This is a genomic window from Paenibacillus sp. J22R98 (genome assembly GCF_059383835.1).
In genome coordinates, this window is the sequence record NZ_JBXENW010000008.1 from 230,687 (window position 1) to 346,029 (window position 115,343).

Genomic DNA, 115,343 nt, shown 5'->3' on the forward strand with positions numbered 1-115,343 from the left:
GCCCGCGATTTCGGACAAGGCGCGTACTTTTGCAAGCTTCTCGTCCGTGATGCCTTTGCGCATCCAATCGAGTTTCGCTGCACGGCTGCCCTCCGGCAGGTCTGCTGCGGACGTGTATTTGCCCGTTAGCAAACCTTGTGCAAGCGGCGAGAAGACCACCTGACCGATGCCGTTCTTCTCCCCGTAAGGGATGACTTCTTTCTCGATATAACGCTCGAACATGTTGTAGATCGGCTGGCTTACTACGATACGGTCGAGCAAATAACGGTCAGCCGTTCCTAGTGCATCTGCCATTTGCGATGCTGTCCACTCGCTTACACCTGCATACAGCACTTTGCCGGAGCGGATCAGATCGTCGATCGCGCGCAGCGTCTCTTGCAGCGGCGTTTCCGGATCATAGCGGTGGCAATAGAAAATATCTACATAATCTGTATTCAGACGCTTCAAGCTGGCATTCGCCTGCTCGATCACATGCTTGCGGGACAAGCCGCGGTCATTCGGGCCGTCACCCATTGGCCAGAACGCTTTAGTCGCGAGCACATAAGATTCACGCGGGAACTGCTTGATCGTTTCGCCGAGCAATACTTCCGCAGCACCGCGCTCGTACACATTCGCAGTATCGAAGAAATTAACGCCAAGCTCGTACGCCTTCTCGATCGCTTTTACCGCATTCTCACGTTCAACATAACCGCCATATGTAAGCCAGCTCCCCAAGCTGACTTCGCTCACCTTTAGTCCACTGCCGCCTAGTCTTCTAAAATTCATTTCTCCAACCTCCTAAAGATAATTGCAGTTCCCTGCATGCGCTGTCAAACCGACGCACCCCCTATTCTACTCATATCATTATAGATTTTAAAGTAGTGAAATATTTGTCATTATATTATACTTAATATATATACTATACTTTATGTAACTAATTAAAACGGAGGATTCCCTGATGTCTGTAAACAATTATGTCCCGAAGGTACCGGCCGAAATCGCCTGCAATATTGAGAGAACACTGGATGTGATCGGCGGAAAATGGGCCTTTCTTGTCTTGCGCGAGCTATTCTGCGAGAAGCGCCGTTTTGGCGAGCTGCAGCGGTTGATCCCTTCGGTTAGTCCGCGAGCGCTGACGAGTACGCTTCGACACTTGGAGGGACAAGGCGTGCTTGAGCGCCATGTATTCCCTACTGTGCCGGTAACTGTTGAATATTCGCTGACTCCTAAGGGCGTCGATCTGCATCAAATTCTGCATGAAATGAAGCTATGGGCTGCCAAGTGGACCTAATCTCCGGCACAAAGAAAAAGAGCAGGGACATCACATCATGACGTGAACCCTGCTCTTGCTATGTCTCGAACCCTAACTGCTATAGTCCGATAATCTGTTTGATTTGCAGCTGACGCTCCGCGGACAAATCCACGAACTCTTCTCCGATCCGCACGAGCGGAGCTTCCTCGTCATGCGGATTAATAAATACGATCTCGCCGACGCGGTCATCTGTAAGTACGACTTTCTGGCCGATCATTTTGGTCGTAATATTCTCCAGGAAAACCGATACGATATGCGGGTCCAACTGCCCGAAATAGCCTTCGCGAAGCTGACGAACCACCTCGTAAAATGGCAATGCTTTATGATAGGGGCGATCGGAGGACATCGCATGGAAGATATCCGCCACCGCAACGATTTTGCTGAAACTATCGATTTTATCCGAGGTTAGTCCGAGCGGATATCCTTTGCCGTCTTCGCGCTCATGATGCTGAAGCGCGACTAACGCAGCACGGTAGCTGATGCCTTCGGTTTTCTTCAATATTTCATAGCCGTAAATGGTATGTTTCTTCACGACCTCGAATTCTGCCTCGGTCAGCTTGCCTGGCTTGTTTATAATTTCCGGCGGAATTTTCACTTTACCTACATCGTGCAGTGTTGCCGCAAGCGTAAGCGCTGTCAATTCATCCTCTTTAAGATTCAGCCACTTGCCGATCATCGTCGCCAGCACGCCAACACCGATGTTGTGCTGATACGTATAATCCCCCTGCGCCTTGACCGCCTCGAACAATTCAAAAATATTCGGATGGCTGGCCACGCTCTTTACAGCGGGAATAATATTATTCTGCAGCTCGTCCATCGGAACCTTGCCTGTTTCCCGAATCGAGTTATACATTTCCTTGGCCCGGTTCGATACCTGGCTCACAGCGGAATGGGGGGCACTCGGCTCTGCCGTCTTCGTCGGTTCCACTACATCAAAGATAACGGAAATATGATCGATTTTGTGCTTCTCCAGTAGGACCAAGTGCTCTTCTTGCAGCACGATGTTAGCAGGCAGCACGGTGACACCAAATGCATTTACGACTTCATTTTTTAAGGTTTTCCCCAAATAGTTTCGCATAGCGCCTCCAACAAAAGTCGTACTTGTTCCTTTTTTCCAAGGTAAATGTTTACTGTTTACTCTACTGTACCATGATGATGCAGCCATTGTCCTATGGTATTGTTTTACAGACTGCAATAATGATTCAAAAGAACTACTCGAAACGCCAAAAAGAGCCTCCTTCTCTACCAAGAGGCCCATTTTTTATCTGGTCATAATCATTTACAATTCGCCGGTCATCAATGCCGTTGTCCACCGGTCTACCATATATGGAAGTGCGGGCGGGCTTTTACGCTTACCTGCCCGACTGCGAGGAGAAGTAGTCGTCGGCTCTTGCTGCGTTCCGCGCTTACGGAGCGTGGATTTGGAGCGGTGCAGCACCATTTTCACAGCCGGAACCGTGCATTGCAGCTCATCGGCAATGTCTTGGTAGGAATAATCGAACACCTCAGCGAGCAGCAGCATCTCCATCTCGCGGGCGGACAGATGCTCTGTTACCCACTCCAGCGTCCCGCGAATGTTGGCGTAGTTGTTATCGTAATACGGCAGCTGAAGCGCCTCATCGATCGGAACGGTTATGCCGCGTCGTCTGCGATGTGCGTCAATATGCACGTTGCGGGCGATTTTGTACAGCAGCGACCTAGGGTGACGAAGAATGCCGGTATCCCGATAATGCTTGAATGCCCGAAGCAGCGCCTCCTGCAGCAGATCCTCCGATTCCCATTTGGATGCGGTCAAATAATAACAATATGTCCGCACATGCCGGAGATGCGGCTTGATTGCTTCTTCGAACTCGGTCCACGGCTTCATGCTATCTGGTCTCCCCCCTGCTTTTGTCCTGTTTCACTGATCCTGACTCTCAGTCTAACAGGCCATTGTGAACATGATGTGAAAAAGAGGAGAAATCAAAATGAATTTTTTAGAAGTCCGAACAGCTGGGCGGCACAGGCCTCTGCCCACTCGGCCGTATGAGCCATCGCCTCTTCTAGGCTGCATGGGCCGGGAACGATGGAGAATGCACTCACCTTCCCCAGCTTACTCAGCTCGTCCATCGCCAACAACCTCAGCCCGCACAAAATAATAACCGGAACGCCAAGCGATCCCGCAGCTTTGCACACCCCTGCCGCAACCTTACCGGATAACGTCTGCTCGTCCAGCTTGCCTTCACCGGTAATGATGTAATCGGCGTCCTTCGCTGCTGTCGCAAACCCGCTTGCTTCCATAACCACTTCAATGCCGGGGCGGACCACTGCATTCATGAATCCGGCAATGCCAGCTCCCATACCTCCGGCAGCACCGCCGCCCGGGAGGGTTAGCACGTCGATTCCGCGCGTGGCGCGGATCTGCTCGGCGAATAGGCGCAGTCCCTCATCGAGGACCGCAACCATCTCCGGCGTTGCCCCCTTCTGCGGGCCGAAGATAGCCGATGCGCCTTGCGGGCCGCACAGCGGATTGGTGACGTCGCTCGCGATCGTAACCTGCGATTCCGCTAGACGCGGATCCAGCCCGGCGGCATCCAGCTCCGCGAGCTTGCTCAGCGCACCGCCGCCTTCGGCGAGGGGCTGTCCTTGCGCGTCTTGCAGCTGCAGACCCAGCGCTCGCAGCATGCCGGCCCCGCCATCATTGGTCGCGCTGCCGCCAAGGCCGATAATGAATTTGCGATAGCCCTGATCGAGTGCATGCTTGATCAGTTCGCCTGTGCCGCGGCTTGATGTCAGCAGCGGCTGTCTCTCTTCTGCGGTTAGCAGTGGTAGACCTGAGGCTTGGGCCATTTCAATAATTACGGTCTCGCCATCGCCTAGTACGCCATAAGCGGCTGTCATGGCGCGACCAAGCGGGTCGGTCGCTGCTGCCTCAATCCGCTTGCCGCCGGTAGCGTGCACGAGGTTGTCCATAATGCCTTCTCCGCCATCGGCCAGCGGCAGCTCCAGCAGCTCTGCCTCCGGCATGACGGACCGAATGCCCTGGGCAATGGCTTGGCACAGCTCCCTTGCCGATGCTGAGCCTTTGAATGAATCAGGTGCAATGACAACTTTCATATGTCGATCTACTCCCGTCGAATATAGCTATTTTATTTATTATAGCTCCAATTATCCTATATAATTTGTTCTACATCACTACAATTCATAACGGGGAATGATCACGATGGAAGAAATGAAGGACTGGAAGAATGGCACATTAGTCGGGCATCGATTTATTGCCTCTTTCAGCGGCGGCAAGGACAGCGCGCTAGCTTTATATAAAGCGATGCAGGTTGGTGAAGCGATCGGCCTTATCGTGATGCTGGAGGAAGAAGGAAAACGCTCCAGATCCCACGGCATGCCACCCGAGCTTATACGCGCTCAAGCGGATTCGATCGGACTGCCCCTCTATACTGCGGCTGCGAGCTGGACCGATTATGAGCAAGCTTTTATCGGCCTACTGGTAGAAGCCAAGGAACGCGGAGCCGAGGTGCTCGTGACAGGCGACTTGGAAATGACGGATTATGGCTGCTGGCAGGACGAAGTTTCGGCGAAGGCGGGATTACAGCTTGGCATGCCGCTATGGCAAATGGATCATCTGGAAACCGTAGAAACGTTCATCAATCTCGGTTTCCTATCGATCGTGGTGACCGTCAACTTATCGCTCGGTATGCGAGAATCTGATCTCGGGCGCATGCTGGACCATGAGTTTGTAAAAGAGCTCCTCGAACGCAGCGTCGACCCTTGCGGAGAAGGCGGCGAGTTTCACACAACCGTGCTGGACGGGCCAATCTTCAAATCGCCAATTCCGGTTCGCAAATGTGAAATTGTGCGGCATGGCGATTACGCCTTCCTGCCTTTGGAGCTGGATCGGAGCTGAACGATGGAAGGTGGCTCTGGGAGCTACACATTCGCTGGATTTGCCAACAAACTGCTGATGTGTTGCTCTAGGAGCTACACATTCGCTGGATTCACCAACTAACTGCTGATGTGTGACTCTGGGAGCAACACATTCGCTGAATTTGCCAACTTGCTGCCTATGTGTGGCTCTGGGAGCTACACATTCGCTGGATTCGCCAACTAACTGCTGATGTGTGGCTCTGGGAGCTACACATTCGCTGGATTCGCCAACTAACTGCTGATGTGTGGCTCTGGGAGCTACTTTTCCGGGGTATCCCGTCGTTGAGCGGTACTGCTACCTCTCTTGAGTCCACTTCCCCGCTCCACCGCCAATGTGCGGTAACCACAACCTTTCTTGCACCCACTCCCCGCTCCACCGCCAATATGCGGTAACTGCTACCTCTCCCCTTATACATACAAAAAAAGACCGCCTCAAAGTGGCTAAGCACACTTTTGAGACGGTCCTCTTGGCATCTAATCTAAACGCTATTCTTCCGTTTCGTTCATATCGTTGTACAGCTCGTTGCTGCCCGGCATGAGCAACCACTTATTGTCCACCTTTTTCAGGTTGTACAGGTTGATCGATTTGATCGGCATCATCTCGCCATCGATGGTTACTTCAAACGTGTGCAGCGTCAGAAGGAGTCCCTTGTCACCGTTTAATTCAACGATGGCATTCTTCTCCAGGTTCATCTTCAAGCTGGTTTCGGTGTCCTTGAACAATTCATCCATGGAAGCAACATCTTCCTCGAAGCCGTCCGCTCCGGGCACCAATGTCGCTTTGTATGCATTCAGGTCTTTCGCATTTACAGCCGCAGCGTTTGCGGCAATCAGTGCCGAAATAGCGGTCTTGTCTGCTTCAGGCGCTGCAATTTCTTGCTTCCACAGGCCATCGAGATCGAGCACTTGATGGGAGATCTGCTCTGCATCGTAGATCGCCCATTTGCCGTTCTCTTTGTGAAGCGTGTACAGCATCTCATTCTCCACATCCGCAAAGAAGCCGTCTCCGCCTACTTTAACCGATTGCTCTACCGTGTACACAACGGCTTCAACCGATGAATAGGAGTCGATTGTTTTCTCGCTGAATGTCGTCTTCGTGTGAACTTTCGCGAACGTTTCCTGCACGGAATCGCGGATTAAATCACGAACCGGAGACTCGGAGTGGAAGACCGCCATATAAGCTGCCGCATCTTGCGCATCCTCTGCCGCAGTCAGCTTGTCGAGCACGCCAAACACTTCTGCCTGCTGCTGCGCGGTTGGCCCTTTATCCACGATCGTAACAATTTTCTTCACGCCGTCCCAGTTGACCGTTTTGTCCGATAGTGTCGCGATGAAGCGTACACCAACCATCGTACGGCCGTTCAGCAGCTTCATTTCGCCATTGACCTGGACCTTCTTACCGTCAACCAATGCCGTCGTACCGCTCGGTTTCATCTCAATGCTGCGAACAGCCGACTTTGCTTTGATCAGCTTCGTCGAAGCGTTGTAATCAATGGAATAGCCCAGCTTCGTAAATAGCGTACGGAATTCCACGTAGGTTTTACCACTCTGTAGTACAGGCGGTGTAGGGAAGATGACCCACTCGCCATTTAGTTTCACTTTGATGTCCGATGCTCCGCTTGCCGCGGAAGCGGTTCCCGCTAAAGACGCGAATACGACGATAATTGCCAAAACTACACTTAACACACGTTTCATAAGAAACCTCACTTTCATTCTCTCCTATTGGATGACATGCCTAATAATAGTATACGAGAGAGATATCGACTTACAACGCTCCAAATGTTAACTATAGCGTGCGTTAACTACTTGCTTGTGCGTGCCCAGCTTCGGAACAACCGGATGCATAATGCCACCCAGCATGCGCTTATCCAATACCCTGCCAAAATATCAGAAGGATAATGAACGCCGAGATAGATACGGCATAAGCCAATGCTGATCATCATCGCTGCACTGAAGATTAAGAGCGTAATGCGCCATCTTCTCCGGTGAATGTGACGCCACAGTAAATAAGTAAGGAGAGAATAGAACGTGAACGCCGCCATCGAGTGGCCGCTCGGATAACTGAATCCTTGCTGCTCAACGAGCCGGTGAATATCCGGACGTGCACGCTTATAAACAGCCTTCAGCAGCTCGTTCAACAGCGTTGAGCCGAGCATGCCGCCTAGGAGCAAGACCAGCTCCTTCCGATGCTTCAATAGAAAGAATAAGAGAACGGCAACGAGCAGAACCAACGGTATCATCGTGGAGGACGAGCCGATTTTGGATAACACTTTTGCGATGGAGGTCAGCGTATCATTCTCCTGCCCTTGCACCGCGGAAATAATGGCTTCATCGAACTGCTTCAGCTTGTCCCGGGATACAAGCATCGACAGCCCCTGAAACCCTACGATTGCGAGAATAAACAAAATCAACCACATAACGAAATTAACCTCCGAATTTACAAAATGAAACTGACCGTCTTTGTCAGTCAAGACAGGGTAGAATAAATAGAAACACCCAACAAACTCGACCCATTAAAGGAGAAGATACCCGAATGAGACCACTGGATGGAAAAATAGCCGTCGTCGCAGGAGCGACAAGAGGCGCCGGGCGCGGCATTGCGATCGCACTTGGCCGCGCAGGTGCTACCGTCTATGTGACAGGCCGCAGCGTGCGAGGCAGCTTGTCAGACATGGGCCGCAGCGAAACCATAGAAGAAACGGCAGAGCTTGTGACTGCAGCCGGCGGCAAAGGCATCCCCGTCCGCTGCGACTATACAGTGGAGGACGATGTCCGCGCACTATACGCCCGTGTTGCTGAGGAGCAGCAAGGCCGACTGGATATTCAAGTGAACGATATCTGGGGCGGCGACCCTCTCACGGTATGGCATGAGCCGTTCTGGGAGCATTCGCTGCAGAACGGTCTGCTAATTCAGCAGCGCGGTGTCCATACGCATATGATGGCCAGCTACTACGCCGCACCGCTGATGATCGCCCATGGCTCCGGCGGGCTAATTATCGAAATAACCGACGGCTACGATTACCGGTACCGCGGCAATCTCTACTACAGTCTAGCGAAGATTTCCGTCATCCATCTGGCGCAAGCGATGGCAGCAGACCTCCGCCCGCATAATATTGCGGCGGTTGCCTTAACGCCCGGCTTCCTACGTTCAGAGGCGATGCTGGATCACTTCGGCGTGCAGGAAAGCAATTGGCGGGACGCTGCTGCAAAGGATCCCCATTTTCTCCAATCGGAAACGCCTGCTCTTATCGGTCAAGCTGCCGCTGCACTCGCATCCGATCCGAATGTGCTTGAGCGAAGCGGCCAAGCTTTGACCTCGTGGGACTTGTCCGAGGAATACGGCTTCGCGGATGCAGACGGCAGCCGGCCGCACTGGGGCCGTTATGCCGCGAAGCACGGCTTCTAATCGAAGTCGAAGCAGCTACAGTTCGAGCCAGATTGCGCTTTTATCATCGGATTTCTTCACGCGCGGGAAACACGTGCAATCCGGATCGGTCTCTTCAAGCTCCGTAAGCCACTCGATATAGCGGGGGAGCCCCATTTCTCGGACAAGCGATGCAATCTCAACGGCGCTATCCTTGTCCGGCTCTCCCGGAGGCTTAGGAATGTAGAGGCCATCGGTAAAGAGCAGCAGCGATTTCACATTCGTCCGGCTGATTCGGCCGAATTCCGCGTAATCACTAAACGTCGGGTCACCGTTAATAACGCCGTATCCGCCAAGCGTGTTTGCCACTTCGCGCCCCTCTATAATAACCGGCTTACTGTGCTCCCAGAGTGCTTCACGAGTCGTTAGACCTGCCGCGACGCCTTCTGCCCAGACCGCTTTGGTCCGGTCATCCACATGTGCCAATTGATCGTTCGTAATGATACGTATCGAACCGTCCGTGTAATAAACGGCCAGCATACAATCGCCTAGTTGGGCAAAATCAATCCATTTGGGCTGAATCCGTACCAAGGCCGCACAAGCATTCCACACGGATTCCTTCTGCTCCGGCGATATCCCCGCTTCTACCATTGCTGCTCGCAGCGAGGTATTGGCATGGGTGAGCAGATTCATCAGCATATCCGAAGCTGCCTCTTCAGCCGTAGCTTCATTGCATGTCCGAGCCACCAGCTGCGCAGCTAGGTAGCCGCCGCTTTCCCCACCTGGCCCTTTGTACGGGACAAGTGAAGTCGCTCCATCTATAACGCCGAACAGCTGGAGCTCATCATTGCGAATAATAGCATCCTCATTCCAAGGGCTTACCCCTTTTACCGATACTGAAGTGAGTTCCATAATCGTTCGACCTCTCCTTTTGAGATAGATTCGCTCGTAATTGCCGGCAGTAGATTTTAGCATAAGATAGACGCCGGATAAAGGCAATCCGATTTCATGCCTAGGGGAAAAATAAAGAGAAGACCCGAACCGGCTCCCACTGCAGCCGACTCGGGTCTTCTTATTTCATTGCCATCTCGAACCGCCCGGATGCGGACATCCCTTCGCCGCGAGCTTCGCTCGCACCTTCACGAAGCAGCCGCAATGCGCGCAGGTTGTGCCGTATTGAAGGGACGCGCACCCTTCACAATTCGAGAGTCTGCGCTCATACTGCGTGTCCGGGACACAATCGCCGGGATGCAGCGCAAGCTTGCTTAGAATCCGCTGCAGCTGCGCTTCCTCCACATGCACGGATGCACTGCAGCCTTTGCAGCCTTCCTGTCTCTGCGTGTCAGCTCCCATGCGCATTAGCCCTAGCCCACACGAAGCACTGCTACTGAAGCAGGCGGCAACGTCACATGAATCGTACCTTCTTCATGCTGCTCAATCGCCTTCAGTACCGAAGGAGTTACATCTTCCGGCTGCTCTACGGTATTATGAGCGTTTAACGCACTGCCCTGCAGCACGGTTCCGCTGAGCGACAGACCGCCGATCGTTTGCTGCGTCAGACCTCTCAGCTCAAGTGTAATTTCCGCCGGCTCATTATGGCTCAGATTACAAAGGCTGACGTGGATCACCCCATCCTTGCCGCGGGAAGCGGACACGCTCGTCTGCGGAATCGAGGCACCATTCAGGCTGTAGGACGCCGCTTGATGGTTGATATCGAGCGCCTCTGCATCATGGTGGACTTTGAACATGTCGAAGACATGGTAAGTCGGCGTAACCGTCATCCGTGCGCCTTCCGTCAGAATGACGGATTGCAAGACATTGACGGTCTGCGCGATGTTCGCCATCCGCACCCGGTCACAGTGATTATGGAAAATATGCAGCGTAGCTGCCGCGACAAGCGCATCGCGCATCGTATTTTGCTGATAGAGGAAGCCCGGGTTCGTGCCCGGCTCTACATCGTACCAAGTGCCCCATTCGTCCACGATAAGGCTGATCCGTTTCTGCGGGTCGTATTTATCCATAATGGTGCTGTGTTTCTGAACGAGCTCGTCCATCACAAGCGCTTTGCGCAGCGTTTCGAACCATTCCGATGTTTCGAAGTCCGTAGCTGATCCCTTCTGCTGCCAGTTATGCGGAATCGTATAATAATGGAGCGTCAAGCCATCCATGAAACGCGCCGCATCCCGCATCAGCACTTCCGTCCAATTGTAATCGAAATCGCTGGCGCCGCACGCGATACGGAAGATTTTGTTATCGCCGTAGTTACGTACGTAGGTTTGATAGCGCCTGTAGAGATCCGCATAATATTCCGGCCGCATGTTGCCGCCGCAGCCCCAGTTCTCGTTGCCCACGCCAAAATAGCTGATCTTCCAAGGCTCGTCGCGTCCATTGGCCTGCCGCTCATTTGCCATAGGCGACTCCCCGTCGAAAGTCATATATTCGACCCACTCCTGCATTTCCTGGACTGTTCCGCTGCCTACATTGCCATTGATATAAGGCTCGCAGCCGAGCAGCTCGCAGAGCAGCAGAAACTCATGCGTGCCAAAATGGTTGTTCTCCACGACACCGCCCCAGTGGGTGTTGATCATCCGTTTCCGCATTTCCCGTGGTCCGATTCCATCTCGCCAGTGATATTCATCGGCAAAGCAACCGCCCGGCCAACGCAGCACAGGCAGATTTAATTGGCGAAGCGCTTTCAACACATCATTGCGAATCCCCTGCGTATTGGGAATATCCGAATCCTCGCCTACCCAAATGCCTTCATAAATACAGCGGCCCAAATGCTCGGAGAAATGGCCGTAAATATTGCGGTTAATGCTGCCTTTGCTGCGGTCTGCGTTGATGACTGTGCGGTTCGTCATGCGGATAGACATCTCCTTATGAATTAATAAAATTATTAATTAAGTAATATAATAACAACTCATCTTACTTCCATTAAACAATAAGATGCTCCGCATTTCAATGTATTTATTTATCGACTAGGGAAAAGACCGCAACAGCTCCTCTACCCAGTTGTAGCATGCGGACAGCTCCTCGGCGCTCACTTGTTCCGATCGATGCTCGAACATGATTTTCACATTCGGATTGTGTTTGCCGATTATTCGCATATAATCCTCGATCGGTGCCCAGTCCTCGCTTGGATCTAAATGCGGCAAGACCGGATGCCGCGTTTGCTTGCGTTCACCGCTCTCCGTTATGCGCAATGTCGACAAATGAATCGTCTCCGCATAGCCGGCATACCGTTCAATAACGGCTCTGGCATTGAAGGAAAGGTCCATCCTCTCCTGTATGTACAGCCTCGCTGTGTCGAGACAAAGCTTGACGGTGTTGTACTTCACGAGCAATCGCTCCAAACAATTTGTTTCCATCACGTACCTATTCAGCGCATCCAGCTCCAACACCGGTGTAAACTCGTACTCCTGTCCTTTACGCGCCAGCCACTCGAACAGCACTTCGCTTCTCTCCTGAAACGGCTCGAATGGGTAGGCGGACTCGAATTCATATTCGCTGCGATCCGCAAAATGCCAACGTCCCCAATCCACCCGATCATCTAAGATAACGGGCTTGGGATAATGGAATAACACATAGCTGGGCTGAATCATCGTTGTCATCCAATCGAGCTCATGCTGAACCCGCGCGAAAGCTTGCCGCCTTACGGCTTCGTCCTTTGCAAGGAACAAGGCATCCCGTACATGCGAACTGCCTGCTCGCAGCGGGAAATGAACGCCGATCCGGAAATCGTCTTGTTTCGATTGGCGTTGTAGCCTTTCGATATCGGAATCCTTTTGAAATAGACAAGCCTCGATTCCGTAGAAGCCCTCTCTATAATCTCTCCGATATTTCGCTTCATCAAAGCCCCCATATTGCCCGATCAAGAAGTTGTGCCGCATCTTCTTCCCCTCTCCCACTTCTCCTTCGAACCCATGTCCGAACGTTCCGCTTTCTATTCTCATATACTATTCTATTAAACAAGCAAGTAGGTGATAAACATGGCTATCATTCCGTTTATTGTTGAAAATGAGGATAGAGTCTTTCAGACCTTTGACGTGCGTGTGTTTAACTACGGCACTGATCCTGTTAATTTGCAGCTTGAGGTGTCGTTTGCACTGAATTCGTCGGATGGCCCTTCCGCGCAGCAGCTTTACGTGCTTCGCACAGTTGAACTCGCAGGCGGTCAGCTGTTCACGTTTGCTAATATTTTTGCAGACTTCGACGTCATGACAGGCAAGCTGATAACTTGGGATTTAAGCGAAAATAATATTACGTTTAACGTTACTCCTGATTATCCTGTGTTTCCTCCTCCTTTCGGATAACCTTTGCGACACCGCTGTATAACTGTAGATGCCTAACACCTCCGGCCGCCTAAATTAATAGCATGTGGAGAAGTCACCTTACCAAGGGAGGCGGAACACATGCAGAGGAAACGAACCTTTAAGAGAGCAACTACCTGCAGGCGCGCACAAAAGCATGACCATGAATTCGAGGGCAGCACCAAATTGGCTGAAGAAGGCGACGATCGCCACAACCATCGATTCGCTGGCGTAACCGGCGAAGCGATTAAATCCGGAGACAGCCACGTGCATGAGATCGATTTGACGAGAACCGATTTCTTCGGCCATTTCCACAAGTTAAAGAAGATCACGACCGGCCCGGCAATTCCCGTCGGAAACGGCAAACATGTTCATTTTGTAATGGGAAAAACGACCTTGGCTGATGGTCACGTCCATCGATTCAACTTTGCCACCTTAATTAATGCGCCGCTCAAATAATGAAGATGTAGGCTGTCCAAGACGTCTGCCAAAGACGCCTGGGACAGCTTTTGTTATGCTCGCGGAGTTGCAGAACTGTGACAGAATGCTCGCGCCAGTCTATAATGGACACAATTGGGAATACATATGGCATACCTAAATAACGCTGATGAAGAGAGGCTTTTTCCGTGACGCAAACTCGTATTGGAACCATTACCGCAATCCATCGCTTTCCCGTTAAATCCTTGGGAGGAGAAGCGCTCCAAAGCAGCCGCATTGAGAGCTACGGCTTGTACGGGGATCGCTCGCACGCCTTCATCGATGAGACGAAGGAAGGCTGGGATCAATATTTCACGGCCAGAACCGCACCTGCCATGCTGCACTATAGAGCTGCATTGGCGGTTGGCGCGGAAGCAGCGGACCATTTTGCCGGGTTGCGAATTACGGCGCCGGATGGTCGGTCCCTGCAATGGGATGATGACTTGCTGCAAGAAATTCAACCGTTCTCTAAGCAAAAGCTGAGCCTGCTCGCACATACGCCGCAGTCGCTCGATCTGCTTGCGGTCGATGCCGCCAGCATCCTCATTATTACGGATTCCTCGCTTCGCAAGCTCGAAGCGATGTGGGGGAAACCGCTCGACCCGCTCCGTTTCCGGGCGAATCTGCTTGTGACCTTGGATGATAATGCGCCGGATGAATACGAATGGCTGAGCAGGAAGCTGTCGGTCGGAAGCGCGCAGCTGCAGGTGGATCTGTTCTGCGATCGCTGCTCGTTGATTACGATCGATCCCGAGACGCTTGAGCGCGATGCTTCCTTGCTGCGGACCGTGAATGAGCAGTTGAAGCTCCATTTCGGCGTCTATGCGTCGGTGAAGCAAACCGGGCAGGTGCAGGTCGGGGATGCGGTATATTTGGCGGCGGAGTAGGCGTCTACCTTCCGATGAACGTTAAAGGCAGCCCGTAGGAGAACTTTGTGGCTTGCGTATGACGCAGCGTCGTAGTCTATGATCGTTCTCAGTACGAGAGGAGGACATCCGTGGTGAGCAGCCATTTGTATCGCACAAGCGAATTCGCTAAGAAAGCATCTGTTTCTGTGAGAACGCTGCAGTTCTACGATAAGAAAGGCATCCTATCTCCTTCCGCTCATACGGAAGCGGGACATCGGCTGTATACGGACGAGGATCTGACGCAGCTGCAACAGGTTCTCGCGTTGAAGTTTCTTGGCTTCTCCTTGGACGAGATTAAAACCCTCAGGCAGCGGCAAGGACGGGCTGACGACGCCTCGTCTGCTTCGCTGACTCGCGCGCTTGCCGCGCAGAAGCAGATGATGTTGGAGCGCCGAGCTCAGCTTGACTCCGTTATCGCCGCGATTGAAGAGACAGAGAAGCTGGTTGCTGCCGGTGAGCCAAATGTGGAGGCGATCACTCATGTGATTAGGCTCATGCAGACGGAGCTGAAGCCGACATGGGTTCACGCCTATTTGACTCCGGAGGAGCTGCATACTGTGCAGGATATCGCTGCGAAGTCGTACTCGAAGGAGACGCTGCAGCGGCTGGTTAAGCAGCCTTTCGCGGAGGAGTCGTTCCACAGCTACAGGCAATTTAGGGCCGAGCTGGAACGGCTCGTCTCCGCCGGCGCGGATCCGACCGGCCCGGAGGCTGTCGCGTTGGCTCAGCAGTTGACGGCGCTGAACAATCGCCGTTCGCAGGGCGATCCCGCCATTGCGGCCGGGATGAAGCGGGCTTGGGCGGCGTTGAATGCCCTGCCCGCGGAACAGCAGCCGCAGCTGTACGCGCTCTCCGCCGAGGAGCAGGCTTTCATCAAGGAAGCCTGCATCGCGATGTACCGGAAGCCGTAGCATGCGGCCGTGCCTGCCACCGGCTCTGCCAAGCCGGCAAGAGCGGTAACCAGTACCTCTCTTGCACCTGCTTTCACTGAATTGGGCTCATGTGCGGTAACCAGCACCGCTCTTGCGACCTTTCGCTTCAAATTAAGCCCATGTGCGGTACCCTGTACCGTTCATGGGCTTATTTCCTCGTTCTTCGGCGCGCCGCCGGGCACCTTTTAGGCTACCTCTTCTTGCGCACTTACGACCCCGTCGACCGATAATGCCGTACGCCGACGCGCCATACGAGCAGGCAGGGCACGAGGAACAAGAACCCCGCCAGCGGTACCATCGCGTATAGCGGGTGATTGCCGCCTTCTCTGCCTAGAATGTACAGCAGCGGCAGGTAGTTTACGCAGCCGAATGGGATGACGAAGGTGAACAACCTCTTCACCCATTTGTGATAGATATTCAGCGGGTACTGCGTCATTTCGCGTCCGCCGTCCGTGAAGATATTGGCAATCTCCAGCCCCTGCACCGTCCAGAAGCTGATGGAAGCAGCGAGGATAAAGATGCCCGTGAAGATGACGATCCCGCTGACCACCATCAATACCAACGTGGTTACCTTCAGCGGCGTCCAGTCCACTTGGATATTGCCTGCAGCCCAGATTAACACGACACCGCTCAGCAGCAGCCGGCCAATTCGGGCGAACTCGAACCGAGAGCCGAATACTTGGATGACCGTGCCCCGGGGACGAACCAGCAAGCGGTCGAAATCTCCGCTCACGACCAGGCTGGAGAATGTATCAAATCCTCGGCCAAAACATTCCGTAAACGAGAAAGCCATCTGCGTCACAGCAAAACAAAGCACGACCTCATACAAATTCCACCCTTTGAGCTGGCCGAACTGCTCGAACATAAAGTACACCCCGGCGAACGTTGTAAACGGGGTTAGACATTGACCCAGCGTCAGCAGCAGGAAGGATACCCGGTACTGCATCTCCGATTTAAGGATGATTTTCATATATTTCAAATATAAGCTCATGACGCCTCCTCACCCTCCCTGCACAACGACGCGCCGAAGCGAGCGGTTCATCGTGAATTTGCCCAATGCGACTAACGCGATCAGCCAAGCCGCTTGCATGGCCAGCCCCTTCAGCGCATCCAGCTTCGCGATGTCACCCGTAAATACGCGGAATGGGAAATCTACCGTCCAATGGAAAGGCAGCAAATAGACAATCTCTTGCATCCACCCCGGCATAAGCGGAATCGGCACGATCATCCCCGCCAGAAAATCCCCGAAAACGCTAAAAATTAACAAGGAACCGCCCGGTGACATCGTAACAAACACCGATATGTAGATGAGCATCGAGATGGCAACAACCATTAACATACTTATAACCAAAACCGCAAGGAAGATCAGAAAGGTAAGCCAATCCGGAGGAAGCTCAAGCCGGTAAGGCCGAGGCAGGAAAACCGTGACTAGCAGAATAGGAGAACATCTTAACAGCGCGCTCGACAATCGTTGTGCAAGCAGCTTGGCGTACCAGAAGTTATAAATACTGCTGGGCCTGCACAATTCATAAGCAATGTTGCCGCTCTTGATGAGCGAGAACAGCTCGTTATCTCGCAGCCATAACATCACCAAAGCGAGAAAAGCTTGCCTCAGCCAGGTGTAGGTGATCACTTGGGACAGTGTCATAGGAGGTTCTTGCCCGGTGGAATGCGCGTAGAACGCTTCAAAAATCATAATAAACATAAACCCGAAGAAAAATTGCGTGCCGATTCCGGCCAATGCCGCCGCTCGATATTGCAGCCCGGTGCTGATTCGCAGCTTGAATACGGACATATACGCCCTCATCATAGCTGATACTCCTTGTACATCTGCACAATGATGTCTTCAATCGGCTGCGTTTCGATCGCCACATCCAGCAGCTCAACCTGTGCAGACAGCTGCGCGATCGCTTCCGAGATCATCACCTGCTCCGTATCTACGCTGAGGATCGCCCGCTCCGGCGTCCAAGACAGGAGCGATACGCCGGGTATGGCAATAGGGCGGCTGTTCTCATGATAATCGGCGGTTATCGTTCGTTTCGTGCCGAATCGGCTGCGAAGCCCCTGCACATTGCCATCATAGAGCAGTGTTCCTTTTCCGATCAGCAGAATCCGACTCGCCAGCGCTTCGATATCGTTCATATCATGCGTGGTCAGAATGACGGTAACGCCTTTCTCTTTGTTGATCGTCTTAATGAATTGGCGCACCGCAATCTTGGAGACAGCATCGAGCCCAATCGTCGGTTCATCCAAGAACAAGATGCTTGGGCTGTGCAGCAGCGAGGCGGCTATTTCACAGCGCATTCGCTGCCCCAAGCTGAGCTGTCGCACCGGTGTGTACAGAATGCTTCCCAGGTCCAGCGTTTCGGTGAGCAGCGTAAGTGTCTCGCGGTACTGTGCTTGCGGAACGTTGTAGATATCGCGCAGCAGATCAAATGACTCGATGACGGGGACATCCCACCACAACTGGGAGCGCTGTCCGAACACGACGCCGATGTTCTTCACGTACTTGACCCGATCCTCCCACGGGGTAAATCCCTTAATCACACAGGAACCTCGGTCAGGTACGAGAATGCCGCTCATGATCTTGATCGTAGTCGATTTTCCGGCACCGTTTGGCCCGATGTACCCGACGATTTCACCCGGAGGGATGTGGAACGAAATATTTTGCAGCGCTTCAACGGCCGTGTATTCCCGGTGGAATAACGATTTGAGCGCATGGCCAACACCTGATTGCCGCTTGGCGACCAGGAATGTCTTACTGATTCCTTCTACGGTTATCACGTACCGATACCTCCAGAAATTGAAGATTTTAGAAAAGCGACAGGGAGAAGATAGTATCACTACGTGGTTAAAATTGTCAACAGAATTATGTAAAAGCGTTGTCCATCAGCGCGAATTGGAGATGTGATAGAGGACATGCTCGCGTAACGGACTGCCGGCTTCCACTCTGGGATGATTGAATCGTTTAAGGAAATACATGCCGATTTTGACCATGACCTGACTGGAAGGTTTGTTGATATCCGCTGTAAAGCTGTAAACGTCACTGAATCCCAGCTGCCTAAATCCGAAATCCAGACAGGCTTTCGCCCCCTCGGTCGCATAGCCTTTGCCCCAAGCCTCCTTCTTCAGCCGCCATCCAATTTCAATACAGGGTGTAAAATCCGACTCAAATGTCGCAAGGTGGAAGCCAATAAATCCGATAAAGTCATTCGTTTCTTTCACTTCCGCGGCATATAACCCAAATCCGCACTCCGCAAACTCAGACAATATGGCGTTGTAGAACACCTTCGTTTCATCCGCCGATAAGGTTTTCGGAAAATACCTCATCACCTCTTCGTCCGCATTGAGCTCGGCAAATGGTTCTAAATCGGCCTCTTCCCAGTCGCGCAATCGCAGTCTCTCCGTCTCCAAATAAATCATCTCGCACCTCCGCAAGAAAGCCCGCTCGCAGCTGCGAACGGACTTCCAGTTCTCATTTGATCTTAAAGCACCGGCCGGTATGCCACGCCTGTCAGCGAGATCGGTCCGATCACGGACGCGCCGGCTTTCAATACGATCCGATTATTAGGCGGCAGCGGGTCCGCGTACTTCTGCTGATTTTATGGTTACTTCCGGTGCATCTTAAACTCCAGGAACAGCTCGTTGTAATGGGAGAGCATTTTTTTGCCCAAATTCTTGTAGACCTCTAGTTTGGCCGTAAGCTCCGGTTTCGGATAGAACCGCTCATCCGAGGAGATCTCCTCTGGCAGGAACTCCATGGCCTTCTCGTTTGGCGTCGAATAGCCGACATACTCCGCATTCTGCGCGGCATGCTCAGGGTCCAGCATGAAGTTAATAAACTGATGGGCGCCCTCGATATTCCTCGCCGTCTTCGGAATGACCATGTTATCGAACCACAGGTTCGAGCCTTCCTCCGGCACTACATAAGTGAGCTTCTCATTCTCGCCGATAATTTCCGACGCATCCCCGGACCACACGACACCAACCGCGGCTTCTTCATTGGCCAGCAGCAGTTTGATTTCGTCGCCCACGATAGCTTTCACATTCGGCGTCAGTTTCTCCAGCTTCGCTTTCGCTTCCTGCAGATGGTCCTCATTCGTATCGTTCAGTGAATAATGCAAACTGTTGAGCCCGAAGCCAATGACTTCACGCGCCCCGTCCACGAGCAGAATTTGATTGCGCAAGCTAGGGTCCCACAGATCATCCCAGCTCTTGAAATCCAGCCCCTTCATCAGCTCCGTGTTATACACAATCCCGACCGTTCCCCAGAAATACGGGATCGAATAGGCATTGTCCGGATCAAAGGAGAGATTCATGAAACGCGGGTTAATATACTTCAGATTCGGTAGCTTCGACTTGTCGATCGGCAGCAGCAGATCTTCTTCTTTCATTTTGCTGATGGCATATTCGGAGGGCACGCTGATATCGAAAGTTGTGCCGCCTTGTTCGATTTTGGTCATCATCGCTTCGTTGGAATCGAAGGTTTGATAGATGACTTTAATGCCGGTCTCCTCTTCAAAAGCAGCCACCAGATCCGGGTCGATATAATCGCCCCAGTTGTAGATCGTAAGCGTATTGTCGCCGGAGTAGCCCTGCGACGAATTGAGCGCCGAAGCGCCGTACATTAAGGCAAAAGCAAGCACAAGCACGATGAGCAGCATCCGAACGAGCGATTTCATTTGTTAGGAAGCCCCCAATCCGTGCGGCGGTCGCCGCGTCCCGAAACTTGCCCGCGGCGGTTGATGAAATAATAACCGACGACAAGCAGCATTGTGAAGACGAAGATAAGTGTCGACAGCGCATTGATAGACAGAGAAACGCCTTGTCGTGCTCTGGAATAGATCTCGACCGATAATGTCGTGAATCCGTTACCCGTGACGAAGAACGTGACGGCGAAATCGTCGAGCGAATACGTCAGGGCCATGAAGAACCCCGCGAAAATGCCGGACTTGATAAACGGCAGAACCACCTTTGACAGCACATCCCATTCGGTAGCGCCAAGGTCGCGAGCGGCATCAAGCAGCGAAGAGCTCATTTCATCCAGCTTCGGCAGCACCATGATAACGACGATCGGTACGCTGAATGCAATGTGGGAAATCAGCACCGAAGCAAAACCGAGCTTAATGCCGAGGATCGTAAACAGGATCAAGAAGGACGCCCCGATAATAACGTCAGGACTGACGATAAGCACATTGTTGAGCGACAGCAGCGCGTTCTGATTTTGCCGCTTCCGCAGCCGGTGAATGGCAATAGCACCAATTACTCCAAGAATCGTTGATATCACGGCGCTTAGCAGTGCAATGACCAGCGTATTAAGTAGGATGATTAGCAACCGCGTATCGGCGAACACTTCCTTGTACCAATCCAGCGTAAACCCATCAAACCCGTGCATCGTCCCCCCGCTGTTAAACGAGTAATAGGACAAGTAGAAGATCGGCGCATACAAGATGATGAAGATGAGCCAGAGATAGACATTCGAGAGCTTCAGTTTACGATTCATCGTTTGTCCTACCTCCTGCTTCTGTTGCGATTGCCGGTTAAGATCATAATGACCGCCATCGCAATAATGAGAAATACAGCAATTGTGGCACCCATGCCCCAATCCTGCGTTACGAGAAAATGCTGTTCAATGGCCGTACCGAGCGTTATGACCCGGTTGCCTGCGATAAGCCGCGTAATCATGAAGAGCGACAGTGCAGGTATAAACACAGCCTGGCAGCCGGATTTCACGCCGTTTAGCGTAAGCGGGAAGATAACCCGGCGGAAAGTCGTCCATGGCGATGCGCCAAGATCGCGTGCCGCATCCACGAGCGAGGGGTTCAGCTCCTCAAGCGCATTGAATACGGGCAGAATCATGAACGGAATGAAGATATAGACGGATACGAAAATAAAGCTGAAATCCGTAAACAAGATTTGCTGATTTCCGATGCCGATCAGCTCGAGGATCGCGTTGACGGCTCCATAGGTTCCGAACAAGCCGATAAATGCATAGGTCTTGAGCAGCAAATTGATCCAGCTGGGCAGAATGATCAGCAGCAGCCAAAGCTGTTTATGTTTGGTGCGGGTTAACAGATAGGCCGCCGGATAACCAATCAGCAAGGAGAAGAACGTAATTAAGAAAGCGTACCAGAACGAGCTGAACGTCATCTTCATATAGACCGGCGTGAAGAAATGCGCATAGTTGGTGAAAGTGAAGTTGCCTTCCACATCAAAGAGAGAGTCGTAGACGATGAGCACGATCGGCGCAACTACGAACAGCAGCATCCATAGCAAATACGGAATGAGGTACATATTGCGAGCACGTGACTGCGCTTGGATCGGTGCGTTTACTTGGGCATGCGCTGCGTTCCTCATGAGTAGGCTTCCAGTCTTCTATCGAATTCTTCCTCGGTCTCGTTGAAGCGCATGACGTGAATGGCTTCCGGGTCGAAGGTCAGCCCGATGGGCTCGCCAACCTCCGCTCTACGTGTCGAGTGAACAAGCCACTTGTTGCCTGCATCATCGATGCACTGAATTTCAAAGTGTACGCCGCGGAACAGCTGCGCCTCTACTTTCACGTTCAGCTTGCCATCCTCAGGACGTGTAATTTCCAAGTCCTCCGGACGGATGACGATGTCTACCGGTTCATTCCGCTGCAGCCCTTGATCGACGCAGACGAACGATTTTCCCGCAAACTCGACTAGGAAATCCTGTGTCATCTTGCCTGCTACAATGTTGGATTCCCCGATAAAATCAGCCACGAACCGGTTGATCGGCTCATCGTAGATGTCCATCGGCGTACCGCTTTGCTGGATTACCCCTTCGCTAAGCACGAAGATCTCGTCCGACATCGCGAGCGCTTCCTCTTGATCATGCGTAACGAAGATGAACGTAATGCCAAGGCGTCGCTGCAGATCGCGCAGCTCCACCTGCATTTCGGTACGAAGCTTAAGATCAAGCGCAGAGAGAGGCTCGTCCAACAAGATGATTTCGGGACGATTCACAATCGCTCGCGCGATGGCTACCCGCTGCCGCTGACCGCCTGACATCTCCGTAATTTCACGGTTCTCGTAGCCGACCAGATTGACGAAACGGAGCGCCTCAAGCACCTTCTCCTTGATTTCGGACTGTTTCATTTTCTTAATGCGCAGGCCAAATGCGATGTTCTCGAACACATTCAGATGCGGGAAAAGCGCGTAATCCTGGAAGACGGTGTTCACTTGGCGTTTGTTTGCAGGAATATGGTTGATGACTTTCCCGTTAAAATAAATCTTGCCTTTCGTAGGCTCCGTAAATCCGGCAATCAAACGCAGAATCGTCGTTTTACCGCAGCCCGAAGGACCGAGCAGCGTATAGAACTTGCCGCGCTCGATCTCAAAGCTGACGTCCTTCAGCACGGCGGGATCACCCTCGTACTGCTTGGTGACGCCTTGGAATGAAATGATGGCTTCGCTGGCAGGTTGTACATTCATCGTGGCGCTACCTCCTTCATGGATCATATCTTCTACTGGATAGTATAACCAATCGATACGATCACATGAAGTGGTTTTTATTCATTCAAATAAGTCGTAACCCGATTCTGTATCAGCTTGGCGACATCATCGGCGGATTTCTGCCCAGCGAAGAAAGCTTTGACTTCCTCGGCAATGATCTTCTGGACCGTCGTTTCATAGCCTATATTTCTTAGGCTGGCTTCGGACAGCATATCTCGGAGAGCCTGTAGATTCTCCTCTGTTGCTTCGACTTTAACATCGCCGCCTTTACCACCTAGGGCCTTATCAATACCATTTGCTTTGACATCTTCCAGCGCCTTTGCATTCACCGCTTTATTCATCGAGAATCCCGAAGCTCCCGGCAGTTTCGGATAAGATTGCATCTCTTCGGACAGCAGAAACTTCATAAACTCCCAAGCATCCCTCTTCACCTCTGAATTGGCGTTCATGGCGATTTGATTCGTCACGAGAAAAGATATGCCCGATTTTTGATCCGCGGCATGCGGCTTTTGATAAACCTTTCCGTCCTTAAAATAAAGACCAAGCCGTAAGAGATAATCGCTTGGGGAAGTCATTAAGGAATAGTATAAGTAGCTTTTTGTATATTCCACCGCATCGCCGCTTAGCTCCTTCTCATTGTACATCTCCTTCACATCTGTCAGTAATTCGGTGAAGAAGGGGGAATCGAACGATGCCTTGCCATTTGCTCCATCGATCAATCGGTTATAGTTATCGGACACGAGATTATTGAGCATCGCCTGAGGCGGCAAAAAATTCATGGAATAGGTATGTCTGTTCTTGTCTGCCACCTGCTTACTGATCTCTGCGAACCGGCTCCACGTCCAGTTCTTATCATCAATCGTAATGCCGGCTTTCTCCATCCCGACCGCATCTCCGTACAAAGCTTCCAAGTAAAATTCAACCGGCATAATATAGAGGCCGCCATTCATTTTGGAACCATCTATGATGTTCATCTGGTATTGCTGCTGATCGAAGCCGGCATCCCGCTTCATCCAATCGTCCATGTTTTCGAACGCGCCTTTATTCACGTACTTATCGATGGGCAATTCGACCGTCGTAAACGCGAATAAATCCGCTCCCTTGCCGGACAATACCTCGGTCGTCGTTGATTTGATATATTTCTCCACGTCCGGACCACTTATCATTGCGCTTTTAGGAGCAAATTCTTTAAGTTCAATCGTCGTATTCGGATGCAGTGCTTCATATTTCTCTTTCGCCTGCTTGTAGATGTCGGTAGCGGCAAGCATCGATACGACAATGGTTTTCGGTTTATCGTCTAGCGGCTCCAGACCCTGTGGGGCAGCGTCAGCTTCAGCCCCCGCTGGAGTGCTTGATTCATTGCTTTTATTTTTTTGCTGTTCTTGTGGATCCGATTGCGATGAATTCCCCGTAGCCCTGTCATTGCTATTGTTATTGCTATTTCCATTACATGCCGATAAGTAAATCAACATGAAACAGCTCACCATTAACATCAGTGCTTTTTTCATTTTTCATTTCCTTCTTTCTGATAGGATGATCATGATTTCGTCATTACCCGGACCCGTACTCCATCAGCAACGGGCTCGCTGCTTTCCAGGATAATCGGCGCGTCCGGGAAAATCCCTTGTAGCACGACCGTTTCGAATTCGTTCGAATCGCCGATTTCGATCATGGCCTTGCGGACATGGCTTGTATTGCCGAGAGGGCCTTTTTGCTCCTCGATGACGTAAACGTAAGCTTCGGAGCCTTCCTTATGAATGGCGCTGCTCGGAATCAGGATTCCGCCCGTATCGGCTGAAGCAAATTCAAGGTCAAGACGCGCTTGTTCGCCTCCACGCAGCGATTCATGTTTCACGGAAACGACGAGAATCAGCTGGGACTCCTTGGTTTCAATGCCCGCTACAATGCCAACCATCGCTTCCGCGTTATCCGTTGGACCGACCTGGATGTCCAGCTTCTGACCAATCTTCAATCTGTCGCTTATATCGGCGGGTATCTGTACCTGCATTTGATAACCCAGACTGGAGGAAGCCATTTGAATATCGGGACCGGCGCTGGCGGAAATCATTCCATCCACGGCACCTACTTTCGTCACGATACCGTCGAAGGGAGCTTTCAGCTCGCGATTGCCGGACAATTCCGCCTTCATGCTGTCCAGCGTTCGCTGCTGAACATCCATCGTAAGACGTGCACTCTGGAGATCCCGCTTTGCGCTGCGGATCTGGATCGCATCGCCGCTAGATACGGCCGTAACGTAATGTTCCTGTAAACCTTGAATGGACAATTGCTGCTGCTCCATCTGCGATTTAGCGTCTAAATAACGGTTCTCGGCTTCGCGGCTTTCGTAAACGATCAGCGTCTGTCCCTTCTTAACGGCTTGTCCTGCTTTGACCTTGACGTTCCTTATGGTCCAACCCGCCTTGTTCGATAACGAAGCTTCCATGACCGGCTCCAAATTACCGCTTCCGGTATAGCTCCGAACGAACTCCCCTTGTCGTCCGACCGTTGTCCACACCTTCGTTAACGTCATCATTTGCAGCGTATTGCTGAAGAGGGTAAGCACGATTAATGCGCCGACAAACAAGGCGGCAAGCAATCGAACCTTTTTCTTCCTGCCCGTATTCACTTGCTCGGTATCTTGCCTTTCCACTTGGTGTATCCTCCTACCCTTTAATGCCGGACATCTGAACGCCCTCGATAAAATAAGATTCCGCATTCATAAATAACAGCACCATCGGCAACATATAGAAGACCGACGCCGCGAAGCCTACGCCTCTCGCCTCTTGCTGAACAACGGAGAGATACACCGACAGCGGCTGCTTGAAATCGTCTTCCAGAAAAATAAGCGGTTGCTCAACCATGTTCCAATAATCAACAAACAAAAGAACGATGAGCGCCGCGAAGCCCGGTTTGATAAGCGGAACGATGATTTGACAAAAGATGCGCAAATGGCCGGCTCCATCCATATTGGCAGCTTCCACATAAGCACTCGGGATCGACAGCATGAACTGCCTTAGCATGAACACGCCGAATGCTCCGAAGATGCCGGGCAGAATAATGGCACTTGCGCTGTTCAGAAGACCTAGCTTATCGGCAATGATATAGTTCGGTACAAGCGTCACTTGAAACGGCATCAACATGGCCATGAGGTAAACGAAGAACAGCCTGTCCCTCCCCCGAAAGCGGAGTTTCGCAAAGGCATAGGCCGCAAGTGCGCCCACGATAACCTGTCCTGCAATAATGAGCGAGACCATATAAACCGAGTTCCAGAATAGGTTTAAATAAATCGGCGTCGCGATCAGCACTTTCCCGTACTGTTCGAACGAAACCCAATCGGGTATGAGCTTCAAATTAACGAATGCGTCCTTACCGCCTGTTGCCGCATCCGTCATTGTCCCGATCAAATCATAGTTGGAGCCGATTTCATCCTCCGTCATGAGCGAATTGGTGAACGATACGATAATCGGCAGCAGCATCAGGATCGCGACCAACGCTAGCGGAAGCGTGATTACGCCCCTGGAAATAGAAGCTTTGAGTTTCATTGTTTCTCCCCATCAGTCCAAGAAATGAGTAAAGCGGCGCTCCAAGGCGAACATTCCCGATACCAGTACAAGCAGGCAAACCACCATCAATGCAGCGGCGGACGTCAGCTTCTGAATATCGAGAGACAAAAACATGTTGTTCATGTAATGCTGCAGCATATAAATGCTGTCGTGCGGATAATCGCCCGCGATCAGATAGGTTTCCCTGAAGATCCGAAACGAGCTGATAAGCCCCATCAAGATGACGAAAAACATAGTTGGCGTTAAATAGATAAGCGTAATGCGGCTAAACTTATGGATAGCGCCTGCTCCTTCAAGCTCAGCGGTCTCATAATAATCCCGAGGGATACTCTGCAGGCCGGCCAAAAACAAGATGATATTGTACCCGATGTTTTTCCAAGCATAGACGACGGAGATCACGCCTCTGGCCCACTCCGACTTCATCCAATCGATTCGGGACATGCCCCATCCATGCAGCCAGCTATTCACCGCTCCGTTCCAGTCGAACAGAACTTGCCAAATCAGGACTACGGATGCGACAGGCACGACAAGCGGCAGGACGTATGCCGTTCTGAGCCAATTGCGGAAGTAGATGCTTTGATTCAACAGCAACGCCAGCAACAACGATATAGCGATCGTGATGGGAACGCTAACCGCAGTAAACAGAAACGTGTTTTTGGCTGCTTTCAAGAAAGAATCGCTTGCCAGCAGCTCCTTATAATTAGCGAGACCGACGAATGAACCGCCAGTCGTTCGATCCCTAAAAGAGTAATAAAAGCCCATCATAAAAGGAATCAAGTAAAAGACCATAAATCCCAGTGCACTGGGGGCAAGAAACCAGATGGCAACAAAGCTGTGCCGCCTCATGACTTTACGAAACATGGCCGTAATCTCTCCTCCGCCCATTAACGCAGACTTTCGATTACGCCATTAGCAATGGCAGTCGATACTTGCTCTTGAAATGACTCGGTCTTCATTCTCGTTTCTTCGTTCTTATTCGAAATGTAGCCGAGCTCTAGCAGAACAGCCGGCTTCGCGTTCTCGCGAATCACGTGGTAATCGCCGAACTGTATGCCTCTATCCTTCGTATGCATGTCCTTTTTGAATAACTGGTCATGAATGGTCTGGGCGATTTTCCGATCTTGCGGCTTGTTGTAGTAAGTTGTCATCCCGTGCACATCGCTGGTCTGAAAAGCGTCGAAGTGAATGCTAATGAACAAGTCCGCATTCTGCGCATCCGCGACCTCGGTTCTCCCTTTCAGCGAGATCGTCGAATCGGCATCGCGCGTCATGACAACAGTCGCGCCTTGCTGGATTAATTTCTGTCTCACATTTAACGCCGTAAGGAGCGTAACATCTTTCTCGTACGTTCCCGTGCCGCCAATGGAACCGACATCCTTGCCGCCATGGCCGGGATCGAGAACGATCGTTTTTCCTTTCAAAGGCAAATTTGAAACGTTACTTGTCTGAGTGGTCTTTGGTTTACCAGCACCAGCACCACTCGATTTCGATTTCGTTGCTCCTTCTGATTTAATTTGGAAGAAACTTGTAGACAAGATGACTCCGACAACGGCTATGACTGCATATTTAGTGGTTGTTTTCATGATTAGATCGTACTTGAAGGCGATAAAGACAGAATGGAGCAGAAATAAAGATGAAATAAAGATTGATGGCGAACAAAAAACCGCTTGTCAGAGAGGCGGCGAGCACCTTCTTGATAAGCGGTTAAGATAGAACGACTACCGATTCTTATTCAAGCTGAAGTAAAACATAACGCCGTCCTTCGTATTGCGCGCGCCATATTCGACCCCGTGCAGCTCCAAAATATTTTTGGAGATGGCGAGTCCAAGCCCGGTGCCGCCATCGGCTCGCTGCCTTGACGTATCTCCCCGGTAGAAGCGATCCCAGACTTTATCCAGCTGATCCTCCGGAATATGAGCGCCTTTATTTTCGACGCAGACGACGATTCGATTCGTCTCCTCGATTGTAGAGACAATGATTTCATGCTTCTCCGGCGTGTAGCGGATCGCGTTCGTCATGAAATTCGTGATCACTTGCTCGATCCGATGCTGATTGGCTACAACTAGCGAGGGAACCAGCCGAATGCTTAGCCGCAATTGTTTTGCCGCCATCCCCGGCGCTAATTGGTCGCAGATCGATTCGATCGACCTATCGATAGAGAATACATCTTGCAGCATCTTATAGGTGCCGGACTCGTACTTCGCCAGCTCAAGCATATCTACGATGAGATGGTCCATCTTGTCGACTTCGTTCTCCATCGCTTCGAAGTAATGATCCTTTTTGTGCGAGGCCACGCCGTCCTTAAGAATCGATATACAGCTCTTCATGACGCTGAGCGGCGTCTTTAGCTCGTGGGAAACGCCTGAGATAAACTCTTTCCTCGTGTTCTCCAGCTGTTTCTCTCTCTCGATGTCTTCTTGCAGCTTCCCGATGTAAGAATGAAGCGTAGCGGATAATTGATTGATGTTACGCGACAGGTCGCCTATTTCATCCTTTGATCGAACAGGAATCGTTTCCGAGAAATCCAGATTTGCGATTTTCTTGGTCGTCTGATTGATGCGCAGCAATGGCCTGGCGATTTTCATGGAAAAGTACAGCGACGCAATCAAAATAAGCACAATCACGAACGCGATGATGTAGACATAGTAGTCCTTCATCATTTGAACGGCCTCGTCTACCGGCTGCAGCGATGCCATGGCGAAGATATAGTTTGTCGTACCGTTGTCGTAATGAACCGGCTGGATGAACAGCTTGTACTTCACGTTATTTTGCTCGTAATCCTGGATGAGAAGCAAATCCTCGAGCTGCAAGTCATCGAATAGCAGCTTCGCTTGGAAGGCATTGATTTGTTCCAGGAAGAGCTTATTGGAATAGATAAAGTCCGACGAGCCTCCGCCTTTCGGAAACCGTACGTCCGTGACGACGCCGAATAGATTCACGAAAGACGATTGATCCGAGGCCATCGGCTTCCTTTTTTCTTCAAACTTATATCTCTCGCCGCTCCCGAATACTTTGCGCTTGAATGGCTCGTTGGCATACAACACTTCCCCGGACGGATGCTGCAGCACAATCGGCGTGAGCACGGAATGACTCTTTATTCCCGTAATCATCAGTTGGACTCCGGTTGTAATCAACGCTTGTCCCGAAGCGGCTTCCTCCATGCTGATGAGCTGATAGAGAGGGACTTTAATGCGCTCCTTCTCCTCCTCTTTCGTCAAAGCCTTGAGCATTCTGACTTCCAGATAGAAGTCGTTTACATGCTTTAAGTTACCGTCGTGATCCAGGCTTGTAATCGTGACATTGTTCGTCCTGTAAAAATCTTGCTCCAGCGATTGGATGGCAAGCGAATTTCCTCGCGCATCGATATAGGACGTCTTGAAAGCCGCTAATTTCGCTTGCAAGTCGCTCACTTTCCGGTTTGCGTAATATTCTTTGAAAAATATCGTTTGCCCGATATAGATGACAGCTAAGATAAGCATGCACAAGGTTGTCGTCAGGATGAACAATTTCAATACAATTCCGGTTCTCATGCCCCAGCCTCGAACTTATAGCCTGTGCGTACAATCGTCACAATCGTGGATGCCTTATCCCCGAGCTTCGTGCGCAAATTGCGGATATGCGTATTCACTGTACGATCGTCCCCAACATACTCATAACCCCATATTTTTGTAATCAGCTGCTCGCGCGTAATGACAATCCCCTGATTTTGCATGAGGTAGGCGAGGATTTCAAACTCGGTATGCGTGAAATTGACTCTTGCATCGTGGATCGTAACGGTTCGCGACGGAAAATGGACCTTAATACCATTTATCGTCAAGGAGTCCTCCGACTGCGCCGACTTGCCGATCTTGCTGCGGCTTTCAAGCAGACGCTTCGCTCTTGCGAGCAAGACGGGCGGGCTGTACGGTTTTGTCACATAGTCGTCGGCGCCGAGCTCGAATCCAAGCAGCGTGTCATCCTCATCGACCCGGGCAGTCAGCATAATAATCGGGACGTCGGATTGCTTGCGAATCCTGCGGCAAACCGACCACCCATCTAGTTCAGGCAGCATAATGTCGAGCACGACGAGATCCACTTCATGCTCCTGAAACGACTTCAGCGCAGCCTTCCCGTCGGCTGCCTCAAGCACCTTATAGCCTTCGTTTAGAAAGTAATCTTTGCTGATCTCGCGCAATATGTCCTCATCTTCGACGATCAATATGGTTTTCATTTCCGGCTCCCGTTTCGCGATATTCTAGGATCAGTTTAACGGTAATCAATGAAGAACAGATGCAGATGATGTAAAGATGAGATGAATTTCATGCATACAAAAAAACCACATGGAGGAAACATACACTTCCATGTGGTCTTACTATTCCCAATAATTGGCGTTTTAGCTTCGGGCGAGCAGTGTTTTATATACTTTAATCATGCTCATATGCATGCCTTCATGATAGAGATTCAGGCTTAGAAACTCTTCCGGCGATGAAAGTGTGATCCCCATCGAAGTCGTATAGGGCTGCGGGACCTTCTCCTCCAAACGATGCGAGATGGCCTCCTGGATGCGTTCCACCTGGCTGCCAAGCAGCTGCTTCAATGCATCAAGCGTAGGCAGCGCATCTCCTTCCGCCCAATTAAGCGGCGAAGTGCCGAATTCGAACCATTCTTTAAACCCGTCAGGCCGCTGAAGCGGAAGCTCCAGGTATTGAAAAGCAAACCGTTCCTGCACAACGAAGATATGTCCCAGCTGCCAGCGAATCGAATTACGGAATCCGTCCGGTATCCGGTCTGCCGACTCCTCCGTAACACCTTCCAATAGCTTCAATGTCTGATTTCGCACAAATTCGAGCTGCGTGAATAAGAACTGATCCATGGTCGCTTCACTCCAATCGATTGGCTATGTGTTCCACTATAACATGTTCTCTGACATGGAGGGCAGGGAAATAACCGCGTGAAGGCGAATTATTCGGCCTACTACCATTTCTCGGCAAAGGGCGGTTCACTCATGCTAAGCACAGCTTTCCTACTCGTACTGGGCTCCGGATTTCTGCACTCCGTATGGAATTTATGTACGAAACGCAGCCTCGATAAAAATGCATTTCTCTGGTTATGCCAGCTCGTTGGACTTGTGCTGATGGTGCCCTGGGCGATAACACTATGGAATGGCTCGCACCTAAGCGCCAATGGGTGGTGGATCATTGCGGCAGCCGTTGCCCTTCACGGTTTATATACCATCTTGCTGGCATTAGCTTATTCTGTCGGTGACTTGTCCCAAGTGTATCCCATCATGCGAGGAACCAGCCCCTTGCTGGTCCCGCTGATCGGCGTCACTTTGCTTAACGAACAGCTGACCTTGGCTGGGTATCTGGGCGTAGTGTGCATCGTGATCGGAATTGTTGCGCTCAGCAACATCAAATTGGGCGGCGCGGGCACTTCGATGCGCGCGCCACTGCTCGCTCTGGCAGTCGGGCTCTGCATCGCCAGCTATATCGTTGTAGATAAACTCGCGCTCGGTTACGTGCCTGCCATCGTACTGAACACGTTGACAACGGCAGGCAATCTGCTCGCATTGACCCCAGCCGTTATCCGATCTAAGGGCATGAAACGAGAGCTCCGCCTGAATGGCAAAATCATGCTGCTATGCGGAGTTATCGCACCCGGCGGTTATTTGATTTTCCTCTATGCGCTGTCGCTCGGCCCTGTCTCGCTGCTAGCGCCAATGCGCGAAATCGGCACCGTGTTCGGCACGCTGATGGGCATTCTGATCCTCCACGAGAAACAGGGCAAGCAGCGGATCTGGTCTTCCGTGTTGATCACTTGCGGTGTTATCGTGCTCGGCCTGTGGGGCTAAGATTACCTCGGGTCGATTAAATCAGAACTGCTGCGCGTCCGGCTCAAGCTGCTGAATTCTCTGCATATAGGCGATTACCCTGCGATCCCGTGCGTGAGGGTAATCGTAGCCCAGCTTCTCTCCGAGCGCGGTTGCAAGCTTGCGGAACAAATCCGTCATCGCGAAGAGCGCCCGCCAATTGTCCTCCCGGCTCGCACCTGCATAAGTTTGTTCCAGCTCGGACCATGTCTGCTCGTCCAAATAACGCTTGAACCATCGCCCATGCTTCCCCGGATTCACATTCCAATCCTGGTTCGCCCCGATATGCCATTCGATTATCGGCATGAACATTTCGAATCGGATGACACTGTCCAGCATGTACTTGGCATAGAACAACTCATCTCGCCACAAGCTCTTCGCCACATACGTGATATCCCACCAAAATGCGTTCACCCGCGAATGATAGTCTTCACGGGAAGGTTTATCGGTTATAAAACCGGTATGCTGGGGCTGCTTCATGCTAGTTGTCAGGCCGTCTTTATCAAGCAGTATACGGTAGCCGATATCGAGTTCTTCCGGCAGCAGCGGCATGCTCATAATCTCCAGCAATTGCTCTACGAGGTATACTTGAAAATCGATCCGTACGCCATCCTCGAATAGCACCAGCCGCGTAATCGAGCGCTCATGATCTTCCCGATAATCCGTCATGATCCCGCCGAACTGCGTAATCCACGCATCACTCCCGCGAAACGGAGTAACGTCCGTGACCACCAGCTCAATGTCATAGTCCGACAGCAGATCGAACGGCGCATTCGGGTTCGCGCGCGAGCTCGTCATCATAACGGCCCGAATCATGCTGTGTTTCTGCGACCACTCCACCAGCTTGCCGAGGATTTCCTCCATATTGCGCATAGGTTGCAAACTCCTTATCGTTTCGTTGTTGTATTCGTGATGCCAAAAGGCACATGCACGGAAGGCACGCTGCGCGCGACACCTTCGATATGGCCTACCTGATCGTCGAAGAAGATATGGGGCTTGAAGATACCCAGCACCCGTCCTTTATCGATACCGCCTAGAAAGAAAGCCTCATCGACGCGAATGTCCTGCTTCCGCAGCGTCGTGATGACCCGTTCATGCGCCGGCGCATTGCGGGCGGTCGCTATGGCGACACGGATCTTCGGCTTATAGGCCGGATTAAGCAGCTTCTTCTCGCTTTCGCGTTTCTGCAGCTTGGCAATTTCGCCGAAGAAACGGAAGAGCGGCCCACCCGGCAGCGGCTCGCCTGCTTTGCTCTTCTCATGATCGTGAAACGAATGCAGCGCGCCGCCCCGCTGAAATACGGTCTCCGCCGAGTCATCGGCGATGATACCGTCAAAGTCGAAGGCGATCCGCAGCTCTTCATCTTCATCATCGTCCACGTAATCGGTCGGATAGATGCAGCCAGCAGGGTAGCCGTGCTCGACGGCTTCTTTCACATCCTCCGGGTTTCCGGAGAGGAAGAGCGACGCGTTGAAGGCTTCCATGTACAAGAACGGATTGTTCCCTGTAACGAAGACGGCCCGGCTAATCGGCAGCTGATAATGCTCGATCGACTTGAATACGCGAAGTCCGGTATCGGGATCATTGCGCGAGAGAAGCACCACTTCCACGAGCTGTTCTTCGTCGGAAGCATGGATGCGCAGCAATCGTTTGATCAGCGGAAAGGCGACGCCTGTCGCTAAGATATTGTTCTCGTTCTCGCGCTGGAACTTGCGGTACTCGTCCTCTCCTCGTTCGCGGAAGACGCGATCCGATTCTTCGAGGTCGAATAAGGCGCTGGAGGCAACGGCGATGACGAATTTATTTTCGATGGGATAGGGCATGGGGTGGGACCTCCTTATTCCTTATTGGCCGTAACGGTGTCCCCTCCATCTTACCAAGCCGGCCGAATATCCGTACAGCGCAATATAACATTGTATCCCAGCGCGCCTGATGTTTATAATTAGTCCATTGAAGATATAGAGAAGAAAGGACGGATCAGCCATGTGGAGTGAGCTGTGGAGATTGTTTATTTCGTTCGGCAGAGCGACGATGCTGGGCTATGGAGGCGGACCGTCCATCATCCCGCTGTACGAGAACGAGGTTGTGAGCCGTATGAAATGGATGACGACAGAGGACTTCGGCCATGCGCTTGCGTTCGGCAACTCCTTGCCGGGGCCGATTGCGACGAAGCTAGCCGCTTATATCGGGTTCAAAGTAGCCGGCTGGGCCGGCGCTACGGTTGCCCTCGCTGCCGTTGTGCTGCCAACGGCTTTGCTGATGATCGTGCTCGTCGGCGTCATGTCGAAGCTGCAAAATAACACGATCATCAAAGGGATGATCCGCGGCATCCAGCCCGTCATCTTCGTCATGATGGCAATGCTGGCGTATGATTTTGCCAAATATGCGATGAAAACGACACCCGGCGTAATTACGTTTATCCCTTTTCTGCTCGCAGTTGCTTTCTTCATCATGGTGTACTATTTGAACCTGAATGCGGTTTGGGGCATCATTGGCGCGCTTGCGATCGGGGCGTTGTTCTTGCGGGGCTAGTATGGTATTGAACTAATGAACATCCCGGGCTGTGGGCGGCTCAGGGATGTTTTTCCGTATATAGGCAGGATGATCAATCCAAATGCCTCTCATCCTCATAAGCTAGTACGACTACATCTACTAGAATGGAGCTGAATGTGATGCAAGCCAAGAGCCCAAGCAATGTGAAAGCCATTGATGTATCGCATCATCAAGGCGTCATCGATTGGAAGAAGATACGGGCGACCGGGGTACTAGCCGCTTTCATAAAGGCGTCCGAAGGGACTTCGTTTCAAGACGATAAATTCTCAACGAATGCTACTGCAGCTGCTGCAGCCGGCATCAAGACCGGATTTTACCACTACGTGCATCCCGAGTCGAATGACGCCAAATCGGAGGCGGCTCATTTTGCCAATACGATCAAAGGTTTCAAATCCGATTTTCCTCATGTGCTCGACGTGGAAGGAGATGCGGGCCAAGTGCCCATTTCCAAGCTTACGCAGTGGTGCGTGGACTGGTTGACAGAAGTTAACCGGCTGACAGGCCATCCAACCATGCTCTACACCGGGGCGAGCTTCGCCAAAACCAATCTGACTCAGCCGCTTGGCCAATGGCCGCTGTGGGTCGCTCACTACGACGTGGACCAACCGATGGATAACCCGACATGGAGCGAATGGGCCGTATTCCAATATTCCGATGATGGCAGTGTCGATGGAATCGGCGGCAACGTCGTGGACTTGGATGCGATGGAGCAGGCATTTTATAACCTCTACGCCAATCCGGGCCAGCCTCAGCCGCAAAGTCCGGAAGATACGATCAAAATCGTGGTGAACGATAAATTAGCTGCTTACGGCCGCATTGTCGATAGCAGTACCTATATGCCGCTGCGGCAGCTCGGAGAGTCGCTTGGCGTACCGGTTTATTGGGATTCCGAAACCTCAACCCCTTACGTGAATGGAAAGCCGGTCACGAACTACCTGCTGTTCGACAACAGAACGTACATCGCCGTCCGCTCATCAGCCGAGCTGCTTGGTGCCAAAGTTTCGTGGGATGGTGTGAACAAGAAGGTTTACATCTATAAGTAACCGGTGGCGGTGCGCTGGCGGTGCGCTGGCGGTGCGCTGGCGGCGCGCTAACGAACCGTACGGGTCTTATTCGGGGCAAAAACAGCCCTAAATTATTCTAACGAACCGTGGAGACGCTATTTTGGGAATTTCACACTAAATAGGGCATATAAACACGGAATAAGACCTGTGAGGTTCGTTAGAATTTCTAGAGCAGCTTTTTTGCTGTAATAGCGCCTGTAGGGTTCGTTAAAATTTCAAGACCAGCCTTCTTGCTGCAAATTCCAACCCCTACCGCATCTAGAACTGAAAATGTTGCATGACATGCAGCATCTGGCCGTCCAAACCGTCTCGTGCGGCTAAATGCTGTACATTCTGCAACAATGCAATGGGAATTGGCTGATCCCCATTTTCTTCGGAAATGATGCACTACATGCAGCATTTCCTATATATGACCGAGTTACCTTACTTGCTGCCACTTGCCGCTTACACAACATCACATCCCTCGTGGCATAGATAGCACGGGTATGAAAAACAAAAACCGCCCATGGGCGGTTTTTGCTCCAAAGTAAAGCTGGTAGTTGTACCACCTTTGCAGGCTGCATCAGCCTAATCCGCGAGATGCAGTATAATTCGTCCCCGGCCATGGCCGGATTGGCACTGGTCCTGCGCTTTGGCAGCTTCCGCGAGTGGAAAGCGTGCGCCGACATGCGTCTTAACCATGCCCTGCGCCATAAGCGCAGCAATTGTACCCAGCGAATCTGCCGCGGGCAGTTTGTTCGAGAAAACAGCTTGGACGCCGCGTTCCTGCGAACGCTCCGGCGATGGCTGGCTTACCAGCGAAATCAGCCGGCCGCCCGGCTTCAGCACATCGAACGATCGGTTTTGCGTCTCGCCACCTACCGTATCGAGCACCAAATCAACATCAGCCGCCGCATCCTCGAACCGCGCCTGCTTATAGTCCACGACAACGTCTGCGCCTAGCGAAGCTGCATAGTCGACATTGTCCGTGCCGCAGGTACCGATCACTTCGGCGCCTTTCCATTTGGCTAACTGCACGGCGAACAAACCGACCCCGCCGGTAGCGCCGTGAATCAGCACGCGCTCCCCTGCCTTAAGCCCGCCGACCTCAAACAGCGCTGACCAAGCGGTCGTAGCACCACCGGAGATTGTAGCCGCCTCATCGAAGGAGATCTCATCAGGTTTCGTTGCTAAGAAATCCGCTGATGCGACGGCATATTCCGCATAGGACCCGTACGTCGTTCTTCCGAATACAGCCTGTCCCTTTGCAAACGAAGTCACTCCCGAACCAACTTCCTCCACGATCCCCGCCAGTGAAGATCCCGGTATATAAGGAAAAGTGAGCGGCCTGAACTTCTTAAACATGCCTTCCCTTACTTTCCACTCGATTGGCAGCACGCCTGCGGCATGAACGCGTACAAACACTTCTCCTTCACCCGGCTGCGGGCGTGAAATTTCTTCTAGCTGCAGCTCCTCTGAGCCGCCATATTGGTGAACGCGTATCGCCTTTATTGTCTTCTCGCTAAAGCCATTACTCATTCTTAAAAACCCCTTTCACTACAACTCAATAGGACAACAAGTTCAATCTTTACGCTCTACTTCTTTCTCCAGTTTATTCACTGATGCTAATAATGTATAATACATATTAAATTATGTATTCATAATATGAACATTATGAACGAATGGAGCAAAATGAGCATGGAACTGCTGCAGCTGCATTATTTCCAAAAAGTCGCCCGACTTGAACATATGACGAAAGCCGCGCAGGAGCTGCACATCGCGCAGCCCGCGCTTAGCCAAAGCATCGCCCGGCTGGAGGAGGATCTCGGCGTCCCGCTCTTCCACCGTCAAGGCCGGCAAATTCGGCTGAACAGCTATGGTCAAGCTTTTCTCGCTAAAGTAGATATCGCCTTGCATGCCCTCGATGAGGGCAGACGTGAAATTCATGATATGAGCGGTACCGAACGCGGACATCTTCACATCGCAACCACGACGCTGGCTCGTTTCTCCGAGATGATTCGCGCCTTTATGGAGCTGCATCCGGAGATCAATCTGCGCATCACCCAGGTATCGGCGGAAGAAGCGATCCCGCTTATCGAAGCCGGTGAGATCGATTTCTGCTACACGACACCACCGATCGATAAACCCGGCATCGGCAGTGTTCCCCTGCTGCGTGAGGAGATTTTCATCGCGGTTCCTCCCCATCACCGACTTGCCAGCCTCCCTCAGATCAACCTCAGTGAAATCGCAGACGAACCGTTCATCGGCATGAAAGAAGGTACGCGCCTTCGCACCATGATGGATCAGTTCTTCAGCTCTCGCGGCATGAAGCCTAACCTCGTATGCGAAGTGGATGAACCCGCAGCACTGCGGAGCTTCGTCGGTGCAGGTCTTGGGATCGCACTGTTATCTGCCTGCAAGAAAGAAGAGGCATCTCCTCTCGTCCTGCTGCCGATTAATGATCCCAACTGTCGCAGGACCATTCAGCTTGCCTGGCTGAAGAAGCGTTACCTCTCGCAAGCGGCGCACTCGTTTAGGGAGTATGTCACGAACTATTTTGCAAAAGATGCCAAAAGCTGAATAGTCTCACCGCCCTTCGCGAACAATGTAACTGACATTCTCAGCAAGGGGGCCGCACCGTATGAACGCGCAGCGCGCACAAGAAATCGCCGAATCCTCTACCATGGTCGAGGTGACGTGCAACGGAGTTCCAATTTATATTCAGCATGTCGACACCGACAATAACACCGCGCGGATTTATCCGCTTAATCAACCGGATAACGAAGAGACAGTGTCGCTGAACAGCTTAACGGAGAGCTCTCCATTCCAATCCGACAGCATTCAGATGCATTGTCCAGATTGATCGTTCGTCATGTAAGGAAGGCCATCCTCATGGGTTCATGAGTATGGCCTTCTTTTGCGTGCTGCCGAATATAAAAGGAGTCGTTTTCAAAAATTACGGAGTTGATCCTCTTAAAATCGGATGATAGATTTACATTAACGTGAATGATTATCGTTACTGTCAAGCGCTAACAGTAGCGAAATCACAACGTTCATGCAGGTTAGACCTCTCTCTTTCTTTTCTTTGATCGGCTTTGCAGAAGTTTATGTAACCGCTTTCAAATATCTATCCTATACTCACACGAGAGGAAGAATTGGTTTGAGAAAAACAATGACTCTATTATTTGCTGTTTGGATGGCTTTGTCGCTCGCTGTGGCCAGCGTTGCAGCCTCCCCCACAACTGATTTCAACAATCCCGTTAACAGCATCGGGGCAGACCCGTGGATGTACTATCATGACAACGACGGCTACTATTATTTCACACGGACGACCGGGGACAATTTGACCATTTGGCGATCCCGAACCATGACCGGCATCGATAGCGGCGAGCAGAAAGTCGTATGGACGCCGCCAAGCGGCACGATCGATATCTGGGCACCCGAGATTCACTATATCGGAGGCAAATGGTATATCTACTACACCGCAAATACCGGCTGCGGCGATTCCTGCCGAGGCGTGTACGTTGTAGAAAACACATCGGCCGACCCTTTCACCGGTTCATGGACGAGCAAAGGGAAAGTCGCGGGTTCCGGCTCGGGATTAGATGGCAGTGTATTCGAGAATGGCGGGACACTCTATTTCCTCTATGCCGGCTATGATTCCAACTGGTCCAGCATCTACATTGCCGCTATGAGCAACCCTTGGACCCTCTCCACCTCGCTGACCAAAATCGCAACGCGCGATCAAAGCTGGGAGAGCGATCTGGTCGAAGGACCGGAAGTGATTAAGCGCAATGGCAAAATCTTTATCTCCTACTCTACTTTCCCCTGCTGGTCGGACGATTATCGGCTTGGCATGCTAACCGCATCCGATACCGCTAACCTGTTAAGTACCTCTTCCTGGACAAAATCAACCGGGCCTGTGTTTCAATCCTCCCCGGCGAACAATGTGTACGGAACCGGCCACAATAGTTTTACGAAATCGAAGGATGGCACGCAAGATTGGCTCGTTTATCATGCCAATACAGGCACAGGTCAAGGCTGCGGCCCGCGGCCCACTCGTGTACAGCAATTTACGTGGAATGCGAATGGCACGCCAAATTTGGGAGTACCGGCATCACCAACATCACCGGTCTCGGTACCTGCCGAAGAGTTCCGAATTGAAGCCGAACATGCAACCTTAAATAATGCGCTGATCAACCCTAAGGCAGGCGCTTCCCACGGAGCAGTCATCGGATATATCGATTACAGCGACAGCTATGTGCTGTTCAAGGATATCAATGCGCCGGCAACGGGCCACTACAAAATTCATGTGAGATACACGAATGGCTCCGGTGCAGCTTCAACGCACAATGTATCGGTTAACGGAAGCACAGCTTTTCCCATCAGTTACAGCAACATCGGCTGGGAGACTTACGGCGACAGCGTATTCGAGACACAGCTGAAGAAAGGGTATCAGAACACGATTAAATTTACAAAAGGAGATAATTACGCAGAGATCGACAGCATCGAGCTGGAGTGGGTTGGCGTATCCTACAACGATAATTTCAATGATGGCAATGCCAATGGCTGGACGACTTACGATGGCACATGGAGTGTAAGCAGCGGCGCTTACGGCGTTAATTCAGGCGCTGGATATAAAGCAGTTGCGAATGGCACCAACTTGTCCGACTTCGTCTATGAGGGCGACGTGAAGATCGCGAGCGGCAGCGATGCCGGGCTGCTCTTCCGGGTATCGGAACCAGCGGTAGGCGGCGACTCGCTTAAAGGTTATTATGCGGCGCTTAATACGAACAACACGGTCGTGCTTGGCAAATTCAACAACAGCTGGACGTATTTAACCAGCGCCTCCTTCACCGTTACACCGGGAACAACTTACCATATGAAGGTTGTCGCGAGCGGGACAAGCATCAAGATTTACGTCACCAATATGGATACGCCGGTCGTCACCTTTACCGACAGCTCCTACGCATCGGGCGGAATCGGACTGCGCACATTCAACTCGGCCGTGTCGTTCGACAACCTCGTTGCAACGCCGGTGTTCGCCGACAGCTTCAGCGACGGCAACCCTGACGGCTGGGCGACCTATGGAGGGGGCTGGGGAATTAGCAGCGGAGCCTATACCGTCAACGCCGGCAGCGGTTATAAATCGGTCTTCACCTCTTCGACGTTTAGCAACGTCTTGTACGAAGGCGATGTACGCATTACTTCCGGGGGAGGCGATGCCGGCCTGCTCTTCCGCGTATCCGATCCAGCAACCGGAGCCGACAGCTTGAAAGGCTACTACGCAGCGATTAATACGAGCGGCTCGGTCATACTCGGCAAGTTCAACAACAATTGGACCTACATTACCGGAACCAGCATGACGATCACGACCGGAACGACCTATCATCTGAAAGTCATCGCCGAAGGCACAAGAATTCGCGTCTATGTCAACGATATGGCCACACCCAAAATCGATGTAACCGACGCCTCCTTCACGTCAGGCAGCCTCGGTGCTCGCGTATCTGGACCTGCAGCAGCTTTCGATAACTTCTATGCGGAATCCAGAGCATAATATATCAAGAAGAAGGAGGCGACCCGCCTCCTTCTTTGACTAATTACCACCAAATTTGGAGGATGAGCTGCACCTAGAGTAACACTTTAGCATGGCGGGGCCATTTTGGAGAATGTGTAGCTCTGAGAGCGACTCTTTGATAGAGTAAAGGCAAATTTCGTGTATGAGTTGCTCCCAGAGCAACTCTTGAGCAAAGTGAGGCCAGGCCCATAAAGGAGAAAAAGTAGCTCTGAGAGCTACTCTTTGATTAAGCACGTACAAATTTCGTGTATGAGTTGCTCCTAGAGCAACACTTGGGCATAGTGGGGTCCATTTTGGAGAATGTGTAGCTCTGAGAGCGACTCTTTGATAGAGTAAAGGCAAATTTCGTGTATGAGCTGCTCCTAGAGCAACACTTGGGCAGAGTGAGAGCAAATCTCGGAATATATATAAGAGCCGCAAGAAGAATGTCTTCTTGCGGCTCCTTCAATTCTCTAGCAACCTACTTGACGCTGCCTGCGGTAAGCCCCTTCTCCAGGAAGCGCTGGCAGAAGAAATAGACGAGGAAAATCGGGATACTGATCGCCATCAGTGCGGCGGATATTTTGCCATAGTTCGAACCTGCGAACACGACGAATTTCTGCGGCAGCAGCGTCACCGTCATCGAGGCCGGGTCCTGCAGGAAGATCAATGGCAGCAAATAGTCGTTCCATGAACCAAGGAACGTGTAGATCGTAACGGTCGCTATCGCCGGCATGCCCAGAGGCAAATAAATGCTCCGGAATATCGTGTGCTTACTGGCTCCGTCGATCGTCGCCGCTTCGTTGATTTCCTTCGGAATTCCATCAAAGAAGGAGCGAATCAGCATGAGGCCGAAAGGGATTCCCCCAGCGACATGAGGTCCGACAAGGCTAAGCGGGTTATCGACCAGGCCAAGCTTCTTGATCGTCAGAAACCAAGGAATAATAAATCCCGCGCCAGGAATCATCATGCCGACGATAAGGATCAGGAAAAGCGGAATTTGCAGCGGGAAGCGCAAACGCGAGAACGCGTACGCTGCAAGCGTTACGCAAGTAATTGTAAGCGCAATGTCCATTGCTGCCACAACGATGCTGTTCCAGAAATAGCGATACACGCCTGCATCCAGAAACACCGCCGAATAGTTGTTGACGAAGCCACCCTCGAACGACTTCAACACCATCCGAACGAGCGGGTAGAGCCAGAGAATACCCATAATGACAATGACAAATTGTACAACCGTTCGGCCTAATAGATCTTTTCTATCGAATATCATCGTAGAGCTCCCCCTCTTAAACATCCCATCTCTTCTGAATTTGGCTTTGAACCCAAGTCAGTATAAGGGCTATGATCATGATCAGGTTCGAGATCGCCGCGCTGTAGCCGCCCTTATATTCGAGAACGTAGCTGCGGTACAAGTAAGACGACACCACTTCGCTGGAGCGAGCCGGTCCGCCTCCGGTAATCAGCCAGACGAGGTCGAATGTCTTGAGCGAACCGATAATGCCCAGGATGAGCAGCAAGGAATGAGTGCTCTTCAACATCGGAAAGATCATACGCGTGAACAATTGCATAAAGCCGGCACCGTCAATTTTGGCCGATTCGATGACTTCCTGATTGAATTGGGTAATCGCCGTGAAATAGATAATCATACTGAAGCCCATATAAGTGAAAATGTTCGTGATCATAACGGCGTACAAAGCTAATTTAGGATCGCCGGTCCAATCCCGAACAAGGTTGTCCAATCCAATGGCTCTAAGCGCTTGATTAACCGCACCTGTATTGAAGCTGTATAGCTCGGTGAAGATGAGCGCCACAACGACAAGGCTCATAATGTTTGGCAGGAAGAATAGTGATTTAAATAGCCGCTTGCCGAAGAATAACGAATCATTCACAACAGCGACGAACAAACCGATAACCGCTTGCACAACTACCGTGATGACCATGTACGTGAGTGTATTGGTCACCGCTTTCATAAATTTCGGATCCTTCATCAGCGTGACATAGTTGTCGAAGCCGATGAACGTCATATTCTTCGATATGCCGTTCCATTTAAAGAAGCTGTGATAGATGTTGAAATAGGCACCGTAATAAATAAACACGCCGATGAACAGTACGGCCGGGATCAAATACAGGTACGCGTCATAATCGTATTTTCTCTTTGAAATCATGGTAACCTCCTCCTACCTCCTGCTGCCCACGCTTGACTTATTTATGAAAAAAGAGGAGGCACCCTCCCCTTTTTCCATTATTCTCGTATTAGCGTTGTACGGTTTTGGATATCGCTTCCAAGTCTTCAGCCGCTTTCTCCGGTGTCTTGCCGCCCAGCGCCACTGCTTGCAGGGCATCGAAGAGGCCGTTCTGAAGCTCAGGATATTTCAATTCACGTGCTCCGCTGATGTGGTTGGACATGTACTCGGAAACGGTTTTCAGTGACTCCTTCTCCGTATCGCCCGCCATCTCGGCAGTTACTTCTACGCCTTTCTGCGAAGGAAGCACTTGCAGCGTGTTTGTCCACAGTTTCTGGCCTTCTCCTGCAGACATGAACTTAATGAACTTCCACACCGCATCTTTGTGTTTGGATTCCGCGTTCATGCCCCAAGCGATGTCGACTGTAGCTACCATGTTCTGTTCGCCGCCCGAAAGTGGAGGGAACGGGAACATACCCCAGTGTGTATCTTCCGTAATGACGCCGTCTTTCACCATTTGGTCATGAGCAACCTTCGTCAAACCGCTCAAATGCCAAGTACCGATGGAGAACATGCCAAGCTTGCCTTTGGAGAAATTATCGTTAACGTTTGGATATGGGGACTGCCCCATGGATCCCTCGGAGAATACGCCATTCTTGAACAGGTCGCCCCACACTTTGAACGCCTCTACGATGCCCGGATCGGTCCAAGCAAGCTTGCCTTCTTGCGCTTCGTAAACTTTGCCCGGCGCAATTTCATTCACGATTCCCATGAATACGTCGCGATCCGTCCAACCGTCTTTAGCGCCGATGCCGACTCCGGCAATGTTACCCGGCTCTTTATCTTTCAACACCTTAATGACATTGTTCAGCTCGTCCAGTGTTTTTGGAACTTGCAGACCGTGCTTCTGGAACATCGTAGCGTTATACATGATGACCGGAGTTGCCGTCATACCGCCCGGCAATACGCGATAATCGTCGCCGGAGTAAGCCGCCTGCTCCAGCGCGACATCTAGGAAATTACTCTTCCAATCGGCGCCCCACTCTTGTTCGGCGTAAGGTGCCAGCGGTTCAAGAAACTCTTTATACTGATTGGCGTTGGCACCGACTTGCATGGCGATGACGTCCGGACCTTCGCCGCCTGCAAGGCCGGCGGACAGCTTCTGGAAATAAGCGCCAGATTCGCCGACATGCGTAACCTCCAAGTCGATGTCCGGGTTTTCTTTCTCGAATGCTGCTTCCAGTTCAGGCATCTGGCCTTCTGTCGGAATCCATTTCCAAAACGTGATTTTCGTTTTTTCTGTCGGCTCGCTCGAAGTGTTTGTGCTGTTTGCATTGTTTGTGCTGGCAGCACTTTCGTTTGTGTTCGAAGCAGCACCTTCATTGTTGTTGCTGCCACAGCCGGCAAGCATAGCGCCGACCATTGTCATCGAGAGCAGCGTAGCGGTAACCTTTGTCTTTTTCATCTGTGTACCTCCCCGATTATGAGTGCAATTTGAAGTTTTGAAAACCCTTACAAATTGATTGTATCACCCATATCACAGCTGCAAATTTCAATATTTTTGAATCAAACTCCAATATCTTTGAAAGGGCTTACCGCGGTCCGCAGGGCTCCTTATCCGCTCTGTTCAGCGGACCTCTTCTCGTAATCAAGCGGGGTCGTTCCCGTAATATCTTTGAACACTTTGAAGAAATAATTATACGTATTGAACCCCACCTGCTCGTAGATCGCTTTGACCGACACGCCTTCTTCCAGCAGCTGCTGCGCGCGGAAAATCCGCTTGCGGTTCAAGAATTCCACGAACGACATGCCCGTTTCCTTCTTAAACAGATGACTCAGATAGGAAGTATTGATGCCGACATGTTCCGCGGTAAGCTGCAGGGAGATGTTGTCCCGGAATCGTGAATCGATAAAGCGCACGGCCTTGCCCACGTAGCCGCTGTAGGTGGACTGCTCCCGGTTGCGCAGCGTCGCAACAAGCTCGCTATACATACAGATGATTTTGTCCTTCAGTCCCAAAGGTCCGGCGGCATCACGCAAGCCTGTCTGCATCGACGCGGTCAGCCGCTCAAGCGTCTGAGCAGCTACGCCATGCTTCTGCCCCACTTTGGCCGCAAGCTGCACCATCTCGACAAGTGTTAGCCGAACGGATTCATGAGATGCGCCTTGTTCTGCAAGCTCCGAGAAGACTCGATCGATTAATGTGACCAAATCGAACTCGTCCTTCTGATCGAATGCTCCAAGAAGCAGCTTCTCCATCTTGATGCTGAGACCGGCTGCCGGCGATTGAGGCTCCTGGCCCAATTCGGTATCGTTCATCGAGTGCAGCTTGTCTAAAGCCTGCCGGTAACCATCCTGCACTTCCATTAACCGAAGCCCGCACCGGCTGAATTCGATCTTCATCTGAACGTTCATGAACTTGGAGAACATGCCTCTGAGCTTCTCTTTCTCCTCTTGAAGCAGCGAAGCGATCTGTGATTCACTACGAATGCGTTCGAAGCTGAACAGCAAGGCGAACTGATCCTCGCCGATGTGGGTAACGATGCCTTCCGTCTGGCTCTGGCATAATTCAAGCACTGAACGGATGAACATATTGCGATCCTTATCCTGCTGCCGCCAATCCATCATGTGGTAATGGACGATCGACATGGCGCCAACGACCAAGTTTCGAGTACCGAAGCCTGCCTCGTTCAAGTGGACATTGACCTCCATTTGCTTCGTGCCGTTCACGTGACCCAGCGCCAAATCTTTTACGATAGTTTGCTTGGTTTGCAGATCAATCGTTCCGTTGGACTTCAGGCTCTCGCCGCCGATCATTCTCTGTTCTTGCAGCCTTTCAGCCTTCGCCTTCTCCAGCACGCTCAGCAAGGAGGCTTCGTCCAGTCTGTGCTTAAGCAGGTAATCGACGGCTCCGTTGTTCAACGTCATACGCACATAATCGTAGCTGTCGTAACTGCTGAGCATAATAATCGGAATGCCAAGCTTCTGTTCTACTAAATAGTTGGATAGGGCGACCCCATCCATTAACGGCATCGCAACGTCCGAAAGAATCACATCCGGTTCCAGCTCGCCAATCATCCGGATCGCGGCCTCCCCGTTCGTAGCTTCTCCGCATAGCTGGTAACCGTGTCCTTCCCAAACCGCAAGCGAACGGATATGCGTACGAGCAATCAATTCGTCTTCGACCAGCAGCACCTGAATCATGAGGCATCCTCCCTATTGTTCAGCAGTATGGGTAACGTCATTTCCACCGTCGTGAAGAGTCCCTGCTGGCTATACAGCTTCAAACTGTATTCGTTTCCGTAGAGCAGACGGATCCGTTGGGCTACATTAATGACACCTAAACCGGAGAATCGGTTCTTCGAAGTTTCGCTGGCGCCTTGATCTGGTGGAAGGAGCGGCTCCTGCAGCAAGCTGCCCAGACGAGCCAATTTATCCTCAGCTATGCCTGCCCCATTATCCGTTACAACGATCGTGAGCTGATTCTCCGAAGCTTGAATCTTAATACTGACGATCCCTTTGCGCTTGGTAGGCTCTACCCCATGAATGAGTGCATTTTCTAAAAGCGGCTGGATAAGCATCCTTGGAATAAGGCAATGCTTCGCTTCCTCTTCGACTTCATAATGAACGTTAACCGGTTGGACCAAGCGGTAGCTTTGAATGTTCACATACCTTTGCAAATTGGTGATTTCATCCTGCAAGGTCGTAAACTCGCTGTCGTTCTTCGTAATGTCTCGCAGCAGCTCGATCAAGGAAGTGGTAACCTCTTTGATATTCGGAACCTGCTGCAGCTGTGCCAAGAATTGAATGGTGTTGAGCGTGTTGTACAGAAAATGCGGGTCGATCTGCGCCTGAAGCGCTTTAATCTCGGCCTTGCGCTTCTGCTGCTCCCGCCGTTTGACTTCCTCCAGCAAGCTGTGGATTTGACTCATCTGCTGGCTGAAAGCTTGGCTCAAATGGCCGACCTCATCCTTGGACTGCAGCGGGGTTACGTAGTTGAGGTTCCCCTCGTCAATCTTGAACATCCGATCGCGCAAGCGCCGTAGATTATTCGTAATACGCCGCGAAATGATGATGGACACGAGCAGCACAGCTACAAGTGTCAGCCCGATGACCCCGAACATCCGGTTGCGCAGCGTGACCGTATCATGAATGAGGGAATCCACTGAAACGGCGCCGATCGTGGTCCATCCGGAGAAGGCGGATTTTTGTTTGACGTACAATTGCCCGTCCTTCTCTAAAACATCCTGGAATTCGGGAGGTTTATCTCCGGCGCGCGATTCGAACATCGTTTGATTGTGATTGTCCATGACAATAAACCTTGTCGTGGATAGGGGTCCGTTATCGTATACTTTGCGAATAATATCGTATGGGGCATACAAGAGTACGACGCCGATTGTCTTGTCATTGGATTTGATCGCCCGGCCGATCACCAGCATCGGCTTGAGCGTCATGCCGCTCGGCGTATAGTCGTCGCGATCGATTCTTAGAAAGACAGGCTTCCCATTGGCCTTCACGATTTCCTGAAACCAAGGCTTGTCTTTATACGAAATATACCGAAACGGACTTCCCGAATTATACTGTTCTCCATTGAATCCGATAATGGTAACGGCTGAAATATAAGGCTTGTACGAGTACAAGCTGCCGACGAAGTCCTCCAGTTTTTTCTGCAGCAGGAAATCGATATAAGGGGTCAGCCCTTTCTTTCGATTTAGCACTTCCACCACATTCGTGCGATCGATCGACACAAGCGTGATGATGCTGACGAAATCTTTGAGGACGATCTCTAAGTTGTTGTGCGACTGGACAATGTTGCTTCGAGCGTCCTGAATCGCGTTGCGTTTGATCGTCTCAGCCGTACTTGCATACCAGATCCAGGTGACGCCGGATAAGGTGAGCATGGATAGAACCAAGAACGAGACGAAGATTTGGGCTTGAATCGTACGGCGAACGGAAAATAGCAATAGTAATTGGTTCATGATAGTCTTCATCCGATTCCGTCCTCCTTAACGAATGACCTGTGATTATGAAGTCGCCCAAAATTCAAGATAATGTTTGCCTGTGATGTCCGCGGGGATTTGCTTTATGGCTTGTCCGTCGCAATGCATCGCGAATGTCGTGCCCCAGCCATGCACGGCGATATCGAACACGGCCTTCCGATAGCGAAGATTCTCCAGCCTCAGATCGCGCAGCATCTCAGGCACGGCCGGCGCGAAAGTGACGCCTTGTTCGTCGTATTCCATACCCAGGACGCCAAGGAGGAAATAAGAGATAAAGCCGGCTGCGTGCCAGAGCTGACCCGGCCAGCGCCATGCCTTGCCTGTCTGATAATCGATGACTTCATAGAAGGTTTTGTTCATCACGCTATTTCGTACCTGCTGCGCGATGAAAGTCGTAAGCAGATCCAATCTGCCTTCACGTCCCGCTGCAGCCGCCATTCCGCTTGTCCAGACTACCCATGCCGCATTGCAGAAATGGTTCGTTTCCGGGCGATACGGGAATACGTTAACGCCAAATTCATTCATCGCCACTTCAGGCAGCCGACTCAGCATGGAACTCCTTTGCTCCTCGCTGGCTACTCCGTATCTTGGCCACATTGCGATCTCTTGTCCGGCGGACTCCCAATATCCATTCTCGTAGCTCTCGCTGCCGATCGGACCGCTCGTATAGAAGCCCGCTTCTTCGTTCCAATAGTGGCTTTGAATATTGCGAAGAAGAAGCTCTCCCCTCTCAGCCCATGCGCTGACTTGGCTCTCGGACTCCCCCATGTAGGTTCCCATGCGAGACATCGCGCGGAAGGCCTCCATGAAATAAATCTCCGTCGCAAGGCTGAATCCGTCGCATTCCGGCTCTAGAAAAGCATCATTGGAGGTCGATTGATCAGCCGGAATTAAGCCCCGAACCGGGTCGAACAATCCATCGAGTTTAGCAATCCGCTCTTTGAGACCTTGCCAGGATTCTTTGATTACCGTTAGATCGCCCGTTGCCAAATAATAATCCCAGATGCCCACAATCGGCATTGCCATGCCGTCAACGCCGTTGTCTAAGCCGCCCTTCGTCGTAAAGAGCAGCGATTTCCTGGCACCTTCCGGATCCAAAATGCTCCCCGATCGAATGGCGATATGCGCGGTATCGCGCACCCACACGCCGAAGCCTTCGCCAGGTCCTTGAAACTGCCCGGCAGTCCACATGCCTTCCTCGCCCTTCCGGGCAAACTCGGCGGAGCCGCATCGGTAGAAAATATCGGCTGCGAGACGGTACGCCGCATCGATTGTGGCATGGCCGGTGAAGATTACCGGCAGCCTTGAAATCTCCGGTTTCGGACGCCAGACGTTGCCGCGATCAATGACGCGGTTCATATCGTTCGCCCAGTTCTTGCGCCAGACGAACTCCTCGATTGCGCGGGTAGGCGATACGATCGTATCGCGGTCAGGCACGTAAGCCGGCGGCTCTCCATACACGGAGTCCTCTACCCGATTGCTATAAACCGTATAGCTATTCGATTGATAGACTACCGTGTTGTCCTTAACCGCTGCATGAATCAAACGGCTTTCTTCCGGACTTGGCCTAATGCCCCGAAGCCCATACACCGCCACCGCATGCACCATCGCGCTCCCGTTCGGACACGACAGCCGAATCGTCCGCTCCGTATAGTTCGGTACTGCGTCAACAGTCATCGCGACCGCGCCATCGCACGCGAATAGCTCCAAGGAAGCTCGATCGAGCAGCAAGCGCAGCTTCATCCGTCCTTCCACTTGCGCCAGCGGAGCAACGATGCCCTGACATTCCATTGTTTTCATACCAGTATCTAATAAAATCCGAATCCCGTACAGCCCAATCTCCAGCTTGGAATCCGCCGCCGTTTCGATCTCCAGCACAACATCCAGCGAATCGGCGGTTATATCGTCGGGCTTGTTTTCAGGCGGTAAAATGCGAACATCCGGCCAATTCGCCGGAGCCATTCGGAATTGCAGGCTTTCTTCAAAGCTTGATCCCTCTTTATCCAATGCAATATCGGACCATGTTCTCTGCCAGATCCTTAGGTTTTGCAATTCTTCGACGGGCTGAGATTGAATGGTTACCCCTTGCTCCGTCTGCTGCAGTTTCAACTCGGTAGGGATAAGCATCTGTTGGCTAAACGGCATCTCCGGATAACGCAATCCCCGGCTAAAACCAACTAAGATACAGCGGCCATCCTCTGCCCTGTAAATCAGCCCATCGGAATGGTTCCCGTGCCGCAACGCAGCAGGCTCACTCTCAGCTACGAAACGCCGCTCCTCCAAGGAGCCAATCGAATACGTATTGTCCTCATGAAGATAAAGCCATTTCGTTTGCGCCGCTTCGCCATTCACCGGCAATTCCACCAAGCGTGGCGACAGCGTTTGGCTGCCCTTATTCTCCATTTGCAGCGTATCATAGTCCGCATCTGCCTCGTGCCAATGGATGAGATCCTTGCTTACCGCATGACCCGACAATCCGGCTTCGCTATTGTCATATAATTGATGTTCATAATGGACATGCCACTGGCCCTGTTCCCGGTAGAAGTCGAGCGGTTGGCCGATCCAGCCCTTCTTCGTTGTAAAATGGTATTGGGGACGCATCTTCTCCCCATATAAGTGCAGTTCTTCCGCCGCTTGCTCGCTTTGAAAAACGAAGTGCTCCGCGCGGAGCACTTCGTTTCCCGATTTAGCTTCCAAGACACAACCTCTATAATCATTGGCATCTAATGTAAACCACGATTGAACGTCATGCGAAGCCAGCTTCAATTGGAATCGTTTGATTTCGACTCCATCCTGAAGCAATGTGAGGACGCTCAGCGGAGCGTCGTTATGAACCGGGATATTTAAATAACGCTGCGTAACTTTGACTGCGTTCTTTGTCGTCATTTCAGTTCCGCCGCCTTCATCTCCCAAATCTCCACCTGGCAGACGGCAGAAGCACCGCTCGAACGCAGCTCAATACCGCTGCTTTCCGCCAAAGAAGGGTAGACCCTTGCCGTCAGGCAAGTTTCATCATCCGCGAATACTTCGACGATCGATTGATCCGCGAAGATGCGCAGTCTCAGCGTCTCAGCGCCGTCTGAAGGAGGCAGCGATGCTTCAACAGGCTTCTTATTCACGTTCGGGAACAAGCTCGATTGCAATCGGTCGATGACAACCGTATTGGCTGCCAATTCGAGGCGCACATCCGTACGCTCGCGGCCGCATGGCGAAGCAAACAAGGAAACGGTTAATTGCCCGTCTTCCAATGTTCGTCTATCCACATCTACCACGCATTCGAAAGACGTCGAACGAACGCCTGCATGGATCGGCTCTTGCCCGATGCTCAGCTTCGCGAAGCTCCGACGACATTCATCTCTTAGCTGCTCCAGCTCAGGAACCGGAGTCATGGCAAGCGAGCCGTTTGGCTTCAGGTCGACAACGCGCGGCAGTGCCAGCGTCCCAGCCCAATCCAGGCTCTCCGGGAAGTGGTCTCCCCTCCCTTCCGGAGCCCAGCCCAGCAGAATGCGGCGGCCCTTCTCGTCCACGAAACCGGTCGAAGCGTAATACCCTTCCCAGCCACCGCCATCCACCGTGCCATGCTTCATCACATCCGTCAGCCTGTCCTCGCGGATCGTTCCGGAGACGTAGCGAACCGGACCGCTCGGGGAATAGAATAAAACAGCCTTACCGTCGTCGAAACGGAACAAATGCGGACATTCCCAGATCCATTCTTCGCCCTTATAGAAAATACCGTTGTAGCTCCAATTCTCCAAATCGTCGGAGCGGTAGATCATGCCGCAGCCTTTCTCACCTTCAATGCCGCCGAGCAGCATGCGCCATCCGTCCTGCTCTTTCCAGACGTAAGGATCTCTCCACTCCGTAATGCGCGTTTCCCCATGTAATTCGGAGGTCAACGCTGGATTGGCATCACCGGGCTTACGCCAGGTGAGCAAATCTTGCGCCCCAGCCCCAGCCGTCCACTGCTGCGCCCCGCTCGTCGCATTCCGTTCGCCTTCGCCGATGCTCGTATAGAACAATTTCACCTCGTCGCCGTTGACGACCGAGCAGCCCGAGTAGCAATGCGATTCGCCAAGCCCATTGGACGGAGCAAGCGCGACCGGCAAATGCGTCCAGTTCACCAAGTCGGCGCTCTTGGCGTGTCCCCAGTGAATCGTACCCCATTCCGGGGCTGAAGGGTTGTGCTGATAGAACAAATGGTATTCCCCGCCTAATTGAAAAGGCCCGTTCGGATCGTTCATCCAGTTGTGCGGCGGCGTAAAATGATATCTCGGTCTATATCGGTCCATGAACATCGCTCCTAAGCCAAATTGATTTCACGTAATTTATCGAGCGGCACCTTCGGCTCCCGATTCTCGGTCAACAGCCCGTTCACTTCCTGCTGCACGTCCGTAATCTGGGTGTAGCAGTACCCAACTATATAATCGGTAGCCTTAATGGCTTCGTGTATGCCGCGGAAACGGTCCAAATAAGCGTCCTTCGATTCAACCTGGTTGCCGTAGCCCCAACCTTTATCCGAGCGTAAAGCGATACCGCCAAACTCGCTGACGATAATCGGCTGCCCGGTGTACGAGTAGCCGTTGGCGAACGCGTACTTCCATTGATTGAACGATTTTTCGTTATGAACGATTTCATCCTTGCTCGCATAACGCTGCAGAAATTGCTCCTTCGTCTCCACGTAGTCGTGCAAGGTCAAAATATCCGATACGGTATGCTCCCAGCCGTCGTTCGCAATGACAGGGCGGTTCGGATCGAACGCTTTGGTCAGATGGTACACCGCTTCCGTCAGCTTCTGCTGCCGCCTGTCGTTCAAGATGTTCATGACACCCCACGACTCGTTAAACGGTACCCAGGTGATAATGCTCGGATGGTTGTATTGCTGCCGAACGACCTCCATCCACTCTGTCGTAAACTTCTGGATGGCGTTGTCGTTGAATTCGAATGTCGCCGCCATTTCCGACCAGACGAGCACTCCTTTGACATCGCACCAGTATAGGAAACGCGCATCCTCAACCTTCATATGCTTGCGGACGCCGTTATAGCCCATCTCGAGCAGCTTGTCGATGTCCTCGATGAGCGCCGCTTCCGACGGAGGCGTTAAATGACTGTCCGGCCAATAGCCTTGGTCGAGTACGAGCCGCTGATAGATCGGCACGTTATTGAGCAGCACTTTGCCTTTCTCGATCGAGATTTTACGCATGCCGAAGTACGAGTACACCCGATCGACCACTTCGTCACCTTGATAGAGCACGAACTCCACATCGTACAAATTCGGATGCTCCGGCGCCCAGTGGCAATGCTTCCAAGGACCGTTCATTTCGTGGACGAGGTCAACGTCGAGCTGCAGCCACGGCCGGTCGATTGTTAGGCTCGCTTGCTTGACCTGACGGCCCTTCAGCGTGACGAGCGTCTCGATGCGATACCCGCCGCCTGCGCGCGCTCCGCCTTTGACCTGATACTCGAAGCGTATGGAACGGGCATCGATGTCCGCCGTTATTTTGACATAGTCGACGTGAACGGGAGAGACGAATTCCAGCCATACGGACTGCCAAATGCCGGTCGTCTGCACATAGAAACACTCGAAGTTCTCGGACACCCATCTTTGCTTGCCCCGCGGCTGCGTCGCGTCCATGCTGTCCTCAGCCTTCACGGTTAGCTCATTCGGACCGCCGAGCTTTACATATGGCGTTATGTCGAACGAGAACGCCGTATACCCTCCATCGTGGCGACCGACGTACTCGCCGTTAATCCATACTTTCGCTGTATAATCCACGGCCTGAAAATGAAGCAAAATACGCTTGCCTTCCTCAGAGGCAGGCACATCGAACGAACGGTTGTACCAGACATTCGAATGGTGAGCTTCTTCGCCGATACCGCTCGCTTTCGTCTCGTAGGAGAACGGAACGACAATCGTTCGGTCACCGCCGAAGCTGCACGGCCAACCTTCCGCCTCGCCGCGATCTCCGTCGTCGAAGCCGAAGCGCCATTCCCCGTTCAAATCAGTCCATTGCTCGCGCACGAATTGCGGCCTGGGGTATCCCGGAATATACATTTTCGTCGTCATTTCGTTTCTCCCGGGCTCAATCCGCACACAATCCGACGAATCGCTTCAAGTGGAACTTTAGGAACGCGATCATAGGTGAGCAAGCCGTTAATTTCCTGCTCTACATCCGTTAATTGCGTGTAACAAACGCCTTGCACGACCGGGGACAGCAGCAGCGGACGAAACACGGCATTGAGTCGTTTGAGGAAATCCTCGTCGTCGCTCGCCCCCGAATATCCCCAGCCTTCCCAGTCGCTTTTCCGGAACGAAATGCCACCGAACTCCGTTACAAGTATGGGCTGGCCCTTATACGATGCATCGCCTACGAAGATTCTGCGATTCGCGGGCATAGCTTCGATTGCACGGTTCACCGAAGCGTATCTCTCGGCCAGTACCTCTTCCCGCCACTCGTAATCATGGATGGCTACGAGATCGGTTTCGAGCATCTCCCATCCGTCATTCCCGATAACCGGCCTCGTCTCATCCAGCGATTTGACCAAATGGTACATCGCCAGCGCATGCTGCTGCTGCTTGATATCAATTTGAATGTTCGGCACGCCCCAGCTCTCGTTAATCGGAACCCAAGCCACGATACAAGGATGGTTGTAATCCCGCTCTACAATCTCGTGCCACTCGCGAGTAAATCGACCGGCATACGTCTCCGAGTATTGATAAGCGTTCGCGCATTCTCCCCATACGAGCAGGCCATTGCGGTCGCAATGATAGAGGAACAGCGGATCTTCCGTCTTCTGATGCTTGCGCACACCATTGAACCCCATTGCTTTGGTCAGTTCGATGTCCTTCACAATCGCCTCTTCAGACGGAGGAGTCAGAATACCATCCGGGAAGTAGCCTTGGTCGAGCACCAAACGCATGAAGTACGGACGATTGTTCAAGTTGAACTTGCCGTTCTCGATCGATACTTTGCGCATGCCGAAGTAGCTGTCGCATTCATCCACGACATTGCCATCTACGCTTAGGCGACAATGAACATCGTACAGATTCGGCTTCTCCGGCGACCACCAACGTCCCAATCCATGATCGTTAAAATCGTGAAGGCGAATCGTTCTCGACTCTTCTCTTCCATTCACTTTGAATCTTTCTTCCGCTACTACCTTGCCGCCGAAGCTAATAGCCGCTTCCAGCCAAACATCCTGCCGCGCAGCCGCTTCCGATACAAATGCACGAATCTCGATTTCGTTCCGATCGATATCCGGTTTGAACTTCAATTTATCAATATGTATAGAATGAACGGGCTCCAGCCACACGCTTTGCCAAATCCCCGTCGTACGCGTATAGAAAATGCTGGCCGATTGCTCTTCCCAATACTGTTTGCCCCTTGGCTGCGTTAAATCCAAGCTGTCGTCTTCCGCTCTTACCGTAATGACATTGCCGCCATCTTTCAGTAGATCGGTAATATCCTGACGGAATGGCGTATGGCCGCCTTCATGAATGACAGCCAGCTGTCCGTTCACCCAAACCTTCGCCTTGTAGTCGACCGCGCCGAAATGAAGGATAATGCGCTGTCCGTTCCACTCGCTCGGAACATGGATCATTTTCCGGTACCAGACAACATCGTGAAAGGTTGCATCGCCGATCCCGCTAAGCGCGCTTTGATAAGCGAACGGCACTTGAATTTTGAGATAAAATGGCGCTGCATTCCCATACCATTTGTCGCTTTCGCCCTTTCTCTCATCGTCGAACGCAAAGTCCCATTCGCCGTTCAAGCTGAGCCATTGCTCGCGCTTTTGATTCGGACGCGGATATTCAGGTCTAACGTTATTTCCTTTAATCATGATGTAAATTACCTCCCAGTAGGTTTGATCGTGTATGGCCCGTCCTTCTGCAACCCGGAGCTCGGGCCTTGACCGTCGTTAATAATCGGCCATCCGTCTGTCCAATCGATTCGGTCTAGCATCAGTACACGACTCTTATAAGCCGTATCTGTTTTCTTAAAAGCATGGTAGAGCATCCAGTCCGTCCCCGCGTCATCCTGAATGACGGCGTTATGGCCCGGCGCGACGAAGTGCTCGTTCAGCTCTAATATCGGATTGTTCTTATTCGGTTCGAACGGGCCTGTAGGGGACTTCGAGCGAGCCGCCATTACTGCATAATGGGGAGGTTTGCCGTTAGGATCCACGCAGCAATAATCACCGGAGAAGAAGATGTAGTAATAATCGCTGCGTTTTACGACCCACGGGCCTTCCACCAAAATGTCGTACATTTTGCGGCTCTGCACATTCGGCTGGATAACGTCTTTTGCTTCCCCAACCACGCTTAATCCGTCGTCCGCCAGCTGCTGAACGTAAATGGGCTGTTTATCCGATCCCCAATATAAGTACCGCTTCCCGTCATCGTCGTCCAAGACGAAAGGATCGATCTTCTCGAACCTTGACCCCCATACGACCGGCTTGCCACTGTCCTTGTAAGGCCCTAGCGGGTGATCCGCAACCGCGACGCCAATCCCCATTCCTTTTAACGGATCGCCGTCATTCACTTTAGTAGAGTAGTACACATAATATTTTCCCTTGTAGAAGGTCAGATGAGGAGCCCACATATAATCGAGCGTTGCCCAAGATGGGAGCTGCTCGGGCGTGAATACGGCTCCTTTCCTTTCCCAATGCACGAGATCCGCAGATTGTAGAATCGGGAACGTAACGACATTGCCGTCATAGTTACTTTGGGTCGAAATCGCATAATAATAGCCGTCTTTCGCTTTCATCGCGGTCGGATCAGGTGCGTCGTGATCGAAGACAGGATTGGTGTACGCGGTATTGCCATTCTGCTGTTCCTTGTGATGATAGAACCACCAAGCGGCTGCAGCCAGAATGATGAGGATAAGAAATAAGGCCGTCATTCTCGGTTTGCTTCGCATATTAGCCACTATCCTCCGAGCCCTCTCCGGATGGAACAGGATAGTCGACGCCGGAGGCAAGCGGTTTACCGAAGTCCGGATATCCCGCTGCTGTCCAACCGAACTTCTGCATGCGAGGCTGCCTCATGCCCGCACCACCCTCCGATTGCGGAATCGCATGATAGACGATCCAATCCTCGAGGCCATCCGGCGATTGCGTGAAGCTGTTATGGCCGGGAGCATATACGGCGCGTTCCGTACATTTCGCGAATACCGGATGATCGCTCTTGGTCCATGAATTCGGATCAAGCAGGTTGCTTGATGTATCCGCCACAAGCATGCCTAATGAGTACTCGTCCGACCAAGTCGTACTGGCAGAGTAGATGAGGAAGACCTTTCCGTTTCGAACGAGGAAACAAGGGCCTTCATTGATCGCCATTCCGCCTTGCTTCTCCCACTCGAATTCCGGTTTCGTCAGCAGTACCTCGGGTCCTGTCAGCGTCCACGGATTGGTCATCAAAGCAGCGTAAATCGCAGAGCCATATTCGGGAAAATGTCCGTAACCGGCATACATAAAGTACAGCCTGCCATCGTGTTCCAGAATCGTTCCGTCCAGTCCGGGCAGCGCCGCATTGATTGCTCCCTTATCCGTCCATATTCCTTCTGTCGGATTGGCGCCTTCATTCTCCAAGACATAAACTTTACGCCCATCATCTCCGCTGCCATCGCTTGCCGTATAGTAGACGTACCACTTCCCATGAATGAAATGAATTTCCGGTGCCCATAACTCCCGGCTGCCAGGGCCATCTGCAGGAGGAAGCCATATCGTTGTTGGAGGCGATTGGGCAATTCCGCTCATGGTTTGCGATCGATACAGCTCCAGGCGGTTGCCGCAGGTCACCATGAAATAGTAGAAGCCGTCGGAATGCCGATACATCCAAGGATCCGCTCCGCTGGACATAATGGGATTCTGATAGGTTTTATTTGTAGTTGGCATCTAGTCGTACTCCTTCTAGAGTTATAAACAACTTTTATGTTTCAATCGAATTTTCGGAGTACCTCTTATGATAAATTTGCAGATTCCCATCTCGAATTTGCATAAAACGATTCCATTCCCCCATCCAAATGGCCAATAACGCTATTAACCAAAACATGTATTGCATTATAAAACAAATTATATGTTCACATCACAACCAATGTCAACGCTTTCTAACAACTTTATTGTTATTAATAACAAAAAAACAAGCGCTAATGCGCCGTTATAAACAACTATGTTGTTTTATTCATGCATGGCAGGCTCATAATGAACCTTCATAATAATGTCCTGGTCATAGTTTCCGAATCCGCGGCCGAATAGATTGAGCCCGCCCTTGTGGATGGCATCCGGCTTCACACCAACTTTAAATCGTATGTTCGGCTGAGCATCGATGTGCAGATCTTGCAGCGTAACATCCGAAACCTTGTGATTATCCACCGTGCTCTTGTCCTTATCCACCCGGAACGTCTTTAACAGTCCGTATTGCGTGCTGCTGTCATGCCACCATTCCGGATTGTTCTTGCCTCTGCTGTCGCCGAAATCGCCGGGAGATGTCCATGTCCCCACTTCGACGTCATTGATCCAAACCGTAATATCCGACGGCCAGTCATTATTGAAATTAGGGGCTTCCGAACAAAGCTCCAGCGAGAATTCGATCGCTTTCATATCAATGTTCCGCGGCAGCGAGCGAGGAAACCGGTATTCGATCCAGCCTTGTCTCAGCCAGACGATCTGCGCGGTTCGGCATTCCGGATGAAAGAAGCTGGCCGGATCGTCTTCGGGAATGACCATCGTCTCGCTATTGGCGATCCCGCAAGTCGGGTGTACTTCAACATCGACGTAATGGCCGATCGGCATTTCGATTTCGAAAATCTGTTCCTTCTTTATGTAGCCCTTGATCGGGTTCAATACCATTCTGACGTCGTCGAAATTCCGCTTGCATACTTTCATCGCGCCGCGGCTTGCCGGCAAAATCTCCGTCAGTATAAGGCCCGCCTCTTCCAGAACCTTTACGTTCACGCCAGCCGTGGATACCGGAATGCCCAATTTCTCGCCGATCTCATTTATATTCATATTGTTATGGTTCAAAAGCAGCTTAATAATCTTCAATCTGGTATGCGACGAAAGCGCATGTGCCACCTTAACTAGTTCATCCGGTTCGTTGATAGACAGTTCCAGCATCGAGCGTTCCCCATTTATAATATGTTTTATGTTTCTTAGCATAAACTGAATGCCTTCAGCATAACACCCGCAAAAATCGTTTGTAAAGTCTATTAATCTTCTTATTGCGCAGTATTGACCATTTGGAGATGAAGCAGACATTTGGCGTTTCGGCCTACAAAAAAGGAGACCCGCAGCAACGGGCTGCGGGTCTTAAAAGAATATATATAATAGGGGGTTGAGTCTTATTATAGGCGCTGAAGATTAAAACCAGATGAATTTGGCATGTCAGTTACATTACAATTACGTTGCAATAATTACCCAGAAGTTGGATAAATGCATGTTAAGCAAGCTTCGGCATTAAGCCTCCTTGAATCTTGTCGCCCACTTCCCAGCCGAGGCCGTCTGTGCACACATGCCCCGCTCCGCTATAGCTCGTGCCGTCCTTAAGAAAGACGATGGCAAGTGCACGGCGCGGTTTCTCGGAATTGTTCGCATGTGCGAAATGGAAGGTCATGCCGTCATGGAATGTACAACTGCCCGCTTTCATACGGCAGATAACAGCCGTGTTGCGGTCCGCATCCCTCGCACCCTCCTGCGCGAAAATATCCTCAGGCGTAACGAGGTCAACGCCCTTCAGGTTGCGGATCTTCTGCGATTTCGGAACGAACATCATGCAGCCATTGTTCTCGTCGACATCGTCAAGCGCAATCCAGATCGAGAAAGCGACCATCGGATCCGTATCTTTAATCGGCCAGTAAGGTCTGTCTTGATGCCACGGCGTTACTTTGGAATCCCCCGGCATCTTGAGCAGCGCATGGTCATGGAAGAGGCGAATGCCTTCGAAACCGGTCAGCTGCTTGCCCATATCCGCGAAACGCTCTCCAAGCACGAATCGTGCCATGCCCCCATGATCCCGCCACGTATTAACGCGCTGGTTCAGCACCTTGTAATACGCGCCGCCGGCTTGATCGGTTTGCAGTCCGCGAGCGCCTTTGTTATTCATCGTCTCGTCCATATATTCGCGAAGCTCGGCAAGCTCTTCTTGCGAAAGAATATTATCGATCTGCACGAAGCCATTTTCTCTGTAAAATTCCACATGCTCGTTAGTCAGTTGGATTTTCGAATTCAACATGCTCTCAAGTCCCCTTTATGAATCGGATATATCTTCAATTTACACCCGAAACGTCCGTTCATCTTGGAGGATTTGGGATAAAACTAAGACGATCTGCCAAAATAGAGCGATTCATGCTTAGATTCCGCTGCAGTCCCATCTCGATAATCGAATTCATGTAGCCAAGTTTGTTGTTGAGATCGTATCGTTTTCCTGTCAGCTCTTGGGCTAACAGTCCTTCAGTCATTCACATCGCGTGCAGGGCAGCGGACAACGTTGATACTCGTCGCCTGCTCCGCGCTCTATCTTCCCAGCACTGAAATATAGATGACTTGAACATATATCTATCCATAGTTGCGATATTAGAAGGATCATCTATAGTGGACGGTTTCTCCACTAAGTAGCTATTCGCCCTATATGCCTTAAATTGTGCCAGAACCAGTGACGCTCATGGAATCCCACGGCCGCACGATCGATGCGGCGAGCAAGCCCGTTGAGGGCAGCGGATTCACGGTGCGGCTGCCTGTCTGAGGGAGCTGAGTTGCGCGACTCTCAGCGTCCGGCGACGGCCAGTTAGGCTAGTTTGTAAACTGAGAATCCGCGGAAGCCGCTCAATGAGCTCGTTTCGGCGCCAGAATCGGCCGATTAGCGGTATATCCGCTAATGATGCTCCAAACTAGCTACTTTCTGCGCTTTAAGCGGCATATCCGCTTAAAGCCTGGAAAAAACACTCAATGAGCTCGTTTCGGTGCTAGAATCGGCTCAATTAGCGGCTTATCCGCTAATGATGCTCCAAACTAGCTAATTTCTGTGCTTTAAGCGGTATATCCGCTTATAATGCACTTAATCTATTTCGATTCAGAGATGAGAGTTCGTTTTTCCTACTCTCTTTGGTCCGTTTTCGCCGCTGAGAGTCGCAATTTACGACTCTCAGCTTCCGGTGGCGGTGGGGGTGGGTTAGTATGGCAGCTGAGAGTTCGACTTTCATACTCTCAGCTCCAGGCAGCGGCGGAAAGGGGCTTTTTTCTTGCAAATAAGCATGATAGAATGCGTACACACGCAGCAACTACTGATGACAATCAATCATCCATTCGAACTAACTCAACAAACCCATATGAAGGGGTTGCTCCTATGGTTCCATTGAAGCGACAAGGTATTATTTTGGATATGGATAACACGCTTCTCCGTTCGCGCATTGATTTCAAGCAGATGAAGAACGAAGTTCACACGTTATTAGTCCGAGATGGCATTGTCACGGCCGATCTTCCGCTGATTGAATTTACGGCCTCCACCCTTATTGAGCATGCCCGGTTATCGCCGAAGTTCACAGGAGAAACAGAGCAGGCGGTTTGGACAATTGTGGCGGAGTTAGAACAAGCGGGGATGAAGGATGCCGGGCTGGAACCCGGTGTCATTGAACTCCTTAAGCAGCTGCAAGATGACTTCCACCTAACGATTCTCACTAACAATTCGTATGCTGCCGCCATACAAGCGCTCCGTTCCACGGGAATTGAGATGTTTTTCGAGCATGTTATTGGCCGCGAGCAAGCAGTCACCATGAAGCCCTCTCCATTGGGCATCCATCATATTCTTGGACACTATCCTCACCTCTCTAAGGAGGATTGGCTATCTGTTGGCGATGCCTGGATTGATGGCAAAGCCGCAATGGAAGCGGGCATCCGATTTATTGCCTATCAGGCCAATCAACCGGAGCTGGAACGAAGAGGCGTTGTTCCGCTCGGGCATATCGATGAACTCCATCAGCTCCTGCGATATCTGTAATGATGAAGCTAGCTTCATAAAATAGAACTTGACTCTGACATTAATGTCACCCTTTATAATGAGCTGGAAACCAGGTATTGCGAAGAGAGGATGCCCATGAAAATCGGTCAATTAGCCAAAGAAACAGGAGTGAGCATTCGTTCCCTCCGTTACTATGAACAGCAAGGCTTGATCTCCCCGCTGCGCCAAGCCAACGGTTATCGTGAATATTCACCCTTAACCGTTCACACGGTGGAGACGATCAAGCTCTATCTGAACTTGGGCCTGACGACGGAGCAGATTGCCGGGTTTCTTACTTGTGTCTTGCGGAACAGGGAAGCATTTTGCAGTGAGATCATGCCGGTTTATGAACGGAAGCTGGCGGAGATTGATGCACAAATTATGCAGTTAAATCAAATCCGAACGAATTTAGTAGACCGGATTGCCGCCGTTCAGTCGGAAACCATCGCCGAGAATTCAAGCAAGGAGTGAGTTTAATGGGAATTGAACAAGCCCGGAGCATGGAGCATCTGCATCAACTCGTTGAGGATGGGGTCGTGCTGGTCGATTACGGCGCGCCTCACTGTCCGCCATGCCATGCGCTGCTTCCCGTACTGGAAGAATTAGGCGCGGAGCTGGAGCATCAGCTTCGCATCGCGTATGTCGACTGCGACAAACTGCCTGAAGCCGCTGCTTCTGCCGGCGTCATGGGCACGCCGACCGTTATTGTCTTCAAGAACGGACAGCCCATGGATAAACTGGTTGGTCTACGGTCAAAAGCAGCCTATCGCCTGGCGGCCGAGAGACAGTTCTAGCAACAACGCGAAAAGGTGGTGCAGACATCAGAGTCTGCGCCACCTTTTCCATATTTCCGACCAACTCCAACTCAGCCTACCGCGTGCGACTCCACCGCCAACATTTCACGCAGAAACTTACCGGTCAGCGAGCCTTCCGTGCGCGCTACTTCCTCAGGTGTGCCGGATGCGACGACCATGCCGCCTTTCTTGCCGCCCTCCGGCCCCATGTCGATGACATGATCGGCCACCTTGATCAGATCCAGATGATGCTCGATTACCACGACGGTATGCCCCGCTTCTACGAGCTGATGGAGACAATCGATGAGCTTCTGAATATCGCTCAGATGCAGACCTGTCGTCGGCTCATCCAGCACGTACAGGTTGTGCGAGCCCCGGACAATCTTGCTTAGCTCCGTTGCCAGCTTAATCCGCTGCGCTTCACCGCCAGATAGCGTAGTAGACGACTGGCCGAGGCGCAGATAGCCAAGTCCCAGCTGATGCAGCACTTTCAATTTATGTTGAATATACGACTGATCATCGAAGAATTGAACAGCATCCTCGATGCTCATCTCCAGCACCTGGGCGATATTCTTCTCGCGAATTCGAACATCGAGCACTTCCTCGTTGAACCGTGCTCCTTTGCAAACAGGACATACCGACTCGACATCCGGCATGAACTGGAGCGCCGTCGTTACAATACCTTCGCCCTGACAGTTCTCGCAGCGTCCGCCGTTCTTCTGGTTAAAGCTGAAATCATTCTTCGCGAGCGACTTCCCCGCTGCGCTGGCAGCAGCCGCATAAAGCTCACGAATCTTATCGAAGAACCCGACGTACGTCGCCGGGTTCGAACGCGAGCTGCGCCCGATCGGAGACTGGTCGATGTTGATAATACCCGTCAAATGCTCATGACCGGTCAGCTTATCATGCTCGCCGGGAACAATACGCGCATCTTGGAAGGTCGCATAGAGTTGCTTGCAGATGACCTCATTGATCAGCGTGCTTTTGCCGGAACCGGAAACACCTGTAATGCAGACGAGCACGCCTAGCGGCAAATCGACATCTACGTTGCGCAGATTGTTCGCTCTCGCGCCTCGCAGGGACAGCATCCGGCCATCCGACTGACGGCGCACAGCTGGAACCTCGATTCGCCGCACCCCCGCCAGAAACGAGCCGGTGATGGAATCGGGATTCGCCCGCAGCTGCTCTGCAGTGCCCTCAGCAGTAATGCGGCCGCCGTGCAGCCCCGGCTCCGGTCCGACCTCAATAATATGGTCGGCACTTTTGATCGTGTCCAAATCATGCTCGACTACGATAATCGTATTCCCGATATCGCGCAGCTTCTTAAGCGTGTCGATGATGCGAATACTATCCCTCGCATGCAGCCCAATGCTCGGCTCATCCAGTACATACAGCATTCCCATCAGCCCTGAGCTGATCTGCGTGGAGAGCCGGATACGCTGCGCTTCACCGCCCGATATCGTATCGGAGCGGCGGCCAAGGCTCAGATAATCAAGGCCGATATCCAGCAGCAGATCGATCCTTGAATCGATCTCCGCGACGATCTGCTTACCCACAACCGCATGTTGAGGCGCGAACGTAATGTTCTTCAAGAACATGCTAAGCTCAAGCAAGGAGCTATTACAGAGCTGATGCAGATCGGCATCGCCGACCTTCACAGCGAATCGCTGAGGCCGCAGCTTGCGTCCATCGCAATCCGGGCACGTATGTTCAACCATGACCCGTTTGTAGAACTCGTCATCCCCGGCAGACTGCTCTTTACGCTTTAAGTAAAGCTTATACCACCAGTTGATGGTATGAACCATACCGTTGAAAGTCATCATTTTGCCAGCATGGCGTTCTTGCGATTTAGTCGCTTCTTCGCCCGGAATGAAAGGGAACTTCTCTCCTTTCGACCCATACATCATAATGTTCTTGGCCGCCTCAGACAGCTCCCTATAAGGAGTGTCCAAACTGAACCCGTAGTGTATGGCCGCGCTGCGAACGATCGACCAATGCCAGGTTCCGGTGCTTGTGCCAAGCAGCTTCTGATCAATCGCTCCCTTGTTGATGCTCTTGTCCGGGTTCTTCACCAGAAACTTAACTTCGGCGCGCATGAATGTACCAAGTCCGCCGCAGGTCCGGCAAGCGCTATTGGGATCGTTGAAGGAGAAATAGCTCGACTGCAGCTCTCCCATCGTCAGATGATGCTCCGGGCAAGCAAAGCCCCGATAGAACTTATCTTCATCCACCTGCGCGCCATCCGGCACATGAACGATCTCAAAGCGAATGAACCCTTCTCCCACCAGCTTCAAGCTGTTCTCGATCGTTTTGGCAAGCGCCTTGAAGGCGTCCGCTTGGACGATGACTTTATCGACAATGACCTCGATTCTGTACTCCACTTCCTCTTCAAGCTCAATCGGATCACCGAGGCTATGCCTGGTCCCTTCGATACGAACGGTTCGAAAGCCTTTCGAACGAATCTCATCCAGCGTTGTTTCGTAGTTCTCGCCGAAGATTTTGTACACCGGCGCCAGCACCTCAAGCTCCGTCCCTTTCGGCAGCTGCTTGATGTGATCGATCATCTGCTCCGCCGACCGAATCGGCACAGGATGCTCGCAGAAGGGACAGCAGGCTTCGCCAACTGAAGCAAAGAGCAGCCGCATGAAGTCATAGATGTCAGTCATCGTGCCGACAGTGGATCTCGGATTGACGATCCCCTTCTTCTGCTCAATAGCAATTACAGGAGACAAACCGAATACAAAGTCGACGTCCGGCTTCTTCAACTGATTCATCCGGCTCTTGGCGAAGGTCGAGAGCGACTCCAAGAATCGGCGCTGCCCTTCCCCATAGATGACATCGAAGGCCAATGAAGATTTGCCCGAACCGCTGACCCCGGTAATGACCGTGAGCTGGTCCCGCGGAATATCGACGTCAATGTTCTTCAGATTATTCTGCCTTGCACCGCGTACCTCGATAAACTTCTTCATCCGCGCTAGCCCCTCTCCCACTCTGGAAACTCGTCGCTCTCCACTAAATACGCCGGTTCAAGCAGCATAATCCGGCTCTTCGGCGTGGCCTTCGTCTCTGATTCCATCTTCATTAGCAGCCCTCGATCCGCAAGCCAATCACAAATCGTTGTTGCAGAGCCCGTGTCGGTCTCGATAACCGGCTTAAACTTCAAAACTATATCCGTGACGGTGCGGACATCCGCTTCTTCCTTCAAATATGCGAGCATCGGCTGGAAGAGCTTCTCTGCCCTAGCGTTCAGATACCCATTGATCTGATCGATTGCGGATTGAACGCCAGCCTCCGTAACCTTACCGAACACCATCTCCGTGTAGATCACGCGGAAGAAGTCCGGGTTATAGGTGAGCGCTTGTTTGACCGACTCCCGCATAGGCACATCCTCGTTCAGCAGCACCTCGATCTGCGACAAGACATCGACCATCTTAATAATCCAGAAAGCACTGTAAACCGCGTCTTGCTTCACATACAGCCACTTCTCCGCCTTAGCCAGAAGCGCAAGCGAATACCCTCCGAGCTGCTGCAGCTGAAGCTGCCTGTCGCGCTCGCCGACAATCCGTATTTGTTCAAAATATTCCGTAATCGAAGCATCCTTCGTAAACAACAGCGTACTGCGATAAAGCATCGACTGCGAAATGGAGCCGCCCACGGATCGTTCCATCCAGCGCTTGAACTCATTGCGAGTTTGAATGCTGGCGTTAATAGGGACATCATTCTCCACGAAGCACATATAACCCGAACCCAGCTTCTGATCATGCACGATCAGCTTTAAATCAATGTCCGATTTCTCCCATACTTGGTCATACGATAAGCTGCCAAGCAGCACAGCCGCAATCACTTGATCATCCTTCTTGACCTTCTCGATGAACTGGTTCAATGCTTCCCGAAACAGCGCAGTCGTTTGCTCGCCGAATTTCTGTAAGCCCACGTTCGTCCTCCTCCAAAGTCAGTACTAGAGTCACTCTCAAATCTTCCATAGATATACAAAATATCCTTAAGATTCATAGTTGTCAATATAGCATTATTTAATCATTTGCTAGAGCCCCGCGCGCGAAAAAACCGCTCTAGCAGATTATCCTGCTACAGCGGTTCCCCGTACCATCCTATTCTATCGCGCATACGCCTCACGATACTGCGCGGGCGTAAGCAGCGAATGCTTCTTGAAGACGCGCGTGAAATGCGCGGGAGAGCCAAACCCTACCTTGCGCGCGATCTCGTGAACCTTCAATCGCGGCGATTCTTTCAAGTACCGCTTCGCCCGCGTCAGCTTCGCCTCGGCGACGTAATCGAACAACGCGCGGCCGGTCGTCTGCTTATACAATCGGCATAGATAGCTCGGATTGAAGTAGACCGTCTCGGCAAGCCGCGCTAACGACAGATCCTCGTCGAGATGCTTCTCAATGTAGGCGTGCAAGCTTTCCAGCCATCCGCCTTCATCCCGGTAGCCGGGGCATTGAAGCAGCGCGCCTGCGAATGCCCGCAAGTAATCGGCAGCCTGCCTCGCCGAGCTGTGGGCATCCCAGCGCAGAAGCGCATCCGCGTCCAGCGGCTCAAGCTCCGCGAAGGAGATGCCGTTCTTATGCATGAACGCCAGAAACTGAGCGGCCAGAATCATATACGCTTCCAGCCATACTTCTTTCTCCGTTTCCGGAATCGCGGCGAACAGCGAATCGAATTGTTTGAAATACGCGCTCCGCTCGCCGCCTTCCAAGGAGGCCCGAAGGCCTTCTCCCTGTTTCAGCAAGTCCCCGAAGCTAATCGAGTTTGTTTGTCGCATAGCTAGCTGCAAACCTCCTTTGCCAGCCGGTACACTCGCTTATTCCTTAACGGAACCCAGCATAATACCGGAGATGAAGAACCGCTGCAGGAACGGATAGACAAGCATGATCGGCAGCATGGAAGCGAAGATTTTGGCCGCTCCCAATGTTTTGTCAGATACCGATGCCAAGCGCTTCACGTCTTCAATCGATTTAATCAGCGTCGGATCGATCCGCACAACAATCTGCTGCATGTAAGTCTGGAGCGGAATACTGTCCTCATGGTTGATGAAGATGAGTCCGAGCATAAATTCATTCCACACGGTTACGATCAGGAACAGCGTCGTCGTAGCAAGCACCGGCATGGATAGCGGCATGTAGATGCGGAACACTTTGAACCACGGGCCAGCGCCATCCATCGAGGCCGACTCATCGAGCTCTTTGGGAATGCTGCGGAAATAGTTCACGATCAGAATGACGTTAAATACGTTAACCAGCATTGGGAGCACGAGCACCCAGAACGAGTTCATCAGTCCCATCTGACGGATAACGAGGTAGAACGGAATCAATCCGCCGTTAAACATCATCGAGAAGATCAGCAGCCACATATAGACGTCGCGGAGCTTGAACTCTCTCTTCGAGCGGGACAGCGGGTAAGCCATCAGCAGCGAAATGAAGAAGCTGATTAAGCAAGTGACGCCTACCCGTTTGACCGAAATCCAGAACGATTGAAAGAATACATTGTCCTCAAACAATTTCATGTAAGAATCAACGGTGAAGCCCTTCGGAAAGAAAGTGACAAAGCCGGCCATCGCTTTCGCTGGCGAGCTGAAGGAAATCGCCAAGTTATGAATGATCGGGAACAAAGATGAGAACGAAATGAGCGCAAGAATGAGAATCAGAACAGCTTCTGCTGCTTTGGTGCCCATCGTTTGATTACGGACCATGCGGAATTCCTCCTTCTGCTAGAAAATGCGATAGTTGGCTAATCGACTGGCCAGACCATATGAGATGATAATCAGCACAAAGCTGACGCCTGATTTCAATAAACCAATGGCTGTTCCGACCTCATAGTGCCCTTCCTCGATACCGGCCCTAAACACGTACGTGTCGATGATGTCCGAGGAATCGTAGACCAGCGTGTTGTACAGATTGAATATTTGATCAAAACCGGCATTCAGTACGTTTTGCAAACTGAGCGTGCCGACCAGAACGATCGTGGTTGCGATGCCCGGCAGTGTGACGTATTTCAGCTTCTGCATCCGCGTTGCGCCGTCAATGTCGGCTGCCTCGTATAGCGAAGGATTAATACCTGTCAGTGCCGCCAAATAGATAATCGTACCAAAGCCGAACTCTTTCCAGATATCGGAGCCGACAATGATGGTACGGAACCAGAAGTTATCACCCATAAACATAATCTCGTTAACGCCAAACTTGCCAAGCAATTGGTTAACAATGCCGTCTACGGCAAAGAAATCTCTTAGAATACCCGCAAGCAGAACCCATGACAGGAAGTGCGGCAAATAAACGATGGTTTGAACCGTGCGCTTAAACCAATGGATGCGCAGTTCATTGAGCATGAGTGCAAATACGATTGGAATAAAGAAGCCGAAAGCAATCTTCATTAGCGCGATGATGACCGTATTCTTAAAAACGCGTAACGCTACAGGCGTGTCAAAGACGAAGGAGTAGTTCTCCCAGCCTGTCCATGGCGAACTCCAAATTCCTTTAGTCGGAATAAAATGTTTGAACGCCAGCACAATGCCGCCCATAGGCCAGATTGTAAATAATAAGACAAGCAACATGCCGGGGAGCAGCATCAGGTTAAAATGGATTTGCTCAGACCATTTGCGGCGCACTCGCATTACCTCCGCTTCAGATATCATTCGTAATGAATAGAAGGACGCAAGACACTGCCTCGCGTCCTTCCACAATTCAAGTACAGGTTATTTGCTTAATGCTTCGTTGATTTCTTTCAAGATATCGTCTCCGCCTTGCGCTTTCCAATCCTTCACGAATTGATCGAACTCGGCATCTGCATCGGCTTTACCCATAATAATGCGGTGGTAGGCCTTCATTTGCAGCTCGTTAAGCGCAGTCAGCTTCTTCTCCATCGTCGGCGTTTGGCCATCGAATGCGGAGTAGACGGTATTGAATCCCAGCTTGGATGCGGAACCCATGGCGTCATACCAGCTGCGCGTATTTTGCCATTGCAGCACGTTCTTGCTTGCCGGCTGCGTTTGCAGCTCGTCAATGAACTTCTTGATGTTCAGGAATGCATCGTTGTTCTTGAACGGAAGCGTTGCCGGATCCTTCTCGCCGTTGACGGCAGCTACGATGTCGTTCGCTTGGTTAAGGATTTCGTCCGTACGCAGGATCGACATGCCGCCCCATACGGTTGCTTTCTCGTTGGCATCTTTATACTTTTCTTGCGTCGTTTTGATCCACCATTCCGTATCGTCGTTTTCGTTGACGACATTCAGCCATTTCATTGGCAGCTCCGGGTATTTGAAGCCTTTCTTAACGACCATGACGGAACCGGATGTGTTCATCGCGCCCATGTTCAGCTTGCCGTTTGTTTTGGCAGGGATTGCATATGGCTTCCAATCCGCATCAGGAACGTTCTGCAGCGTCATGAACAATGGATACCAAACGCCCCACCACGCTTGACCGACGATGCCTGCACGCCCGCTTGCCAGAACCTCTTGCAGCTGACCTGTATCTTTAAGCGCGAAGTCTTTCTCGATCAGACCTTCTTTGTAGAAGTTAGCGATGAGCTTCAAGCTGTCTTTAATTTGCGGTTGGATACCGCCGTATACGACTTGGTCGGATGCATCCTTATAGAACAGGCGAGGGAAAGCTTCGAATTGGTCGAAAATGTAGCCGGGACCGAACAAACCGTCTGTCTCCGTTTGCATCTGCATCGCCATCGGTACCGTTGTGCCATTGCCAGCCGGATCTTTCTCTTTGAACGCTTTGGCGATTGCCTCAACGTCTTCGATCGTCTTCGGCTCAGCCAAGTTCAGCTTCTTGCGCCAGTCGTCGCGAACCCATACAAAGTTGAAGTTCTCCAAACTGCCTTGGCTCGGAATGCCGTAAAGCTTGCCATCGACCTTGTATAGATCGAGACCGCGGTTGTCTGCGGATGCGAAAGCTTCTTTGATGGCCGGTGAAGCATATTGGTCATAGACAGCAGTCATATCCTCGATCATGTCGGCTTCCACGAGGCGCTTCACAGTAGCTTGAACCTCCGTGATGCTCTTGCCGACGATTTGGAAGACATCCGGGATATCGTTTCCGCCGATGGAGAGATCAAGCTTCTTCTTGTAAGCGTCACCATCTTGCGGTGCCATCCACACAAATTTAGGCTTCACATTCAACTTCTCTTCCATGAATTTGTTGAAGACGTTCTCTTCATACGATTCGCCCTCAGGGAACTTCGGATTGTTCATTGTCGGTCTAATCGTTGTAAATTCAATCAGTTCCGGATACTTGCCGAATGGATCTGCTGCAACCGCTGGTTCAGCTGCCGGTTCTGTTGTCTCTGTCGTTTCAGCCGTTGTATTGGTTTTATTGCCTTCCGCCGTGTTGCTCGCTGCATTGTTGTTTCCGGCATTGTTGCCGCATGCGCTTACAAAAACCATAAGCCCAAGCAAACTCAAACTTGCCCACTTTTTAATCATTCTGTCAAAAGCCCCTCTCTATGACAATGAATATAGTGTTTGATTCGATTCCAATCATAACGCGCTTTGAGCAGGGGGCAGTACAGAAAAAACGCATCTCCTGACTGAACTTTGTCAGAACATGCGTCCTTCATCGTACAATTTTCACTGGTCGGCAGACATTTTTCACATTCGCGCCTTACTTGCCTACCGGCGGCCAATGCATAAACTCATCTAGCGCTGCTTCTTCTTCGCGGTAAGCTCGCGGTGAACGGCCTGTTTCCTGCCGGAATAGCTTACGGAAATACGATTCGTCGGCGAACCCGCATTTAGCCGCAATCTCCTGAATGGCTTGACTGCTATGAACGAGTAATCGTTTAGCCTGATCCATCCGAAGCATCCGCATGAAATCGTTATAAGTAGCGCCGGTAGTCCGCTTGAAGCAATCGCTGAAATAGCCGCGGCTAAGGTGTACCTCCGCAGCAGCCTCCTCCTGCGTAACCCCTTCATCCAAGCGCAGCAGCGACCATTCGATCGATTGGATCATTCTCGCCGTAATATCCTTATCGATGCCGCTCTGATCCAGAATGGCTCGAAGTGAACGACGAACGCGCTGCAGGAAGTTTTGCCACTGCGCCCAGGTTTGCAAGCCGCCGAGCTCCTGCAGCAGCTCGTCCCGTTCCGTCCATCTCAGCATGCTTCTCCACGCCCAGACCGTCTGGTGAATCATGCCGCACAGCTTGTTGGGATCCGGTCTTTGCTCGGCAATTTGCTCGAGAAACGTTTGGAATGCCTCATCCTGAAACAGCCAATCGAAATTCCGCCAGCCTTTGATCCAGTCCTCCCGAACCGGCTTGGTTTCCCATAGCAGTACGTCCTGCATGGAATCATGCACGGCTGCGGCCGACTGGGTTGTCGCCATCACGTAGAAGGAGTGACGCTTGATATAGGTATCCAGCACCGACTTGAGCCGACTTCGATCCTTCACGCCAACCTGATGCAGGCAAAATACCGCCCAGCGTGCCGATAATCCCGCCTGTGCCTCCCCTTCCGGCTGAAACGCCAGCTCCTCCGTAAACCAGGCGTTGCCTTGCAGGGCGACGAGCGGTTTGTCATTCAAGCCGGGCTGCGCGTACAGCTCCTGCACTTTGCAGTCGGCCTTGAGCGCGAGCAGCAGCGTAACCGATGACTGCGCTGAGGAAGGCGCCGGCTGCGCGCGGGAGGCCTTCTCTTCCCGATCCGCGAGCAGCCGCTCGGCAATACGGCCGAACAACCGATCGAGCTTCTCGTCGTCAAGCTCCGTCTTCACGATATAATCAATCGCGCCTAGCCGCAGCGCATCCTGTACATATTGAAAATCCTGATGACAGGTGAGAATCGCCGTTTCCGTATTCGGAAACCGCTCCTTCACGATGCGCATCAGCTCAAAGCCCGACATCCCCGGCATCGACAAATCGGTGACGAGCAAATCGACCTGCTCATGCTCCATCCAAGCCAGCGCCTTCGCACCGCCTTCAAAGTCGGCGGCAACCTCCATCCCATGCTTCTGCCATGGAAGAATATGAATTAATCCTTTGCGTACGATATGCTCATCATCGACCAGTATGGCTCGGATCATGGCTGCTCGCCTCCCTTCCCTGTCCATATTTCAATTGTAATTGCCGTCCCCTCGCCAAGCTTGCTTTCGATTCGCAGTCCGGAGTTCTCTCCATAGTAAGCTTGAATTAATCGATGCACGAAGCTTAAGCCGATGCCCATTCCGACCGAGCGCGAATCCGGATGCTTCTCTTCGAGCAGCGATTGCAGCCGTTCCTCCGACATGCCTTCCCCGTTATCGGATACGCACATCGTGATCCCGCCTCCCGGATGAGGCTCGATCCGAACACTAATGGTGCCATCTTGGTTACGGAAGCCGTGATAAATCGCATTCTCAACGAGCGGCTGCAGCACAAACCGCGGGATCAGGACATCCAGCGTCGACGGATTCACATCCATTTGCACTTCAAACTGATGGCTGTAACGGATGCTCTGCAGCGCCATATAATCGTTGATATTATCGACTTCCTCCTGCACGCGCACATGCGTCCCTTCTTTGCCGAGGTTGTAATGCAGAATGCGGGTGAAATGAGTGATCAGCTTCACAATCTCATTTTGCTTATTCATCTTGGCAATGACCTGCACCGTATTCAGCGTATTATGGATAAAATGCGGGTTGATCTGATGCCGCAGCTTCTCGACCTCCACATTGCTCCTGGCCTTCTCCCGGCGCTCGATTTCCTTGAGCAAATCGAATACGCGCTCTTTCATCGCATAGAATCGGCCCAGCACCTCGTCGAACTCACGAAGCCGCAGCCATTTCTGCGGACGATAGGAAGGGTTGTCCCCTACCCACTCAATCTCTCGGCGGAAAACATGAAGCGGTCTATAGACTGTCCGCCAACAGATGTAGGCAAGCAGCAAGCTGAGGAGCAGCGTAAATAAACCGACGGTAATGAATTTGCCAAGCCAAGAGTTGATCTCCTTCTGAAAGGCATCGCCCTTCATAATGACGGCAATCTTCCAGCCTTGCTCGCTGGCTGCGATGAAACGCAGATCATCGGAAGCCTTATCTTCCATCCTAAACTTAGCAAACAACGGGAATTTTGTGCGGTCTTCGCTAAATACGATCCGGTTCTCGGCATCAAGCAGCAGATGCTTAACGGGCTCGCCATATTGTACGTCGTCGAACAAACGCTTCAAGGTGTTAAAGTTGCTTTCCGTATAGACATAAAACGAGGAATTCGTATCAAAATCATTCACTTTGCGGGCGATGGAGAATACCTGCGTATTGTCCGTATTATACTTGTCTGTCGATCGATGCGGCGCGAAGTAGGAGACACCGTTCGCTTCCAGCAGCAGCGGATTGTCGAACATCGTGATCTTGTCCATCATCGGATAGCTTTGAATAAAGGAATGGTTGTTCTTCGCGTCTACCAGGGCAATCGCTCCGGCGTACGGGCTTGTGTAGTTGATAAGCGACATCCGATCCTGCACGAGCAGCAAAATATCGGTTTTGCGAATCTGATCGTCCGTGGTCAAATACTCTTGGATGCGCGAGGTGATCGTTTTGTCCAGCGCGAGCTGCTGAGAGGCGAAATTCATGTTTTTCAAAATATTATCGAGGCTGACTAGCTCCTTCTTCACATTCTCGTTAATCCCATTCTTCAGCTTGTTTTCCATAAAGGAATGAAACGAATAGTAGGACATGCTCCCGATCAAAGCCAAGGGCACAACGGAGCTGAGCAGCAAGATGGCGATCATGCGACCTTTAATGGAATCTCGCAACAACGACAGCATAGGATTACCTCGTTTTCTGTAGGGGATGGCGCTTGTAGGTGAAGTTGTATTTCAGTTTATCAGAGAAATCCGCCTTTTTGTAAGCACTTTTTTTTCCTGTTGTGGGATTGGACGAGGTGAATTGATTATCTTTCCGGTGATTTGGCGCGAAAAAAAACCGGGTTTCCGTCGAAACGGATTCCCGGTCTGGTTAATTTGATACATTCAGAAGCGCACCAATGGCTCCGCTGTATTCGCCATTCTTGATGAATAGCGGAGTGGCGCCGCGCAGCCTGGTGTACCCTTCGACAACCTCTTTTAGGAGATGGTTCTGAATAAACGATGAGCCTACGAAAATAATAGACGCAATATCATATTGAGCGGCCGCAAGCACACTTGCTGTCGCCACCGTCTCCCCAACAAGCCCCACTACGGAAGCTAGCAGCTCTTCTTTAGATAACGTATCGGTAGCTGCTAATGCGAAGACTCTTCCGAAGTTGCTTGCGGTCAAATCCCCCGGTATCGGAGGCTCTGCGCCTTGATAAATATGTTTGACCTTCAAGTCGATTCGGTCCCGATCTCCCGCTGCCGCGAGCTGGATGAGCTCATGATAATCCGTGATTCCGGTTAACACCTGAGACAGTCCCATCAGGGTTCCGCCGCCAACGCCGGTTCCGCCAAGCCGCTTCTGAGCGCTATGGTCGAAATAGTGAATCGACGTGCCTGTTCCAACGTTGGTCAGGATATGCGCTTCCTCGGTTACGCCTGATTGCTGAAGCAGGTATCGCACACCGCTGCATGTGGCTTCAAACTCAACCATGCCAAGCGACGGTTGCCCCAGCATGGACTGCAGCAGGCTTGCTTTTCCGCCCGTTATGCTGATCTGCGCCTCTTCGCCGAAAGCCTTAATCCAATTCACAACTTGCTCTAGCTGCATTGCCGGAAACGTCCTAAACGAGATCGACTCGTCCTGTTTAGAAGTATAAGCCAGTTTAATTAATGTGCCGCCGGCATCGACACCGATTTTCACCATGTTACAGACACTTCGCTTTCTTTATTCTACTGAACGCCAGAACCGATTATGGTCATGGTCGGATGCAAGGACTCCGCTACAAAATCTTCAATGCCCGGAACGAATACGACCGCAACCAAGTTATGCTCAGGATCGACGGTGAACATCGACCAGCCATAGCCGTGATGGGAGAAGGTTCGCGCCGACATCGTGCCGATGCGTTCGCCGTCCAAGAACAGCCCGAGTCCTTCCGCTGTCATTTGCCGAACGAGCTGCTCGCTCAAGATACGTTTTCCTGCATATAAGCCGTTATTCAGGAGCATCTCGCCCATCTTCCGTATATCGTCCAAAGTAGATAATAACCCGCCGCAAGCCATTGGTATAGTCCCATCGCGAAAAAGAGGCGAATCCAACCAGTCTGCTTCCCGAGGAAATACAAGCGAAACGAGCGGTTCATGCTCAGGCGGAAGCTTAAATGAGGTCATCGTCATCCCAAGCGGCGTAAGGATTCGTTCTTCTACGAATTGCTCATAGGTCATGCCGGAAACCAGCGCAATAATAAGCCCCAGCAGTACAAAACCAACGTTAGAATAGCTTGACTCGCTACCTGGTTTCGTCGCCAGACTTCGCTCGGTAAGGCGTGTTTTCCAATCCGTTGTCTCGTAGGTGCTGCTTAGTATATCGTCGGCTTGCATGCCTGAGCGATGCGTCAGCAGATGGTGCAGCGTGATTTGGTTGAAGCTCTCGGTATTAAACTCGGGAAAATATCCGGTAACCTTGTCCTCAAGCTTGAGCTTCCCTTGCTCGACCAGCTGAAGCAGCGCAATTGCCGTGATCGTCTTCACGATCGATTGGACGGGTCTAATCGCGTTCACGCTGAACGGCTTTGCTTTTGCACCGTCTGCTGAACCCAATGCCTCCTTCGCAACAACTTCGCCGTCAATCGACACAACGAAACTTGCGCCTTGCCATTATTATAACGCCTCCATCAACTATTCCCATTCTATCCTCATACATTCGGTAGCAGCATGAAATATCCTTTACAGCGAAAAAGCCATGAACATTGTCCATGGGCTTAGCCTTGCACTAGCTACATCGTTACCGCCGGAAAAGCTTCCTTAATGCGATCATAAAGCTTCACGGCATCCTCCATCACGTCGAATTGATCCGTCTGCAAATATTCGATGGAGAAGCCGCCCCGATAGCCGCGCTGCTTCAGTTCTTCGAGAACCCGATTGAAATCGACGTCTCCGGTTCCGAAGCGAACCTGCATCTGATCCCTTGCCGCATCGCGCAGATGAACGTGAGCTGCCCGATCTAGAAATACAAACGTCTCTTCGAGCGGCACTCCTTGCATCACAAAATGGGTAGGATCGTAAACGATCGGCAGCTCGGGCATTAGCTCCATAAGGCGAACGCACTGCTCCATCGTCTCGAACGGACTGTTTACGTGGAACTCCAGCGCCATCCGGATGCCTTCTGCATTCGCAATCTCGAGTTGCTCTTGAAGGGATGCGACGCAATCGCCCAGCACCTCTTCCCAAGGACGGGAACGATCGGGCTGCCTTGGCTGGATCGCTGCGATGTTGATTTGGAGTGCCTTCATCCACTGCATTAGGCCGGCCGTTTCCGCCTTCCTGCGGGATATGCCTTCCGGCGAACGGTCATGAAGCTGCGGGGATACGCCGCTGTTGGTGGCCACAGGCTGTAGGTTATATTGAGCTAAAAGTTGCTTGGATCGGCTAATTTGTTCGGCTTGGTCTTGTTCTGTTTGGAGCTCACTCGTGTTGACGTGAACCCAGCCGTCGATGGCGAGAATGTCTACGTAGCGGAAGCCGGCCGAAGAGATGGACGCCAGTGCCTCTTCAAAGCCGGAGCCGCAGCGGACGGAGGTGGAGCATGCAATGATGCTCATGGCGCTGTCACCGCGCTTTCCAGCATAATATCAAGCGGGAAACGGTCTTGGTTCAGCGGCAGCTCGATTCTTCGGCCAAGTCTTGCCGACTCGTATGCGGCCATGACAACCTCCATAACGTTGATTGCAGTGGATGCTGCAAGCGGATGCGGGGCGCCGGTTTGCATCGAGATTGCCAACTGACGGAACACGCCGGGGAGTCCATCGTTAAAGCCATTCGGCGCATCCAGCTCGGCGGCGCGGAAACCTCCGGCTTGTGCATCTTGAATTTGCACCTGAGGGTTCGCGCTATCGCCGGCCCGCCACAGGCGGCCTTGATCGCCGATTGCCTCGATGTCTTGGTAGTCGCTGCCCGGCAGCCTCGCATCGCCTGTCAGAAACTCTGCGCGGATGCCGCTCTCGAATTCGAGCGTCACCATCATGCCGCTTTCGACCGCATGACCGTACCTGCGACCGGTAAAGATGGCGTAATCGTATTGATCCGGTAAGCCCGGCTCTACGTCTTGCCTGAACATGGCGGCAAGCACCCATTTCACCTTATCGTCGCCTGTAAGACTGAGCAGAATATCTACGCTGTGCGTGCCATCGCTTAAGAAATCACCCGCGCAAGTTGCACGCAGCAGGCGCGGTTTGCCGATTGCACCCTCTTGCATTAATCTTCGCATCGTCATGAATGGCGCAGACATCCGGCGCTGGTGGCCGATAATGAGCAAGGTATTGTTAGCTTCACATACCTGCAACATTTTGCGGGCATCCCCCATGTTAACGGCCATCGGCTTCTCGCAGTAAACGGCCTTCACTCCCGCTTCCGCAGCCATGATCGTAAGACGCGCGTGAGAGCCGGTCGGCGTAGCGATGATAACTACATCCGGCCGCAGTTCTTGCAGCATGAGGGTGAAATCCGTATAAATCGCCGCAGAACCGCCGGTTTGAGCAGCAGCATCGCGCGCTGTATCCGCGTTTAGATCGCATAGGCCAGCAAGCTCAAACTCAGGCAGCAGGGCGATGGCTTTGGCGTGGTTCAAACCCATTCGGCAGCCGATCACGACTGCGCGTAATTTTGCTTCACTCATTGCAAAATCTCTCCTTTGGCGATAGGTTCAAGCGATTGTATGAAACGAAGGGAGCGCTCCAGGCACAGCTGGGGGTCCATATCCATAGGGCTAATCATCTCAACTTCCATGACCAGCTTATCCTTTAGCGGTGCATGCTTCATAAGCAGCTCGTAACATTCGCGCAGCGGAACGTCACCGTCGCCAAGCGCGGCTCCCTTCACTTCAAATTGAAGCGGATAGACATCCGGACGCGGTCCTACGATGTGATCCTTGAAATGCGTGCCAATGGTGTATGGCGCTGCAAGTTCGAATGCGGGAAGCGGACGTTCTCCAATTAAGTAGGTATTGCCGGTATCCAAGTAAATGTAGAGCTGTTTGGTCGCTTGGCAAAGCTGAACCAAGTCGGCGATGTAATAATCGCCGTGATTCTCCACGCTTAGCGGTGCTCCGAGCTCGGCGCAAATGGCCGCAAACGGCGCCATCGCTGCCGATACGCGGGCAAGCTTGTCTTCAAGCGGCATTACTCGGTCAAAGCGATGACCGGCTCGCATCCCCGTCGTTACAATCTGACCTCGCATAAGCGGCAGGCATAAGCGCAGCTGCTCCGCGATGCGCTCCGTCTCCCGTTCTCGTTCGTCTCTGCTGGCGTTTAAGTAGTCAAATCCGATGCGTGGCGTCAGCTGCAGCCCATGTTTGGTCAACTCTTCACCTATATAATCACGGCGTGCCTCGTCCATTTTTGCCATTTCACTCAAGTCTATGCCGGTCGTGACAAGCCCATGCCGCTTCAAGAAGTCGAGTTTCCCCAGCACCGAGTCGTCACCCTGCCGAATAAAACCGTTGTACCATACGAGCGCATACCCCCATGTTAACGGACGGCGTGCCCCTCTCCCGCTCGACCAATCCGGACTGCTGCCATTAGCTAAAACCATTGTAGCGTCTCATCCCTTCTATCCCAGAACTTCAGCCAAAATTGACACATTCAGCCTTTGACTTGATTGTAGCAACTGCCCCGCCGCGGTACTATGCGTCAATATTGACATCCGTTGCTTTTCATTTACATATGACGAGAGCTTAGCGTCGCTTACCCGACTCTCAGCTCTCAAACTAACCTCATCTCACTCGAAACTACCCCCGGGAATCGTCAAATCCGACTTTCAGCCGCTAAAACTTGCTTTTTCAAAGCTGAGAGTCGGAAATACCGCCTCTCGGCTTTCAAACTAATATCAATCCCTCACTTCCCATCTTTGTTAGCGGTATATCCGCTTTCAGTAAACAAAACCAATTAAATTACACCCCATTAGCGGAATAGCCGCTTAAAGTATCAACATTCTCGCAAAACTATCTCAATTCCCCCAATTCCCGACTCTGTTAGCGGAATAGCCGCTTTCAGTAAACAAAACCGACTAAATTACGCTCCATTAGCGGAATAGCCGCTTAAGCATAAGCCAGGTGGTCGAAGTTACTGAAGCAGCCTAGTTAGTTGGAAGTAGTAGAGAGATTTGGAGCTCGGGGGTTGGGGTTGGGCTTGGGCTTGGGCTTGAGGTTGGGCTTGAGGTTGAGGCTAGAGTCGGATTCGAGATAAGTTCAGGTGCGGTGCTCGTGCGCGGCAGAAGTACGGGCTGCGAGCTGAAAGTGCGACATCGAGCGCCTCCAACACCAAAGAAAAACGGACAAGCCAACCGCAACCGGTTAACTTGTCCGTCTCTTTCCATTTCGTCACTACATGCCAACGTCCCGTTCCGCCTAACTCCCTACACCTCGAGTTCCCTCGCCCTAGCGGACGTACTCGAGCAACCTCGCAAGCGCGACTGCCGCTTCCGCGCGGGTGACCTGCATCTGCGGCTTGAACTTGCCGTCGCCGCCTGCCGACATGAGGCCGGTCGCCACTGCCGCCTCAACTGCAGGCAGCGCTTCGGCCTTCACTTGCTTCGCATCCTTCAGCACCACCGCTTCAGGATGCTTCACCTTCCGGCCTGTGCCAGCCTCATATGCTTGCACCAGCAGCACTGCCAGCTGCTCGCGAGTAACAAAGCCATTGCCCAAATCCGCTGCCTTATAATCGGCAAGCGCTGCAACCGAACGCGATTGCACGTAAGTCGCTAAGCGATTTAGCATCCCTTCGAGCTCGCCGACTGTAAGTGCCCGCTTCGGAAGGAAGCTCTCATTCTCGCCTGTTACGATGTGAGCGGCATACAGCGATTTTACGGCCTCGTAGGCGAAGTGCGATTTCGCCACATCTTTGAACGGCTGCGCATCGGTGCCAAGCAATGAAGTCAGCGCCTGATATTTTGGCGTGTCCAGATTGTCGAGGATATCCTCAGATGCCCCCCACATGCCGTAACGGTTGTAGCCGCTCGTCAACGTGAAGTACATGAACATGTCGCCGTTTTTATCCAGGAAGTTGTTGCCTACGTCGTATTTGACGAGATCGCCCATACGCTCCGAACGATGTGCAGCAATCCGATTCTCCACGTTAATCGTACTGCCGCCGCCGGAGTCAGGACCGCCTTCGTACGTGTACGATTTGAGGCCATATTGATCCGCCAAAGTAATCAATTCCTGCTTCGTTCCATCCGGACTGCTGAACCGTTTGCTATCTTCCTGCATCGCCGTCAGCACCTCGGTTGTTGATGCTGCGTCGCTTGCCGCGCTCGAATTAAAATACGGCGCGCTGGCGATCGCATAGAAATAGTTCTTCGGATCGCCGTACACTTTGCTGACCCAGTTCAGCATATCCTCGTACTGATCCGGAATGATTGCGAACCAGCCGAGCACCGGTCTAACCCGCGTGTTCAGCGCGTCTTCGCCGAAGACGGTCCGGAACTGCTGACCGATCTCGATCAACCGCTGCGCAATCCGGTGACGCGTCCAAGAACGTTTCTGCGGCGTATAATCGCCATCGTTCGGATCGTCAAAATACGATTGCATCGTATACTGATTCAGTACCGATCCCTCTTTCGCGCCATCAGCTATCGCCGCGGCTTTATTATAAGCCTGCTGAGTGAACAGATCGTTCCACACTTCATTGGAATACTCCAAATAAATGTGGATCCCCGGGTTCAGCTTCGCTTTCAGAAGCGCCGCCAGCGACTTCACATAGTCATCGCTTGCCGCAACCGGGATGTTGATCCATATATCCTTCCCCGTTTGGTTAGCTAACGCAATGACATATTCCCACGCCACACCATGCGTTCCGTCTTGAAGCAGCTGCGTGGCATCGGTCGTCAGCTTGCGATCGCTCCACTCCGTAACGGCCGGATAAGCCGGATTGTTGTTGTTCGTGCTCAACCAGTCCATGAAACGAAGCGTGCCAAACGGCTGCAGCGCCTGCAGAAACTCCTTCGTAAACGTGTCGCCTGCGGAATAACCCGGACGCATGAGCTTCACGTCGCTCACGCCGCCGCTTGTCTTCGTGAAAGTCATATACAGCAAACCGCTGCCTTTAGCCAGTACGATATCTGCCGTCGTCGTGTTCGACTTCTTGTCATATCTCTGATTCTCTACCTGGAACGGACTCGAAGCATCCAAATTACCAAGCACCGCTTGACCCTTGAACGACAGCTTGTACACGCCGCTGATATCCGGGAACTGCTTCTTCGGATCATCGATATCATTCAACCACGCCGCAACGGGGCGATGGTCGAAGAATACGGTCGCCGCATCCTCAGTCGGCCAGCCATTGGCATCCACCTTCACACCTTCGCTGCCGTCCGCTTTCACCCATTGCCGCAATGTTTTGGCCGCATCAGCGAACTCATATCCACGCCCGCCAAGCCCTTCCAAACCCACACCGATTTGGCCCGGATACAGCTCCTTCGTCAGCTCAGGAAGCGGCGTTACCGTATGCACATTAAGCGTATTCGTTGCAAAAGAAATCTGGCTCTCCTTAGCTGCAACCACCTTAAAGTTGTATACGCCGCCAGCTTCTAGCCCTTCTACCGTAAACGATGTTTTCTCCGTATCTCCGACTGCCTTATCATCCTGGTACACCGTATACTTCACGGCCGGATTCCCTTGCGGCTTCTCCCACACCAGATCAACGGCGGTTTCCGAATTATCTGTGGCATGCAGGAAAGCAGGCGCGATGGCCTCCTTCTTCACATCCTCCGCACTCGAAACCTTCTCCAGCACCACATCATCGAGGTAGAAATCCGCGCCTGACCACTTCACAAGCGTTAGATTCGAGTTCGAGGTTGGCATCAGCTCGGGCGGCGCGGTAAATATCGTTTCGATATAGTGATACTCCCCATCATTTTCGGTAAAATCCAGCTGCTTCGAGAAATTCTTGCCAAGCGTCAGCTTCAAATTACCGCCGGCATCCCCATTCACAAACTTGTACCAAGCACCGAAACGATACGTCCGGTTCGGTTCCAGCGCGCCGAAATCGAGTCCGGTGATGCCGAAGCCGGCAGGGATTTTCAAAGCCTGCTCTTTCCCATGTGGAGCTTCCTTGCCGATATTAATATTGACCCAGTTCGGCCAATCAATGGCACCGCTTTCAAAATCACCGTTAGGAACAAGATTACTACCGTAAACGACACCCTCCGATGAGGCAGCCGCAGCATCGGCCGCGAACGAATTCATAGGTGCAAGCATCATCATCGCCATCGCGAAGGCGCCTATCCGCTTCTTCATGTCATCTTTCCTCTCTGATTCAATTTTTTCCCTAAAACTTACATTTCCTATTCATTGTACAATCGCCGCATAAGCGTTACTATTGCATCCTATTTACATTCCTTGCTATCCATTAACCTCTTCTCTCGCAACAAATAAAACAAGCCGGCACCCTAAGGCGCCGGCCTGTTCGATCACGCTAATCTACCTGAGAGTTTACCAGTTGTTCCCCGAACCTGTTGCCGTAAAGCTCGCCGAATCATTCTTGAACTTCCCGGATGGAGCGACATTGACCGTATTATTGTTGAACGCTGCCGATCCATTCGCCGAACCTCTTACATAGACGCCATAGGTGCCCGAATTATTGATCGTATTCGACGTGTAATTCACGACCGCGCTTGCGCTTGGTTCTTCAATGAATACACCTGAATAGGTGCTGCTGTCGATCACATTGCTGCTTACATTGACGGTCAAGCCTTGAGCCAGACCGTTATTATTGACCCAATACCCCCAGATCGCTCCGATTTGGTAGCCGTAATCATGATGGTACGAGCCGCTCCGAACAAGCTTGTTATTCGTGATCGTAAGCGTACCCGTGAACGCCGTAGGGCTATGATTGGTACCGAACTGGATGCCTGAGCCGTTATCGACCGTATCCAGGATGAGGTTATTGCTTACCGTATTATTTTTGCCTCCGTAAATGCCAATGCCGTTCGCAAGGTTCGGGATCTGCACCGTGTTGTAGCGGAATGTACTGCCCTCCACTGTTCCCGTGCCGCCATTCAGCGATTTCGACCACATGGCCATGCCGTCATCCCCATTATTACGGAAGTTGCTTTGCTCCACAATCGTATTCAGCGTGCCTCCGTTAATGTTGATTCCATCCGCCCAAGTATCCCGTACCCTTAGTTTAGAAACCAAAGCATTAGCCGTTCCTTCGTTCAACCATAGGCCAACCTTCGTGTGCTCCATCCAAATATTCATGATCGTAGAATTAAGCGCATTTCCTTCAATGCCGGCGATCCCCGTTGCATTCGAACGATAGGTTTCCTCTGCCTTGATCATGAAATCGGAAAGCGTCACATTCCCGCCTTGCAAAAGAATGCCGGCATAAGCGCCCTGCAGCGTCGAGCGCCACATACCTGCACCTTTAACGGACGCTCCGCTCGGCAGTTTGATTTTGGTCGTGCCTCTTGTTCCTGTTTTGAAGTCGAAGGTGCCTTCCGGGATCCATACGCCTTTAATGGAAGTGCCATTCACTGCCGCAATAGCCGAGGTCATAGCTGCCATGTCATCTACGCCGTCATTGGCCGTTGCCCCATAGTTCGCGATCGACACATAATCCGATGGCTTGGCAATCGCCGCAGGAACGGCTTCCGTTTCGATTAAATCAATCAGGACATAAGTGTTTCCGGAAGGATTGGAATCATTGGCATCCCACTGGAGCTTGATCTTCGTACCTGCCGCATATTGCTGACCCAGAAGGACGCGACTTTCGTCAAAATAACGATGGTGATTGATTCCCGGCGTATTCGACCACTGCATTTCAGCGCCGTCGGAACCATATTGTCCATATTGGTGGGAGTAGCGGTTTGTTAGCGAAATATCTGCCGCATGGGAGTTTCCCGCATAGAGGCTGATATTTTGAGAAATATCGGAGCCCGTTGCACTGTCCGGCATCGAATACCGCACTACAATGCCTTGCGCAGGGTTACTGAGCGTCAATTCAACGGATTGCCCTTGTGCCAGACGTACTGCTTTTCTGCCTGATGCTTCAGATTCCGCCGTCGTCCAGGTTGTGCTTGGGCCCGTTACGGATCCGCCGACGATCGTTAAGTCCTCTGCTTCATAGCTGTCGTAAGGTACGGTTGCGCCATAGTTCTGGACGACTCCGATCGTCAGACTCTTGCTGTAGCTATTGTTGTTCTCATCCAACTCGCCGATTAGCGACGTTTCGTCTACGACAGCATTCACCGTATGAATGCCGTTGACGGCCGTCCATGATCCGGAGGTTTGCGTGAGCGTGACGGAAGCGCCCGCTGCAATGGATGTGGTGTAGTTGATGACCGAACTTACTTTGGTACCGTTTACATAGAACGATACATTGCTTGCCGTTCCGGCGGCTGTAGCTGCTGTTCCCTGATTCTTCACGACAGCACTGAAGGTGACGGCGTTTCCTGCTGCCGGGGAGGCAGGCGACCATGTAACATCCGTTACGACGAGGTCAGGTTTGCTGGGCACGCTCACCAGGATGCTTTCATCGAGGGTGTTATTGTTATCATTCGATTCCGTTATGCGGTTGATGTCATCTACAAAAGCTCTTACGGTCTGCGTGCCGGCCACAGCCGTCCAAGTAGCTTTGGTGTTTGGTCCTCCTGTAGCCGTTACCGTAACGGAGCTGCCCGCCGGTATGGATGAAGTGTAATTGTCACTCCAGTTCACGGATGTCCCATTAATGGAGAAAACGACACCGTGTATCGTTCCCGCAGGAGTTGCAGCAGTCCCTTGGTTCTTAATGACGGCGCTGAAGGCCACTTCATTGCCTGTCTGTGGTGAAGCCGGCGACCAGGAAACATCGGTGACGACGAGGTCCGGTGTTCCGGCTCCCGCTCCTGTTGTAATGCTTTTGTCAAACGTGTTGTTCGACTCATTGGATTCCGCAATTCGGTTCACATCATCGATAAAGGCTCGGACCGTATGGGTACCGGATGCCGCAGTCCATGAAGACTTGGCGTTCGGACCTCCTGTAGCCGTTACCGTAACGGATGCACCAGCGGCCAAGGAAGAAGTGTAATTATCGCTCCAGTTTACGGATGTTCCATCTACGGTAAACAGCACGCCGTGAATCGTACCCGCCGATGTTGCTGCTGTTCCTTGGTTCTTGATAACAGCGCTGAAGGTCACTTCATTGCCTGTCTGAGGAGAAGCCGGCGTCCACGTAATATCGGTTACGACCAAATCCGGTGTTCCCGAGCTGGATAAACTGATGCTTTGACTCCACGTATTGTTGCTTTCATTGGATTCCGCAATTCGGTTCACATCATCCACATACGCGCTCACCGTATGCGTTCCGGAAGTTGCCGTCCATGAGGCTTTCGCGCTCGGACCTCCTGTAGCCGTAACCGTTACGGATGCCCCCGCCGCGATGGAAGAGGTGTAATTGTCGCTCCAGCTTACGGACGTGCCGTCTATCGCGAACAACACGCCGTGGACAACGCCTGCCGGACTCGGATCAGCACCTTGATTCTTAATCGTTGCGCTGAAGGTGACCTCATTGCCGGTCTGAGGCGAAGCCGGCGTCCATGTGATTCCTGTTACAACCAAGTCAGGACCACCGGCCGCTTTCGCCATATGCGGGAAGATAACCAATTGGGAAAGGATTAGTGCCACAATCATGAAATAAACGGATATTTTGCTTCTACTGCGCATTAACAGACCTCCTCGATGTTTTCAATCCAAGCCGCGGAACAAATACCTTTATGTAACCCTGTACCTTAGCCATAATGCTAATCTTGCTTGGCGGCCCCACCTCCTTAACGATTTGCTCGGGTAGATATCCACTCGCCTCCCCGTTAGCGCATAGGAAGGGCGAGTGGAATCTAGCGAATAGGCTATCTAGTTCTGGAATGCCAATGCTTTCAGCAGATTCGTCAGCATGACAGCCGCTTCCGCCCGCGTTGCCCCCTCCTTCGGTCCGATGCTGCCATCCGCATGACCTTGGACAAGCTTCAATGCGACCGCATCTTTGATCGATGGCAGTGACCATGCGGCGATTTGATTCGCATCCTTGAACGGTAAGCTCTGGACCATAATAGTCGTATCTTGGGCTTGGCCTGCGGCGCGGTAAGCCCGCATCAGCATAACTATCATTTCCTCCCTGGTAATCAAGTCTTTCGGGCGGAAATTGCCGTCTGTATAGCCGCTAATGATGCCTGTTTTCACTGCTGCGCCGACTGCTCCGTTGTACCAAGCGTCTGACGGAATGTCTTTGAAAAGGTTGGTTGCGACAGCCGGCAGCCCCAGTGCCTCGGCTATCATTTTGGTGAATTCAGCACGGGTAACGGCTTGATTCGGCCGGAAGGTCGCGCCATCTGATCCCGATACAATCCGCTTTGAAGCCAAAGCATTGATGGCTGACGCTGCCCAATGTCCTTGCAGGTCCTTGAAAGAAACAGGTTTGTCGATGACGGCATACAGACTGTTCGTCACACTCTGAAGGGTCGCTTCTACCGTTCCATCTGCTAACTTCGCGAAATGCGTTGGAACATGGCGCCACTGCTTGGCAGCTTCGTCATAAACAACGCCGGTTGCCGTATCGAATGAAAGATCGCCGTTTACCGGGATGACCCTAGTGAAATACACGCCGCCCAGATCATGTAGATCTACAGCTGCAGCTCCTTTGGTCTCAATGGATAATTGGAACTCGAAGATGTCGCTGCGCAGTTCGATTCCTGTCGTTCCAGCCGCGGAAGTCCCCGCCTCCCCTGGCTCGATCTGCCGAATGATTATACGCAGGACTGCGTCGGAGTCCGCTGGGAGCAGCGCCGCAATCTTGCTAAGCGGAAGCACATAGGATGCCCCTGCATGCCTAATCACGATGCTGGTTTCTGCTGCAACTGCAGCGCCATCACGCAAAGTCGTAGCCGGCAGCAAGACCTCGGCACCAGGCTCCTTCGAACCGGTCGCAATAACCAGCTCTTTCGCCTCGCTGCCGCTTTGCAGTTCAAGCAATCTGCGCTTCAGCTCAGCTTGATCCACTGTGAATACAGGTACGCCTTGTGCTGTCTCGCTTTCACGAATCCATGTATTCTCAGCGACGCCTCCCGGTGCAGACGGCGGCAATACCGACGCGGTCGTGAAAGAAGCCGTAAGCGGAACCGCCGTCCAATTACCTGACGAGTCGCGTGCATCCACATGGACTGCGTACGCTGTACCCGAAGCCAAATCGGTTATCTGCAGTTGAAGCACATCTGCAGCTACAGTTCGGTATTTCCCGCCCCATGTAACGCGGTAGGCCGAGACGCCGCTGTCATCTTGTGCAGCCGGCCATTCAACAATCCAAGCGGTGCCTGTATCCGCCGAAAGCTCCAGCTTGCTGCCGGAATCCCATTCCGGAGCTGTCCGATCCGTTACCTCCAAGGTGAACACTCTGGCCATACTGTCCTTGGTAACGGTCATCGTCGTTCTGCCTGCTCGTTTCGCAGTTACCAAACCAGCCTCACTCACAGATGCGATGGCTGAATCGGAAATGAACCAATTAACTCCCTCTGTAACCGGAAGCTGATTCACACGAACAGCTGCTTGCTTAGACGCTCCCGCTTCAAGCTGATAGGAGGCATCCGAAGTGGAAACCCCGTCAAGCAGAACCTCGAAAGGCTTCGCGTCAAAGCTAAATCCGGCATCCTTTGTCAGAAACTCAAAGCCTTGTGCCCCGTCCATGAATTCTCCGACACGGACACCTCTGACGACGGTATTGCCGAACATAGCCGTGCCGCTAATATTACCGGCTGCATGGATGCCCCAGGTTCCGGCTCCGTCCACAACGTTATTCTCGAGCACGATGCCTGCCGTTGCTTTCTCACCGAGCAGCGATATGCCTTGGTAGGTGCTGTCTTGAATGAGATTGCTCCGAATCGCAATCTTCCCGGTCATCTCCCTGCTGTCGGTGAACAAGAATAATCCGCCGAAGTCTGCCGGCCAGTTATGCTCCCGTCCTCCTGTTCGAAGCAGCGTGTTGCGTTCCACGATCGTCTCCCCTTCAAAGGCTTGCGGGTTATGGCGCGTGCTGACGCTTATTCCTGCCCCGAAGGCTACCGTATCCGTAACCAGATTATCGGTTACCCGGATATCTTGGCCGCCGTAAACCGCAATAGTGTTGGAGAGCCATGGCAGCTGTGCCGTATTGAAACGGAACGTATTGCCTACGGACTGTTCGCCGTTTGCCCATATTGCGAGCGCATCGTCCCCTGTATTGCGCAATTGGCTCTGCTCGACCATGGCATGTTTCGTACCTGTACTGAAATTGATGCCATCCGCGAAGGTGTTGCGAATTTGAACGCCGGCAATGTACAGTCCGTCCGTAGCCAGCGACGTGCCGTCAGCCAGCTCTTGTCGAGTGACCCAAATGCCAGCCTTCGTATGATCGACGCGCACCTGCTGGATGGTCGATCCGATGCCAAAGGTACCGTCGAAGCCGGACTCCTGCTTGTCATCCCGCCTTGCCGTAACTTCACCGTCAATCGCCAAATCGAACACTTGAATGCGATTGCCTTTCCCCATAAAACCGCCGCCTGCCAGCACCGTATGCCATTTGCCTGCACCGCGGAGCGTAATATCCGACAGCTCGATTGGCCCGCTGTCTACGCGGAAGGTTCCTTTTGGAATCCATACCCCTTTGCCCTGCTGCTTAGCTGCCGCAATCGCGCTGCGAATCGCTTCCGTGTCATCTTGCGTGTCATCCGGAACCGCGCCGAATTCGGCAACGGACAGGAAATCCGCCGGCATCTCATAAGGAGCATCGGCCCAATCTGTTTCGATCAGATCAACAAGGATGTAGTCCGCATCGCTGTCTGCTTCTTTGCGAAGCTCAAGCGTGGCTCCTGCCGGAAGATCGCCGAGCTCGAAGCTGCTTTCATCGAAGAAGCGATGGGCATCGCCATCTTCCGGGCGGTTCGTCCATGGATAGGAGCCATACACCCATGCGTACTTGGAGGTCAAATCCATATCGGACTGCTTCTCCCCATTGATATACAAGCCAACCTTCGACTCCGTCCCGGCTCCATCTGCCGAATCCGGGATGGAATAACGGACTGTTACTCGGTTAGCGGGATGGTTCAGGGTGAATGTCACCTGATCTCCCGTCTCGCTGAGGCGTACCGCTTGCCTGCCCGATGCCTCGGAAACCGCTTCATGATAGGTCCGATCCGGTCCGAGAATTTCACCATTGGCATTCGCGTGCTCTGCTTCCAATTGATCATAGGTTACACTCGCTCCCCGATAAGCAGGAGATACCGCGTTCTTCAAAGTCAGCCGGTCCAAGAAAACGGAGCCCATGTCCCCGGTTCTATACTCAATCGTTATTGTATTCAAGCCTCTGCGAAGCTTCAGCTTCAGATTAAGCGCCTGCCAATCATCCCAAGACGATCCCGCGCCGAAGCTAAGACTGTCCGCTTTCACCCCATTAACCTTAGCCGTCAATCGCTTGCCGGACTCTGAGCCGTTAGCATAACGAATCACCGCATCATACTCGCCTGTTTGATCTGCGAATACGGAGAATACCGCAGCATCGCCAACGCTCTGGAATCCGTCAATAAATCCTGTACCTGTGTAGCCTTTCGCCTCTATCGAGGCTTCCACACCACCAACCACAAATGCTTGCTCCGCCTCGTAGTCTACGTCCATCTTCACCGCAACAAGGGTAAACTTCTGCCCGGCTGCAGGCGAACCGGCCTGCCCCTCTACTAGAGCAACCCCGCTGCCTGAAACCTGAAGCAACATTCCCGCTTCATCCACACTCTCCAGCACGGTTATGCCATTTCGTTCCGTCAATCGCCACTGCATGGCAGTCTCCGAAGCCGTGCCGGCTCCTACGGACGGATGCATCACAAGCTCACCATCCTGAGCGGCCGACAAGTATGCCCCTGATGCCAGATTACGAATCAGCTTGTAGCCATTCTCATCCTGCAGCAGCCAATCCAAATTCGTGGAGCTCGCATCCGTTGCCATCGTACCTGGAACACCGTTTAGGTCCGCAACGGCTTTACCGGTTGCTTCATTAACAAGCTTGAAATAACCTGCATCTGTCCGTCCCGTCCAGATCGACTCGGTTCCGCTGCCAACCTCCGGAATGCTGCCTTCCTCCGGCGCGGTCTCCAAGACCCACTGCAGCGCCGCGGACTCTATCGAACGCAGTCCAAGCTGCACGAATCCCATCCGATCTTGTACATGGGCATATTCCAATGGATGCTCCACGCTTCGCAGCAGCAAGTTCGAATTGCCCTGCGCCGTTTCCACCGTCCATTGATCGGCAGCGGTACTCACGGCTACCGATTTGCTTTGGAGGTACGGGAGATTAGGATCCATAACGACGACATGCCCTGTCGCTCGGTTGATCAGTTGATAATGCCCTTCCGTCTGCCCTAGCTGGCTGAATGTCCAATGCGAGCGGGCATCGTCCGCATTCGCAGATCCGTAGAGGACAACGCCATGCTCGTTCTCCAGCATATATAAGCCTGTATCCGCATTCTTCAGGCGGACAAATCCATCCGGCAGCACCGTCTCCGAAGACGCAGGCGCATCCTCCGCTACCCACTGCGCGCTTCCCCAGAACTCGGGAATATTGCTGGATTGGGCATAGCCCAAATTGTCTTCCACATGAATCACTTGATCCGTCTGATAACCATTTCTGAATACATATACGCCGGATGAAGGCTCCGATACGGTCCATTTGGCACTGGTCCAGCTCTCCTCCACCTCCGTGCTGCGCAGCGGATGCTTGTGAGGTTCCGGCCCTTCCTGCATGCCCTCGACATTCATGGAATGCCCCGTAGCTCGGTTCTTAATTCGCATCAATCCGTTGCCTGCATCCACCAGCTGCCAGTGGGACAGCGCGTTATCCGCCGCTGCATCGCCGGCCATGACTTGACCGTTCTCTTCAACCAAATATGAGCCTCTGTAGCTGTTTTTTAATCGAATATAATGAGGAACGTCTTGATCCCGCACCGGAATGAACGCCCATTTCGGACTGCCCCATTCCGCGGGAATCGATCCGTACTGTACAAAACCAAGCTTCTTCTCCACATGGAGATACTGACCTTCCACCGAAGCGCTGCGAATCAGCTTGTTGCCTTCCGTATTCAAGTTGTCGATAATGAGCTGCTCCGAGGGCCGGCTCTCGTCCGCTGCCACGACCTTAACCGCCATTTTGTCGGAAGTGATGCCCGACAGGCTGATATAGTGGCCGGTCTCCCGATTTTGCAGCCGCTGAACTCCGTCCTCCTTCACAACCAACCAGTGCGATGCACGGTTGCCTGGCAGCGCGTTGCCATACTTCAGCTCGCCATTATCTTCAATCATGTACAAGCCCAGCCAATCATTCTTAATGCGTACATAGGCCGGACCCGACTCATCTGGATCGGGATTCGGATTGTACGGCTCTTTACCGGTTACCGTTTCGATCGCCCACTGCGGGGTACCCCAATCCGGGGGAATGACGCCTCCTTGGGCATAGCCGGTGTTGTCCTGCACATGTATGTAGCGATTCGCATCGACTGCGGATTGGATGACATAGAAGCCGGCATTAACGGCGTCCAGAATCTTCCACTGCACGTACGCCGGATTCTCGCCAACATCCAGCAGTTCAACCGGACTGGCCCAATCTGTCCAGTGCTCCTCCGACATGTACTGGCCGGTTGCCCGATTCTTGATTCTCACCTGATCGCCATCTTGTTCGATCACCCAATGGGAGGCAGGGTCTGCCGGGTCCGGATTGCCGTAGCCGACTTTGCCGTCCTTCGCCATTAAATATTTATCCGGGTCTGCCGGATTGGGCTTGTAGTAGTTCTTGAACCGGACATAGTCGGTTACCGGCGCCAGCTTCCACTGCGCAGAACCCCATTCCGGCGGGATGGAGCTGGATTGGGCATAACCCGTCTTATCCTCCATATGTAGATAATTCGCTGAATTCACCTTGCTTTGAATGTTCACGAACCCGTTTGTAACCGCATTCAAAACATGCCATTCCAAAACAGATGAACTTACGCCTACATCCGATAATTGAACCGGACTTCCGTAATTCTCCCAGTTCTCCACCGACATATAAGTGCCCGTCTCGCGGTTCTTGATCCGGACGGTCTGCACATCCCCATCCGAGGAGACAGCCTCCAGCTCCCAATGTGACGCTTGATCCGTCTCTTCAGGCGTACCGTAAGCGACTTTCCCGTCTTCCGAGGCAAACAGAAACTTCCCCGTGTAATTGTTCTGTATCCGCACGAATTGAGACTGATTTCCTGCAACTACTCCAGCAGCCCCCGCAGTCTGAGCTCCCCCACCGGGAAAAACAGGGAAGTAAGTGCCCAGCACAAACAGGACCATAACGAGCAGCGATAATCGGCGCATCTGGCTTTTCCGCATAAATAGACTCCACCTTGATTCAATTTTGAACTTCCTAATGCTCGGAAGCCCGGGCAGCCCCGGACTCCGTTCCTCTTAATGCGTATAAATCAGGTATTCCCATGGGGCTAACTCGACCGCTTGCTCAGCCGTGACATCCACTGCCGCCCCGGAAGGAAACGCTTTATAGCTTCCCGCAGCTTCACCTGTTTGGATCGCACTCTTCACGGGTTCATCCGACAAATTCATAACGACGATGACTCTGTTGCTGTCTTTCGTTCTCTCAAAAGCAAGGATATCACCGTTGCCCGCGGCCGCTAAGGTGCGATAAGCACCGCCTGCATGGCCGTTCCACAGCGCCGGATTGTCATGCTTCAATCGAATAAGATCCGTGTACAACGCCGACATCGCTAAATCATCCCAAGCAATCTCATCCTTCTCGAAGAACTGAAGCCGCTTGTTCAAACCGGCTTCCTGTCCGGAGTAAATCAAAGGCATGCCAGGCATGGTGAAGCTGAGTGCCGCCATCGGCTTCACCGCATCCTTCAGCCGTTCATACTCCGTTCCTGTCCAGGAATTCTCATCATGATTGGACGTGAAGTTCAGCGGATAGGTGCCGCCGGGATATGTCTTCGCGAGTCGCTCCCCGTACTTCTTCACTTGCTCCGCATTGCCGAGTCCTTTGGCAATCCGATTCATCATGTTGTACAGCTGCCAGCCGTAATTAGCGTTGAACGCATGTTTCAAGAGTCCGATCTGCTGATCATCTTCCGCCAGCATGTAGACCGGCTTGATCTGCTCCAGCTCTATTCGCGCTTTCTCCCAGAAAGCCGTTGGCACACCGCCGGCATAATCGCAGCGGTAGCCGTCGATATCAAATTCCTTGACCCAATACTTCAGCGCATCGATCATGGCGGCTTGCATATCCGCATTGTCATAATTCAAGTCGGCTACATCCGTCCAATTCGTACCCGGAGGCTGCACGATATGGCCATTCTCATCCGTCGTATACCAGCCCGGATTAGCTAGCCAAGGATTGTCCCAGCCCGTATGATTGGCCACCCAATCCAGCATGACCTTGAAGCCCATATCATGGGCTTTGTTCACCAATGCCCGGAAATCCGCCTCCGTACCGAACTCCGGATTAACCGCTTTATAATCATCAACCGCATAATAGGACCCCAAGGTCCCGTTGCGGTTCTTCTTGGAGATGGGGTGAATGGGCATGAGCCATAAGATATCCACGCCAAGCTCCTTGAGCCTTGGCAGATGGGCTTCGAATGCCTTGAATGTCCCTTCCTTCGTGTATTGCCTGATATTGACCTCGTACATGACGGCCTTCTCTGACCAGTCCGGAACCGCCGTTCCAATGGTTTTCTGCACCCGATTCTTGTCCTCATCCTGCTTCTGATCAGCCGCAGCTTTCACCTCTGCTTCGCGATTTGAGCTGCTGCAGGCGGAGACCAGAACAACCAAGCTGAGCAGACAAACCGCCAGAGGCAGAGCAACAAAGCGCTTCATGACTATGACTCACCATCCGTTCGCTTATTAACCTTTTACAGAGCCAAGGGTGATCCCTTTGACAAAATACTTTTGCAGGAAGGGGTAAATGACGAGCAGCGGCAGCATGGAAATGAAGATTTTGGCCGCATTGAGCGTCTGGTTGGATAACTCGGACATTCGTTTGACCGATTCCTCATCCATTTTGGTCGGATCGATCACCACCGCGACCTGCCTAATGTAGGACTGCAGCGGGTAGTGAACCGATTTATTCATCAGCACGAGCGCTTGGAAAAACTCGTTCCAATGATACACGATCGTAAATACGAGCACGGTAGCAAGCACGGGCATAGCAAGCGGCAAGAAGATGCTGAACAAGATCCGCCACGGCCCCGCCCCATCCATCAATGCGGATTCTTCCACTTCCTTCGGCATATTCCGGAAATAGTTCATGACGAGAATGACGTTAAATACCGGCAAGCCCCCGCCAAGCACCAACCCCCAGATGCTGTTAATCATGCCGAGCGATTTCATCGTCAGATACCACGGCACCAAGCCGCCATTGAAGAGCATCGCGAAGACCAGAAGCCACATAATCACGTTTCTGGCTTTAAATTCCTTGCCGCTCTTCGAAAGCGGATAAGCCATTAACAGAATGACGAAGAAGGAAATGGCAGATCCGTAGAGGACGCGCTGCACCGAAATAAAGAACGATTTGAAAAATTGCCCATCTTTCATGATTGTCTCATAAGAACCAAACGTGAAGCCTTTCGGCCACAAGAACACCTGCCCTGCCGACGCCGCAGCTTTATCGCTTAATGAAATGGATAAGGTATACCAGACCGGCAACAAGCATAAGAGCATAATCGCCAAGAGAAGAATGATATTCAATCCGTTGAATAGTCTGGAAACCGCTGAACGTTCGGTAATCATCATGCTTTCATCCTTTACCTTAGAAAATTCGGTAGTTTGCAAACCGGTAAGCCAAGCTGTACGATACGGCAATTAAGACGAATCCGACAACCGATTTCAAGAGCCCCACCGCCGTTGCTAAGCCATACTGCATATCAATGAGTCCTGCCCGGTACACCCAAGTATCGATAATGTCGCCGGTAGAATAGACCGTTGGATTATATAAGTTGAAGATTTGATCGAAGCCTGCATTTAGAATATTGCCCATGCTTAAAGTCGCGAGAAGCACAGCAACCGGTATAATGCTCGGGAGCGTAATGCGGGTCAATCGTTTCCACTGGGATGCTCCGTCAATCGCGGCAGCCTCATACATCTCGGGGTTAATGGACGTTAAAGCAGCAAAGAAAATGATGGCATTAAAGCCGAATTCCTTCCACACGTCACTTCCTACAATGAGAACGGGGAAGATGTGCGCATCTGCGAAGAACAATCCCTTCTCAAGTCCAAAACCGGCTAAAATCTGATTCACGGGACCGGAGTAAGAGAAAATATCCAGCATCATGCCGGCAACAATGACCCAGGATAGAAAATGCGGCAGATACACGACGGTCTGAACCGCACGGGTAAACACTCTATTCTTCACTTCATTCAGCATCAGCGCAAATGCCAGCGGAACAACGAGATTCCCGACCATTTTGGCTAATGCAATGAAGATCGTATTCCGGAAAATAATCTTACTGTCGTCCAGCTCAAACATATATTGAAAGTTTTCCAAACCGATCCAGGGTGACTTCAGAATACCAACGCCCGGATTAAAATCTTTAAAGGCCGTCATGATGCCGTACATAGGAAACAGATTATAGAAGAACAACCAAACCAGTCCGGGCAGTAGCATGAGATAATAATGTTTCGCGAATCCTTTGTGTGTCTGCATCCTTGATTTCCCCTTATTAGGAAGTCAAGACGAGTAGCGAGTACCCGTCTTGACCAGTTTATGGAAGAGACTTACTGCGCCATTTCAGATTGGCGCCAGCCGTTTCTTCCGAACTATTTAAGCTCGTTAACCTCTTCCGTGATTTTGTCGCCGCCTTGATCCTTCCATTTCGTCACGAACGTATCGAAGGCACTTAGATCTTCGCTGCCCATGATGATTTTGAGGAAGGTTTCGTCTTCCATTTTCTTGAGGTTGGTCCATCTGGATTCCATTGTTTTCGTTTGAGCCGTCGCGATGCTTCGTACCCAATTGATATCCGCATCAACGAAAGTCGAACCGCCGTTCAGATGGGCATAGATATGCGTGAAGAATCCAGGGTCTGCTGCTTGGTCGAACGTGCTGATATCATAGCTGTCGAAAGGCTCTTTCTTGATCGCGTCTACGTGCTTCGCCATTTCATAGGCCCAGCCATAGTTCACTTGGTCGAAATCTTCAATCTTCATTTCGCCCTTCAGATGTTTGCGCAGGGAATTTACCGCATACTCAAGCTGGTCGCCTGCACCAAGAATCAAGAACAACGGCACCTCTTGCGAAGTCATTTGCTTACCTGCTGTCAGCTTGTTGAATTCCTCGTCCTTGCCCCATTTATGAATCGAAGTCATCTTCACGATGGCTTCCGGGTGTTTAGCCCCTTTGCTTACCACGATATAGCTGCTTCCCGTAGCTTGGTTGGAGTTGAATTTGCCTGCAGCATCAAGCGGCGCCGCATACGGTCTCCAGTTCGCTTTCGGATCGTTCTTAATGTTATCCGGGATGTTGTTATACGCAGACCACCAAGGTCCGAAGAAAATGCCCGTCTGTCCGGCTGCAACCACTTCGGCCGTGCTTTTGCGAACACCCAGCTCCTTATCCAGAATTCCCTTCGCGTACCAGTCTTTCATCATCGCCAGTGCTTGCTTCGTCTCCGGCGTAGTGGAGCCGTAAACCGCATTACCGTCCTTGTCTTTCACCCAGATACCAGGATAAGCATCGTTAGCGAAGAATAAGGAAGAGAAATTATACCAGTGATCCGTGGAGTTCAGGAATGTGGAGTAGAGCGTACCGCCTTGCTGCGTACCCACGATCCCGACTGTTTTGTCTCCGCCCATCTTGTTGTCGATGAAGGCTTTGGCGATGTTCTCCAAATCCTGCAGCGATTTTGGCGGCTGCAGGCCCAGCTTGTCGAGCCAGTCTTTCCGAATCCAAGTCAGCGGTGCAGAAGGAAGCGTCGTTTCCGGAAGGGCATATAGTTTGCCGTCAAACGTTACGCCATCCAATAACCCCGGGTTGGAATCGTAAACCGCCTTCAATTCCGGACTTGCGTATTTGTCATAAACCTCGTTCAGATCTGCCAGCTGGCCCGCTTTAACCATTTGTCTCAGCTGCGTTTCATTGACGACCATCGCATCCGGCAGGTCATTACTGGAGATCGCCAGGCTGACCTTCTGTTGATAGTCCGGACCTTGAGCCGCTTCCCATGTATGCTTGACCACGATGTTGAATTTATCTTTCAACCAACGCGTGTACACATTGTCTTCTGCCGTATCCGTACCGTCGAACTTGTAGTTCGGGTCAATCGCTCTGCCGATCGATACCTCGGTAGGCTCCGCGAACTTCGCGAAAGGATCGATGACTTCATCTGCTGCGGTGTTAGCGGCTGAATTATTACCAGCCTGTGCGTTGCTGGTGTTATTCGCCGTTTCCTTGCTGTTCTCTGCCTTGTTATTGCTCGCTGTACCGTTATTGGTGTCGTTGTTGCTACCGCAAGCGGCCAGACTTGCCGTTACCAGCAGCACAGCCATGGTCGATAATATACCCTTTCTCATCTTGCTCCCCCTCGTGGAAATTTCGTTTGTTTGTTTCTGACAAATTCAATATAGCATGGCTCTTTATTTTCCCGAGTTAGAGCGCTATTCCGTAGTAGGTAGACGATTCTTCGCAAAATAAAGAATGCGCACGAAAAATGTCTACCCATCTTTCGTACGCATTCTACCCTATTTGGTGCGGCCCTCTGAGAGCTGCCGGAACTCGCTTGGCAGAACCCCCACCTGCTCCCTGAATAAACGGCTGAAATATTTCTCGTCATTGTAGCCGATCTGCTCCGCGATCCACTGGATCGTCTTGGTCGTGTTTCGCAAATACTCCTTGGCTCTCTCCATGCGAATATCTCGCACATAGTCCGAGTACGTCTGGCCCACATATTGCTTGAAGCATTGGCTGAAATAGCTGCTGCTCATGTTGACCTGCTGCGCGATATCGGCAGCCGCAATCGGCTCGCTGATGTTCATCTGCGCCAGGTTCATCGCTTTCACGATGCTGTTCTGAATTTCCTTCGAGAACAGCGGTTTGGTATTAGCCGCGCTGATCCTGTCGCGTACATCCGTTAGCCATTCTTCGAACCGGAACCAGCTGGAGAAGAAATCCTCGATCAGGATCGGCTCAGACAGAATCTGCTGATACAGCCTGTTCCATTCGTCGGACAGCGAGAAGAAGATACGGGCCAGCCGAATCGGCGGCATCTTGTAGCCCTTCAGCTCCTGCATCATCGACTCGAATACAGAGGCTTCATAGATCCATTCCGCAGATAGCCATTTCCCCTTTATCTGATCGACTCCGAAGCTTCTGTCCGCCTTCTCCCGAAGCAATAGCTCGACAGCGTTCACGAATTGAACAGACTCCGCCGGGTCGAAATCATAGAACAAATCGCTCTTCCTATATCCTCTTATCAGCTGCAGCACCGACTTCTTGTCTATCCCGGATAAGCTCTGAAAGCATACCAGTGCCGCATTGGGATCGGGCAGATAGGATACCGGCAAGCTGCCGGTCCAGTACCAGACACCGGCCTCCGCTTCGACCGCCTGATCAGGGAGGGCATACTCCGTTGGCGACGACGACGATTTGGAATCTTCGTTCAGCGGATGCAGCGAGTACAGAACAAACCATTCATCGGCTTGTTCCGCTTCCTCATCCGGTAGAGAGGCCGCTTTGGAGCCTTCCTTTTGCTCCATCAGTGTTTTGATTCTGCCCAATACTTCCTCGAATTGCTCCCTCTCCAGCTGCACCTTGGCAATATAATCAATGGCTCCGAGCCTCAGCGCCTCCTGCACATATTCGAAATCCTGATGGAGCGTCAGCACGACAATTTGAACATGCGGATATTGCTGCCGGACGATTCTCATGAGCTCGATACCGGACATGACAGGCATAGACAAATCCGTAATGAGCAGATCGACTTTGCTCTCTTCCATGAATTTGAGCGCATTCTCGCCGTTATTCGCCTCGCCTATGACCTCCATCCCGAACTCCTTCCAGGGCATGGCCGAAGCAAGACCTTTGCGTACCAGCTTGTCATCATCTACGATCAATACGCGAATCATCCGTTATACTCCACTCCTTAAGATGGGAAGGCGGAGCGATACAATCGTCCCTTTCCCAATCTCGCTTCTGATTTCTAATATAGCCGTCTCGCCGTAAGTGGCTTGCAAAATTCGCTTCACATATCGCATGCCGATGCCCATGCCGACCTTATGGCTGTCTTTGGCCTCATCATCCAGCAGCCGATCGATCGTTTCCTGCGGCATGCCCGCTCCATTATCCTGAATCGTAATCTGCAGCGCTTGCTCATTCCATTGCACGCCTACATAGATGTAACCGTCGTCGCTTACCCCATGATAGAGCGCATTTTCGACTAATGGCTGCATGAGAAACCGCGGGCATGGAATCGTCAGCGCCTTCTCGTCCACGTCCAGATCCACATCAAATTGGAAATCATAGCGGATCTGCTGCAGCTGCAAATATTCCTTCAATGCGTCAATCTCATCGCCGATCGTTGAAACCTCGCCCATTTTGCCGAGATTGTAATAGAGCAATTTATTTAAGGAAAGCACCAGCTTGTCAATCTCGTGCTGTCCGTTCATCAAGGCCAGCCAGTGCACGGTATCGAGCGTATTCATGAGGAAATGAGGATTGATCTGATAGAGCAGCTTCTCTACCTCCAAATCCGCCCTTCGCTTCTCCTTCAATTCGATTTCTTCATATAAAGCCCATATCTTGCCCTTCATGCTTCGCGTCTGATAGAGCAAATAATCGAATTCCGGAATATGCGTTACTTCCGTATGTTCCTTCACATTGGAGTGGATCAAGGATTTAATCTCCATATTAAACTTATCCAGCGGCCGGTATACCATTTTCCACAGCAGCCAGGAGAAGAAGACGGCACCTACAAAGAAAGCTAGGAAAATGCCCGTAATTTGAAATAACCATCGGTTCCGTTCCTGATTCAGCTCATTCCCCGGCGTAACCGAGACGATGCTCCAGCCTTGATTGCTGATCTCCCGATTCCAGAAATAATCGCCGTGATACCCGGATGCCTGATCGGAGGCCGGAAACACGCTGTTCTCCGGAAAAGCATCCTGCACTTCGCTGAAAGCAATCCGCCGCTGATCATCCAGAATGAGCAGGCGGCGTGAGCTTTCTTTGCGATTCTGCGGGGCGAATAACGACTCAATGGCGCTTCGCCCTGTCTCTATGTATAAGTAAATGTTCTGATCCGGCAAATTCACTTTCCTCATGATGCTGAAGACAAACTGATTAATAGAGCCATTGTAGCTTTTATAAGGCCCATAGTACGTAATCTCCGGGAATTCCGCCAGTACCGGGAGCTGCTTCGGCGCGAAGGTTCCGCGAACTCTGAAGTTCTCGAAATCATGCGTGTCTTTCTCCGGGTCGTAAAACATCATTAAGCCGACATTCGGATTGGAGAAGGAGATGACATTCAGCTCCGTCTTGATATCATTCGTGAGCTTCAGCCGTTCATACGGCTCTTGCTCCGCAGCGAGCTGTTCGAGCAGCCTATTCGTTCCGCCGCCGTAAGCCAGCTGCTGAGAGACATGGTTTAAGTTGTTGATCGCATTCTCAAGCGTCATCAAGTCCTGCTTCAAATTGCTTTGAAGCGCGCTCTCTACCTTGTTGCTGATGATGGAATCAATCGTATAGAAAGATATAAACCCCAAACAAATAAACGGAGTCAAGCTGCTAATTAGGAAGATAATTATGATTCTGTTTTTGAAGGTTACGTTTTTGAGCCGCAAGAAGTCCGTCTTCGTAAGCAATCATCCCTCTCTCACTTCTGCTTTCACCCGCCAGATGGGAAAAAGAGCTTCCCAACTTATTATCATACCCTGAAACGACAAAATGTGAATGAGACAATTTGCTTGAAAGAGGGGGAGAATTTTTAGTAGAGACCGACGACGAGTAACGGTTTATGTGCTAACGAATCGTAGGAGCCTTATTTGGTCAGATTTCCCACCTATGAAAATCTAACGAATCGTGGGGGCCTTATTTGGGCAAAATCGACTCCAAATTACCCTTAAATCGTCAAATAAGGCCTGTACGATTCGTTAGATTTTTTTTGGAGCTGTTTTGAGGCGAATAAGACCTGTACGGTTTGTTAGCGTCATCTCCTTTATCCGAGATCCCGCTGTTCAAATCGTCAAACAAGCAGCATTTCATTTCTGTTCAAACTATTCAGCACGTGAAAACACCTCAGCCGTTCCCGGCTGAGGTGAAATGAGATTAATTGAGATACGGAGATGACTCTCAATCACATATTCAACGCATTACTCCACAATCGTAGCTCTCAAGCCCTCCGGAACGCGAACATAGTCGAAGACGCGCGCTCCATTCTCGTCCGTATGCCACTTCACTTCGATCAGTCCGAGTGCGTGCGGCACAGCGCCTTCGGCCCCGGTTACCTCTGCCGTCTGCACATGAATGATAACCTCATCCGGCTTCTCAATGGTCGGCAGATGGATGCCAAGCACGTGCGTGGACATGAAGTACGTCGGGCATGCAGACCATGCGTGGCATAGACTTTGGCCCAGATCGTAATACTCCGGCGTCTGCTTCAGCCCCTTCTGCAGGAACCAGCCCCAGCCTTGACGCATCATCCGCTCTGCCGTGTCCGTCAGACCAATCAAATACAGCCCTTCGAAAATATAAAAGGAGAAGCTCGGCGATACATACACGCCATCCTCCGGACCGTATCCATTCACGAACAGCGATTTGAGATCGCGGCGCACATGTGCGCGCACCGGCTCCAGCTGCTCATCCGTCAGCACGCCGGCACGTGCAGCGAACAAACTCGCGTGCGCCGAATGCGACAGCTTCTGCTCATTATCGCTGTAGCAGCCGCGCTCCTCATCCCAGAACGTATCCCGGATCGCTCGCTCAAGGGTAGAAATCCTGCGCTCCAGCTCGCCGATTTCCTCATGTCTGCCGATGGCTTCCGTAAGCTTCGCCGCGGCACGCAGCGCAATCAGATACGTACAGCTGAACACACAGTGAATGCCCGTGATGTCCATGTACCCTTTCACAATAGCAAGATCGCCATGGAAACCGCCGTAGTGCGCTTTAATACCGCGCTTCACATCCCACTCCGCGTCGAGCAGCAGATCTTCCCGCTCATCAGCCAGCTCATGGAACCAAGCCAAGTTATGCTGGATAGCATTCCAGTACGTCTCTACCAGCTGGGCATCGCCGGTTTGTTCATAGTACGCCCAGAAACCTTCCAGCGCGTTTAGTGCAAAATCCGATATCGTATAGTCGCCCGTATTCGGATAAACCGCTCTGAATTTACCGGTCGCATCCGGCGATTGCCCCATAAGCTGAAGGCTGCGCTTCATAAGCGCTTGATCACCGAATACCGCTAGATTGTTATGGTATTGGATAATGGTATCGCGGATGTACTGCCCACGCTCACGCGTCACGCAATCCGTATAGGCATCCTCCATGTTAACCGTTTCTGTCCGAACGCCCATCTCCCAGATCTGCTCAAGCAGCGGGTCGGAGCAGCGGAAGGTTCCTTTTGTCTCCACCGGATAACTTGCAGATGCAAGCTCCAATCCTCTCAGCACCACATCCTGCTTTGGATTCCGTACCGTCAATTGTACATAACGGAAGCCTCGCGGCTGCGTTAACCGCCAATCCAATTGCGTGCGGCGTTTGTCCCCATAAGCTCTGTCGCCAAGCCCATACCAATGATAATGGCGCAAATGCTTGCCGTCCGCGTTCAAGTGCTCGCCATAGGTCAAGTCAATCGTTGCACCGCCCGCACCTTCAAGCACAACACGTGGAAGCACAAGCCGAGTCAGGCCCAAATCGAGCAGCAGCGAGAAGCCGTTCGGATAGTCAGCCAAGGAGAAGACACGATCGGTCAATTGGTCCACTTCGATGGATTCAAAAGCATGGCCGTACGTGTCCCAGCCGGTGGACATCGTCGGGCTTTCGCCTTGCTCATGTACAGTGACTTCAATCCAGCCGCCAACGTCAGCTAGCTCATCATCAATTGCAAAAGGCAGCTCGCGCCCGCTTAGCGCCGATGCGTACAGGTCATGCGAGACAACCGGCGAACGGTGGAATTGCACCGTACCTTCCGGATCACGATCCGCGGATACGACTAACCCGAAGCCTTCGGGCAGTGCGAGGTAATGGTGATACATATCTTGAAGCGAATCGCATTTGGCAAAATAAGCATTCCACCCTTTGCGCAGACTTACGCGGTGATTCAGACGCATGCTTTTGTCATCGGCGTACAGTCCTTTGGCAATCGGCTCCCCGTTGATCCAGCTGTTCTGGTAGAACAGTCCCATCGTAATGACGACGTCTTCCGGTGAATAAATCCAAGTCTTCACCGCCATGAAACGGCTGGTCAGCTCCGGCTCATGGATTTCATTCACATGCGGCATAGGCACGCTGAATGAGCAGAGCAATTCCTGCGTCTCAAGCGGCATCAGATGCAGCACGCGTTCTACCGGAACCGGCTCTCCGGACATATACGGGATCCCCCGTGCCTCCGGCTCTCCCCAAGCTTGTTGATTCGCGAGCTCTACGCCGCCGCTGATCCAACTGCTGTCATCAAACTCCAATCCGCTCCAGTCGCTTGTTTCCTCCAAACGCTGATCATAGAGGTCGCCCGCTTTCAAGAACAGGCTCGATTTGGCCGCATACCGATAAGCCGGCGCCGAGGACGCTTTCCATGCTGCGTTTCCTGTTGCCAGATCGATTCGCTCGCCGCCTGCAAGCGTAACATCGCCCCAGGCCGTGAAACCGGCTTGCGACAGCATCGTGATGAACGTTTTGTGCCCCACGTAATTGACCTGCACGGCGATCGCGTTGCGACCTTCATGAAGTAAGTCGCTCAGGTCATGGGAATCGTACACCGGGTGCTGGGGATCGAATCGCAGCGAGCCCAAACGGACATACTTACCATTAATGTACAGCTGGTACGTCGTATCCGCGAACAAATGGAGAATCGCATTCTCCGGTTTGCTTCTCAAATCCAGCGTCAGTCTGAACCTTGCATAGAGATTGCGTCCTTGTCCGGACTCATCGTACCAAATCGCTTTTGCCTGCATGAGTGCACACACACCTTTTCCCCATAATTGTTCGTTCTTATTCGACGTAAGCGATCTGTCTGCCGTCATCATCGGCTGACTGCATCACATTCTCGACTAATCGCAGGCTGCGAAGCCCTTCGCGAATCGGGCATACCTCCGGTCCTTCTCCGCGCAATGCCGCAATGAAGGCAATCGTTTCGTCCTCATAAACGTCGAGATCGGAAGCGAAGGTTTGACGTACGTTCTCGGATCCGCCCGTAAACACGAATTCCGCATCGTTCGCGCTTGTGAAGTAAGCTGTCAATTTGCTGCAAATGACCGTGAAGCTGCAGTTCCATTCATTCGGTACCGCGCAATTGGAAGCCGTAATGGATGCCATCGCGCCGGAACGGAAACGAATAACCGCTGCGCTTGTATCCTCAACCGTATAGCCCTCCGCTTCGCGATGGTTCAAATTCGCCGTAAAGCCGCTGATTTTATCGGGCGTACCCAAGAAATACATCGCCAGATCATACGTATGAATGACCTGCTCGAACACCTGTCCACCTGAGAGATTGCGATCCCCCCACCAAGACGAATGCAGCGAGTTGCAATCGTAACGGCCATCGAATAACGTTGGGATGCCGGCCGTACCGTCCTCGATCAGTCGTTTCAACTCTTTGACCGCAGCGCCGAAGCGATTGTGGTAGCCAACCTGCGACACGACTCCCGCTCCCTCTACAGCCGCAGTCATGCGCTCGGCAATTTCGGTATTCAGCGCGATCGGCTTCTCAAGGAAAACCGCGATGCCTTTGCTCGCCGCCGCTTCAACTTGACCCTGATGCGCATAAGGCGGAAGGCAGATGTATACCGCATCAAGCGTTTCCTTCTCCAGCATGGTGTTGAAATCCTCATAGGCGTTAGCTGCGCCGCCTGTGTGCGCTTCACGGAATGCTTCGGCTTTCTCAAGCGATGTGCCGCAAACCGCGGTGACTTCAACGCCTGGGATGTTCAGCAAATTGCGTGCGTGTTTCTGTCCCATCATGCCAAGTCCTGCAATACCAACTCGAATTGATTTCAGCATGCTATGTTTTCCTCCAATGGGTTAGTTGAATGGGCTGCCTACTCCGCCAGCTAATCGGCTTGTCCGGTATTTGAGCGGGGAGAGGCCTGTTTTGCTTTTGAAAAAGCGTGAAAAATCGTCAATGTCCTCATAACCGGTCAACCGCGCAATCTCCGTAATCGGACGGCTCTCGGTTTCGAGTAATTGCTTCGCTCTGCGAAGTCGAAGCTGCAGCTGCAGCCTGGTCGGCGTAATGCCGAAGAGCTTCTTGAAGCGCTCCGCAATGTAGGTGGGATGCATATAATAGCGTTTGCCAAGCTCCGCGAGATCGATCCGGCGTTCCGGATTGTCCAGCAGCTCCGTCATGATGCTCATGAACGGATCGGAATGCTCCGCTTTCAGCAGCACATCCGGATGATGGATCGCCGCGTCGATGAGAATGGCGACAAGCTCAAGCGCCTTGGCCTTCTTCATCAGGCTGTCCGACAGCGAGCTCATCCCGCCCGCGATCCGGCTGTATTCGTGGAACACCGATTCGAACTGCTCCGGCTTCGGCAATCGAAAAATAACCGGGAAGCGAAAAGCCTGCAAGGCATCAATACAACCCGCAACCTGCAGCGTAAAATGCCACCAGAGGAATTCCGTTTCCTCGTTCGTGTCTTTGACATGGTCATGCAGCTCGTAAGGCGGAATCAACACGACATCCCCGGGTCCTGCAAAATAATCGCGGCCCGCGATATGCAGCCTGCACGAGCCTTCTTTGATGTAGGAAGCAATATAGAATGGAAGCTTGCGGTTCACTTGCCGCAGCTCGGTTCGTCTGTGCAAATCATGCTCCAGCATATGAAGCGAAGCTTTCTCAATAAGCGGAAGCCACGGATGATTGTTCTTCATGGTAAAACTCCTCACTGCCCCGCTAGATGAGGCATGGGCTGTTGTCCTTCTATTATACAAACAGCTTGGTTGACCTCGTGAGGGAAAACTGTCTGATGGTGGGGGATTTCCGTCCACTGGTGATGCAAAACCTCGGAAGGGTTGGTTTTGCAGCAAGCGCTAAGAGCTCGGGGAGGTTCTCCCCCGAATCTTGGTGCCAGCACCACGAGCTCGGGGGATATTCACCCGAGGTTCCACCATGGTTTGGCGCTTACGAATCCTACAGGCCTTATTCCCGCAAAATAAGCCTCTTTCTGAATCTAACAAATCGTAGGAGCCTTATTGTGTGAAATTGACACGAAAATAAGCCATTTGGCACCAAATAACGGCTGTACGATTCGTTAGAATTTCAAACTCCTCCAATTGGCTAAAATAAGATCTCCACGGTTCGTTAGCTTGAGTACATATCCAACTCTGAGCTGCCAAACCTCTACTTGGCTAAGGCTGATGGGAAATCGATGTAAGGAATCATAATCAATAGCGGAGCGCCGCCCAGTAAGATTAATTCCTTTATCTATTCAATAACCGTGCCTGCACAATGTGCAACATCTCGCCTCTTCCACCAGCCCCAGCCACCGCCTAAACAAAAACTCCGGCAACCTCGCCGGAGTTTTCTATCTCAGCAACAATTAGAATTTCAATACCACCTGCAAGGACTTTTCCGCATTGGTATCTAACATCCGGTAGGCATCTGCCGCTTGTTCAAACGGAACTTGGTGTGTGACAAGCTCGGCCAGCTTCAAGCGGCCGGATAACGCCAGCTCCATAATCGTCCGTTCCATCCGAAGACGATCCCAGCGATTCGTCAGCTGCAGGTTGATGCCGCTGATTTGCGAGCCAATGAGCTGCACACGATTATGATGGAACTCCTCACCGAGGTACAGATCCTTCGCTCCGCCTTGATAGAAGCCTGCAGTCACCACGCGGCCGTTATAGACAACCGAGCGAATCGCTTCATGCAGCGCACCGGAAGCACCGGAAATTTCAATCGCGACATCCGCTCCTCTGCCGCCTGTCAGCTCTTTAATGCGGCTGGCAACGTCGTTGCAATTCCGCGAATTGATCGTATGCGCTGCTCCGAATTGCTCGGAGAATCCGAGCCGATAATCGTCCAAATCAATCGCGATCACTTCCGCCCCGTTCAGCCTAGCCAGCTGAGCAACCAGCTGTCCGGGCACACCTTGCCCGAACACGGCAACCGTTTCCCCGATGTGGATATCCGCATCCAGAATTGCATTCAGCGCAATCGCGCCCATTTGCGAATAAATACCGGCCACCGGATCAAGTCCTTGCGGCAGCAGATGCTTGCGCGCGAAGTCCTCCGTTACGACATGCGAGCTCTTATGCCCCCATGTTCCATACACGACATCGCCTTCTTTAATGCCGCTAACGGCCGAGCCTACTTCCGTTACGACGCCGACTTCTTCGTAACCCCAGCAGCCCCGCACCGGATACAAGGACGATTCATCTTCGATTCGCTCCGTGAAGATCCGTTGTTCTTGATCGAATTGCTTTTTCACAAAAGGATTAAGGCCGCGATAGGCCGTCAACTGCGTTCCGGCGCTAATCCCGGAGTACAGCGTCGTCAATCTAACTTCCTTCGCTTCCAGCCGACTATTCTCCACCTCTACAAAAGCAACTTCCTTTGGCGCAATGAAGTCCAAACGTTGTGTCGTCATCCTTGTCATCCCTCTCCCCTCAACTTCCGCAAGCAAGTCGAACCTGAAGCTATCGTAGCATTCACCGCAGGATCCCTCCATCTCCGAACGCCAGCGGTTTTTGTCAATTCTACAGGTGATTAGGGAGAGCCCGTGCGCGACAACTAATACCTTGGATAACACCCTACCACCTCATGATTAGCAGGGTTAATGACAACAACAATGGGGCCGAGCAGCCCGTCTTGATCGGTATTGAACGTCACGGTAACAAGCTTATGATAGCGGAGCTTCGTACGATCTTTATTAGGCGTAATCCAATGATTATTCATAATAATCGTTGTCACTTCGGCATCCGTGCTGCGTCCCGTTACATGCTTGCGCTGCTCCTCTTCAACCGTAGCCCAAGCGATCTCACGATACTTCGCTTTGCCCGCGTCCGTCAGTTCCACAGGTGGATTCGACACAGCAGCATACCCACGCAGATCCTGAATCGCCTTCGCTACATGATCCCTGTTCGGCTTGAGATCCGTGATGTCATACAGCACGATATTGTTGATTTGATAGCGGGTATGCGCAATAACATCGGCGGCGGCCGTCTTGTTTTCGAAATCTTTAACCCCCTTAACAGCCTCTCCCGGGGAAGGATACACATAGATGCTAATGGTTTGCTTCGTATCCACCACAAATCGGCTCGGAGTGACGCCATTATATACCCTTGCAAATACAGACTCCGGATTTCCGTTTTGCATCGGCTCGAGGAGTATGCCGTTGTGGCCAAAAATCTCTTTCACATCAGCGAGCGAGATGGAACTCTCATCGTTCTTGCACCCCGTCAGACAAACAAGCAGCAGAAGGAGCGAAAATATTATTTTCTTCATAGCATCATCTCCTGCTTGATTGCATGGCTAACTTATCCCTTCGTGCTCACTTCAACTGTTCGCGTTCCGCCGTCCCACTTCACGTCAACTCCGAGCAGTTTGCCGATATCGCTGACCGGGATGTATAGGCTGCCGCTTAGCACGACAGGTGCAAAAGACAACGCGGTCTGCCCGCTTCCCACGGTTGCAAAAGGAGCTCCTTCCGCCAAAATGATCGAGCGGTCGCCGCGCGTGACGGTGGTTTGTTTGGTTTGTGTATTGTAGCCGGTTTTGGCCCCGATTTCGCTCACGAGAAAACGAAGCGGAACAAGCATCCGATTGCCGGTTGTCATCATACTCGGCTCGAATTTCTTCAGCTGACCATCGATGGAGAGGCTGGCATCCGTTTTTAGGTAAGCCCCTGTTCCGAGCCCAATGCCGCTGATCGGCTTGCGTAATTCGGCCGGAAGCGTAAACGCGTAGAGCTTACCCTCTGCCTGCACGAGCAGCTTGTCTCCCACCACTTGGAAAGGGCCATAGCTCCGAGCGGAAGTTTGATAACGGGAAAGTGCTTTGCCAGTCGCAACGTTCAGCGCATAAACCTCACCATCGGTTTGCCCGACATACAGACCCGAATCGATAAGATCTACACGGCTAGCCGGATTGTCGAGTCCCTGATAGAACACCGGCGAATGATCGACTATTTTGCGCGCATGCAGACCGATGTTGTCTCCGTTCTTATAAATCAGCTTTCCGTTGTAGGGTCCTGCGATCCATGTGCCGTCATCCTGGATGATCTCCGGTTTCACTACCGCTGGATCGGCATTCAAATTATAGTGGTAAACCTGATGGTCCTTGGTGGACACATAGACATCGTCGCCTTCCACCACAAGCTTCGTTGCGTATTGGTACATCGGGTCTTCCCCTTGTTTAACAGGGACAAAAGATTTGGTATCCACGACGCTGCCTGTTTGCAAATCGACGACATCCAGGTCTACGAGAAATTTGGAGGAATCGTTCTTCGGCCAATCGTTTTCAAAATAAAGCTTCTCTCCATCCACCTTCAGCACATGCGAATGGCTGCCCGCCAGCCTCCACATGGTTTTGCCGGTCGATTCATCAATGGCATACGTTGTCGTCACCGTAATCGCGCCGGACTCCATTGCCAGCACGAGCAGTTTGCCGCCGACCTTCTCAGGGATGCTGTTCACATCCGTGTTGCGCCATTTCTCATGGCCCGTTGCGAGATTGACCGAGACAAGCCCCAACGAGGAGGCAAAATACAGCGTATTCCCTTCCACCTTGAACTGGCTGAATGTGGACTTCTTATTCGCCTGGTATACTCGCTTGGCCGTGCCTGTTTTGGCAGCCACTTGATAGACCGCGCCGTCCTGCCCACTTACGAATAGGTTGCCGTTTAGTAGTTGAATGGCTCCTGCCTGCAGTTTCGTGCCGTAAGCCCAGAGCAGCTTGCCGGTTTGAATCGTTCGCGCTTGCAGCACGCCCGCTTTGATCGTATAAAATGTACCGTTATCGATCACAATCGGGACTTGGTAGCTGTTCTCTATCGTAGGTTTGTCCAGATCAACCGTCCAAACCGGCTTAGCAAAAGGAACCTTATTCGACACAGCCGGCATCGTTTGGCCATCGTAGCTCGTATTCGGATCTGCGGTTGCTTGTGCAGAGGCTACCGCGGTGCTGGACATCAGCAGCCCGGCCGCCACCAACGCAAGCGTGGTATGTTTCCATGACTTCATTGCGACATGCTCCTCTCAACTCTCGTTTGCGATTCACCTCTATAGACGGCCCTCACCGGGAAAAGTTACATGCCTTTCCAGCGGCTGTTCCGCTAGCGCTGTCGCGAACGCTCCATATTTGCTCCACCTCGCAATGTTCTCCTGCTGTAAGCGGCTATTCCGCTTATATCGTGCAAACTAGCTCGCTTTGGAGTTCTTAAGCGGATATACCGCTTAAGTTGTCGCCATCGCTCCATATTTGCTCCACTCTCGCAATGTTCTCCCACTTTAAGCGGCTATTCCGCTTATATCGTGCAAACTAGCTCGCTTTGGAGTTCTTAAGCGAATATACCGCTTAAATTGTCGCCATCGCTCCATATTTGCACTTTTCTCGCACTGTACTCCCACTTTAAGCGGCTATTCCGCTTATATCGTGCAAACTAGCTCGTTTTGGAGTTCTTAAGCGGATATACCGCTTAAGTTGTCGCCATCGCTCCATATTTGCTCCACTCTCGCAATGTTCTCCCTCTGAGAAGTCGAAACTCAAACTCTCAGCCGGCATTCACTCCAACTAACCCGATCTTCGGCGTCTGAGAGTTCGAAAATCGAACTCTCAGCACCAAATCAGCACCTAAATGCGGCTGAGAGTTCCAAAATCAAACTCTCAGCCGGCATTCCCTCCAACTAACCCCCAACTCGGCGTCTGAGAGGCGGAAAACCCGACTCTCAGCGCGAAATCAGCACATAAAAATAGCCGAGAGTAGGAAAATCCTACTCTCAGCTATCCTCCAACTACCCTTAGCGCTTACGGGGTAGCATTTTAGCACAGGTTGCTCAACCCGCCGTACCCGTCACTTCGCCGTCCGCATCGATATGATCGACGGCAGACAATCCTTCGTACACCGTAGCGATGACGGTGCAGGACACCGTCTCGCCAGGCTGCAAAACCTGATGCGTTCCGCGCTCCAGCCCGTCTTGCAAGCCGACCGGATAGCCGGAACATGGCTCCAGTACCACGGTTTGCAGTTCCCGCCAGCCGCCATAGGAGGCGAACAGCCAGCATGTTGGCAGCACGCGGTTATCATAGCTCAGACCAAACCCGATGCCCTCCCGAGTATGCGTCAGAGCGCACCATCCAGCCTGCATGTCCGTGGCATACTGGAACTCGCTGACGCCTGACGAATGCGGCAGCACTTGCCGCATATCATGCACCTTGCCAGCATCATCCTCGGAATAGGGCCACCGGTAGCTGTACGAGGTTTTACCTGTACGCGGCGTGCCGAAGCCCTCCATCTCCATGGTCCGGGCAGGCAGATCAATCCGCGAATGCTCATCCGCTGCCATCGCCGCGTGCAGCTTCCACAAGTAAGGCTGCGGTTTGCGGCCGATATTCGTGATCGTATGGGCGAAACGCAGCTTCGATTCGCCGGCGCGAAGCGTAACTCGCTTGCTCAGACGCGTTGCACTGATTGGCGTTTCCACCCACATGTGAAGCGTAACCTCTTCGCTATCCACGCGCTCCAGCGCATATTGCCACGGCAGCGTCCAAATCTCCCCGTGATCCGGGAACGTCTCGCCATCGATCGTCTCTGCGATATCATTCGGATACAGCTCATCCCAGCCGCCGAAAAAGTGATCATCGTACACGGCATGCAGCGCAAGCTTTCTCGGTTTCATGCGAGGATGATGCCACAGAAGATCCTTGCCGCGAGGCTTGAACGTGATCTGCCATATTTTCGCGCCTAGGTCCGGCATAATAAGGACGCGAATCAGCTCATTCTCCAGCAGCACCGTTCGAATGTCGTTGTATGTCCAATTGGTATCCACCTTAACAGTCACAGCCAAGCCACCCCTTCACCCCGCAGATTACTGAGCTCTAGACTTCAATCTCGTCCTTCCGATCCTTTCGCCCAACAGGTTAAGTTATTCTGAGCCCTACTCCGTAATCGTAGCCAGCAGATCCTCGCGCAGCGGCGTAAAGTTCTCGATCATCACCGTATCCTCCAGCGCCTTCACCTCATGCACCGCATCGCCGGGCACATGAATTTGTTCGCCTGCGCCGACAATTGTCGTTTCGCCGTTCATCGTCATGGCGATTTTGCCGCTGATGACAAAGGTAAGCTGCTCATGCGGGTGTGAGTGGGCAGGTCCGATTGAGCCCGAATCGAGCGTAAGCATCATACTCATGATCGATTGGCCGGGGCGGAATATTTTGCGGCTAATGCCGGCAATCGGCGAGTGCCATTCTTCAAAACGCGGCATTACAACGCACCTCCGGGAACTAGCAATACTTTCGACACGTTGCCCGGCGAACCAAGCAACACCTCGAACCACTTCGCGCCATCGCTAAGCGGTGCTTCAATTACACCTTCATCAAGCCCGATTCGGCCTTCCTCCAACCACTGAAGCGCCGTACGGAAATTCACAGCCGAGTAGGCAAAAGAGCCCGTCATCGTAATCTCGCTGCGGATCGCGATATTGATCGGCAACGCGGATTCTTCCTCATGCAGCCCTGTAAAAACAACGCGACCACCGGTCGTACACGCCAACACGCACTGCTTGCGCGTCAAGCCAGCGCCCACCGCATCTATAGCAATGTTCACGCCGCTGCCCCCGGTCAACCGCTTCACTTCCTCCAGCGTATCTACGCCGGCTGGACAAATCACATGCTTAGCGCCGAGACGCCGCGCAATCGCAAGGCGATCCTCGTTCATGTCCACGGCAATCACTTCCTGAACGCCATACTGCAGCACCGCTTGAAGAGCAAGAAGTCCAATCGGCCCCATGCCGAGAATAAGCACCTTGTCCGTCGGCTTCGTGGCGGCGAGCTCGGCAACACGCACTGCGCAAGCAGTCGGCTCCGCCAGTGCAGCCTTCTGCAATGTCATCCCATCCGGCACCGCATAGACGAAGGCTGCCGGAATCTTCACATATTCCGCGTTGCTGCCGGGCAGCGCCGCGGAAAGCAGCTTCCGCGAGACGCACAGCTGCTGCCTGCCGCTCGCGCATTTATCGCAATGGCCGCAGGTCACAAGCGGATTCGCCGTGACGCGCTGCCCAATCGCCCAAGCGCCGGAGGCTTCAACCCGGCTGCCCATGGAGGCAATTGTGCCGGAGAACTCGTGGCCGAAGATCATCGGAGGCTTGCGGAGTGAATTTTTGCCTAAGAAGCCGCTTAGCTCCGAACCGCATATTCCACTGAACGCAACCTGAATGACTATTTCGTCTTCCCCAGCGACCGGCGCATCGACTTCCCTCACATTCATTTCCTTCGGACCTTCATAGATAAGTGCCTGCATAGACTCTAATCTCCTCTCAGGATGAAGAGGCGCAAGGAATCCATTCTCCCGCACCTCTCTCGTTTATTTAAAAGGTTATCGACAATCCGCCGTCAACCGGAATGACCGCACCGCATATGTAAGAGGCATCCTCCGATGCCAGAAAAGCGATGACGCCGGCCACTTCCTCCGGCTGGCCCTGCCGCCGCTGGGCGATTTTGCCGCGGGCGACGTAAATATCTTGGAACCAGTCCGTCTCATGTTCCTTCACGCCATCCACCACCGACATCGGCGTCTCGATAAAACCGAGCGCGACCGAGTTCACGCGAATACCAACGTCGATTAGCTCCAGTGCCGTATTGCGCGTCAACTGGTCCATCGCGCCTTTCGCCGCATTGTA

Annotated in this window: 89 protein-coding genes and 1 pseudogene (2 of these 90 running past the window's edge); 16 read left to right on the forward strand and 74 right to left on the reverse strand. The window is 52.0% G+C overall.

The window, feature by feature from the left end:
- Nucleotides 1-765 carry the 5' portion of an aldo/keto reductase family protein gene (locus tag AC50Y3_RS22100; protein ID WP_494820881.1) on the reverse strand. Its footprint begins 174 nt before the window's first position, so 765 of the gene's 939 nt are visible here — the first part of the coding sequence; its start codon is at nucleotides 763-765; the stop codon falls past the left edge of the window.
- Nucleotides 766-937: 172 nt separating this feature from the next.
- On the opposite strand from AC50Y3_RS22100, the gene AC50Y3_RS22105 reads away from it, so the two are divergent.
- Nucleotides 938-1,270: a winged helix-turn-helix transcriptional regulator gene (locus AC50Y3_RS22105; protein ID WP_494820882.1), complete on the forward strand. Its 333-nt coding sequence runs from the start codon at nucleotides 938-940 to the stop codon at nucleotides 1,268-1,270.
- 79 nt (nucleotides 1,271-1,349) lie between these two features.
- Here the strand turns inward: AC50Y3_RS22105 and AC50Y3_RS22110 are convergent, their stop codons facing one another.
- The 3 genes from AC50Y3_RS22110 to AC50Y3_RS22120 form a co-directional block, all read right to left on the reverse strand.
- On the reverse strand, nucleotides 1,350-2,369 hold the full coding sequence (locus AC50Y3_RS22110; RefSeq protein ID WP_494820883.1) for an HD-GYP domain-containing protein: 1,020 nt from the start codon (nucleotides 2,367-2,369) through the stop codon (nucleotides 1,350-1,352).
- Between the two features lie 201 nt (nucleotides 2,370-2,570).
- Nucleotides 2,571-3,158, reverse strand: a complete 588-nt coding sequence (locus tag AC50Y3_RS22115; protein ID WP_494820884.1) for an RNA polymerase sigma factor — start codon at nucleotides 3,156-3,158, stop codon at nucleotides 2,571-2,573.
- 95 nt (nucleotides 3,159-3,253) lie between these two features.
- Nucleotides 3,254-4,387, reverse strand: coding sequence for a glycerate kinase (locus tag AC50Y3_RS22120; protein ID WP_494820885.1), 1,134 nt, complete (start codon nucleotides 4,385-4,387; stop codon nucleotides 3,254-3,256).
- Nucleotides 4,388-4,493: 106 nt separating this feature from the next.
- Between AC50Y3_RS22120 and AC50Y3_RS22125 the strand changes: the two genes are divergently transcribed.
- Nucleotides 4,494-5,189, forward strand: coding sequence for a Dph6-related ATP pyrophosphatase (locus tag AC50Y3_RS22125; RefSeq protein WP_494820886.1), 696 nt, complete (start codon nucleotides 4,494-4,496; stop codon nucleotides 5,187-5,189).
- A 506-nt stretch (nucleotides 5,190-5,695) separates the two neighbouring features.
- Here the strand turns inward: AC50Y3_RS22125 and AC50Y3_RS22130 are convergent.
- The gene (locus tag AC50Y3_RS22130) at nucleotides 5,696-6,904 is read right to left on the reverse strand and encodes a copper amine oxidase N-terminal domain-containing protein (RefSeq protein WP_494820887.1); all 1,209 of its coding nucleotides are present in this window, start codon (nucleotides 6,902-6,904) and stop codon (nucleotides 5,696-5,698) included.
- Nucleotides 6,905-7,011: 107 nt separating this feature from the next.
- Nucleotides 7,012-7,626: a phosphatase PAP2 family protein gene (locus AC50Y3_RS22135; protein WP_494820888.1), complete on the reverse strand. Its 615-nt coding sequence runs from the start codon at nucleotides 7,624-7,626 to the stop codon at nucleotides 7,012-7,014.
- 116 nt (nucleotides 7,627-7,742) lie between these two features.
- Here AC50Y3_RS22135 and AC50Y3_RS22140 point away from each other — a divergent pair, with 116 nt between their 5' ends.
- Nucleotides 7,743-8,615, forward strand: a complete 873-nt coding sequence (locus AC50Y3_RS22140; protein ID WP_494820889.1) for an SDR family oxidoreductase — start codon at nucleotides 7,743-7,745, stop codon at nucleotides 8,613-8,615.
- Nucleotides 8,616-8,630: 15 nt separating this feature from the next.
- On the opposite strand, the gene AC50Y3_RS22145 is transcribed toward AC50Y3_RS22140, so the two are convergent.
- The 4 genes from AC50Y3_RS22145 to AC50Y3_RS22160 all read right to left on the reverse strand — a co-directional run bounded on the left by AC50Y3_RS22145 (nucleotide 8,631) and on the right by AC50Y3_RS22160 (nucleotide 12,463).
- Nucleotides 8,631-9,485, reverse strand: coding sequence for a protein phosphatase 2C domain-containing protein (locus tag AC50Y3_RS22145; protein WP_494820890.1), 855 nt, complete (start codon nucleotides 9,483-9,485; stop codon nucleotides 8,631-8,633).
- 165 nt (nucleotides 9,486-9,650) lie between these two features.
- Entirely contained in the window at nucleotides 9,651-9,932 is a 282-nt protein-coding gene (locus tag AC50Y3_RS22150; protein ID WP_494820891.1) for a DUF6171 family protein, read from the reverse strand.
- Nucleotides 9,933-9,937: 5 nt separating this feature from the next.
- Nucleotides 9,938-11,434: an alpha-N-arabinofuranosidase gene (locus AC50Y3_RS22155; RefSeq protein WP_494820892.1), complete on the reverse strand. Its 1,497-nt coding sequence runs from the start codon at nucleotides 11,432-11,434 to the stop codon at nucleotides 9,938-9,940.
- A gap of 117 nt (nucleotides 11,435-11,551) precedes the next feature.
- On the reverse strand, nucleotides 11,552-12,463 hold the full coding sequence (locus AC50Y3_RS22160) for a sugar phosphate isomerase/epimerase (protein WP_494820893.1): 912 nt from the start codon (nucleotides 12,461-12,463) through the stop codon (nucleotides 11,552-11,554).
- Between the two features lie 99 nt (nucleotides 12,464-12,562).
- On the opposite strand from AC50Y3_RS22160, the gene AC50Y3_RS22165 reads away from it, so the two are divergent.
- From AC50Y3_RS22165 to AC50Y3_RS22180, 4 genes are all read left to right on the forward strand, one after another.
- On the forward strand, nucleotides 12,563-12,886 hold the full coding sequence (locus tag AC50Y3_RS22165; RefSeq protein WP_494820894.1) for a hypothetical protein: 324 nt from the start codon (nucleotides 12,563-12,565) through the stop codon (nucleotides 12,884-12,886).
- A 99-nt stretch (nucleotides 12,887-12,985) separates the two neighbouring features.
- Nucleotides 12,986-13,342 (forward strand): YmaF family protein, encoded by a 357-nt coding sequence (locus AC50Y3_RS22170; RefSeq protein WP_494820895.1) that lies wholly within the window; start codon nucleotides 12,986-12,988, stop codon nucleotides 13,340-13,342.
- Between the two features lie 167 nt (nucleotides 13,343-13,509).
- The gene (locus AC50Y3_RS22175) at nucleotides 13,510-14,247 is read left to right on the forward strand and encodes an MOSC domain-containing protein (protein WP_494820896.1); all 738 of its coding nucleotides are present in this window, start codon (nucleotides 13,510-13,512) and stop codon (nucleotides 14,245-14,247) included.
- Between the two features lie 113 nt (nucleotides 14,248-14,360).
- Nucleotides 14,361-15,179, forward strand: a complete 819-nt coding sequence (locus AC50Y3_RS22180) for a MerR family transcriptional regulator (RefSeq protein WP_494820897.1) — start codon at nucleotides 14,361-14,363, stop codon at nucleotides 15,177-15,179.
- 229 nt (nucleotides 15,180-15,408) lie between these two features.
- Here the strand turns inward: AC50Y3_RS22180 and AC50Y3_RS22185 are convergent, their stop codons facing one another.
- From AC50Y3_RS22185 to AC50Y3_RS22260, 16 genes are all read right to left on the reverse strand, one after another.
- Nucleotides 15,409-16,191, reverse strand: coding sequence for an ABC transporter permease (locus tag AC50Y3_RS22185; RefSeq protein WP_494820898.1), 783 nt, complete (start codon nucleotides 16,189-16,191; stop codon nucleotides 15,409-15,411).
- A 9-nt stretch (nucleotides 16,192-16,200) separates the two neighbouring features.
- Entirely contained in the window at nucleotides 16,201-17,010 is an 810-nt protein-coding gene (locus AC50Y3_RS22190) for an ABC transporter permease (RefSeq protein ID WP_494820899.1), read from the reverse strand.
- Nucleotides 17,007-17,984 (reverse strand): ABC transporter ATP-binding protein, encoded by a 978-nt coding sequence (locus tag AC50Y3_RS22195; RefSeq protein WP_494820900.1) that lies wholly within the window; start codon nucleotides 17,982-17,984, stop codon nucleotides 17,007-17,009. Before AC50Y3_RS22195 ends, AC50Y3_RS22190 begins: the two co-directional genes overlap by 4 nt.
- Before the next feature lie 105 nt (nucleotides 17,985-18,089).
- The gene (locus AC50Y3_RS22200; RefSeq protein WP_494820901.1) at nucleotides 18,090-18,623 is read right to left on the reverse strand and encodes a GNAT family N-acetyltransferase; all 534 of its coding nucleotides are present in this window, start codon (nucleotides 18,621-18,623) and stop codon (nucleotides 18,090-18,092) included.
- A gap of 185 nt (nucleotides 18,624-18,808) precedes the next feature.
- A complete protein-coding gene (locus AC50Y3_RS22205; RefSeq protein ID WP_494820902.1) occupies nucleotides 18,809-19,882 on the reverse strand; it encodes an ABC transporter substrate-binding protein in 1,074 nt (357 codons plus the stop codon).
- Nucleotides 19,879-20,703, reverse strand: coding sequence for an ABC transporter permease (locus AC50Y3_RS22210; protein ID WP_494820903.1), 825 nt, complete (start codon nucleotides 20,701-20,703; stop codon nucleotides 19,879-19,881). Before AC50Y3_RS22210 ends, AC50Y3_RS22205 begins: the two co-directional genes overlap by 4 nt.
- An 8-nt stretch (nucleotides 20,704-20,711) precedes the next feature.
- Entirely contained in the window at nucleotides 20,712-21,557 is an 846-nt protein-coding gene (locus AC50Y3_RS22215; RefSeq protein ID WP_494820904.1) for an ABC transporter permease, read from the reverse strand.
- Nucleotides 21,554-22,654 carry an ABC transporter ATP-binding protein gene (locus AC50Y3_RS22220; protein WP_494820905.1) on the reverse strand — a complete coding sequence of 367 codons (1,101 nt, stop codon included), beginning with the start codon at nucleotides 22,652-22,654 and terminating at the stop codon, nucleotides 21,554-21,556. The genes AC50Y3_RS22215 and AC50Y3_RS22220 overlap by 4 nt, the downstream gene beginning before the upstream one ends.
- Nucleotides 22,655-22,731: 77 nt before the next feature.
- On the reverse strand, nucleotides 22,732-24,183 hold the full coding sequence (locus tag AC50Y3_RS22225) for an ABC transporter substrate-binding protein (RefSeq protein WP_494820906.1): 1,452 nt from the start codon (nucleotides 24,181-24,183) through the stop codon (nucleotides 22,732-22,734).
- 29 nt (nucleotides 24,184-24,212) lie between these two features.
- Complete coding sequence (locus AC50Y3_RS22230; protein WP_494820907.1) at nucleotides 24,213-25,325, reverse strand: efflux RND transporter periplasmic adaptor subunit; 1,113 nt, start codon at nucleotides 25,323-25,325, stop codon at nucleotides 24,213-24,215.
- 13 nt (nucleotides 25,326-25,338) lie between these two features.
- Entirely contained in the window at nucleotides 25,339-26,217 is an 879-nt protein-coding gene (locus AC50Y3_RS22235) for a carbohydrate ABC transporter permease (RefSeq protein WP_494820908.1), read from the reverse strand.
- A gap of 12 nt (nucleotides 26,218-26,229) precedes the next feature.
- On the reverse strand, nucleotides 26,230-27,099 hold the full coding sequence (locus tag AC50Y3_RS22240) for a carbohydrate ABC transporter permease (protein WP_494820909.1): 870 nt from the start codon (nucleotides 27,097-27,099) through the stop codon (nucleotides 26,230-26,232).
- 23 nt (nucleotides 27,100-27,122) lie between these two features.
- Nucleotides 27,123-27,821 (reverse strand): N-acetylmuramoyl-L-alanine amidase family protein, encoded by a 699-nt coding sequence (locus AC50Y3_RS22245; protein WP_494820910.1) that lies wholly within the window; start codon nucleotides 27,819-27,821, stop codon nucleotides 27,123-27,125.
- 135 nt (nucleotides 27,822-27,956) lie between these two features.
- On the reverse strand, nucleotides 27,957-29,768 hold the full coding sequence (locus tag AC50Y3_RS22250) for a sensor histidine kinase (RefSeq protein ID WP_494820911.1): 1,812 nt from the start codon (nucleotides 29,766-29,768) through the stop codon (nucleotides 27,957-27,959).
- A complete protein-coding gene (locus AC50Y3_RS22255) occupies nucleotides 29,765-30,448 on the reverse strand; it encodes a response regulator transcription factor (protein ID WP_494820912.1) in 684 nt (227 codons plus the stop codon). The genes AC50Y3_RS22250 and AC50Y3_RS22255 overlap by 4 nt, the downstream gene beginning before the upstream one ends.
- 162 nt (nucleotides 30,449-30,610) lie before the next feature.
- Complete coding sequence (locus AC50Y3_RS22260; RefSeq protein WP_494820913.1) at nucleotides 30,611-31,090, reverse strand: DinB family protein; 480 nt, start codon at nucleotides 31,088-31,090, stop codon at nucleotides 30,611-30,613.
- Nucleotides 31,091-31,168: 78 nt separating this feature from the next.
- Here AC50Y3_RS22260 and AC50Y3_RS22265 point away from each other — a divergent pair, with 78 nt between their 5' ends.
- Complete coding sequence (locus tag AC50Y3_RS22265) at nucleotides 31,169-32,068, forward strand: DMT family transporter (RefSeq protein ID WP_494820914.1); 900 nt, start codon at nucleotides 31,169-31,171, stop codon at nucleotides 32,066-32,068.
- Between the two features lie 21 nt (nucleotides 32,069-32,089).
- Here the strand turns inward: AC50Y3_RS22265 and AC50Y3_RS22270 are convergent, their stop codons facing one another.
- The gene (locus AC50Y3_RS22270) at nucleotides 32,090-32,959 is read right to left on the reverse strand and encodes an aminoglycoside 6-adenylyltransferase (protein WP_494820915.1); all 870 of its coding nucleotides are present in this window, start codon (nucleotides 32,957-32,959) and stop codon (nucleotides 32,090-32,092) included.
- Nucleotides 32,960-32,973: 14 nt separating this feature from the next.
- Entirely contained in the window at nucleotides 32,974-33,909 is a 936-nt protein-coding gene (locus AC50Y3_RS22275) for a 5'-nucleotidase (RefSeq protein WP_494820916.1), read from the reverse strand.
- A 160-nt stretch (nucleotides 33,910-34,069) separates the two neighbouring features.
- Between AC50Y3_RS22275 and AC50Y3_RS22280 the strand changes: the two genes are divergently transcribed.
- Nucleotides 34,070-34,618: a chromate transporter gene (locus AC50Y3_RS22280; protein ID WP_494820917.1), complete on the forward strand. Its 549-nt coding sequence runs from the start codon at nucleotides 34,070-34,072 to the stop codon at nucleotides 34,616-34,618.
- A gap of 140 nt (nucleotides 34,619-34,758) precedes the next feature.
- Nucleotides 34,759-35,682: a GH25 family lysozyme gene (locus AC50Y3_RS22285; protein WP_494820918.1), complete on the forward strand. Its 924-nt coding sequence runs from the start codon at nucleotides 34,759-34,761 to the stop codon at nucleotides 35,680-35,682.
- A gap of 588 nt (nucleotides 35,683-36,270) precedes the next feature.
- On the opposite strand, the gene AC50Y3_RS22290 is transcribed toward AC50Y3_RS22285, so the two are convergent.
- Complete coding sequence (locus tag AC50Y3_RS22290; protein WP_494820919.1) at nucleotides 36,271-37,221, reverse strand: NADP-dependent oxidoreductase; 951 nt, start codon at nucleotides 37,219-37,221, stop codon at nucleotides 36,271-36,273.
- Between the two features lie 159 nt (nucleotides 37,222-37,380).
- Here AC50Y3_RS22290 and AC50Y3_RS22295 point away from each other — a divergent pair, with 159 nt between their 5' ends.
- From AC50Y3_RS22295 to AC50Y3_RS22305, 3 genes are all read left to right on the forward strand, one after another.
- Complete coding sequence (locus AC50Y3_RS22295) at nucleotides 37,381-38,262, forward strand: LysR family transcriptional regulator (RefSeq protein ID WP_494820920.1); 882 nt, start codon at nucleotides 37,381-37,383, stop codon at nucleotides 38,260-38,262.
- A gap of 61 nt (nucleotides 38,263-38,323) precedes the next feature.
- Complete coding sequence (locus AC50Y3_RS22300) at nucleotides 38,324-38,545, forward strand: H-type small acid-soluble spore protein (RefSeq protein ID WP_494820921.1); 222 nt, start codon at nucleotides 38,324-38,326, stop codon at nucleotides 38,543-38,545.
- Nucleotides 38,546-38,842: 297 nt separating this feature from the next.
- Nucleotides 38,843-41,239, forward strand: coding sequence for a family 43 glycosylhydrolase (locus AC50Y3_RS22305; protein ID WP_494820922.1), 2,397 nt, complete (start codon nucleotides 38,843-38,845; stop codon nucleotides 41,237-41,239).
- Between the two features lie 481 nt (nucleotides 41,240-41,720).
- Here AC50Y3_RS22305 and AC50Y3_RS22310 read toward each other — a convergent pair whose 3' ends face one another.
- From AC50Y3_RS22310 to AC50Y3_RS22370, 13 genes are all read right to left on the reverse strand, one after another.
- Nucleotides 41,721-42,512: a carbohydrate ABC transporter permease gene (locus AC50Y3_RS22310; RefSeq protein ID WP_494820923.1), complete on the reverse strand. Its 792-nt coding sequence runs from the start codon at nucleotides 42,510-42,512 to the stop codon at nucleotides 41,721-41,723.
- A 16-nt stretch (nucleotides 42,513-42,528) separates the two neighbouring features.
- Nucleotides 42,529-43,407, reverse strand: a complete 879-nt coding sequence (locus AC50Y3_RS22315; protein WP_494820924.1) for a carbohydrate ABC transporter permease — start codon at nucleotides 43,405-43,407, stop codon at nucleotides 42,529-42,531.
- A gap of 88 nt (nucleotides 43,408-43,495) precedes the next feature.
- A complete protein-coding gene (locus AC50Y3_RS22320) occupies nucleotides 43,496-44,890 on the reverse strand; it encodes an ABC transporter substrate-binding protein (RefSeq protein ID WP_494820925.1) in 1,395 nt (464 codons plus the stop codon).
- Nucleotides 44,891-45,039: 149 nt separating this feature from the next.
- Complete coding sequence (locus tag AC50Y3_RS22325) at nucleotides 45,040-46,629, reverse strand: response regulator transcription factor (RefSeq protein WP_494820926.1); 1,590 nt, start codon at nucleotides 46,627-46,629, stop codon at nucleotides 45,040-45,042.
- Nucleotides 46,626-48,416 carry a sensor histidine kinase gene (locus AC50Y3_RS22330; protein ID WP_494820927.1) on the reverse strand — a complete coding sequence of 597 codons (1,791 nt, stop codon included), beginning with the start codon at nucleotides 48,414-48,416 and terminating at the stop codon, nucleotides 46,626-46,628. Before AC50Y3_RS22330 ends, AC50Y3_RS22325 begins: the two co-directional genes overlap by 4 nt.
- A 33-nt stretch (nucleotides 48,417-48,449) precedes the next feature.
- On the reverse strand, nucleotides 48,450-51,311 hold the full coding sequence (locus AC50Y3_RS22335; protein WP_494820928.1) for a GH32 C-terminal domain-containing protein: 2,862 nt from the start codon (nucleotides 51,309-51,311) through the stop codon (nucleotides 48,450-48,452).
- On the reverse strand, nucleotides 51,308-52,714 hold the full coding sequence (locus AC50Y3_RS22340) for a glycoside hydrolase family 32 protein (protein ID WP_494820929.1): 1,407 nt from the start codon (nucleotides 52,712-52,714) through the stop codon (nucleotides 51,308-51,310). Before AC50Y3_RS22340 ends, AC50Y3_RS22335 begins: the two co-directional genes overlap by 4 nt.
- An 11-nt stretch (nucleotides 52,715-52,725) precedes the next feature.
- Nucleotides 52,726-54,489 (reverse strand): glycoside hydrolase family 2 protein, encoded by a 1,764-nt coding sequence (locus tag AC50Y3_RS22345; protein ID WP_494820930.1) that lies wholly within the window; start codon nucleotides 54,487-54,489, stop codon nucleotides 52,726-52,728.
- A complete protein-coding gene (locus AC50Y3_RS22350) occupies nucleotides 54,486-56,264 on the reverse strand; it encodes a glycoside hydrolase family 2 protein (RefSeq protein WP_494820931.1) in 1,779 nt (592 codons plus the stop codon). Before AC50Y3_RS22350 ends, AC50Y3_RS22345 begins: the two co-directional genes overlap by 4 nt.
- A gap of 8 nt (nucleotides 56,265-56,272) precedes the next feature.
- The gene (locus AC50Y3_RS22355) at nucleotides 56,273-57,343 is read right to left on the reverse strand and encodes a glycoside hydrolase family 43 protein (RefSeq protein ID WP_494820932.1); all 1,071 of its coding nucleotides are present in this window, start codon (nucleotides 57,341-57,343) and stop codon (nucleotides 56,273-56,275) included.
- A 1-nt stretch (nucleotide 57,344) separates the two neighbouring features.
- Nucleotides 57,345-58,319 carry a glycoside hydrolase family 43 protein gene (locus tag AC50Y3_RS22360; protein ID WP_494820933.1) on the reverse strand — a complete coding sequence of 325 codons (975 nt, stop codon included), beginning with the start codon at nucleotides 58,317-58,319 and terminating at the stop codon, nucleotides 57,345-57,347.
- A 282-nt stretch (nucleotides 58,320-58,601) separates the two neighbouring features.
- A complete protein-coding gene (locus tag AC50Y3_RS22365) occupies nucleotides 58,602-59,540 on the reverse strand; it encodes an ArsR/SmtB family transcription factor (protein ID WP_494820934.1) in 939 nt (312 codons plus the stop codon).
- Between the two features lie 322 nt (nucleotides 59,541-59,862).
- Entirely contained in the window at nucleotides 59,863-60,654 is a 792-nt protein-coding gene (locus AC50Y3_RS22370; RefSeq protein WP_494820935.1) for a phytanoyl-CoA dioxygenase family protein, read from the reverse strand.
- Nucleotides 60,655-61,764: 1,110 nt separating this feature from the next.
- Between AC50Y3_RS22370 and AC50Y3_RS22375 the strand changes: the two genes are divergently transcribed.
- The 3 genes from AC50Y3_RS22375 (at nucleotide 61,765) to AC50Y3_RS22385 (ending at nucleotide 63,209) form a co-directional block, all read left to right on the forward strand.
- On the forward strand, nucleotides 61,765-62,415 hold the full coding sequence (locus AC50Y3_RS22375) for an HAD family hydrolase (RefSeq protein WP_494820936.1): 651 nt from the start codon (nucleotides 61,765-61,767) through the stop codon (nucleotides 62,413-62,415).
- A 96-nt stretch (nucleotides 62,416-62,511) separates the two neighbouring features.
- On the forward strand, nucleotides 62,512-62,886 hold the full coding sequence (locus AC50Y3_RS22380) for a MerR family transcriptional regulator (RefSeq protein WP_494820937.1): 375 nt from the start codon (nucleotides 62,512-62,514) through the stop codon (nucleotides 62,884-62,886).
- Between the two features lie 5 nt (nucleotides 62,887-62,891).
- Complete coding sequence (locus tag AC50Y3_RS22385) at nucleotides 62,892-63,209, forward strand: thioredoxin family protein (protein ID WP_494820938.1); 318 nt, start codon at nucleotides 62,892-62,894, stop codon at nucleotides 63,207-63,209.
- Nucleotides 63,210-63,280: 71 nt separating this feature from the next.
- On the opposite strand, the gene uvrA is transcribed toward AC50Y3_RS22385, so the two are convergent.
- The 32 genes and pseudogenes from uvrA to AC50Y3_RS22545 form a co-directional block, all read right to left on the reverse strand.
- On the reverse strand, nucleotides 63,281-66,178 hold the full coding sequence (uvrA, locus tag AC50Y3_RS22390; RefSeq protein WP_494820939.1) for an excinuclease ABC subunit UvrA: 2,898 nt from the start codon (nucleotides 66,176-66,178) through the stop codon (nucleotides 63,281-63,283).
- Between the two features lie 5 nt (nucleotides 66,179-66,183).
- Nucleotides 66,184-67,143: a hypothetical protein gene (locus tag AC50Y3_RS22395; protein ID WP_494820940.1), complete on the reverse strand. Its 960-nt coding sequence runs from the start codon at nucleotides 67,141-67,143 to the stop codon at nucleotides 66,184-66,186.
- Nucleotides 67,144-67,323: 180 nt separating this feature from the next.
- On the reverse strand, nucleotides 67,324-67,992 hold the full coding sequence (locus AC50Y3_RS22400; RefSeq protein ID WP_494820941.1) for a helix-turn-helix transcriptional regulator: 669 nt from the start codon (nucleotides 67,990-67,992) through the stop codon (nucleotides 67,324-67,326).
- A 39-nt stretch (nucleotides 67,993-68,031) separates the two neighbouring features.
- On the reverse strand, nucleotides 68,032-68,919 hold the full coding sequence (locus tag AC50Y3_RS22405) for a carbohydrate ABC transporter permease (RefSeq protein WP_494820942.1): 888 nt from the start codon (nucleotides 68,917-68,919) through the stop codon (nucleotides 68,032-68,034).
- Nucleotides 68,920-68,937: 18 nt separating this feature from the next.
- Nucleotides 68,938-69,837 (reverse strand): ABC transporter permease, encoded by a 900-nt coding sequence (locus tag AC50Y3_RS22410; RefSeq protein ID WP_494820943.1) that lies wholly within the window; start codon nucleotides 69,835-69,837, stop codon nucleotides 68,938-68,940.
- Between the two features lie 81 nt (nucleotides 69,838-69,918).
- Nucleotides 69,919-71,655: a type 2 periplasmic-binding domain-containing protein gene (locus AC50Y3_RS22415; RefSeq protein ID WP_494820944.1), complete on the reverse strand. Its 1,737-nt coding sequence runs from the start codon at nucleotides 71,653-71,655 to the stop codon at nucleotides 69,919-69,921.
- 178 nt (nucleotides 71,656-71,833) lie between these two features.
- Entirely contained in the window at nucleotides 71,834-73,252 is a 1,419-nt protein-coding gene (locus tag AC50Y3_RS22420; protein ID WP_494820945.1) for a response regulator transcription factor, read from the reverse strand.
- Nucleotides 73,249-74,970: a cache domain-containing sensor histidine kinase gene (locus AC50Y3_RS22425; RefSeq protein ID WP_494820946.1), complete on the reverse strand. Its 1,722-nt coding sequence runs from the start codon at nucleotides 74,968-74,970 to the stop codon at nucleotides 73,249-73,251. Before AC50Y3_RS22425 ends, AC50Y3_RS22420 begins: the two co-directional genes overlap by 4 nt.
- A 190-nt stretch (nucleotides 74,971-75,160) precedes the next feature.
- Nucleotides 75,161-75,982 (reverse strand): type II pantothenate kinase, encoded by an 822-nt coding sequence (gene coaW, locus AC50Y3_RS22430; RefSeq protein WP_494820947.1) that lies wholly within the window; start codon nucleotides 75,980-75,982, stop codon nucleotides 75,161-75,163.
- A 26-nt stretch (nucleotides 75,983-76,008) separates the two neighbouring features.
- A pseudogene (locus tag AC50Y3_RS22435) lies at nucleotides 76,009-76,914 on the reverse strand (serine hydrolase domain-containing protein); the annotation flags it as partial.
- Between the two features lie 137 nt (nucleotides 76,915-77,051).
- Complete coding sequence (locus AC50Y3_RS22440; protein WP_494820948.1) at nucleotides 77,052-77,876, reverse strand: sugar phosphate isomerase/epimerase family protein; 825 nt, start codon at nucleotides 77,874-77,876, stop codon at nucleotides 77,052-77,054.
- The gene (locus AC50Y3_RS22445; RefSeq protein ID WP_494820949.1) at nucleotides 77,873-78,949 is read right to left on the reverse strand and encodes a Gfo/Idh/MocA family protein; all 1,077 of its coding nucleotides are present in this window, start codon (nucleotides 78,947-78,949) and stop codon (nucleotides 77,873-77,875) included. The genes AC50Y3_RS22440 and AC50Y3_RS22445 overlap by 4 nt, the downstream gene beginning before the upstream one ends.
- Nucleotides 78,946-79,863: a sugar phosphate isomerase/epimerase family protein gene (locus AC50Y3_RS22450; RefSeq protein WP_494820950.1), complete on the reverse strand. Its 918-nt coding sequence runs from the start codon at nucleotides 79,861-79,863 to the stop codon at nucleotides 78,946-78,948. The genes AC50Y3_RS22445 and AC50Y3_RS22450 overlap by 4 nt, the downstream gene beginning before the upstream one ends.
- An 844-nt stretch (nucleotides 79,864-80,707) precedes the next feature.
- Nucleotides 80,708-83,569 carry an S-layer homology domain-containing protein gene (locus AC50Y3_RS22455; RefSeq protein WP_494820951.1) on the reverse strand — a complete coding sequence of 954 codons (2,862 nt, stop codon included), beginning with the start codon at nucleotides 83,567-83,569 and terminating at the stop codon, nucleotides 80,708-80,710.
- Nucleotides 83,570-83,764: 195 nt separating this feature from the next.
- Entirely contained in the window at nucleotides 83,765-86,977 is a 3,213-nt protein-coding gene (locus AC50Y3_RS22460) for a CARDB domain-containing protein (protein WP_494820952.1), read from the reverse strand.
- A 186-nt stretch (nucleotides 86,978-87,163) separates the two neighbouring features.
- Nucleotides 87,164-93,679, reverse strand: coding sequence for an S-layer homology domain-containing protein (locus AC50Y3_RS22465; RefSeq protein ID WP_494820953.1), 6,516 nt, complete (start codon nucleotides 93,677-93,679; stop codon nucleotides 87,164-87,166).
- 75 nt (nucleotides 93,680-93,754) lie between these two features.
- A complete protein-coding gene (locus AC50Y3_RS22470) occupies nucleotides 93,755-95,179 on the reverse strand; it encodes an alpha-amylase family glycosyl hydrolase (RefSeq protein ID WP_494820954.1) in 1,425 nt (474 codons plus the stop codon).
- Nucleotides 95,180-95,206: 27 nt separating this feature from the next.
- Nucleotides 95,207-96,091: a carbohydrate ABC transporter permease gene (locus AC50Y3_RS22475; RefSeq protein WP_494820986.1), complete on the reverse strand. Its 885-nt coding sequence runs from the start codon at nucleotides 96,089-96,091 to the stop codon at nucleotides 95,207-95,209.
- 19 nt (nucleotides 96,092-96,110) lie between these two features.
- Nucleotides 96,111-97,004 carry an ABC transporter permease gene (locus AC50Y3_RS22480; protein ID WP_494820955.1) on the reverse strand — a complete coding sequence of 298 codons (894 nt, stop codon included), beginning with the start codon at nucleotides 97,002-97,004 and terminating at the stop codon, nucleotides 96,111-96,113.
- A gap of 113 nt (nucleotides 97,005-97,117) precedes the next feature.
- Nucleotides 97,118-98,869 carry an extracellular solute-binding protein gene (locus AC50Y3_RS22485; RefSeq protein ID WP_494820956.1) on the reverse strand — a complete coding sequence of 584 codons (1,752 nt, stop codon included), beginning with the start codon at nucleotides 98,867-98,869 and terminating at the stop codon, nucleotides 97,118-97,120.
- A gap of 168 nt (nucleotides 98,870-99,037) precedes the next feature.
- On the reverse strand, nucleotides 99,038-100,420 hold the full coding sequence (locus AC50Y3_RS22490) for a response regulator transcription factor (protein WP_494820957.1): 1,383 nt from the start codon (nucleotides 100,418-100,420) through the stop codon (nucleotides 99,038-99,040).
- Nucleotides 100,421-100,423: 3 nt separating this feature from the next.
- A complete protein-coding gene (locus AC50Y3_RS22495; protein WP_494820958.1) occupies nucleotides 100,424-102,154 on the reverse strand; it encodes a sensor histidine kinase in 1,731 nt (576 codons plus the stop codon).
- A 507-nt stretch (nucleotides 102,155-102,661) separates the two neighbouring features.
- Entirely contained in the window at nucleotides 102,662-105,457 is a 2,796-nt protein-coding gene (locus AC50Y3_RS22500; RefSeq protein WP_494820959.1) for an alpha-L-rhamnosidase-related protein, read from the reverse strand.
- Between the two features lie 37 nt (nucleotides 105,458-105,494).
- Complete coding sequence (locus AC50Y3_RS22505; protein WP_494820960.1) at nucleotides 105,495-106,502, reverse strand: Gfo/Idh/MocA family protein; 1,008 nt, start codon at nucleotides 106,500-106,502, stop codon at nucleotides 105,495-105,497.
- Nucleotides 106,503-106,523: 21 nt separating this feature from the next.
- Nucleotides 106,524-107,375 carry a helix-turn-helix transcriptional regulator gene (locus AC50Y3_RS22510; RefSeq protein ID WP_494820961.1) on the reverse strand — a complete coding sequence of 284 codons (852 nt, stop codon included), beginning with the start codon at nucleotides 107,373-107,375 and terminating at the stop codon, nucleotides 106,524-106,526.
- Nucleotides 107,376-108,043: 668 nt separating this feature from the next.
- Nucleotides 108,044-109,093, reverse strand: coding sequence for a zinc-dependent alcohol dehydrogenase (locus tag AC50Y3_RS22515; protein ID WP_494820962.1), 1,050 nt, complete (start codon nucleotides 109,091-109,093; stop codon nucleotides 108,044-108,046).
- 143 nt (nucleotides 109,094-109,236) lie between these two features.
- A complete protein-coding gene (locus tag AC50Y3_RS22520; protein ID WP_494820963.1) occupies nucleotides 109,237-109,950 on the reverse strand; it encodes a hypothetical protein in 714 nt (237 codons plus the stop codon).
- 32 nt (nucleotides 109,951-109,982) lie between these two features.
- A complete protein-coding gene (locus tag AC50Y3_RS22525; protein ID WP_494820964.1) occupies nucleotides 109,983-111,686 on the reverse strand; it encodes a stalk domain-containing protein in 1,704 nt (567 codons plus the stop codon).
- A gap of 813 nt (nucleotides 111,687-112,499) precedes the next feature.
- Nucleotides 112,500-113,504, reverse strand: a complete 1,005-nt coding sequence (locus AC50Y3_RS22530) for a DUF4432 family protein (RefSeq protein ID WP_494820965.1) — start codon at nucleotides 113,502-113,504, stop codon at nucleotides 112,500-112,502.
- 96 nt (nucleotides 113,505-113,600) lie between these two features.
- A complete protein-coding gene (locus AC50Y3_RS22535) occupies nucleotides 113,601-113,927 on the reverse strand; it encodes a cupin domain-containing protein (protein ID WP_494820966.1) in 327 nt (108 codons plus the stop codon).
- Nucleotides 113,927-114,964, reverse strand: a complete 1,038-nt coding sequence (locus tag AC50Y3_RS22540; RefSeq protein WP_494820967.1) for a zinc-dependent alcohol dehydrogenase — start codon at nucleotides 114,962-114,964, stop codon at nucleotides 113,927-113,929. The genes AC50Y3_RS22535 and AC50Y3_RS22540 overlap by 1 nt, the downstream gene beginning before the upstream one ends.
- A gap of 67 nt (nucleotides 114,965-115,031) precedes the next feature.
- Nucleotides 115,032-115,343 carry the end of an SDR family NAD(P)-dependent oxidoreductase gene (locus AC50Y3_RS22545; RefSeq protein WP_494820968.1) on the reverse strand. Its footprint extends 474 nt past the window's final position, so the window shows 312 of its 786 coding nt (coding positions 475-786); its start codon lies off the right edge, out of view — the gene reads right to left on this strand; the stop codon is at nucleotides 115,032-115,034.

Excerpts from the sequence above, each read along its gene's own strand:
- AC50Y3_RS22105 (WP_494820882.1), top strand. The coding sequence starts at position 938 with ATGTCTGTAAACAATTATGTCCCGAAGGTACCGGCCGAAATCGCCTGC.
- AC50Y3_RS22110 (WP_494820883.1), bottom strand. The coding sequence starts at position 2,369 with ATGCGAAACTATTTGGGGAAAACCTTAAAAAATGAAGTCGTAAATGCA.
- AC50Y3_RS22115 (WP_494820884.1), bottom strand. The coding sequence starts at position 3,158 with ATGAAGCCGTGGACCGAGTTCGAAGAAGCAATCAAGCCGCATCTCCGG.
- AC50Y3_RS22120 (WP_494820885.1), bottom strand. The coding sequence starts at position 4,387 with ATGAAAGTTGTCATTGCACCTGATTCATTCAAAGGCTCAGCATCGGCA.
- AC50Y3_RS22125 (WP_494820886.1), top strand. The coding sequence starts at position 4,494 with ATGGAAGAAATGAAGGACTGGAAGAATGGCACATTAGTCGGGCATCGA.
- AC50Y3_RS22130 (WP_494820887.1), bottom strand. The coding sequence starts at position 6,904 with ATGAAACGTGTGTTAAGTGTAGTTTTGGCAATTATCGTCGTATTCGCG.
- AC50Y3_RS22135 (WP_494820888.1), bottom strand. The coding sequence starts at position 7,626 with ATGTGGTTGATTTTGTTTATTCTCGCAATCGTAGGGTTTCAGGGGCTG.
- AC50Y3_RS22140 (WP_494820889.1), top strand. The coding sequence starts at position 7,743 with ATGAGACCACTGGATGGAAAAATAGCCGTCGTCGCAGGAGCGACAAGA.
- AC50Y3_RS22145 (WP_494820890.1), bottom strand. The coding sequence starts at position 9,485 with ATGGAACTCACTTCAGTATCGGTAAAAGGGGTAAGCCCTTGGAATGAG.
- AC50Y3_RS22150 (WP_494820891.1), bottom strand. The coding sequence starts at position 9,932 with ATGCGCATGGGAGCTGACACGCAGAGACAGGAAGGCTGCAAAGGCTGC.
- AC50Y3_RS22155 (WP_494820892.1), bottom strand. The coding sequence starts at position 11,434 with ATGACGAACCGCACAGTCATCAACGCAGACCGCAGCAAAGGCAGCATT.
- AC50Y3_RS22160 (WP_494820893.1), bottom strand. The coding sequence starts at position 12,463 with ATGCGGCACAACTTCTTGATCGGGCAATATGGGGGCTTTGATGAAGCG.
- AC50Y3_RS22165 (WP_494820894.1), top strand. The coding sequence starts at position 12,563 with ATGGCTATCATTCCGTTTATTGTTGAAAATGAGGATAGAGTCTTTCAG.
- AC50Y3_RS22170 (WP_494820895.1), top strand. The coding sequence starts at position 12,986 with ATGCAGAGGAAACGAACCTTTAAGAGAGCAACTACCTGCAGGCGCGCA.
- AC50Y3_RS22185 (WP_494820898.1), bottom strand. The coding sequence starts at position 16,191 with ATGAGCTTATATTTGAAATATATGAAAATCATCCTTAAATCGGAGATG.
- AC50Y3_RS22190 (WP_494820899.1), bottom strand. The coding sequence starts at position 17,010 with ATGATGAGGGCGTATATGTCCGTATTCAAGCTGCGAATCAGCACCGGG.
- AC50Y3_RS22200 (WP_494820901.1), bottom strand. The coding sequence starts at position 18,623 with ATGATTTATTTGGAGACGGAGAGACTGCGATTGCGCGACTGGGAAGAG.
- AC50Y3_RS22205 (WP_494820902.1), bottom strand. The coding sequence starts at position 19,882 with ATGAAATCGCTCGTTCGGATGCTGCTCATCGTGCTTGTGCTTGCTTTT.
- AC50Y3_RS22210 (WP_494820903.1), bottom strand. The coding sequence starts at position 20,703 with ATGAATCGTAAACTGAAGCTCTCGAATGTCTATCTCTGGCTCATCTTC.
- AC50Y3_RS22215 (WP_494820904.1), bottom strand. The coding sequence starts at position 21,557 with ATGAGGAACGCAGCGCATGCCCAAGTAAACGCACCGATCCAAGCGCAG.
- AC50Y3_RS22220 (WP_494820905.1), bottom strand. The coding sequence starts at position 22,654 with ATGAATGTACAACCTGCCAGCGAAGCCATCATTTCATTCCAAGGCGTC.
- AC50Y3_RS22225 (WP_494820906.1), bottom strand. The coding sequence starts at position 24,183 with ATGAAAAAAGCACTGATGTTAATGGTGAGCTGTTTCATGTTGATTTAC.
- AC50Y3_RS22235 (WP_494820908.1), bottom strand. The coding sequence starts at position 26,217 with ATGAAACTCAAAGCTTCTATTTCCAGGGGCGTAATCACGCTTCCGCTA.
- AC50Y3_RS22240 (WP_494820909.1), bottom strand. The coding sequence starts at position 27,099 with ATGTTTCGTAAAGTCATGAGGCGGCACAGCTTTGTTGCCATCTGGTTT.
- AC50Y3_RS22245 (WP_494820910.1), bottom strand. The coding sequence starts at position 27,821 with ATGAAAACAACCACTAAATATGCAGTCATAGCCGTTGTCGGAGTCATC.
- AC50Y3_RS22250 (WP_494820911.1), bottom strand. The coding sequence starts at position 29,768 with ATGAGAACCGGAATTGTATTGAAATTGTTCATCCTGACGACAACCTTG.
- AC50Y3_RS22255 (WP_494820912.1), bottom strand. The coding sequence starts at position 30,448 with ATGAAAACCATATTGATCGTCGAAGATGAGGACATATTGCGCGAGATC.
- AC50Y3_RS22260 (WP_494820913.1), bottom strand. The coding sequence starts at position 31,090 with ATGGATCAGTTCTTATTCACGCAGCTCGAATTTGTGCGAAATCAGACA.
- AC50Y3_RS22270 (WP_494820915.1), bottom strand. The coding sequence starts at position 32,959 with ATGCGCAATATGGAGGAAATCCTCGGCAAGCTGGTGGAGTGGTCGCAG.
- AC50Y3_RS22275 (WP_494820916.1), bottom strand. The coding sequence starts at position 33,909 with ATGCCCTATCCCATCGAAAATAAATTCGTCATCGCCGTTGCCTCCAGC.
- AC50Y3_RS22280 (WP_494820917.1), top strand. The coding sequence starts at position 34,070 with ATGTGGAGTGAGCTGTGGAGATTGTTTATTTCGTTCGGCAGAGCGACG.
- AC50Y3_RS22285 (WP_494820918.1), top strand. The coding sequence starts at position 34,759 with ATGCAAGCCAAGAGCCCAAGCAATGTGAAAGCCATTGATGTATCGCAT.
- AC50Y3_RS22290 (WP_494820919.1), bottom strand. The coding sequence starts at position 37,221 with ATGAGTAATGGCTTTAGCGAGAAGACAATAAAGGCGATACGCGTTCAC.
- AC50Y3_RS22295 (WP_494820920.1), top strand. The coding sequence starts at position 37,381 with ATGGAACTGCTGCAGCTGCATTATTTCCAAAAAGTCGCCCGACTTGAA.
- AC50Y3_RS22300 (WP_494820921.1), top strand. The coding sequence starts at position 38,324 with ATGAACGCGCAGCGCGCACAAGAAATCGCCGAATCCTCTACCATGGTC.
- AC50Y3_RS22310 (WP_494820923.1), bottom strand. The coding sequence starts at position 42,512 with ATGATATTCGATAGAAAAGATCTATTAGGCCGAACGGTTGTACAATTT.
- AC50Y3_RS22315 (WP_494820924.1), bottom strand. The coding sequence starts at position 43,407 with ATGATTTCAAAGAGAAAATACGATTATGACGCGTACCTGTATTTGATC.
- AC50Y3_RS22320 (WP_494820925.1), bottom strand. The coding sequence starts at position 44,890 with ATGAAAAAGACAAAGGTTACCGCTACGCTGCTCTCGATGACAATGGTC.
- AC50Y3_RS22325 (WP_494820926.1), bottom strand. The coding sequence starts at position 46,629 with ATGATTCAGGTGCTGCTGGTCGAAGACGAATTGATTGCTCGTACGCAT.
- AC50Y3_RS22330 (WP_494820927.1), bottom strand. The coding sequence starts at position 48,416 with ATGAAGACTATCATGAACCAATTACTATTGCTATTTTCCGTTCGCCGT.
- AC50Y3_RS22335 (WP_494820928.1), bottom strand. The coding sequence starts at position 51,311 with ATGACGACAAAGAACGCAGTCAAAGTTACGCAGCGTTATTTAAATATC.
- AC50Y3_RS22340 (WP_494820929.1), bottom strand. The coding sequence starts at position 52,714 with ATGGACCGATATAGACCGAGATATCATTTTACGCCGCCGCACAACTGG.
- AC50Y3_RS22345 (WP_494820930.1), bottom strand. The coding sequence starts at position 54,489 with ATGACGACGAAAATGTATATTCCGGGATACCCCAGGCCGCAATTCGTG.
- AC50Y3_RS22350 (WP_494820931.1), bottom strand. The coding sequence starts at position 56,264 with ATGATTAAAGGAAATAACGTTAGACCTGAATATCCGCGTCCGAATCAA.
- AC50Y3_RS22355 (WP_494820932.1), bottom strand. The coding sequence starts at position 57,343 with ATGCGAAGCAAACCGAGAATGACGGCCTTATTTCTTATCCTCATCATT.
- AC50Y3_RS22360 (WP_494820933.1), bottom strand. The coding sequence starts at position 58,319 with ATGCCAACTACAAATAAAACCTATCAGAATCCCATTATGTCCAGCGGA.
- AC50Y3_RS22365 (WP_494820934.1), bottom strand. The coding sequence starts at position 59,540 with ATGCTGGAACTGTCTATCAACGAACCGGATGAACTAGTTAAGGTGGCA.
- AC50Y3_RS22370 (WP_494820935.1), bottom strand. The coding sequence starts at position 60,654 with ATGTTGAATTCGAAAATCCAACTGACTAACGAGCATGTGGAATTTTAC.
- AC50Y3_RS22375 (WP_494820936.1), top strand. The coding sequence starts at position 61,765 with ATGGTTCCATTGAAGCGACAAGGTATTATTTTGGATATGGATAACACG.
- AC50Y3_RS22380 (WP_494820937.1), top strand. The coding sequence starts at position 62,512 with ATGAAAATCGGTCAATTAGCCAAAGAAACAGGAGTGAGCATTCGTTCC.
- AC50Y3_RS22385 (WP_494820938.1), top strand. The coding sequence starts at position 62,892 with ATGGGAATTGAACAAGCCCGGAGCATGGAGCATCTGCATCAACTCGTT.
- uvrA (WP_494820939.1), bottom strand. The coding sequence starts at position 66,178 with ATGAAGAAGTTTATCGAGGTACGCGGTGCAAGGCAGAATAATCTGAAG.
- AC50Y3_RS22400 (WP_494820941.1), bottom strand. The coding sequence starts at position 67,992 with ATGCGACAAACAAACTCGATTAGCTTCGGGGACTTGCTGAAACAGGGA.
- AC50Y3_RS22405 (WP_494820942.1), bottom strand. The coding sequence starts at position 68,919 with ATGGTCCGTAATCAAACGATGGGCACCAAAGCAGCAGAAGCTGTTCTG.
- AC50Y3_RS22410 (WP_494820943.1), bottom strand. The coding sequence starts at position 69,837 with ATGCGAGTGCGCCGCAAATGGTCTGAGCAAATCCATTTTAACCTGATG.
- AC50Y3_RS22415 (WP_494820944.1), bottom strand. The coding sequence starts at position 71,655 with ATGATTAAAAAGTGGGCAAGTTTGAGTTTGCTTGGGCTTATGGTTTTT.
- AC50Y3_RS22420 (WP_494820945.1), bottom strand. The coding sequence starts at position 73,252 with ATGATCCGAGCCATACTGGTCGATGATGAGCATATCGTACGCAAAGGA.
- AC50Y3_RS22425 (WP_494820946.1), bottom strand. The coding sequence starts at position 74,970 with ATGCTGTCGTTGTTGCGAGATTCCATTAAAGGTCGCATGATCGCCATC.
- coaW (WP_494820947.1), bottom strand. The coding sequence starts at position 75,982 with ATGGTGAAAATCGGTGTCGATGCCGGCGGCACATTAATTAAACTGGCT.
- AC50Y3_RS22440 (WP_494820948.1), bottom strand. The coding sequence starts at position 77,876 with ATGAGCATCATTGCATGCTCCACCTCCGTCCGCTGCGGCTCCGGCTTT.
- AC50Y3_RS22445 (WP_494820949.1), bottom strand. The coding sequence starts at position 78,949 with ATGAGTGAAGCAAAATTACGCGCAGTCGTGATCGGCTGCCGAATGGGT.
- AC50Y3_RS22450 (WP_494820950.1), bottom strand. The coding sequence starts at position 79,863 with ATGGTTTTAGCTAATGGCAGCAGTCCGGATTGGTCGAGCGGGAGAGGG.
- AC50Y3_RS22455 (WP_494820951.1), bottom strand. The coding sequence starts at position 83,569 with ATGAAGAAGCGGATAGGCGCCTTCGCGATGGCGATGATGATGCTTGCA.
- AC50Y3_RS22460 (WP_494820952.1), bottom strand. The coding sequence starts at position 86,977 with ATGCGCAGTAGAAGCAAAATATCCGTTTATTTCATGATTGTGGCACTA.
- AC50Y3_RS22465 (WP_494820953.1), bottom strand. The coding sequence starts at position 93,679 with ATGCGGAAAAGCCAGATGCGCCGATTATCGCTGCTCGTTATGGTCCTG.
- AC50Y3_RS22470 (WP_494820954.1), bottom strand. The coding sequence starts at position 95,179 with ATGAAGCGCTTTGTTGCTCTGCCTCTGGCGGTTTGTCTGCTCAGCTTG.
- AC50Y3_RS22475 (WP_494820986.1), bottom strand. The coding sequence starts at position 96,091 with ATGATTACCGAACGTTCAGCGGTTTCCAGACTATTCAACGGATTGAAT.
- AC50Y3_RS22480 (WP_494820955.1), bottom strand. The coding sequence starts at position 97,004 with ATGCAGACACACAAAGGATTCGCGAAACATTATTATCTCATGCTACTG.
- AC50Y3_RS22485 (WP_494820956.1), bottom strand. The coding sequence starts at position 98,869 with ATGAGAAAGGGTATATTATCGACCATGGCTGTGCTGCTGGTAACGGCA.
- AC50Y3_RS22490 (WP_494820957.1), bottom strand. The coding sequence starts at position 100,420 with ATGATTCGCGTATTGATCGTAGATGATGACAAGCTGGTACGCAAAGGT.
- AC50Y3_RS22500 (WP_494820959.1), bottom strand. The coding sequence starts at position 105,457 with ATGCAGGCAAAAGCGATTTGGTACGATGAGTCCGGACAAGGACGCAAT.
- AC50Y3_RS22505 (WP_494820960.1), bottom strand. The coding sequence starts at position 106,502 with ATGCTGAAATCAATTCGAGTTGGTATTGCAGGACTTGGCATGATGGGA.
- AC50Y3_RS22510 (WP_494820961.1), bottom strand. The coding sequence starts at position 107,375 with ATGAAGAACAATCATCCGTGGCTTCCGCTTATTGAGAAAGCTTCGCTT.
- AC50Y3_RS22515 (WP_494820962.1), bottom strand. The coding sequence starts at position 109,093 with ATGACGACACAACGTTTGGACTTCATTGCGCCAAAGGAAGTTGCTTTT.
- AC50Y3_RS22520 (WP_494820963.1), bottom strand. The coding sequence starts at position 109,950 with ATGAAGAAAATAATATTTTCGCTCCTTCTGCTGCTTGTTTGTCTGACG.
- AC50Y3_RS22525 (WP_494820964.1), bottom strand. The coding sequence starts at position 111,686 with ATGAAGTCATGGAAACATACCACGCTTGCGTTGGTGGCGGCCGGGCTG.
- AC50Y3_RS22535 (WP_494820966.1), bottom strand. The coding sequence starts at position 113,927 with ATGCCGCGTTTTGAAGAATGGCACTCGCCGATTGCCGGCATTAGCCGC.
- AC50Y3_RS22540 (WP_494820967.1), bottom strand. The coding sequence starts at position 114,964 with ATGCAGGCACTTATCTATGAAGGTCCGAAGGAAATGAATGTGAGGGAA.